This is a genomic window from Nonomuraea thailandensis, assembly GCF_024172165.1.
GTDB lineage: Bacteria > Actinomycetota > Actinomycetes > Streptosporangiales > Streptosporangiaceae > Nonomuraea > Nonomuraea thailandensis.
The window spans coordinates 2,188,622-2,302,421 of record NZ_JAMZEB010000002.1 but is presented as its reverse complement, the minus strand read 5'-3'; the positions used below and the strand labels follow the sequence as shown (position 1 = coordinate 2,302,421).

General features: G+C 73.6%; 101 protein-coding genes (2 of these 101 cut by a window edge). 44 read left to right on the top strand and 57 right to left on the bottom strand.

Going from position 1 to position 113,800, the window contains the following annotated elements; translation table 11 throughout:
• The 8 genes from HD597_RS64435 to HD597_RS14465 form a co-directional block, all read right to left on the bottom strand.
• On the bottom strand, nt 1-1,377 hold the 5' portion of the coding sequence (locus HD597_RS64435; RefSeq protein ID WP_276082909.1) for a helix-turn-helix domain-containing protein. It extends 480 nt beyond the left edge of the window; only the first 1,377 of its 1,857 coding nucleotides appear in the window; it begins with the start codon at nt 1,375-1,377; its stop codon lies off the left edge, out of view.
• A gap of 148 nt (nt 1,378-1,525) precedes the next feature.
• Entirely contained in the window at nt 1,526-2,560 is a 1,035-nt protein-coding gene (locus HD597_RS14495; RefSeq protein WP_253742622.1) for a DUF917 domain-containing protein, read from the bottom strand.
• Nucleotides 2,548-3,510: a hypothetical protein gene (locus HD597_RS14490; RefSeq protein ID WP_253742620.1), complete on the bottom strand. Its 963-nt coding sequence runs from the start codon at nt 3,508-3,510 to the stop codon at nt 2,548-2,550. The genes HD597_RS14495 and HD597_RS14490 overlap by 13 nt, the downstream gene beginning before the upstream one ends.
• Nucleotides 3,507-3,938 carry an MFS transporter gene (locus HD597_RS14485; RefSeq protein WP_253742618.1) on the bottom strand — a complete coding sequence of 144 codons (432 nt, stop codon included), beginning with the start codon at nt 3,936-3,938 and terminating at the stop codon, nt 3,507-3,509. Before HD597_RS14485 ends, HD597_RS14490 begins: the two co-directional genes overlap by 4 nt.
• A 190-nt stretch (nt 3,939-4,128) precedes the next feature.
• The gene (locus tag HD597_RS14480; protein ID WP_253742617.1) at nt 4,129-5,100 is read right to left on the bottom strand and encodes an alpha/beta hydrolase; all 972 of its coding nucleotides are present in this window, start codon (nt 5,098-5,100) and stop codon (nt 4,129-4,131) included.
• Nucleotides 5,101-5,198: 98 nt separating this feature from the next.
• On the bottom strand, nt 5,199-5,978 hold the full coding sequence (locus HD597_RS14475; RefSeq protein ID WP_253742616.1) for an ATP-binding cassette domain-containing protein: 780 nt from the start codon (nt 5,976-5,978) through the stop codon (nt 5,199-5,201).
• Nucleotides 5,975-7,006 carry an ABC transporter permease gene (locus HD597_RS14470; RefSeq protein ID WP_253742615.1) on the bottom strand — a complete coding sequence of 344 codons (1,032 nt, stop codon included), beginning with the start codon at nt 7,004-7,006 and terminating at the stop codon, nt 5,975-5,977. The genes HD597_RS14475 and HD597_RS14470 overlap by 4 nt, the downstream gene beginning before the upstream one ends.
• Nucleotides 7,003-7,986: a sugar ABC transporter substrate-binding protein gene (locus HD597_RS14465; protein ID WP_253742614.1), complete on the bottom strand. Its 984-nt coding sequence runs from the start codon at nt 7,984-7,986 to the stop codon at nt 7,003-7,005. The genes HD597_RS14470 and HD597_RS14465 overlap by 4 nt, the downstream gene beginning before the upstream one ends.
• Nucleotides 7,987-8,110: 124 nt before the next feature.
• On the opposite strand from HD597_RS14465, the gene HD597_RS14460 reads away from it, so the two are divergent.
• The 4 genes from HD597_RS14460 to HD597_RS14445 all read left to right on the top strand — a co-directional run bounded on the left by HD597_RS14460 (nt 8,111) and on the right by HD597_RS14445 (nt 12,073).
• Nucleotides 8,111-9,352: a phytase gene (locus HD597_RS14460; RefSeq protein ID WP_372513369.1), complete on the top strand. Its 1,242-nt coding sequence runs from the start codon at nt 8,111-8,113 to the stop codon at nt 9,350-9,352.
• A 225-nt stretch (nt 9,353-9,577) separates the two neighbouring features.
• A complete protein-coding gene (locus tag HD597_RS14455) occupies nt 9,578-9,910 on the top strand; it encodes a hypothetical protein (RefSeq protein WP_253742611.1) in 333 nt (110 codons plus the stop codon).
• 16 nt (nt 9,911-9,926) lie between these two features.
• A complete protein-coding gene (gene uppS / locus HD597_RS14450; protein ID WP_253742609.1) occupies nt 9,927-10,670 on the top strand; it encodes a polyprenyl diphosphate synthase in 744 nt (247 codons plus the stop codon).
• Nucleotides 10,667-12,073 carry an oxygenase MpaB family protein gene (locus HD597_RS14445; RefSeq protein ID WP_253742607.1) on the top strand — a complete coding sequence of 469 codons (1,407 nt, stop codon included), beginning with the start codon at nt 10,667-10,669 and terminating at the stop codon, nt 12,071-12,073. The genes uppS and HD597_RS14445 overlap by 4 nt, the downstream gene beginning before the upstream one ends.
• A 445-nt stretch (nt 12,074-12,518) precedes the next feature.
• On the opposite strand, the gene HD597_RS14440 is transcribed toward HD597_RS14445, so the two are convergent.
• Together HD597_RS14440 and HD597_RS14435 are read right to left on the bottom strand one after the other, a co-directional pair.
• Nucleotides 12,519-12,695 (bottom strand): glycine zipper domain-containing protein, encoded by a 177-nt coding sequence (locus tag HD597_RS14440; RefSeq protein WP_253742606.1) that lies wholly within the window; start codon nt 12,693-12,695, stop codon nt 12,519-12,521.
• A 270-nt stretch (nt 12,696-12,965) separates the two neighbouring features.
• On the bottom strand, nt 12,966-13,490 hold the full coding sequence (locus HD597_RS14435) for a MarR family winged helix-turn-helix transcriptional regulator (RefSeq protein WP_253742605.1): 525 nt from the start codon (nt 13,488-13,490) through the stop codon (nt 12,966-12,968).
• A 23-nt stretch (nt 13,491-13,513) separates the two neighbouring features.
• Here HD597_RS14435 and HD597_RS14430 point away from each other — a divergent pair, with 23 nt between their 5' ends.
• Nucleotides 13,514-14,653, top strand: coding sequence for an MFS transporter (locus tag HD597_RS14430; protein WP_253742604.1), 1,140 nt, complete (start codon nt 13,514-13,516; stop codon nt 14,651-14,653).
• 234 nt (nt 14,654-14,887) lie between these two features.
• On the opposite strand, the gene HD597_RS14425 is transcribed toward HD597_RS14430, so the two are convergent.
• A complete protein-coding gene (locus HD597_RS14425) occupies nt 14,888-15,829 on the bottom strand; it encodes a hypothetical protein (protein ID WP_253742603.1) in 942 nt (313 codons plus the stop codon).
• A 552-nt stretch (nt 15,830-16,381) separates the two neighbouring features.
• Here HD597_RS14425 and HD597_RS14420 point away from each other — a divergent pair.
• Together HD597_RS14420 and HD597_RS14415 are read left to right on the top strand one after the other, a co-directional pair.
• Nucleotides 16,382-19,057 (top strand): RING finger family 4 domain-containing protein, encoded by a 2,676-nt coding sequence (locus HD597_RS14420; protein ID WP_253742602.1) that lies wholly within the window; start codon nt 16,382-16,384, stop codon nt 19,055-19,057.
• Nucleotides 19,058-19,148: 91 nt separating this feature from the next.
• Complete coding sequence (locus HD597_RS14415; RefSeq protein WP_253742601.1) at nt 19,149-19,991, top strand: SCO6745 family protein; 843 nt, start codon at nt 19,149-19,151, stop codon at nt 19,989-19,991.
• 99 nt (nt 19,992-20,090) lie between these two features.
• Here HD597_RS14415 and HD597_RS14410 read toward each other — a convergent pair whose 3' ends face one another.
• The 8 genes from HD597_RS14410 to HD597_RS14375 are packed head-to-tail and all read right to left on the bottom strand — an operon-like array spanning nt 20,091 to nt 27,912.
• Complete coding sequence (locus tag HD597_RS14410; protein WP_253742600.1) at nt 20,091-21,467, bottom strand: NADH-quinone oxidoreductase subunit N; 1,377 nt, start codon at nt 21,465-21,467, stop codon at nt 20,091-20,093.
• A gap of 5 nt (nt 21,468-21,472) precedes the next feature.
• Nucleotides 21,473-22,936: a complex I subunit 4 family protein gene (locus HD597_RS14405; RefSeq protein ID WP_253742598.1), complete on the bottom strand. Its 1,464-nt coding sequence runs from the start codon at nt 22,934-22,936 to the stop codon at nt 21,473-21,475.
• A complete protein-coding gene (locus tag HD597_RS14400) occupies nt 22,933-24,744 on the bottom strand; it encodes an NADH-quinone oxidoreductase subunit 5 family protein (protein ID WP_253742596.1) in 1,812 nt (603 codons plus the stop codon). The genes HD597_RS14405 and HD597_RS14400 overlap by 4 nt, the downstream gene beginning before the upstream one ends.
• The gene (gene nuoK / locus HD597_RS14395) at nt 24,741-25,046 is read right to left on the bottom strand and encodes an NADH-quinone oxidoreductase subunit NuoK (RefSeq protein ID WP_253742595.1); all 306 of its coding nucleotides are present in this window, start codon (nt 25,044-25,046) and stop codon (nt 24,741-24,743) included. The genes HD597_RS14400 and nuoK overlap by 4 nt, the downstream gene beginning before the upstream one ends.
• Nucleotides 25,046-25,675, bottom strand: coding sequence for an NADH-quinone oxidoreductase subunit J (locus HD597_RS14390; protein WP_253742593.1), 630 nt, complete (start codon nt 25,673-25,675; stop codon nt 25,046-25,048). The genes nuoK and HD597_RS14390 overlap by 1 nt, the downstream gene beginning before the upstream one ends.
• Entirely contained in the window at nt 25,672-26,556 is an 885-nt protein-coding gene (locus HD597_RS14385; RefSeq protein ID WP_372513368.1) for a complex I subunit 1 family protein, read from the bottom strand. The genes HD597_RS14390 and HD597_RS14385 overlap by 4 nt, the downstream gene beginning before the upstream one ends.
• Entirely contained in the window at nt 26,549-27,574 is a 1,026-nt protein-coding gene (locus HD597_RS14380; protein ID WP_253742590.1) for a hypothetical protein, read from the bottom strand. The genes HD597_RS14385 and HD597_RS14380 overlap by 8 nt, the downstream gene beginning before the upstream one ends.
• Nucleotides 27,565-27,912, bottom strand: coding sequence for an NADH-quinone oxidoreductase subunit A (locus HD597_RS14375; protein ID WP_253742589.1), 348 nt, complete (start codon nt 27,910-27,912; stop codon nt 27,565-27,567). Before HD597_RS14375 ends, HD597_RS14380 begins: the two co-directional genes overlap by 10 nt.
• Nucleotides 27,913-28,181: 269 nt before the next feature.
• Between HD597_RS14375 and HD597_RS14370 the strand changes: the two genes are divergently transcribed.
• Nucleotides 28,182-28,835 carry an MFS transporter gene (locus HD597_RS14370; RefSeq protein WP_253742588.1) on the top strand — a complete coding sequence of 218 codons (654 nt, stop codon included), beginning with the start codon at nt 28,182-28,184 and terminating at the stop codon, nt 28,833-28,835.
• Between the two features lie 76 nt (nt 28,836-28,911).
• A complete protein-coding gene (locus HD597_RS14365; RefSeq protein WP_253742587.1) occupies nt 28,912-29,427 on the top strand; it encodes a DinB family protein in 516 nt (171 codons plus the stop codon).
• A gap of 21 nt (nt 29,428-29,448) precedes the next feature.
• Here the strand turns inward: HD597_RS14365 and HD597_RS14360 are convergent, their stop codons facing one another.
• Nucleotides 29,449-30,090, bottom strand: coding sequence for a DUF1707 SHOCT-like domain-containing protein (locus HD597_RS14360; protein WP_253742586.1), 642 nt, complete (start codon nt 30,088-30,090; stop codon nt 29,449-29,451).
• Between the two features lie 245 nt (nt 30,091-30,335).
• Between HD597_RS14360 and HD597_RS14355 the strand changes: the two genes are divergently transcribed.
• From HD597_RS14355 to HD597_RS14315, 9 genes are all read left to right on the top strand, one after another.
• Nucleotides 30,336-30,845, top strand: coding sequence for an SDR family NAD(P)-dependent oxidoreductase (locus tag HD597_RS14355; protein WP_253742585.1), 510 nt, complete (start codon nt 30,336-30,338; stop codon nt 30,843-30,845).
• A gap of 194 nt (nt 30,846-31,039) precedes the next feature.
• Nucleotides 31,040-32,395, top strand: a complete 1,356-nt coding sequence (locus HD597_RS14350; RefSeq protein ID WP_253742584.1) for an extracellular solute-binding protein — start codon at nt 31,040-31,042, stop codon at nt 32,393-32,395.
• Nucleotides 32,395-33,336 (top strand): carbohydrate ABC transporter permease, encoded by a 942-nt coding sequence (locus HD597_RS14345; protein WP_253742583.1) that lies wholly within the window; start codon nt 32,395-32,397, stop codon nt 33,334-33,336. The genes HD597_RS14350 and HD597_RS14345 overlap by 1 nt, the downstream gene beginning before the upstream one ends.
• A complete protein-coding gene (locus HD597_RS14340) occupies nt 33,333-34,160 on the top strand; it encodes a carbohydrate ABC transporter permease (RefSeq protein ID WP_253742581.1) in 828 nt (275 codons plus the stop codon). Before HD597_RS14345 ends, HD597_RS14340 begins: the two co-directional genes overlap by 4 nt.
• Nucleotides 34,157-35,419, top strand: a complete 1,263-nt coding sequence (locus HD597_RS14335; protein ID WP_253742579.1) for a 6-phospho-beta-glucosidase — start codon at nt 34,157-34,159, stop codon at nt 35,417-35,419. Before HD597_RS14340 ends, HD597_RS14335 begins: the two co-directional genes overlap by 4 nt.
• Nucleotides 35,416-36,384: an N-acetylglucosamine kinase gene (locus HD597_RS14330; protein ID WP_253742578.1), complete on the top strand. Its 969-nt coding sequence runs from the start codon at nt 35,416-35,418 to the stop codon at nt 36,382-36,384. The genes HD597_RS14335 and HD597_RS14330 overlap by 4 nt, the downstream gene beginning before the upstream one ends.
• Nucleotides 36,381-38,273 carry a glycoside hydrolase family 9 protein gene (locus tag HD597_RS14325; RefSeq protein WP_253742576.1) on the top strand — a complete coding sequence of 631 codons (1,893 nt, stop codon included), beginning with the start codon at nt 36,381-36,383 and terminating at the stop codon, nt 38,271-38,273. Before HD597_RS14330 ends, HD597_RS14325 begins: the two co-directional genes overlap by 4 nt.
• A gap of 21 nt (nt 38,274-38,294) precedes the next feature.
• Nucleotides 38,295-39,590: an ROK family transcriptional regulator gene (locus HD597_RS14320; RefSeq protein WP_253742574.1), complete on the top strand. Its 1,296-nt coding sequence runs from the start codon at nt 38,295-38,297 to the stop codon at nt 39,588-39,590.
• A gap of 250 nt (nt 39,591-39,840) precedes the next feature.
• Nucleotides 39,841-42,168 (top strand): protein kinase domain-containing protein, encoded by a 2,328-nt coding sequence (locus HD597_RS14315; RefSeq protein ID WP_253742572.1) that lies wholly within the window; start codon nt 39,841-39,843, stop codon nt 42,166-42,168.
• Between the two features lie 116 nt (nt 42,169-42,284).
• On the opposite strand, the gene HD597_RS14310 is transcribed toward HD597_RS14315, so the two are convergent.
• From HD597_RS14310 to HD597_RS14275, 8 genes are all read right to left on the bottom strand, one after another.
• Nucleotides 42,285-42,716, bottom strand: a complete 432-nt coding sequence (locus tag HD597_RS14310) for a hypothetical protein (RefSeq protein WP_253742571.1) — start codon at nt 42,714-42,716, stop codon at nt 42,285-42,287.
• Between the two features lie 299 nt (nt 42,717-43,015).
• Nucleotides 43,016-44,935: a molybdopterin biosynthesis protein gene (locus HD597_RS14305; RefSeq protein WP_253742568.1), complete on the bottom strand. Its 1,920-nt coding sequence runs from the start codon at nt 44,933-44,935 to the stop codon at nt 43,016-43,018.
• A 37-nt stretch (nt 44,936-44,972) separates the two neighbouring features.
• Nucleotides 44,973-46,193 carry a molybdopterin molybdotransferase MoeA gene (locus HD597_RS14300; RefSeq protein WP_253742566.1) on the bottom strand — a complete coding sequence of 407 codons (1,221 nt, stop codon included), beginning with the start codon at nt 46,191-46,193 and terminating at the stop codon, nt 44,973-44,975.
• Entirely contained in the window at nt 46,190-47,932 is a 1,743-nt protein-coding gene (locus HD597_RS14295) for an NAD(P)H-dependent oxidoreductase subunit E (protein ID WP_253742563.1), read from the bottom strand. The genes HD597_RS14300 and HD597_RS14295 overlap by 4 nt, the downstream gene beginning before the upstream one ends.
• Nucleotides 47,929-50,862: a formate dehydrogenase subunit alpha gene (gene fdhF, locus HD597_RS14290; protein WP_253742560.1), complete on the bottom strand. Its 2,934-nt coding sequence runs from the start codon at nt 50,860-50,862 to the stop codon at nt 47,929-47,931. Before fdhF ends, HD597_RS14295 begins: the two co-directional genes overlap by 4 nt.
• Before the next feature lie 94 nt (nt 50,863-50,956).
• Nucleotides 50,957-52,759, bottom strand: a complete 1,803-nt coding sequence (locus tag HD597_RS14285) for an aldehyde ferredoxin oxidoreductase family protein (protein WP_253742558.1) — start codon at nt 52,757-52,759, stop codon at nt 50,957-50,959.
• Nucleotides 52,760-52,788: 29 nt separating this feature from the next.
• Entirely contained in the window at nt 52,789-53,634 is an 846-nt protein-coding gene (locus tag HD597_RS14280; protein ID WP_253742556.1) for an NTP transferase domain-containing protein, read from the bottom strand.
• Nucleotides 53,635-53,697: 63 nt separating this feature from the next.
• A complete protein-coding gene (locus tag HD597_RS14275; RefSeq protein WP_253742555.1) occupies nt 53,698-54,804 on the bottom strand; it encodes an NAD(P)/FAD-dependent oxidoreductase in 1,107 nt (368 codons plus the stop codon).
• 91 nt (nt 54,805-54,895) lie between these two features.
• Here HD597_RS14275 and HD597_RS14270 point away from each other — a divergent pair, with 91 nt between their 5' ends.
• The gene (locus tag HD597_RS14270) at nt 54,896-55,249 is read left to right on the top strand and encodes a winged helix-turn-helix transcriptional regulator (RefSeq protein ID WP_253742554.1); all 354 of its coding nucleotides are present in this window, start codon (nt 54,896-54,898) and stop codon (nt 55,247-55,249) included.
• A 21-nt stretch (nt 55,250-55,270) separates the two neighbouring features.
• Here HD597_RS14270 and HD597_RS14265 read toward each other — a convergent pair whose 3' ends face one another.
• Complete coding sequence (locus tag HD597_RS14265; protein WP_253742552.1) at nt 55,271-56,104, bottom strand: helix-turn-helix transcriptional regulator; 834 nt, start codon at nt 56,102-56,104, stop codon at nt 55,271-55,273.
• On the bottom strand, nt 56,101-56,511 hold the full coding sequence (locus HD597_RS14260) for an ATP-binding protein (protein WP_253742551.1): 411 nt from the start codon (nt 56,509-56,511) through the stop codon (nt 56,101-56,103). The genes HD597_RS14265 and HD597_RS14260 overlap by 4 nt, the downstream gene beginning before the upstream one ends.
• Before the next feature lie 195 nt (nt 56,512-56,706).
• Between HD597_RS14260 and HD597_RS14255 the strand changes: the two genes are divergently transcribed.
• A complete protein-coding gene (locus HD597_RS14255; protein ID WP_253742550.1) occupies nt 56,707-57,948 on the top strand; it encodes a cytochrome P450 in 1,242 nt (413 codons plus the stop codon).
• A 117-nt stretch (nt 57,949-58,065) separates the two neighbouring features.
• Here the strand turns inward: HD597_RS14255 and HD597_RS14250 are convergent, their stop codons facing one another.
• Nucleotides 58,066-58,671, bottom strand: coding sequence for a TetR/AcrR family transcriptional regulator (locus HD597_RS14250; RefSeq protein WP_253742549.1), 606 nt, complete (start codon nt 58,669-58,671; stop codon nt 58,066-58,068).
• 64 nt (nt 58,672-58,735) lie between these two features.
• Here HD597_RS14250 and HD597_RS14245 point away from each other — a divergent pair, with 64 nt between their 5' ends.
• Nucleotides 58,736-59,143: a RidA family protein gene (locus HD597_RS14245; RefSeq protein WP_253742548.1), complete on the top strand. Its 408-nt coding sequence runs from the start codon at nt 58,736-58,738 to the stop codon at nt 59,141-59,143.
• Between the two features lie 46 nt (nt 59,144-59,189).
• On the opposite strand, the gene HD597_RS14240 is transcribed toward HD597_RS14245, so the two are convergent.
• The 11 genes from HD597_RS14240 to HD597_RS14190 form a co-directional block, all read right to left on the bottom strand.
• Nucleotides 59,190-59,579, bottom strand: coding sequence for a VOC family protein (locus HD597_RS14240; protein ID WP_253742547.1), 390 nt, complete (start codon nt 59,577-59,579; stop codon nt 59,190-59,192).
• A 33-nt stretch (nt 59,580-59,612) separates the two neighbouring features.
• On the bottom strand, nt 59,613-60,794 hold the full coding sequence (locus HD597_RS14235) for a thiopeptide maturation pyridine synthase (RefSeq protein ID WP_253742545.1): 1,182 nt from the start codon (nt 60,792-60,794) through the stop codon (nt 59,613-59,615).
• The gene (locus tag HD597_RS14230; protein WP_253742543.1) at nt 60,782-61,915 is read right to left on the bottom strand and encodes a lantibiotic dehydratase C-terminal domain-containing protein; all 1,134 of its coding nucleotides are present in this window, start codon (nt 61,913-61,915) and stop codon (nt 60,782-60,784) included. Before HD597_RS14230 ends, HD597_RS14235 begins: the two co-directional genes overlap by 13 nt.
• Nucleotides 61,912-64,842 (bottom strand): lantibiotic dehydratase, encoded by a 2,931-nt coding sequence (locus tag HD597_RS14225; RefSeq protein ID WP_253742541.1) that lies wholly within the window; start codon nt 64,840-64,842, stop codon nt 61,912-61,914. Before HD597_RS14225 ends, HD597_RS14230 begins: the two co-directional genes overlap by 4 nt.
• 118 nt (nt 64,843-64,960) lie before the next feature.
• Complete coding sequence (locus HD597_RS14220; RefSeq protein ID WP_185103968.1) at nt 64,961-65,140, bottom strand: hypothetical protein; 180 nt, start codon at nt 65,138-65,140, stop codon at nt 64,961-64,963.
• A 46-nt stretch (nt 65,141-65,186) separates the two neighbouring features.
• Nucleotides 65,187-66,947: a nitroreductase family protein gene (locus tag HD597_RS14215; protein WP_253742539.1), complete on the bottom strand. Its 1,761-nt coding sequence runs from the start codon at nt 66,945-66,947 to the stop codon at nt 65,187-65,189.
• Between the two features lie 34 nt (nt 66,948-66,981).
• The gene (locus HD597_RS14210) at nt 66,982-68,949 is read right to left on the bottom strand and encodes a TOMM precursor leader peptide-binding protein (protein WP_253742538.1); all 1,968 of its coding nucleotides are present in this window, start codon (nt 68,947-68,949) and stop codon (nt 66,982-66,984) included.
• A complete protein-coding gene (locus tag HD597_RS14205; RefSeq protein ID WP_253742537.1) occupies nt 68,942-71,293 on the bottom strand; it encodes a hypothetical protein in 2,352 nt (783 codons plus the stop codon). The genes HD597_RS14210 and HD597_RS14205 overlap by 8 nt, the downstream gene beginning before the upstream one ends.
• 98 nt (nt 71,294-71,391) lie before the next feature.
• Entirely contained in the window at nt 71,392-71,790 is a 399-nt protein-coding gene (locus HD597_RS14200; protein ID WP_253742536.1) for a VOC family protein, read from the bottom strand.
• A gap of 40 nt (nt 71,791-71,830) precedes the next feature.
• On the bottom strand, nt 71,831-73,468 hold the full coding sequence (locus HD597_RS14195; RefSeq protein WP_253742535.1) for a multicopper oxidase family protein: 1,638 nt from the start codon (nt 73,466-73,468) through the stop codon (nt 71,831-71,833).
• Nucleotides 73,458-73,886, bottom strand: coding sequence for a hypothetical protein (locus HD597_RS14190; RefSeq protein WP_253742534.1), 429 nt, complete (start codon nt 73,884-73,886; stop codon nt 73,458-73,460). The genes HD597_RS14195 and HD597_RS14190 overlap by 11 nt, the downstream gene beginning before the upstream one ends.
• Before the next feature lie 106 nt (nt 73,887-73,992).
• Between HD597_RS14190 and HD597_RS14185 the strand changes: the two genes are divergently transcribed.
• Nucleotides 73,993-74,904 (top strand): LysR family transcriptional regulator, encoded by a 912-nt coding sequence (locus HD597_RS14185; protein ID WP_253742533.1) that lies wholly within the window; start codon nt 73,993-73,995, stop codon nt 74,902-74,904.
• Between the two features lie 49 nt (nt 74,905-74,953).
• Here the strand turns inward: HD597_RS14185 and HD597_RS14180 are convergent, their stop codons facing one another.
• Nucleotides 74,954-75,805, bottom strand: coding sequence for a polysaccharide deacetylase family protein (locus HD597_RS14180; protein ID WP_253742532.1), 852 nt, complete (start codon nt 75,803-75,805; stop codon nt 74,954-74,956).
• Between the two features lie 168 nt (nt 75,806-75,973).
• Between HD597_RS14180 and HD597_RS14175 the strand changes: the two genes are divergently transcribed.
• The 4 genes from HD597_RS14175 (at nt 75,974) to HD597_RS14160 (ending at nt 81,398) form a co-directional block, all read left to right on the top strand.
• The gene (locus HD597_RS14175) at nt 75,974-77,005 is read left to right on the top strand and encodes a helix-turn-helix transcriptional regulator (protein WP_253742531.1); all 1,032 of its coding nucleotides are present in this window, start codon (nt 75,974-75,976) and stop codon (nt 77,003-77,005) included.
• Between the two features lie 38 nt (nt 77,006-77,043).
• Nucleotides 77,044-77,355 carry a hypothetical protein gene (locus tag HD597_RS14170; RefSeq protein WP_253742529.1) on the top strand — a complete coding sequence of 104 codons (312 nt, stop codon included), beginning with the start codon at nt 77,044-77,046 and terminating at the stop codon, nt 77,353-77,355.
• Nucleotides 77,356-77,482: 127 nt separating this feature from the next.
• On the top strand, nt 77,483-77,833 hold the full coding sequence (locus tag HD597_RS14165) for a YciI family protein (RefSeq protein ID WP_253742527.1): 351 nt from the start codon (nt 77,483-77,485) through the stop codon (nt 77,831-77,833).
• A 229-nt stretch (nt 77,834-78,062) separates the two neighbouring features.
• Nucleotides 78,063-81,398 (top strand): 3-keto-alpha-glucoside-1,2-lyase-like domain-containing protein, encoded by a 3,336-nt coding sequence (locus HD597_RS14160; RefSeq protein ID WP_253742525.1) that lies wholly within the window; start codon nt 78,063-78,065, stop codon nt 81,396-81,398.
• Between the two features lie 56 nt (nt 81,399-81,454).
• Here the strand turns inward: HD597_RS14160 and HD597_RS14155 are convergent, their stop codons facing one another.
• The 5 genes from HD597_RS14155 to HD597_RS14135 form a co-directional block, all read right to left on the bottom strand.
• On the bottom strand, nt 81,455-82,876 hold the full coding sequence (locus tag HD597_RS14155) for a pyridoxal phosphate-dependent decarboxylase family protein (protein ID WP_253742523.1): 1,422 nt from the start codon (nt 82,874-82,876) through the stop codon (nt 81,455-81,457).
• Between the two features lie 169 nt (nt 82,877-83,045).
• Nucleotides 83,046-83,699 (bottom strand): hypothetical protein, encoded by a 654-nt coding sequence (locus HD597_RS67260; RefSeq protein ID WP_253742522.1) that lies wholly within the window; start codon nt 83,697-83,699, stop codon nt 83,046-83,048.
• Nucleotides 83,700-83,709: 10 nt separating this feature from the next.
• Nucleotides 83,710-84,567, bottom strand: coding sequence for a MerR family transcriptional regulator (locus HD597_RS14145; RefSeq protein ID WP_253742521.1), 858 nt, complete (start codon nt 84,565-84,567; stop codon nt 83,710-83,712).
• Between the two features lie 63 nt (nt 84,568-84,630).
• Nucleotides 84,631-85,593, bottom strand: a complete 963-nt coding sequence (locus HD597_RS14140) for an RNA polymerase sigma-70 factor (RefSeq protein ID WP_253742520.1) — start codon at nt 85,591-85,593, stop codon at nt 84,631-84,633.
• 37 nt (nt 85,594-85,630) lie between these two features.
• Nucleotides 85,631-86,374, bottom strand: a complete 744-nt coding sequence (locus tag HD597_RS14135) for an SDR family NAD(P)-dependent oxidoreductase (protein ID WP_253742519.1) — start codon at nt 86,372-86,374, stop codon at nt 85,631-85,633.
• A gap of 279 nt (nt 86,375-86,653) precedes the next feature.
• On the opposite strand from HD597_RS14135, the gene HD597_RS14130 reads away from it, so the two are divergent.
• The 3 genes from HD597_RS14130 to HD597_RS14120 are packed head-to-tail and all read left to right on the top strand — an operon-like array spanning nt 86,654 to nt 90,174.
• Nucleotides 86,654-87,631: an ABC transporter permease gene (locus HD597_RS14130; RefSeq protein WP_253742518.1), complete on the top strand. Its 978-nt coding sequence runs from the start codon at nt 86,654-86,656 to the stop codon at nt 87,629-87,631.
• Nucleotides 87,628-88,515: a carbohydrate ABC transporter permease gene (locus HD597_RS14125; protein WP_253742517.1), complete on the top strand. Its 888-nt coding sequence runs from the start codon at nt 87,628-87,630 to the stop codon at nt 88,513-88,515. The genes HD597_RS14130 and HD597_RS14125 overlap by 4 nt, the downstream gene beginning before the upstream one ends.
• A gap of 21 nt (nt 88,516-88,536) precedes the next feature.
• Nucleotides 88,537-90,174, top strand: a complete 1,638-nt coding sequence (locus HD597_RS14120; RefSeq protein ID WP_253742516.1) for an extracellular solute-binding protein — start codon at nt 88,537-88,539, stop codon at nt 90,172-90,174.
• Between the two features lie 285 nt (nt 90,175-90,459).
• Here HD597_RS14120 and HD597_RS14115 read toward each other — a convergent pair whose 3' ends face one another.
• From HD597_RS14115 to HD597_RS14100, 4 genes are read right to left on the bottom strand one after another with little or no spacing between them, the layout of a single operon-like run.
• Entirely contained in the window at nt 90,460-91,794 is a 1,335-nt protein-coding gene (locus HD597_RS14115; protein WP_253742514.1) for an MFS transporter, read from the bottom strand.
• On the bottom strand, nt 91,791-92,771 hold the full coding sequence (locus HD597_RS14110) for an ABC transporter substrate-binding protein (RefSeq protein ID WP_253742513.1): 981 nt from the start codon (nt 92,769-92,771) through the stop codon (nt 91,791-91,793). Before HD597_RS14110 ends, HD597_RS14115 begins: the two co-directional genes overlap by 4 nt.
• Complete coding sequence (locus HD597_RS14105) at nt 92,768-93,565, bottom strand: ABC transporter ATP-binding protein (RefSeq protein ID WP_253742511.1); 798 nt, start codon at nt 93,563-93,565, stop codon at nt 92,768-92,770. Before HD597_RS14105 ends, HD597_RS14110 begins: the two co-directional genes overlap by 4 nt.
• A complete protein-coding gene (locus HD597_RS14100) occupies nt 93,565-94,620 on the bottom strand; it encodes a FecCD family ABC transporter permease (protein WP_253759347.1) in 1,056 nt (351 codons plus the stop codon). The genes HD597_RS14105 and HD597_RS14100 overlap by 1 nt, the downstream gene beginning before the upstream one ends.
• Nucleotides 94,621-94,758: 138 nt before the next feature.
• Between HD597_RS14100 and HD597_RS14095 the strand changes: the two genes are divergently transcribed.
• Genes HD597_RS14095 through HD597_RS14085 form a run of 3 tightly spaced genes read left to right on the top strand, consistent with a single transcriptional unit; the run spans nt 94,759 to nt 98,056 of the window.
• Complete coding sequence (locus HD597_RS14095; protein ID WP_253742509.1) at nt 94,759-96,306, top strand: ABC transporter substrate-binding protein; 1,548 nt, start codon at nt 94,759-94,761, stop codon at nt 96,304-96,306.
• The gene (locus tag HD597_RS14090) at nt 96,303-97,265 is read left to right on the top strand and encodes an ABC transporter permease (protein ID WP_253742507.1); all 963 of its coding nucleotides are present in this window, start codon (nt 96,303-96,305) and stop codon (nt 97,263-97,265) included. Before HD597_RS14095 ends, HD597_RS14090 begins: the two co-directional genes overlap by 4 nt.
• A complete protein-coding gene (locus tag HD597_RS14085; RefSeq protein ID WP_253742505.1) occupies nt 97,262-98,056 on the top strand; it encodes an ABC transporter permease in 795 nt (264 codons plus the stop codon). Before HD597_RS14090 ends, HD597_RS14085 begins: the two co-directional genes overlap by 4 nt.
• Here the strand turns inward: HD597_RS14085 and HD597_RS14080 are convergent.
• Nucleotides 97,986-98,684 (bottom strand): TetR/AcrR family transcriptional regulator, encoded by a 699-nt coding sequence (locus tag HD597_RS14080; protein ID WP_253742503.1) that lies wholly within the window; start codon nt 98,682-98,684, stop codon nt 97,986-97,988. The genes HD597_RS14085 and HD597_RS14080 overlap by 71 nt on opposite strands.
• 111 nt (nt 98,685-98,795) lie before the next feature.
• Between HD597_RS14080 and HD597_RS14075 the strand changes: the two genes are divergently transcribed.
• From HD597_RS14075 to HD597_RS64425, 5 genes are all read left to right on the top strand, one after another.
• Nucleotides 98,796-99,536 carry an SDR family NAD(P)-dependent oxidoreductase gene (locus tag HD597_RS14075; protein WP_253742501.1) on the top strand — a complete coding sequence of 247 codons (741 nt, stop codon included), beginning with the start codon at nt 98,796-98,798 and terminating at the stop codon, nt 99,534-99,536.
• Between the two features lie 90 nt (nt 99,537-99,626).
• Entirely contained in the window at nt 99,627-101,513 is a 1,887-nt protein-coding gene (locus HD597_RS14070; protein ID WP_253742499.1) for a serine/threonine-protein kinase, read from the top strand.
• Between the two features lie 78 nt (nt 101,514-101,591).
• On the top strand, nt 101,592-102,896 hold the full coding sequence (locus tag HD597_RS14065) for an FAD-binding oxidoreductase (RefSeq protein ID WP_253742497.1): 1,305 nt from the start codon (nt 101,592-101,594) through the stop codon (nt 102,894-102,896).
• Nucleotides 102,897-102,984: 88 nt separating this feature from the next.
• Complete coding sequence (locus tag HD597_RS64430; RefSeq protein WP_276082908.1) at nt 102,985-103,113, top strand: hypothetical protein; 129 nt, start codon at nt 102,985-102,987, stop codon at nt 103,111-103,113.
• A gap of 30 nt (nt 103,114-103,143) precedes the next feature.
• The gene (locus tag HD597_RS64425) at nt 103,144-103,266 is read left to right on the top strand and encodes a hypothetical protein (protein ID WP_276082906.1); all 123 of its coding nucleotides are present in this window, start codon (nt 103,144-103,146) and stop codon (nt 103,264-103,266) included.
• Nucleotides 103,267-103,730: 464 nt separating this feature from the next.
• Here the strand turns inward: HD597_RS64425 and HD597_RS14060 are convergent, their stop codons facing one another.
• Nucleotides 103,731-104,375, bottom strand: coding sequence for a class I SAM-dependent methyltransferase (locus tag HD597_RS14060; RefSeq protein ID WP_253742495.1), 645 nt, complete (start codon nt 104,373-104,375; stop codon nt 103,731-103,733).
• A gap of 62 nt (nt 104,376-104,437) precedes the next feature.
• Here HD597_RS14060 and HD597_RS14055 point away from each other — a divergent pair, with 62 nt between their 5' ends.
• From HD597_RS14055 to HD597_RS14035, 5 genes are all read left to right on the top strand, one after another.
• Nucleotides 104,438-105,256 carry an NAD-dependent epimerase/dehydratase family protein gene (locus HD597_RS14055; RefSeq protein WP_253742493.1) on the top strand — a complete coding sequence of 273 codons (819 nt, stop codon included), beginning with the start codon at nt 104,438-104,440 and terminating at the stop codon, nt 105,254-105,256.
• Between the two features lie 174 nt (nt 105,257-105,430).
• Nucleotides 105,431-106,411: a patatin-like phospholipase family protein gene (locus HD597_RS14050; RefSeq protein WP_253742491.1), complete on the top strand. Its 981-nt coding sequence runs from the start codon at nt 105,431-105,433 to the stop codon at nt 106,409-106,411.
• Nucleotides 106,412-106,434: 23 nt separating this feature from the next.
• A complete protein-coding gene (locus HD597_RS14045) occupies nt 106,435-107,235 on the top strand; it encodes an SDR family NAD(P)-dependent oxidoreductase (RefSeq protein ID WP_253742489.1) in 801 nt (266 codons plus the stop codon).
• 25 nt (nt 107,236-107,260) lie between these two features.
• The gene (locus HD597_RS14040; RefSeq protein ID WP_253742488.1) at nt 107,261-107,839 is read left to right on the top strand and encodes a TetR/AcrR family transcriptional regulator; all 579 of its coding nucleotides are present in this window, start codon (nt 107,261-107,263) and stop codon (nt 107,837-107,839) included.
• Nucleotides 107,840-107,987: 148 nt separating this feature from the next.
• The gene (locus HD597_RS14035; RefSeq protein WP_253742487.1) at nt 107,988-108,245 is read left to right on the top strand and encodes a hypothetical protein; all 258 of its coding nucleotides are present in this window, start codon (nt 107,988-107,990) and stop codon (nt 108,243-108,245) included.
• Nucleotides 108,246-108,337: 92 nt separating this feature from the next.
• Here the strand turns inward: HD597_RS14035 and HD597_RS14030 are convergent, their stop codons facing one another.
• Complete coding sequence (locus HD597_RS14030) at nt 108,338-110,434, bottom strand: MFS transporter (RefSeq protein WP_308210609.1); 2,097 nt, start codon at nt 110,432-110,434, stop codon at nt 108,338-108,340.
• A 301-nt stretch (nt 110,435-110,735) separates the two neighbouring features.
• Between HD597_RS14030 and rsgA the strand changes: the two genes are divergently transcribed.
• Nucleotides 110,736-111,818, top strand: a complete 1,083-nt coding sequence (gene rsgA / locus HD597_RS14025; protein WP_253742486.1) for a ribosome small subunit-dependent GTPase A — start codon at nt 110,736-110,738, stop codon at nt 111,816-111,818.
• Nucleotides 111,819-111,939: 121 nt separating this feature from the next.
• On the top strand, nt 111,940-112,452 hold the full coding sequence (locus HD597_RS14020) for a GNAT family N-acetyltransferase (RefSeq protein WP_253742485.1): 513 nt from the start codon (nt 111,940-111,942) through the stop codon (nt 112,450-112,452).
• Between the two features lie 197 nt (nt 112,453-112,649).
• Here the strand turns inward: HD597_RS14020 and HD597_RS14015 are convergent, their stop codons facing one another.
• Both HD597_RS14015 and HD597_RS14010 read right to left on the bottom strand, forming a co-directional pair.
• Nucleotides 112,650-113,510 (bottom strand): siderophore-interacting protein, encoded by an 861-nt coding sequence (locus tag HD597_RS14015; RefSeq protein ID WP_253742484.1) that lies wholly within the window; start codon nt 113,508-113,510, stop codon nt 112,650-112,652.
• Between the two features lie 59 nt (nt 113,511-113,569).
• A protein-coding gene (locus HD597_RS14010) for a GntR family transcriptional regulator (protein ID WP_253742483.1) crosses the window boundary here: on the bottom strand, nt 113,570-113,800 show its final stretch. It continues 471 nt past the right edge of the window; only the last 231 of its 702 coding nucleotides appear in the window; its start codon lies off the right edge, out of view; the stop codon is at nt 113,570-113,572.

Sequence of the window (113,800 nt, the reverse complement as noted above, 5' to 3'; positions counted from 1 at the left end):
GCCCTCGCCTCTGGTCATGACGGGGACGTGGCCGAGGGTCGCGGTGATGAGCGTGTAGGCGAGCTGGGCGTCGCCGGGCTCGGTCAGCGGGCGGATGCGGTACGCCGTGAGGGGGCCCCTGATCGGCCAGCCGAGCGCGATCGCGGCGGCCCGCACCCCGCCGCCCGCCATCGCTTCGGACTCACCCCCGGCCCCCGAGCCAGGCCCCGATCCGCGCCCGGCCCTGAGCTCGGACCCGAACTCGGGACCGGGCTCGGGTCCGCGTTCAGGTTCGGGGCTCGGCTCCGGCCCGCGGCTGGGCTCGGGTTCGGCGCTGGGCTCTGATCCAGGGCTGAGTGCGGGTGCGGGGCCTGGTGCGACGCCGGGTGCGGGCGCGGGGCCAGGTGCTGGTGCTGGTGCGGGGCCGGGTGCGGGGCCTGGTGCGGGTGCGGGGCTTGGTTCGAGGCTGGGCTCGGGGCTGGGCTCGGGCTCGGTGAGAACGCGTTCGGCCAGTGACGCCTGCAGGGCGAACTCGCGGGAGGCGCGCAGGCGCTCCCGCGCGGCCCACGCCGTCAGCGGCGCCACCGCCAGCTCCAGCACGGTACGCACCACCGCCGGCCAGCCGGACGACCGCGACGACCCGACGGCCATCAGCATCCCCAGCACCTTGCCCTCCTCGTCGGGCACCACCACCTCGGCCGACCACCGGCCCCGCCCACCGGCGGCCTCGCCCCCCGCCTCCCCCCGCCCCGCAACCGGGCCGTTCCCCGCTTCGCGCTGCCCCTGGCCCGTAACCGGGGCGCTCCCCGTTTCGCGCCGGCCCCGCCATGCGGCCGGGTCGACGGCGGCGTCGCGCCGGCCCGCGAGGAGCAGGCCGTACCGGTCAAGGAAGGCGACCGCGGTGCCCGGCAGCTCCGCGTTCAGTACGCCGAGCACCCGACGCGCCGACGCGCCCGCGTCGGCCAGCCGGGTGGCGCAGCGGGCCACGAGCTGCGTGCGGGCCGCGTCCGGGCGGGAGGCGGCCGACGCGACCCGCACCGCGACGATCAGCGGATCCTCGTCCACGAAGATCAGCGTCACGCCGAGCCGTTCCGCCAGCACCGCCCCCGAGCCCTCGCTCAGCCCGCCCGCCGGCGCGATGACGCACGCCGCCGCCTGCTCCCAGGCCCGGCGCATGGCCATCTCCACCGCCCAGCCCCCGCTGGCCGCCGTCCCGATCAGCACCACCGCCGTGTGCGGCGCGACCGTGGCGAACACCGACGGCTCGTCGACGATCCGCACCCCGCGCACGGCGTTCTCGCCCGCGCCGTACATCCGCGCCCCGGCCAGCGGCCCCGCGTTGACCAGCTCCGCCACCGTGACCGGCGCCTCCCACCCCGGCGCCCGCACCCCGCTCATCCCGAACCTCCCCTAGCAAAATCCCGCACCCCGCTCAACGCGAACCCTTCATCCCGCGACCCGCGCCACGCGGTCGGCGACCGCTCACCGCGAGCTCCCAGCCGCCAAGGACCGCTCACCGCGAGCTCACCGGCCGCGAAGGACCCGCTCACAGCACCATCCCGAACGCGCGCGGCCCGCCCAGCGCGAGGCCGCGGTCCGTGTGCCACACCGGCGCGGCCTTGACCACCATGATGTCCACCTCCAGGCCGGGCTCGGCCTTGTCCACGTCCACGACCAGCCCGTCCGCGGTCGAGATCATGCAGATCTGGTCCGGCACCGTCGCCACCACCGCCCCGTCCGCCAGAGCCAGCAAGACCTCGTTGTGCGCCTCCAGCCGCACCAGCCGCCCCAGCCCCTCCGATTCCCGCAGCACTATGCTCGTCGGCAGCGACGGCAGAGCCAGCTCGCCCCCGTGCCCCGTGCTGCCCTCCACCGCCTGGATCCGTCCCCGGCACAAGGTCCGCACCCCGTACGGCGCCGCGGCCGACCGCGGCGCCCCGGGCTCGCCCGCCCGCATGAGCAGGCTCACCGTGCCCGGCACCAGTACCCGCGCCAGATCCCCCGCCGCCATCGGATAGCACGCCGCCACCGCCCACCCCCCGACCGCCAGCACCACCGGGCGCAGCAGCTCCTCCACCCGGTCGGCCGCCGTCTCCAGCAGCACCAGCTCCCCGGCCCCACCGGCCAGCGCCAGCGGGGCCGCGCTCATCCCGCCCAGCGTGTACGTGGTCTGCTCCACCAGCGGGAACACCCGCCCCGTACCGTCGCCGTCCACCAGCGGCAACCCCAGCCCGGCGGCCGCGATCAGCGGGATCAGCGCGTTCTCCGCGGCCAGGTTCAGCGCCACCACCGCCCCGGCCCGCTCCCCCAGCCTGCGCTCCAGCGCCCGCACGGCCCGCTCGGGCTCGTCCCCCGCCGGCAACTGCTCGCCCAGCGCCGTCGTCGAGCCCACCAGGCTGACCACCACGCAGAACGTGCCCGGCGCCAGCTCGTCGGCCGCCACCAGCTCGACGCCCCGCCCGACCACCGACGCGGCCCAGTCGTAGGCCAGGTTGTACGACGACTGCGCCGCACCGGTCGCGAACAGCCGCGACCCCGCCGAGAACCGGCCGAGCCCGTCGAGGTCGATCAGCCGGCCCACGGCCGCCCGCCCGCCGTCACCCGCACCCGGTAGAGGCCGTCGGGCAGGTACGACAGCGGGTTCACCGTGATCTCCTCGATCCCGGCCGAGCCCGGCGCCGCTCCCGCGCTGACCACCCGGGTCAGCGCCTCGTCCCGCGCGTCCCGCAGCACCCGGTCCAGCTCCGCCCGCCCCCTGGCCTGCACGATCCGCTCCACGTGCGCCTCCGGCCGCCCGAGCGCCGCCCCGTACGCGGCCACGACCCCGTCCGGGACCTCCACCCCGTTCGGAGCCTCCACCCGCCCGCCGCCCCCGCGGAGCGCCGCCCGCCCCCGGGCCAGGCACGCCGCCGCCCCCCGATCGCAGGTCAGCGGGAAGCGCCGGAAGTAGTGCGCCGACACCAGCCCGCCTCCCGACCTCGCGAAGTACGCCGGCACCCCCGGCAGCTCCCGCGCCACCTCGTCCGCGATCCGCCCCGCCTCGGGCCCGAGCGCCGCGTTGCGGATCGCGTCCGCCTCCCGCTCCCGCAGCCCCGGATACCCGAACTCGTACGACAGCGTGATCCGCGCCTGCGGCACCTCGGCCGCCACGATCGCCGCCACCTCCAGCTCGTGATCCGCCAGCATCGGCGACCCCGTGGCCGTCACGGCGAAGTCCACCAGCCCGCACGTGGCCGCGAACCGCCGCACCGCCCCGGTGTCCAGCGGAGCCAGCGGACGCCCCGTCACGCTGTGGCCGCCCCGCACGATCGTGGCCACCCCCGACCCGACGACGGGCCCCAGCGCCTCGGGGCACGGGCCGCCCACCCGGATCGCCGCCACCGGCGCCGTGCGCGCCCCGCCCAGGTCCGCCGCCACACACGCGCGCGACGCGTTGCGGGCCGCGCCACGGGCCACCGGCCAGGTCGCGGCGCCGTCGCCGACGGCCACCACCGTAGGCGCGGCCTCCCCGAGGGCGACGCCGATGATCACTCCAGCTCGCGCCCTTCCGTCTCCGGCAGCGGCACGGCCAGCAGCGCGGTCGCCACCATGAACGCGTTGATGACCAGCATCGTCGCGGTGAACCCGGTGGCGTTCGCGAGCAGCGCGACCACCCCGTACGCCAGCAGCGACCAGAACGCCGTCGGCCGGCGCCCGATCCTGTCGGCCACCGGCCCCCACACCAGCACCCCGGGGATCATGCCGAACGCCACCGCCGACAGCACGATGCCGACGCCCGCCGCGTCGATGCCCAGCTTCGCGCCGAGATCGCCGGCGACGTACACGAGGGCGAGCTGTTCCCAGGACTCGATGACGAACGCGACGAACAGCGCGAGCGCGATGAGCACGTGCCTGCGCGTGAACGGCATGCGGTCGAACGCCGCACCGATCGGCAGGGCCGGTGAGTCGATGGCCGTCATGGTGCTCCTACGAAGGGGGGCGGAATCTGGCCGCACCCTACGGCGGGCGGGTCGCGCCGCGCCTGTGCGGACCGCCCTGTCAGGCCACCCGGCCTGTGCGGACCGCCCGGGGACGTCCCGGGCGGCCCGGATGAGCGGGGTAATAACGGCCCCGGGGGTCTGCCGGGCCACAGCTCCACGCCGGACGCCTTTACTTGGTAGATTCCGTCCCGAGCCACCGCCGCAGCGCCTCGACGGCCAGCCCCATGGCCGTGCGGTTGGCGTTCGTGTCGCGCAGCAGGTCGACCATGGCGAAGTCGTGCACCATCCCGGCCAGCCGCACCGCGGTCACGTCGTTGCCCATCTCGCGCAGCCGCGCCGCGAACGCCTCGCCCTCGTCGCGCAGCACGTCCGCCTCACCGTTCAGCACGAGCGCGGGCGGCAGGCCGCGCAGGTCCTCGTCCTTGGCGCGCAGCGGCGAGGCGTGCGGCTCGGCCCGCTGGGAGGGGTCGGTGGTGTACTGGTCCCAGAACCACTTCATGCCGTCGCGGTTGAGGTAGTAGCCGGTGGCGAACTGCTTGTACGACCCGGTGTCGAAGTTCGCGTCGGTGACCGGGTAGAAGAGCGCCTGGCCGAGCAGCCGCACGTCGCCGCGCTCCTTGGCCATCATGGCCAGCACGATCGACATGTTGCCGCCCACCGAGTCGCCGCACACCGCCATCCGCGACGGGTCCAGGCCCTTCTCCGCGCCGTGCTCCATCACCCACTGGGCGGCGGCGTAGTTCTGCTCGATCTGGGTGGGGTACTTCGCCTCCGGCGCGCGGTCGTACTCGGGGAAGACCACGGCGGCGCCGCAGCGTACGGCCAGCTCCCGGACGAGGCGGTCGTGGGTGTGCGCGGAGCCGAACACCCAGCCGGCGCCGTGGATGTAGAAGATCACCGGCAGCGTGCCCGCGGCGCCCTCCGGCTTGACGATCCGCACCGGGACGATGCCGGTCGGGCCGCCCTGCACCTGGATCCACTCCTCGTCGATCTCCGGCTTGGGCACGCCCGGGTCGGACTGGAGCTTCTCCAGCACCTCCCTGCCCTGCTCGGGCGGGAGCTCGTAGATGAAGGGCGGCTTGGCGTTCGCGTCGGCGAAGCGCTGCGCCGCCGGCTCCAGTACGACGTGTCTGCTCGTCATCGTGGTCATGGTGATCCCCCGAGGCTGATGGTCCCGAGGTGTACGTACCTGCCCGCCGGTCCCGGCGACCACCACGACGCGTCAAGAGTCGGCCAAGCTCACTCGCGTCTCAGCTCGTGCGCCAGCTCCTCCAGCTCCGCCCCGCCCGCCATGAGCGCGGTCAGCTCCTGCGCGGTGATCTCGTCCTTGCCGTACTCGCCGATGCTCGTGCCCCGGTTGAGCAGCAGGAACCGGTCCCCCACCGGGTAGGCGTGGTGCGGGTTGTGGGTGATGAAGACGACGCCGAGCCCCCGGTCACGGGCGCGCGCGATGTAGCGCAGCACCACGCCCGCCTGCTTGACGCCGAGCGCCGAGGTGGGCTCGTCGAGGATGAGGACGCGGGCGCCGAAGTACACGGCCCTGGCGATGGCCACCGACTGCCGCTCGCCGCCGGACAGCGTGCCGACCGGCTGGTCCACGTCGCGGATGTCGATGCCCATGGCGCGCAGCTCCTCGCGGGCCACCCGCCGGGCCTTGGCCACGTCGAACGCGACCCCCTTGCGCGGCTCGGAGCCGAGGAAGAAGTTCCGCCAGACCGACATGAGCGGGATCATCGCCAGGTCCTGGTAGACGGTCGCGATGCCGCGGTCGAGCGCGTCGCGGGGGCTGGCGAAGCTCACCTCCTGCCCGTCCACGAGGTACGCGCCCGTATCGTGCCGGTGCACGCCCGACAGGATCTTGATGAGCGTGGACTTGCCCGCGCCGTTGTCGCCGAGCACGCAGGTCACCTGCCCGGCCGCCACGCCCATCGACACCTCGCGCAGCGCCAGCACCGAGCCGAACGTCTTGCCGATCCCCCTGGTCTCCAGGATCGCCTGCGGAGTCGTCTGCGGGGTCAATGTCTCACCTCCTCGGCGTACCGCCGCACCAGGCGGTTGGCCAGCGTCGCGAGCAGCAGCATGCCGCCCAGGAAGAACTTGAACCAGTCGGCGTCCCAGCCCAGGAACACGATGCCCTTGTCGGCCATGCCGAAGATGACCGCGCCGATGGCGGCCCCGATGGCGGAGCCGTACCCGCCGGTGAGCAGGCAGCCGCCGATGACGGCGGCGATGATGTAGATGAACTCCTGGCCGATGCCGATGTTGGCCTGCACGGAGGTGTACCGCAGCGCCAGGATCGAGCCGACCAGCCAGGCGGCGACCGCGGTGGTCATGAACAGCGCGATCTTCGTGCGGGCGGCGGGCACGCCCACCGCGCGGGCGGCCTGCTCGTTGCCGCCCACCGCGAAGATCCAGTTGCCGGCCCTGGAACGCATGAGCACCCACGTGGCCAGCGCCGTCACCAGGATCCACCACAGGATCGCCACCCGGAACGAGGTGCCGCCGATCTCGATCGTGCCGGCGAAGATCGCGTTCGCGCCCTCGAACCCCTCGGCCCGCCGCAGCCCGCTGACCTGCACCGTCCCGGTGATCGCCTTGGTCACGCCCAGGTTGACGCCCTGCAGCATCAGGAACGTGCCCAGCGTCACGATGAAGCTCGGCAGCCGGGTCCGCGTGACGACGAGCCCGTTGGCGAGCCCGACGGCCAGCGCCACGACCAGGCCCACCAGCATCGCCAGCCACACGTTGAAGCCGAACCGGGTGGCCAGCGTGACGAGGATCAGCCCGCTCGTCCCCGTCAGCACGCCCGCCGACAGGTCGAACTCACCGCCGATCATCAGCAGCGCGACCGCGACCGCCATGATGCCGAGCGTGGCGGCCGGGTCGAGCCAGTTGGCGATGCCGTCCGGCGAGCGGAACACCGGCGACTGCGCGGCGAAGAAGGCGAACACCACCACGAGCCCGACCACCGCGCCGAGCTCGGGCCGGATGAGCAGGCGGCGGGTCAGCCCGACCTGGGCGACCCGCTCGTCGGCCGCAACCGTCATCGCGTGCCCGCCTCCGCCAGCTCGGCCACCTGGGAGGCGTTGTCCTTGGTCACGAACCCGGGCCCGGTGTTGACCGGCAGGCCGCCGCCGACGGTGTTCAGGTTCGCCTTGTAGAGGTTGAGGAACGTGATCGGCAGATAGCCCTGGAGGTACTGCTGCTGGTCGACGGCGAACAGGACCTCCCCGTCGTTGATCGCCGTGATCACGTCGGCCGACAGGTCGAACGTGGCCAGCTTCGCCTGCGAGCCCGCGTCCTTGATGGCGTCCCTGGCGGCGATCGCGATGGCCGGGTTGAGCGACAGCACGCCGTTGACCTGCTGGTCGGACTGGAGCTTGGCGGTGACCTTGGAGGTGACGTCGGCCAGGTTGCTCACGTCCACCTGCAGCCGCTCGACCGTGCCGCCCAGCGTCTCCTCGGCGCCCTTGCAGCGCTGGTCGAGCCCGACGTTGCCGGCCTCGTGGATGACGCACAGCAGCTTGGTGACGCCGGCCGCCTTGAGCTGCTCGCCCGCGCCGCGCCCGGCCACGTCCTCGGACTGGCCGACGTGCGTGATCGCGCCGAACGCCTTGGACGAGTCGGCTCCCGAGTTGATCGTCACGACGGGGATCTTCGCGGCGACGGCCTTGCCGATGGCCTCCTTCAGCGCGTCGGGGTTGGCCATCGACACCACGATGCCGTCCACCTTTCCGGAGACGGCCTGGTCGATGAGCTGCGACTGCTTGGCCGGGTCACCGTCCCCCTGGTAGGTGACCTGGGCCCCGTACTGCTTGCCCGCGGCCTCCGCGCCGTTCTTGACCACGTCCCAGAAGGAGTCGCCCGGGGCGCCGTGGGTGATGACGGCGAAGCTGGCGCCGCTTCCCTGAGGGGCCGCTGAGGACGCCGGCGGGGCGGCGCTCTGCTGTCCACCGGCTCCGGAAGAGGAGCAGCCGGCGACGGCAAGCGCGCCCAGCAGGGCCAGCACGATCGGGGTACGTCTCACAGGACACCTCCAAGACCAACGGGCTCGCCCTGGTTGTACCTCAATGTCATCTGTTTGTATAGACATGCTGACTTATGCGAGGTACGTTCACTGCGCGTTCACGGTGATCGATGATCGTGAGGAGATGCCTGTGCGTGCTTTCTTATCCACGGTCCTCCTGCTTGTCACCCCCCTCGCGCCGGCGGCCGGCGAGCCCGCCGTCGTCACGGCGGCCGCGGAGACGCCCCCGCTGTACGACGACGAGGCGGGCGGCTTCGCCAACGGCGACGACCCGGCGATCTGGGTGCACCCCACCCTCCCGGGCAGGAGCATCGTGATCACCACTGCCAAGGAGGGCGGCCTGTACGCCTACGCCCTCTCCGGAGCCCGGCTCCAGCACCTGCCGGCCCAGCCGCCCCCCGGCCCGGACCACGAGCCGGGACGCCTGAACAACGTCGACCTCGTCCGCGGCTTCCGCCTGTCCACCGGCGCCAAGGTGGACCTCGCGATCGCCTCCGACCGGGGCCGCGACCAGCTCCGCGTCTACGCCATCGACCCGGTCGCCGCCGCCGCGGGCCGGCCCCCTCTCACCGACGTCACCGACCCCGCGGTGCCGTTCGTCTTCAACGCCACCCAGGAGGAGGTGGACGAGGCGCAGACCGCGTACGGGCTGGCCGTCAGCGGCACCCGCGTCGTCGTCAGCCGCCGCCACCGGACCACGATCGGCCTGCTCCAGCTCGCCGCCGCACCCGGCGGCAAGGTCACCTACCGCCGCGTCCGCACCCTCGACCTGCCCGCCACCTTCCCCCTCCCGGACGGCACCACCTGGGTCCCCTGCGGCGAGCCCGGCGAGCTGCCCCAGGTCGAGGGCATGGTCGTGGACCGGGGCACCCTGTACGCGGCGCAGGAGGACGTCGGCATCTGGCGCCTGCGCGCCGACCTGACCAGCCGTCCCGTGCTGATGGACAAGGTCAGGGAGTACGGCCGGCAGGACACCTACGACCCGGACACCGAGGAGTGCCTGCCGGGCCGGGACCGCGGCTTCGGCGGCTCCCACCTGTCGGCCGACGCCGAGGGCCTGACGATCTACGAGGACGGAGACGACGGCTACCTGCTGGCCTCCAGCCAGGGCGACGACACCTTCGCCGTCTACGACCGCGACGACAACCACCACATCGCCCAGTTCCGCGTCGTGCCCGGGGCGCGGGCGGACGGGGCGGAGGTCAGCGATGGGGCGATGGTCACCAGCGCCTCGCTGGGGCGCGCCTATCCCGAGGGGCTGCTGGTCGTGCACGACGGGGCCGACGAGCCGGGAGATGGTGACCGGGAGGTGACCAACTTCAAGTTCGTGGACTGGCGGCTGGTCGAGGACGCCATCGATCAGTGACTTGAGCGCTGCGTTCTCACGTGGTGGGCCGCAGGAGACGACGGCTTCCCGGATTGTCGACGGGTTGCCGGTGTCCTGCGGCCATCCCCGGAATTTCAGCATCCGGGCGGCTCTCGTACCAGGCAGGGAGAAGGCGCCGTCGGCCCCGGCCTCGGCGAACCAGAGCTCCACCAGCGTTCACTCAACGGAGGTTCAAGCATGTCGCGGCGTCCGGCGTGTTCGCCGATGCTGCCGACCTGTATCCGGCGTTTCAGAGCCGACCTGGACGCCCGCGCCCCCGACGGCGTGATCTTCGCGCAGGGCTCCAGGTTCGGCGGGCACACCCTGTACGTCAAGGACGGCTCCCTGCGCTACTGCTACAACTTCCTCGGCGCCGACGAGCGGACCTTCGTCTCCGACCGGCCGCTGCCCACCGGCCCCCTCACCGCGGGCGTGGACTTCACCAAGGAAGGCGAACAACCGCAAGGAGTCGCGCACGGCACGCTCCGCCTGTTCAGCGGCGACCAGATCGCCCACCCCGACAAGGCGGCTGCCACCACACCTCGATGCCACTTATAGTATGGGCACAGTCACGGTGAGTCATTGGGTGGTCATGGTCGTGCCGCGTCACGTGGCCTGTGTGATGGACGGGAACGGCCGCTGGGCCGCGCAGCGATCGCTGCCGCGCACCGCGGGCCACAAGGCCGCCGAGGCCTCCGTGATGGACGTCATCGAGGCGGCCCGCTCCTCCGGAGTCACCTGGCTGAGCCTGTACGCCTTCTCCACGGAGAATTGGCGGCGGCCGTCCGGCGAGATCGACGTCCTCATGCGGCTCGTCCGCCGCGCCATCCGCAGACACGCGCCGGTGCTGCACACGCGGGGCATCCGCTGCAGGTTCCTCGGCATGACAGACCCGCGCATCCCGGCCCCGCTCGTCCAGGACATCACCGACCTGATGACGCTCACCCGCGACAACAAGCGCATGACGCTGACCGTCGCCTTCGACCACGGCGGCCGCCGCGACATCGTGCAGGCCGCGCGGTCGCTGATCCGGTCCGCGACGCCGGCCGACCAGGTCACCGAGGCCAGCTTCGCCGAGCACCTGCCCTACCCCGACACACCCGACGTCGACCTGGTCATCCGCACCTCCGGCGAGCAGCGCATCTCCAACTTCATGCTCTGGCAGGTGGCCTACGCCGAGTGGGTCTTCCCCGAGGTGCTCTGGCCCGACTTCCGCGCCGCCCACTTCTGGCAGTGCCTCGACACCTACTTCCGGCGCCAGCGCCGGTTCGGCGATGTCCGCCCGTCCATCACCATGACAGGAGAGAGCCTCCGATGAGCCGCACCACCCCGCAGGCCGACGTCTTCGGGCCTGACTCACTCCTGCGCCGCCTGGTCAACGAGGCGCGCTGGGGCCTGGCGGTGACCCGGGCCACTCTGCTGGAGGCCGCCCACCCCCAGATCGGCGCGGCGCTGATGGAGAACTCCACGTTCCTCACCCACCCGTGGCGGCGCCTGCGCAACACCACGATGAGCTCGCGGCGGCTGCTCGACCCCGACCCGCGCGTACGCGACCGCGAGGCGGCCCGGCTCAACCGCCTGCACGCCCGCATGTCCGGCACCGACGCCCAGGGCCGCGCCTACGACGCGACCGACCCGGAGGCGCGCGCCTGGGTGGTGGCGACCCTGTTCGAGTCGACGGTGACGATGTGCAGGCTGAGCGGCGACGCGCTCGACGCCGAGGCGATGCGGCGGCTGTATGACGACCACCGCACGCTGCTGGCCCTGATCGACGGCACCAGCGACCGCCTCCCCGCGACGCTGCCGCAGTTCTGGTCCTACTACGACGACGTGGTCGAGCACCGCCTGGAGAACAACGAGGCGGTGGGCGTCATCCTCTACCGGCTCTTCGCCAACGTGCCCGCACCGCCCGTCCTGCGCGGACACCCCGCGGTGTGGACCGCGGGCCGGGCCGTGGCGGGCCCGGTGGCCGCCGCTGTCACCATCGCCTCGCTCCCCGAAGCCTTCAGCCGCCGGGTCGCCCTGCCCGACCTGCCAGGAGCCCGGACGCTGATGCAGAGCGCGTACCTGAGCGCCGCCCTCGCCACCCGCTACCTCCCGGCGAGCTGGACGCGGGTGGAGTTCGTCATGGGCCTGCTGGACCCCTCCCACGAGGGCGCGGGCCCGTGGGAGGCCGTACGCCGCCGGGCAGGCAAGGCCGCGGCCCTGATCCGTCTCCTCACCCCCGCCGCCGACGACGACGGCCAGGCGACCCGATCGGCCGGCCGCTTCTTCGCCGAGGTCCTCGATCAGACGGGCGACGGCTACCTGGGCTGGCCCGACCTGGCCGCCATGGCCCGCGAGCTGGCAACCCGGCTCGACCTCGGCGGGCACGAGGAGGAGCGGCTGTTCCAGGCGTACGCCGCCTGGTGGCGCGAGTTGCAGACCGCGCTCGACGCCGACGCCGACGGACGCGTCAGCCGCGACGAGTACGCGGCCGCGGCCGCCTGCCTGCCCTGCACCGGACTCATCAAGATCGCCGACGTGCTGTTCGACGTCACCGACACCGACGACGACGAGAGGATCGACGCGGAAGAGTACCGCAACCTGTTCCGCACGGCCTTCCACCGCGACCTGACCGGCAGCGGCGACGGCTACTCACGCAGCGCCTTCGTCAGGCAGTTCGTCTCGTTCATGTCCGGGCAACAGCACTCCAGCGCGTACACCTCGCTCCTGGCCTAGGGAGACGGCCGGGGCAACCGGCGCGCGAAGGCCGCATCCGTCGTCCGGCCGTTGCGCGCCCCCGTCTGCTGCGTTCGGGCACGAGCCCGGGTCGCGAAGCTGATCAGCTTCACGTCATCCCCCTCGTCCCGTCCCTCCGCGCACTGTGACGTCCACGACTCCGGAGTGCAGACCGGTCAGGATCACCGCCGCCCCGGGGGCCGGCGCCGTCAGGCCATGGGGCACGCGGGACGGATGGCCGGCGCCCGTCGCACGGGTTCATGCCGCGAAGCGCATCAACGTTCCCGCCGCGAGCCCTCGGGCGCTGCTCCTTCTCAGCGGCAGGCGAGCTGCGAGACACCGGTGTGTTCATCGGCTCTCGCGGGCCGACTGTCCAGCACACCCTCGTTCCGCGTCCTCGAGAAGCAGCAGACGCCGGCCGGCCCGGCCTTTCCGCTGTCCGCTCTCACTCTTCTCCGGTCTCACGCTTCGCCACGAGCGCGTACGAGAGGGCGACCCCGAGACACAGGGACAGGGAGATGCCGAGCAGGAGGTTGTCCAGCGTGACACCCAGTCCCATGCCGATCGCGATGCCGGCCCACATTCCGGCGGTCCTGTGGGGCGAGTTCTTGCTGTTCGTCATGGTTCGATCTTCGGGCAGGCGCGCGTACCGGCGTAGACGCCGCAGTCACGGGTCCGGCATGACAGCTGTCATCATCAGCGCCGCTCTGGGCCGCCTTTCGCGGCACGCCGCAGGCTGCCGGCTTCACCCGCTCACGGAAGCCTGCTGACCAGGGCCAACGCCACCGCGTGCACTTGGTGACAGCTCCGCTGACGGCAGGTCGCAGCCGCCTGACCCGGACCCAGGCGATGCTGACGAAAGGCCGCAGCCGCCCGGCCCGAACCCAGGCGATCAAGACGTATCGGAGCCGGCTGCCTGCCGCCACTCCTCGTAGACGGGGCACTGCGGGCAACTGGCGCGGTCGCAGAGCCGGCACAGCGTGGCCACCAACCGCTCGCTGCGCGCCTCCGGCCCGAGCAGCGCCGCCGAGATCGCCACCAGATGCTCACGCTGTTCGCCGGTCAGCCGCCCGATCAGCTGCTGCAAGGCGCCCTGCCGGGCCGCCAGCGCCGCCGCCGCCACGCGCTCTCCCTCAGGCGTGAGCCGCAGCGGGCGGGCGCGGCCCCGGCTGCTGCGCTCGACCCAGCCCTGCTCGGTCAACCGGCGGACCAGATGGGCGGTGCCCGGCTGGGAGATGCGCAGCACGCCGCCCAGCCAGTCGGCCGTGCGGCCGGGCTGGTCCTTGATGGCGATCAGTGCTTCTCCCAGCGCGCCGGCCGAGCCGACCGCTCCGGTCACCGCTTCGCGGACGGTTCCCGTCACGAGCAGGGCGGATGCGCCGAGCAGGTTTGCGGCATGCTTGTCTCGTGCATTCATTCCTGATGAATGTACGCGTCGCAGTGTTGATTGTCAGCTACAACGCCGCACAACTGCCCGTGGCCATGCGGCCGCTGCTGATCGCCCTGGTGGCCGCCCAGCAGGCGGGAGGCTTCACCGGCGCCGGCCTCGCCAGTGGCGCGGCGGCGACGGGCATGGCGCTGTCAGCGCCGTGGTGGTCCCGCGCGCTGGCACGGTACGGCGACCGGCGCACGCTGGTGGTCTCCGGCGCGCTCTTCGTCGTCACCGAGCTCGCGCTCGCGGCCAGCCATGGCCTGCTGCCTGTCATGGGTGCGGCGGCGTTGTGCGGGCTGTGCACGCCGCCGATCTCCAGCAGCCTGCGCTCGATGCTCCCGCACCTCGTCGCCACCGGGGATCCCAGCAGGGCCTACGCCGCCAACGCCGTCGCCAACGAGACGGTCTACATCGTCTCGCCCTTATGGGTGACCGGCTGGGCAACGCTGGCCGGCCCGGCCGCCGCGCTCATCGCCAGCGCGCTGGCAGGCGCCGCCGCCCTCGCCGCCGGCATCGTGTTCACCCCCGCTCTTCCGCGCCCCTCCCCCCGCTCCGGGCCGCGCCTCGCGGCCCTGCCCGCCGTACGCACCCTCGGCGGCACCCACCTCGCCTACTGGGTCTGCATGGGGGCGATGTGGGTGCTCCTGCCCGCCTTCGCCGCCCACGCCGGCGCCTCCCACCAGGCCGGGCTGCTGGTGGCGCTCTGGTCGATCGGCAGCCTCGCCGGCGGCCTGGCCCTGGCGGTACGCGGATCACGCGGCACCCACCGGGATCGCTACCTCTGGCTCCTGGGCACGCTCGCCGCGACCTCGCTGCCGCTGGCCCTGCCGGCCACGGTCGCGACGATGGCCGTCGCGATCGCCCTGTTCGGCATCGCGCTCGCGCCCTGGCTGGCCACCGGCGACCAGCTCGTCACCGTGATCGCCGGGCCGCGCAGCAGCGAACTGTACGGCTGGCTGACCACTCTCGGACAGATCGGCAGCGCCATCGGAGCCACGCTCGCCGGCCCTCTCGGCGACCGGTACGGCGGCGGCCCGGCCTTCCTCCTGGTGACCGCTGCCCTGGCAGCGGGCCTCGCCATCGCCCTCACCCGCAGGCGCACACTGCCTCAGGACGACCGACCCACACCACCGCCCGGGACGCGCTGACCGTGCCCCGTCTCCGGCGCAGGCCGCCGCGGGATCGGCCCGACTACGGCATCGTCGTGGTGACCGCCATCACGGGCGTGACCGTTCGTCAGCGCACAGGACGTTGGCCCAGTGGCGTCCGGCCGCCTGCCAGAACACCAGCGTGCTCAGCAGCGACTGACTGCACCGGAGATCTCCGTGACGCACTCGCCGGACGCCCGAGGACCTTGCCCTTGTAGAGGTCTCGACGAGTGGCTAGGCGGGGCGCAGGAGCTCCCTGCGTCTGGTCAGCAGCTGAGAGTGCTCGGCCAGCAGCTGGGCGTGGCGCTCCTCCAGGCAGGCCTCGGTGTCGTGCACCCACTGCGCCAGCGTCTTCACCTCGGCCCTGGTCTTCTCGATGCGCTGATGCTTGAGCACATCGCTGATGATGTTGTCGAAGAAGGAGTCCACGAACCACCGCGTGTCCACTTTCGGCATCACCGGCCGGGCCGCGATTCCGGTGTCGGCCAGCTCGCGGGCGAAGACGTCCAAGGCCCGCTGGGCATGCCAGGCGGCCTTGTCGGCGCTGGTCAGCCTGTCGTGCTCGAAGGCGTCGGCGAGCAGGCCGCCGCCGAGCACGTCGAAGGTGGAGGCGTTCCTGGCGGAGCCGAGGAAGCGCAGCACGACGGCGAGCGCCTCGTGCGCGCCCCGCCCCGCCTGGCGGGCCTCCTCACACTCGCGCAGCTCCGCGCTCGACCGGTCCAGCGCGGCGCCGAGGTCGGCCAGCTCACGCGCGCCCGGGCCGCCGCTCCGGATGAGCTGCTGCTCCTTCTCGGCCAGCAACCGGGCATACTCCCGGGATGCGGGGTCGAGGACGGCCAGCTCGGCGGCGGCCGCCGCCGCATCGGCTTCGAGCTGCGCCAGCCGGGCCCGGTGACCGTCCACGCGTTCCCTGGCCACGATCGCCTCGGCGCGCTCGCGCTCCATCCGCTCCTCGCGGTTGCCCAGCATGCGGGCCAGGACGGCGGACAGCCCGCCCTCCAGCCGGGCGACGTCACGCTCCTCCTTGGCCAGCTCGACCTCCAGATCCTCCAGGGTGCTACGGACGTCCTCGATCTGTTGCGCGGTGGTCTCACGCAGGCGCCGGACGTGCTCGGCGCGGTGCATTCTGGCGGCGGCCTCGCGCAGCCGCTCGTCAAGCCCGGAGAAGAGGGTCACGCAATGACGACGAACGGGCCGGACCGGACGTTCCGGGGCTCCCGGTGCCTCAGCCTCCTTCGGCTCCGACCTCGACCCCGACCCCGACCCCGACCCGATCCCGACCTCAACCCCGGTCCCGGTCCCGGCTCCGGCCATCGGCGGTGAGCGCGGTGAGCGTCTGTGCCCGCGTGACCATCGTGATCGTGGAGAACCAGGCCGGGCTGATCGGGCCGCCGCACGCGCCCGTCGCCGTGCCCCGCCGGGTCGACACGTCCAGATCGTGACGTCCAGATCGTGACGTCGTCGTCCGGGTCGCGCAGCCGGATCAGCAGCCGCTCGATGACCCTGAGGCCGCGCGGCCCGACGCCGATCCCCCGTTCCCCCATGGCGCCCTGGGGCAGGCCGGAAAATGTGCGGCATTTCCGGAGCCGAGCAAGTAAGGTGCCGATCAGACGGCTCCTGGGTGTGCTTCCTTCTCTTTCCTTTCCAGAATGAACAGCGTGCCCGCTCTCCGTCACGAGCAGGCCGCGCGGGCTCCCCCGCGCGGCCTCCGAGATTTCCGGGGGTGTGGTGAACGGTTCCGGAGAGATCCTGCTGCGCCGCCGCAGGCTGGTCGCGCCCGGGTTGCTGGCCGCCGACCGCCGCCTGCCGCCGCCGGTCGGCAAGCTGCCCAAGAGGCTCGGCATGGTGCCGGCCGGCGTGCCGTCGGGGGTCGCGGCGCTGGAGTTCGAGCTGCTGCAGCTCGGGTTCGTGGTGTCCGGGGAGCTGTACAGGGAGCTGTGCGGGCTGAGCGTGACGGACCTGACGATCGTGGGACGGCGACTGCTGCACAGCCTGCGCGAGGAGCTGGGAGCGAACGACTCCCACGTCCCCCTGTTCCGGAAATTTCCGGAGAGCGTGCCTGCCGACACGACGGACTTCTACGTCCGCCGCGTCTTCGCCCTGCTCCTCCAGAACCCTGAGCGGCCCTGCGTGTCGTGCGGCGAGTCCGGCACCGTGCACCCTGTCTCACCGTGCGCGCACCTCGTGTGCCGCACGTGCTGGGACGGCTCCGACTTCAGCGCCTGCCCGATCTGCCACCGCCGCATCGACCCCGGCGACCCCTTCCTCGTCCCCTCCGAGCGCGAGATCACGCCGACCAGGGACGCGGTGATGTCGACCGTGCTGCTGCGGCTGTGCGCCGACCCGGCCGGCACGTGCCGCGAGCTGGCCGCGGAACTGCTGGCGCGGCGCACGCCGATGCCGCCGCACGAGCGCGCCGACCTGGAGCGGCTGCTGGAGGAGCAGTGGCCGCGGTCGCTCTCGTGGCTGTCCGAGCCGATCCCGGTCAAGGAGACGCTCGCCGCCGTGGTGGCGTGGGCGCTGCGCAAGGGGGCGGACCACGAGCTGCTCGACCGGCACGCCGGCACCGCGACCGACGTGCTGCGCGTGCTGTACGCGCTGATGGACGCCGACCCCGGGTTGCGGGTCGTGCCCGAGCGCCGCCGGTCGCTGCCCAGGGCGGTGCGGCGGGCGGTGCTGGCGCGCCTGGACGCGATGCCGTACCTGCTCGAAGACCTGCTGCGGTACCGCGAGCAGTGGAAGCGCATGGCCGAGGTGCTGCACCCGCACGAGCACCATGCTCGCTTCCCCGAGGCGGCGCTGGCGTTCGCCGCGCTGCGCGGCACCCGGCTCGATCCCGACACGCCCTTCGGCCGCGCTCTGCTCGCCCGCGCCGGCGGCCATCGTGACGTGGAGGTGCGGGACGGGCGGGTGCGGATGCGGACGTTCGCGAGCCGGGTGGAGCAGGCGCTCGCCGAAGGGCGTCACGCCGAGGCCACCGCCCTGCTGAGCCGCCGGCCCGGGGAGCTCCTGCGCCGGCTGTCCCATCTCCTGCGCCTGACGTACGCGCCCGTCCCGTCGGGGCCGCCGCCGGTGCGGGTGATGGCGGGGACGGGGGCGAGGGTGAAGAGCGGCGCCGGCCCGGCGACGCCCGCCGTCGCGCCCGAGGAGGCCGCACCGCCGGGGGCGCCCGGCGAGGCCGGGGCGCCGGCGGCGTCCGGCGCGGATCCGCTGGGCGTGCTGGAGAAGGCCGTACGCGGCGTCGCGCCCGGGGTGCTGCTGGCCGTGCTCGGGCAGGTCAGGACGCCGCCCGGCGGGGCGCGGCTGTTCCTGCCGAGGGGCGGCACCGCGCGCATGTGGACGGTCCCCGACGACCGGCCCGCGCTGCCCGACGAGGTGGTGCTGACCGCCGAGCGCGTTCTGACCGCCGAGCTGCTGCGCCGGGCCGGCGAGCTGCCGCCGCTGCGCCGGGCGCTGCTGGACGAGGGGCTCGCCGACCTGGTCGCGCCCACGTCCGAGCGGACGGCGGGCGCGGCCCTGGTCCGGCTCGTCAGGGGCAGCGTCCAGCCCATCCCCAAGGCCGACCGGCTCCGCTTCTTCCTGCACTGGGCCGAGCCGCCGGGCACCCGGGTTGACCTGGACCTCTCGGTGGCCGTCTACGACGACGGCTGGAGGTTCGCGGGCCTGTGCGACTACACCCGGCTGCGGCTGGGCAACGGCCTCACGCACTCCGGCGACCTGACCTCGGCTCCCGAGCCGCTCGGCGCGTCCGAGTTCATCGACGTGAACGTGCGCAACCTGCGGGCCCGCTACCTGGTGCCGGTCGTGTTCAGCTACAACGACGTGCCGTTCGACGAGCTCGTACGCGGCTTCGCCGGCTTCATGGAACGCCCGCGGGGCCTGTTCGACCCGGTGGCGGTGCGCCAGCGGTTCGACCTGGCGGGCGCGGCGAAGATCCTCGTGCCGCTGGTGGCCGACCTCTGGACGCGGACGACCCGCTGGGCCGACCTCAACCTGTCGGCCACCGGCTACGGCCACAACGTGGCGGGCAGTGCCGACGAGCTGGCCGCGGTGGGCGCGGCCCTGGAGAGCGCGTTCGAGCATCGGGTGACGATGTGGGAGGTCGGGTGCTGGCACGCCGCCGCCCGCGCCGCCGAGGTCGTGGTGCGCCGCCGCGACGGCTCCCTGGCCCGCTACGAGCGCCGTCCGGGCGAGGACGTGCCGGACTTCGCGGCCCGGCTCGCCGCCCGCGCCGACGCCCCCGCGTTCGTCGGCCCGCTGGACGGGGTGGAGCTGGCCGCGCTGGTGTCGGGCGACGTCGAGCTGCCGGGGGCGCAGGCGTACGCGCTGTACCCGCACGCCCTGGGTGAGGCCCGCCTGCTGGACGCCGCCGACCTGCTGTCCGGCCTGACCCCGGGCTCCTGAGGCAGGCAGATCGTCAGCGCGCCTCGTCCGGCTATGAGATCGGATTCAAGACGGGTGGACTAGATACCTACCGGTCGGTATCTTCGCCAGCATGACGCTGGAACGCCTCACTTGGCGAACGCTGGAGCCGTTGCACGGCATGATCTACTTCTCCCCCGAGGCGGATGCCGCGTACAAACAGCTCGGACTGACCGGACGGATGGGATACTTCGCATCCCGGGCGGCCGCACTCGGCCCGGTCACCGCGGAGGCGGTGATCGCCACCTTCTACAACTTCGATCCACAGGTGATCCGTCAGGCGATTCCGGCCGCATGGCACATCGCATCCCCCGCCGAGATCCTCGACGCCCGGCTCGACGCAGTCGATACGACATTGCGCCGCGTGCTCGGCGACGCAGTTGACTCGCCGGAGATGGCCCGTGCCGCCGCGCTGGCCCGGGGGGCAGCCCAAGCGATCTCAGACGAGCTGAGCGGGCGGCCTCTGTATGCCGCGCACACCGCACTGCCATGGCCTGACGCTCCGCACCTGGTTCTCTGGCATGCCCAGACCCTGCTGCGCGAGTTTCGCGGTGACGGCCATCTGGCCGCCCTGCTGGCCGCCGGGCTCAGCGGGATCGAAGCCCTCGTCTCCCACGCCGCCACGGGCGCCGTCCCGGCCGAGACGCTCCGGGTCACCCGCGGCTGGACCGAGACCGGCTGGGCGGCCGCTGTGAGCGGACTGGAGAAGCGCGGCTGGCTCCGTGACGGCGCACTGACCGCGCAGGGCCGCAGGGAACGTGAGGCGATCGAAGAGGCGACCGACCGGATGGCCAGGGCCCCCTACGCCGCACTCGGCGACGAGCGCTGTCAAGAACTGCGCCTTCTGGTACGCCCCTGGAGCAAGCAAGTGGTAGCCGAGCTGATGCCCTGGGCTGCGGCCCACAACTCCGGGTAACGCGGCCAAGGCGCTGTGCACGGCGCCGTCCTGGTCCTCCCTGACTGTCGCAGCCGCTCAGCCTGGGCCGCCGCGACGCGCCTCCGGCGAGCCCTGCCGCTACGAGCCGTAGGAGATGCCGGCCAGCACGGCGCCGCTGCCCGCGCCCAGGAGCAGGGAGACAGCAGCGGCCACGTAGGCGATCCACGTCGCCGTACGGGTGACGGCGGCCGTGCCGCCGCGCCGGAAGGCGGGCCGGATCCAGCGGAGGTAGTAGAAGACGCTCGCCACGGTGTTGACGACCGCGACCACCGCCAGCCAGGCGTAGCCGCCGTCCCAGGCGGCGGCGAAGACGAGCACCTTGCCGACGAAGACCGCCGTGGGCGGCGTGCCGACCAGGCCGAGCAGGCAGACGATCAGGGCGAGGACCAGGCCGGGCGAGGAACGCGCCAGCCCGGCGTAATCGGCCAGCACATCCTTGCCGGCGGCCAGGACCACCGCGAAGGCGCCGAGGTTCGTGATCGCGTACGCGGCCACGTAGAACAGCAGTGCCGGTTCGGCCAGTTCGCTGCGCCCGGCCACGACGATCGGGATGAGGAGGTAGCCGGCCTGGCTGATGGTCGAGTACGCCAGCAGGCGTCGCACGTTGTCCTGGTGGAAGGCGGCGAGGTTGCCCAGGGTCATCGTGGCCGTGGCGATGATCGCGATCAGTGGCCGCCATCCGGTGTCCAGGCCGGCGAAGACCTCGGAGGCGAGGCGGAGCAGGGCGATGAAGGCGCCGATCTTCGGGACGGTGGTGACGAAGGCGGCCACAGCCCGTGAGGTGCCCTCGGTCACGTCGGGCACCCAGAAATGCGCCGGGACTCCGCCCGCCTTGAACAACAGCCCGGCGAGCAGGAGCACCACGGCGAGCCCGGCCACTCCGCTGCGGACCTGGCCGAACTCCTGGTAGGCCGTCGTCCCGGCGAGGCTGTAGAGCAGGGTGACGCCGGCCAGCATGAGCACGCCGAGGAAGGCGCCCATCAGGTAGTACTTGAGGGCGGCCTCGGTGCCCGCCGCGTCCTTGGCGAAGCCCGCCAGGGCGTAGGCGGGGATGCTTGCCAGCAGGTACGCGGCCACGAGGACGAGCAGGTCGCCGGCGCCGGCCAGGATCACGGTGCCCAGCGCGGCGAGCATGACGAGCACGTACAGCTCGGCCTCGCGATGGTGGTCCCGTGCCCAGCCGGCGGTCAGGACGAGGACCAGCAGGGTCGCGACGATGACGGTGGCTCTGGCCACGTGCGTCAGCGGGTCCACCGAGTAGGCCTCGAAGGCCGGCAGGTCCGGGCGGAAGGCCGCGGCCAGGGTGGCGGCCAGCGCCGCCACCAGGGCGGTCCCGCAGATCCGGCCCGCGAGCCGTTGCCGCCGTCGCGGCAGGAAGAGGCCGGCGAGCAGCCCTGCGACCGCTCCCAGCAGGATGAGCAGCTCCGGCAGGAGGTCGAGAGGGTTCTCGTTCATGCCGGTCATCGGCTCACCCAGGTCACGAGCGCCGCCGAGAACGGCTCGATCAGCTCGAGCAGCCGGCGCGGCAGGATGCCGATCACCAGGGACAGGGCGAGCAGCGGGGCGATCGAGCCCACCTCGTACGGCCGGGCCTCCGGCACGCGCAGCTCACCTGGAGGACCGAGGAAGGCCTGCTGCAGGACCCGGAGGAGCAGCGCGGCGGTGATCAGGATGCCTGCGATGCTCAGCCCGCCGGCGACGACCGCGCCGGGCAGGCCCGTTCCGATCACGCCGGCGAAGATCTGGAACTCGGCGATGAAGCCGGACAGCCCGGGCAGGCCCAGCGAGGCGAAGGCGGCCACGGCCGTCATCAGCGTGAAGGTACGGGCTGTCGCCGCGATCCCGCCGAAGCGTTGGAGGTCGTAGCTGTGCGCCCGGTCCCAGAGGATGCCGGTGAGCAGGAACAGCGCGCCGGTGATCAGGCCGTGGCTGACCATCTGGGTGACCGCGCCGGTGACCGCGAGCTGCCTGGCCTGCGCGTCGCCTGCCACGAGCCCGGCGGCGCCCAGGGCCAGCACGATGTAGCCCATGTGGTTGACGGAGGTGTAGGCGATCAGCCGCTTGATGTTCTGCTGCGCCAGGGCGACCAGGGCGCCGTACAGGACGCTCACCACGCCGACGACGACGATCACCCAGGCGTACTGCCGCCACGGTCCTGGGAGCAGGGGCATGGCGATCCTGGCGAAGCCGTACGTCCCCATCTTGAGCAGGACCCCCGCCAGGATGGCGGACCCGGCGGCGGGGGCGTCGGTGTGGGCCGGGGGCAGCCACGTGTGGAAGGGCACCGTGGGCGTCTTGACCGCCAGGCCGACGCCGACGGCCAGCAGCACCAGCGCGCCGGCCTGAGGAGGCGTCGCGGTGAGCTCGACGATGTCGAACGTGCGCGGGTCGCTGCCGAGGTAGAGGCCGATGAACCCGAGCAGGAGGGCGAGCGAGCCGAGGAAGGTGTAGAGGAAGAACGTCAGCGCCGAGCGGGCCCGGTCGCCGTGCCCCCAGCCGGCGATCACGAAGTACATGCCGACGATCGACAGGTCGAAGAAGACGAAGAACAGCAGCAGGTCCAGGGCGGCGAACAGGCCGGTGGAGACGGTCTGCAGGAACAGGAAGAGCGCGGCGTACGATCTCGGCCGCTCCTGCTGACGCGACGAGTGGATCGCGCAGGCGAGGAACAGCACCGCGGTGAGCGCGATCAGCGGCAGGGACAGGCCGTCGGCGCCGACGTGGTAGCCCGCGCCCACGGAGGGGATCCAGCGAAGGCGTTCCTCGTAGCCGATCCCTCCGCCGTACCCGAGCCACATGACCACGACCAGCACCAGGTCGGCGGCCGCGGCGGTCACCCAGATCCACCGGGCGGACAGCCGCGGCACGGCCAGCAGCGCGGCGGCCAGCAGCGGCAGGAAGACGGTCAGTGAGAGCACGGTCACCTCACCAGCACGATGACGATCGCCAGGATGACGGCGGCCACCGTCGCCTGGGCGAGATAGGTGTGGACCTGGCCGGTCTGGGGCTTCCTCGCCAGAGCGCCGAGCCGTCCCGCGCCGGCGGCGGCGCCGCGGATGACGCCGTCCACGCCCGACTCGAAGGGCGAGCGGGCGATCCTGGCCGTGGCCATGGCGGCCCGGGATACGGCCCGGACCGCGCCGTCGACCACGCTGTCATCGAAGCGGGCCAGTGCCCTGGCCGCCGTCATCAGGGGCTGCCAGAGCATCGCGACCGCGAGCGGTTCCAGGCGCAGCCAGCCGGTCAGGAGGCCGCCGCCGCCGGACGCCTCGGGCCGACGCGGGCGGACCCAGCCGGCCAGCAGCACCACGGCCGTCGCCAGCAGCCCCGACACGGCCAGCTCGCCCGCCTCGGGGGCCGGTCCGGGCGCGCCGAGCAGGCGGGACCACGCCTCGAACACGGCCGGCAGCCCGATGATGCCCAGGACCGAGGCCAGCAGGGCGAGCGGAGGCAGCGGAAGACGTTCGAGAAGTCCGAGCCGCGCCACCTCCCGATGCTCCGGCCCGGGTAGCCATACGGCGATCACCGCCTTGGCGGCGTACGCGGCCGAGAGCACCCCCGCTGCCAGCGACACCAGGGACAGAGCGGGATCGTCCACCGCGGCCAGGACCGCGTCCTTGGTCACCCACAGCGACAGCGGCGGCAGCCCGGCCAGCGCCAGCGCGCCCGTCCCGAAGGTGACCCCCACCAGCGGATACCGCCGTGCGGCGCCCCGGAGCTCGGGAAGCCGCTGGGTGCCGAGCGAAGTCAGCCACGCTCCCGCCCCGAGGAAGAGCAGGCTCTTGACCGCCGCGTGCGCGATGAGCTGAGCCGTTCCGCCGGCCACGGCCGAGACGCCCGCGGCCAGCACCATGAACCCGATCTGCGCGCAGGTGGAGGCGGCCAGGAGCTGCTTGAGGTCGTGCTGCGCGAAGGCGACCGCGCCGAGCAGCAGCGCGGTCAGCGCCCCGGCCCAGGCCACGAGCGGCCCCGCCCAGCCGGTCGCGGCCAGCACGGGTGCGGTCCGCAGGAGGAGGTAGGCGCCGGCGGCGACCATCGTGGCCGAGTGCAGCAGCGCCGAGACGGGGCTCGGGCCCGCCATGGCGCGGGAGAGCCAGAAGGAGAAGGGCAGTTGCGCCGATTTCCCCAGCGCGGCGGCGACGAGGCCGGCCGCCACGAGGTGCAGCCATGGGGTGCTGGTGGTGCCCAGGCTCGCCAGGGTCAGCGCGTGGGCTCCCGCGATGGCGCAGCCGGCGGCCAGGTAGAGCCCCAGGTCGCCGGCCCGGGTGGTGACGAAGGCGATCGTCGCCGACCGCACCCGGCCGGGCTCACGCCACCAGAAGCCGATCAGCGCGTACGACATGGCGCCCATGACCTCCCACGCCATGAGCAGCAGCACGAGATCGGCAGCGGTGACGGTGACCAGCATCGCGCCGACGAAGAGCAGCATCAGCCCGAAGAAGCGGCCCTGCGACTCGTGGATCTCCCCCGCCGCGAAGACGAGGACGGCCAGCGCGATCACCGCCACGGTGACGACCATGACCGCGGACAGCCCGTCGACCGCGAGCCCCGCCTCGAAGCCGGCGAACATCTCGAAGGTGACGGCGGGGCGCACGCCCGCGGCCAGCACGGCTTGGATCACGGTCACCAGAGCGACGAGCAGCGCGACCACCCGCGCGGCACGGCGCAGGAGCAGCAGGGCCCCGCCCGCCACGATGGGCAGCCCCGGCAGCAGCAGCGCGAGCAGGCTCATCCCTTCAGGTCCTGGACGTCGTCGGTCATGTCCACCTCCCTCGCCCGGAACAGCGCGGTGACCACGGCGAAGCCCATCGCCATCTCCAGGGCCATCACCGTGATCGCCACCAGCACGAGGACCTGGCCGTCGGCGTTCTGCGGCGCGAGGAAGTACCAGAACGCCCCGCCGGCCACGATCAAGCCGTTGATCATGAGTTCCAGGCCCATCATCAGCATCACGATCGACTGCTGCGACAGCGCCCCGTACAGGCCGACGGCGAACAGCGCGGCGGCCGCCACGAGGAAGGCTTCGAGCGACATCAGGTCTCCTCGCCGGGACCGCCCGAGCCGCACGACGCGTGCCCGCCGTGGTGCTCGGGAGCGGCCTGGACAGCCGTCCCGGAGCCCGGCCCGGGATCGAGCGGGCGGCGTCGCCGCTGGTCGTCCCCGTAGCGGTCGTAGCGTCCGCGATGGGTGGCGAGCACCACCGTGGAGATCATCGTGGCCAGGATGGCCACGCCGATGACCATCATGACGAGCATCTTCGGCCCCATGACGGCGAGCCCGAGCTGGTGGGTGGGATCGGCCGGCGGCTCTCCCCCGCGCCTCGGCCAGGGGGCGAGGAAGATCCCCGCCACCAGGAGCACGAAGACCACACCCGAGATGACCATCGCGCCCCGGTTGTTGTGGACCATCTTCATCGGCATGAGGCCCGCCGGGTTCATCATGTACATGATCATGAAAACCGCCATGATCAGCATCTCCATGACCATCATCAAGATGATGAGGACACCGAGATACGCAAGGTCGATCAGTAGGAACGCGAGCCCGACCGCCAGCAGGGACGCGAGCAGGGCGAAGGTCGCCCGCGCCATCGAGTCGACCACGAACACCGTGACGGCGGCGGCCACGCAGACGGCGGCCAGGATCCAGAAGGCGACGGCCGTCACAACACCACGACTCCGACGACGAGCAGCTGAACGAGCGAGAGCGGGATCAGCACCAGCCACGACACCTGGGTGAAGCGATCCATCCTGACCGCCGGCACGCGATGCCGGATCCAGACCAACAACCCGAGCACGGCCATGGTCTTGATCAGCACCCACACCTCGCTCGGCAGAACCGGGCCCGCGCCGCCCCCGAGGAACAGCGGCACGGCCGCCGCCGCGGCCACCACCAGCAGCGCATGTCGTCCCGCCTGGAACAGCAGCCGATCGGGCCCCGACAGCTCGGCGGGCACGCCACCGGCGATGTCCGCGCCCAGGGGCTGGCTCATCGGTCCCCAGAACGCCATCGCCAGGGCGGAGACCAGGTAGATCAGGAAGGCGAGCGGCATCCACACCACGAACCAGAGCCCCTGCTGGGCCTGCACCGCGTCGCTCATCCGCATCGAGCCCGCCCCGAGCGCCACGGTGATGAGCGCGAACATGTGCGGCAGCTCGTAGGCGAGCCCCTGGGCGACGAACCGGTAGGCGCCGACCAGCGGGAACACCGAGTTGACCGACCATCCGGTGAGCCAGAGCGATCCCCAGACGCACACCTCCATGGCGTTGAACCACACGATGCCGACGGACAGGTCCGCCACGGGGCTGTCGCCCAGCGGGATCACGATCCCCGCCAGCACCGGCGCTGCCACCAGGCTGATGACGCCGATCCGCAGGAGCGGAAGGTCAGGCAGCGGCGTGCGCCGGCGCTGCCGCACGAGCAGCCGCGCCACCTCGCCGAACGGAGCACTCGCCCGCCCCCCGCTCAGGACGGCGTCGAGACAGGCGGTTGCCAGCCCCAGCGCCATCAGTGCCAGGGGCAGGGCCAGAACCGTCACCTCAGGCATGGGCTACCGCCGGATCCGGATCCAGGCTCGCGATGATCAGCCGCGCCGTGGCCAGCTCGGCGCCGACGAGCAGCTCCGGGTCCAGGGTGTTCCTGGTGGGGCGCTCCTCGTCGAGCGGCCTCTCGTCCCCGATCGAGCCGATCGCCGCCCGGGTCGTGGCGAGCCATCTCTCCACCCTGGACATCGCGTCGCCGTCGGCGGCCGTTCCGACGTCACGCAACATCCAGCGCAGTGTTCTGGAGCGACGTACCCGGCGCTCGAAGCGTCCGTAGGGGGCGGCCGGCGTGTCGCGGGACGTGTCCGCGAGCAGGCGATCTCGCAGGGTCCTGGCGTGGCCGGCGGCGGTGGGCCATCCGGCCACCGACAGCAGGCGGCCGAGACTGTCGAGACGGGCGGCGGCCCGCCGCCGCCCGGCCTCGCCCCGCGTCACGGGCCGGCCGGCCGCCGCCCTGTTCCAGGGCTCCCTCCAGAACGACTCGGCGTCCCCCAGCCACCTGACCGTGGCCTCCTGGATCACCTCTCCCTGCAGGACGGTCTCCACCACCAGCCCGCACGGCCAATCAGGCAAGATCGGGCCGAGCGGCACGTGCAGGCGGTCCAGACTCAACCCGTCGCGGTCAGGCCCCCGGCCGGCCATGGGGAGGCCGCCTGGATCACCCACGGGGTGGGCCCGGCTCGCGGCGTCCGTCCACTGCGCCTCCCCATCGGCCAGCCGGGCGCCCGCGCGGTCCAGGGACCGGACGAGCAGTTCTCGCGAGGCGTCGCCTGCCAGATCGACTCGCGCGCGAGGGCTCGGCAGGTCGTCCCACGCCGTCCGGACGGCCTGCTCGAACTCCTCGTCCGGAGCGCCGCAGAGCACGAGGAGATCGGCCTGTCCCATGGACATCGCGGGCCGCCACCGTCGCCGCGCGATCTCAGCCTCGCACAGCAGCCGGCTCCGGGTCCCGTCCGCCGAGGCGACCACGAAGGGCCGCGGGTGACGCGCGGCCCGCTTCAGCAACCACTCGGTCAGGACCACCGCAAGGCCCCCTCCCGCCAGGCGTGGACGACGCCCACCATCAGCAGGCCGAGGAAGAGGAACATCTCCACCAGCGCCATGGCGCCCACCTCGGCGACGACGAGCGCCCAGGGATACATGAAGACCATTTCCATGTCGAAGGCCAGGAAGAGGAGGGTCACCGCGTACCACCGCACGTGGTAGCGGGAAAGGGCGTGCTCCTGAGGCCGGCGCCCGGACAGGAACGGACGCGCGCGGAGGACCTCACGAGGGCTGAGCAGCACCGAGACCAGATAGATCGCGCACACCCCGGCAGCGAGCAGGGCCGCCAGGCCGAGAACGGCTGTCCAAAGTGGCATGAATCTTCCCCCGGCAGACGCCAATAAGATCCATCGTGCCCGTGCCCCACCTCGGCAACCATCGCGGCACGCCGTGCTCGGCCCGCCATAATGCCTGCTCAGCGGGGCACAACCAGGCGCCGCTCCCGGCGGATCATCATGGCTCGGTCCGAGATCGCCGGCTGCCGTGGACATGGCACCGGTGATCTCCAGGATCCGGGCCACTCGCGGCTGCGGTCGACTCGATCGCCCCGCCGTGACGCACGTCTGGCCACCTGGGGATCTTCCGCATGTCCGCGATGGTCCGGGCGCACCTCGGCGCGATGCTCTTCCTGGGCGCGTTCTTCGGCTTCCAGTTCATCGTCACGCTCTACCTGCAAGAGCTGCGCGGCTGGTCCTCGCTGCAGACCGCGATCGCGCTGATCGCGATGGGCTGCGACGCCGTGCTGGTCCCCCTCCTCACCCCCCGCCTGGTGAACCGGTACGGCCACACCCGGGTGATCTTCGGCGGCTTCCTGCTGGCGGCCGTCGCCTACGGGCTCTTCCTGCCGGTCGGCATGGACGGGTCGTACGCGGCGATGTTCCCGACCCTGATCGTCTCCGGCGTCGCGTTCGCCTGCGCGTACGGGCCGCTCACCATCGCGGCGACCAACAGCGTGGCGGAGGAGGAGCAGGGCGTGGCCGGCGGCCTGCTGTACACGTTCACCCAGTTCGGCTCGGCGATCGGGATCTCCGCGGTCACCGCGGTGTACGGGTTCGCGGTGGCGGGCGGCGACGGCTCACCGGCCGCGGTGCTGGACGCCTACCGCTCCGCGCTGGTGGTCCCGGTGGTCATGGTGTTGGCCGGGACGGGGATCGCCGCCTTCAGCCTCCTGACCGGTGGCCGGCGGGCCGGCGACGCGGAGCGCGGCTCCGCCACCGCCCCCGGGACGCCGTCGGCCTGACCCGGGATGTCTCCACGGCTCGGCACGGAGGAAAATGTCGTGCGATGTCCCGATCATCGCACTAATATCCGCCACCATGAGCTCTCCTCGCATACGGCCGCCCCTCGTCGCCGACGAACGCACCCAGCTCGTCGGCTGGCTCGACACGCAGCGCGCGATCGTCCGGTGGAAGTGCGAGGGTCTGTCGGAGGAGGACGCCTACCGGCCGGTGCTGCCCACCTCGCCGCTCATGACCATGGCCGGCCTGGTGTCGCACCTGCGCTGGACCGAGCACTGCTGGTTCGAGGTGCTCTTCCTGGGCCGCCCCGCCGACGGCAACCCGCAGTTCGACGAGAGCGTGGAGGACGCCGACATGCGGGTCGAGGGCGTCCCGCTGGCACGGCTCCTCGACGAGTACGAGCGCCAGTGCCAGATCTCGAACGAGATCGTCGCCACCCACTCGCTGGACGACGTGGGCAAGCACCCCGACTTCCGCTCGGCCGGGGCGAGCCTGCGCTGGATGCTCATCCACATGGTGGAGGAGACCGGCAGGCACGCCGGCCACCTGGACGTCATCAGGGAGCTGGTCGACGGCCAGAAGGGCTACTACTGAGCTGAGCGGGCACGCTGCGGCTCAGGAGGAGGCGGGCCTGCGCAGCAGCCACTGCCCGAACGTCCGGCGCGGGGGCCGCACCACCACGCGGCCGTGCACCTTCTGACCGGCCAGCTCCACCCGCAGGATGACCGGCGCGTCGCGACCGGCCGGATCCTGACGGTAGGTGACGCTGCTGTGCGTCAGTTGCAGAGCGTCGGTGTCGACCACGACGCCCGGCCTCGTCACCAGTGTCAGGGTCTTGCCCGTCATGTTCACGTCGATCCGCAGGGTGCCGTGCGTGATCACCGCGTCGGTGAAGTCGAGCGTCACCTCGCAGTACGTCACCTCCAGCTCCATCCTGCGCGGCACCACCCAGCGCCCCGTGCGCTCGACCGGGCCGCTGTGGACCCGCTCGATCCGCACCACGTCCTTGACCTCGGCGCCGGTCACGCCGCCCGTGGCCGAGACGGGCGGCAGGTCGGCGGTGAGCGCGGTCAGCTCGTGCACGGTCCGGGCCGACAGGGCGGCTTCGACGCGCTCGTCCAGCTCGTCCGCGCTCAGCAGGCCGTCGCCCGCCGCGATGCGCAGCACGTCCACCACCCGGTCCCGGTCCGCGTGGGAGGCGCGCAGCTCGGGCGACGAGCCGGAGCGCTTCCCGGTGGGTGAAATCTCTCCCGACATGCATCCGTCCTGGTCCTGATCGACCTCTCCGCGCGACGCGGGCAGCGGCGCGACTAGAAGACTAACGCGATATCGCGGCATGGATCCCGGTTGAGCCCCTACGCGATCGGCGACGCGGGCACGATCTGGCGGGACCGGCGACTTCACCGATGCGGCCACGGCGACGGCTCCCCTACCGTCGAGCACCTGACAGCCGAGCGGACAGCCGAGCGGACAGGGACGAGGCCATCGTGGGGCGAGGAGCGTTGAGCGGGCGCACCGCCATCGTCGTGGGGGCCGGGACCGGCGTCGGCGCCGCCGTGTCGCTCGCGCTGAGCCGGGCGGGCGCGGGCGTGGTGCTCGCCGCCCGTCCGGACCCCGCCCTGACGGCGCTGGCCGCGGGCATCGTCGCGGCGGGGGGCCAGGCGGTCGCCGCTCCCGTGGACGTCGGCGACCCGTCCGCGGTGCGGCGGCTCGTCGAGCGGACGCTCGGCGTGTTCGGCCGGCTCGACATCGCCTTCAACCAGGTCCACGCGCGTGCGCTGGTCGTGGCGATGACGTACCAGATCGCCGCGATGCGGGTCACCGGCGGCGGCCACATCGTCAACCTGGTCCCCGCCGCCCAGGACGGCGTCGCGGAGCTGACCCGTACGGTGGCGCGGGCGCACGCGGGCTCCGTGGTCCGGATCGACGCCGTGTCGCAGGCGCCGTACGGCAGCACGGAAGAGGTCGCCGCCGCCGTGGTGTCGCTGTGTTCGGCCGCCGGTCCCGCCTGATCGGCCCGCTGAGCCCCCGGACGGGACATCGCGGCCGGTCCGGAGTTAGTTAGGACTCCTGCCGTAACACGCCCGGGAAGCGGCGTCACGAGTTGATTTCGGGGCTTGACCGCCCCGGTCCGCACCCTTACCGTCCTCATCAAGTTAGGAAGCCTTACTAACACCGGCGTCCAGCCGGCTCTTAGGAGACCCTCGTGCGCTTCGCCCCCCTCGCGGCGGCCGGGTTGCTGGCCCTGTCGCTGACCGCCTGCACCGCGGGCAAGGAGGCGCCGCCGTCGCTCGGCGCCCAGCCCGCATCCACCGCGAGCGGCACCGGCCCGGCCGCCGCCGCGCTGCCCGCCGCCACGCTGGAGCTGTGGCACGGCTTCTCCACGGACGTCGAGACGAAGGCGTTCGAGGAGGCGGTCGCGGGCTTCACGAAGAAGTTCCCGCAGATCAAGGTCACCATGAAGAAGGGCATCCAGGACGACCAGATCACCCAGGCGATCCGCGGCGGCAAGGCGCCCGACGTGGCGGCGTCGTTCACCACCGACAACGTCGCCCAGTGGTGCAAGAGCGGCGCCTTCCAGGATCTGACGCCGGTCATCGAGCAGGACGGCATCGACCTGAACGTGCTGCCTGCCGCGTCCCGTGCCTACACCGAGTTCGAGGGCAAGCGGTGCACGATGCCGCTGCTCGCCGACGCGTACGGGCTGTACTACAACAAAACCCTCATGAAGGGCGAGCAGCCGCCGAAGACGCTGACCGAGCTGACCGAGCTGACCAAGAAGCTCACCGTCCGCGACGCCGACGGGACCATCAAGGTCGCCGGGTTCATCCCGAGCTTCCAGTACTACGAGAACTCCCCCAGCCACCTCGGGCCCATGGTCGGCGCGAAGTGGTACAACGACGACGGCACCTCGGCCATCGGCTCCGACCCGGCGTGGAAGCAGCTCATGCGCTGGCAGAAGGAGCTGGTCGACTGGTACGGCTACGACAACCTGGAGAAGTTCCGCAAGGGCCTGGGCGACGAGTGGGGCGCCGAGCACCCGTTCTTCGAGGGCAAGGTCGCGATGATCCTCGACGGCGAGTGGCGCAACGCCATGATCGCGGGCGACCCCGACGCCAAGGACATGGACTACGGCACCGCCCCGCTGCCCGTCGCCGACGACAAGCCCGACCTGTACGGCAGCGGCTTCACCGCCGGCACCGTGATCGGCGTGCCGAAGGGCGCCGCGCACCCGCAGCACGCCTGGGAGCTGGTCAAGCACCTGACCACCGACACCGAGTCGCTGGTGACGCTGTCGAACGCGCTGCGCAACGTGCCGACCACCAAGGCCGCCATGGAGCACCCGCGCCTGGCCAGGGACGACAACTTCGCCACCTTCCTCGACATCTTCACCCATCCCAAGACCTCGACGCTGCCGGCGAGCGTCAACAGCGTCTTCAACCAGGACGCCTTCTCCACCTTCCTCACCCAGTGGGAGAAGGGCGCGGTCAAGGACCTCGACGCCGGGCTGGCCGAGGTGGACAAGCGGATCAACGACAAGCTGAAGCTCTCCGGGGGCTGATGATGGTCTCCACCCACGCGGCGCCACCACGCCGGTGGCGCGGCGAGGGCGTGCGCGCCCTCCTGTGGCTGTCGCCGTGGATCATCGGCGTCGCGGTCTTCTTCGTCTATCCGCTGCTGTCCACGGTGTACTTCTCCTTCCACCGCTACGACCTGTTCACGCTGGAGTTCATCGGCCTGGACAACTACCGCTACGCCTTCTCCGACGCCCGCGTGCTGCAGTCGGCCCTGAACACCCTCTGGCTCGTGGTGTTCATGGTTCCGGCCCAGGTCCTGTTCGCGCTCGGTGTGGCGCAGCTGCTGGCGAAGGTGAAGAGCGGCGGCGGGATCCTGCGGACGATCTTCTACCTGCCGTCGCTGGTGCCGACGGTGGCGGGCACGGTCGCCTTCGTGTACCTGCTCAACCCGGCGACCGGCCCGGTCAACCAGGCGCTGGCGTGGTTCGGCATCACGGGGCCCGACTGGTTCGGCAGCGCGGCCTGGGCCAAGCCCAGCCTGACGCTGCTCGCCCTGTGGGGCGCGGGCAACCTCATCATGATCTTCCTGGCGGCGCTGCTGGACGTGCCCAGGCACCTGTACGAGGCCGCCCAGATCGACGGGGCGGGCGCCTGGCGGCAGTTCCGCAGCATCACACTGCCGATGATCTCTCCCGTGCTGATGTTCTCGGCCGTCACCGGCGTGATCTACGCCGTGCAGTACTTCACCCAGGCAATGATCGCCTCCCGGGTGGCCTCCGGCGCGACCGACTCGGCCGGCTCCACGTTCACCCCCGGATATCCGGACGGCTCGCTGCTCACCCTGCCGCAGCACCTGTTCCACACCGGGTTCCGCGACTGGTCGATGGGGCTGGCCTGCGTGCACGCGCTGCTGCTGTTCGCGGTCGCGATGGTGTTCACGCTGATCCTGCTCCGCCAGTTCAGCAAGGCGGAGGTGGCCTCGTGAGGCGCAGGCGGGGCCTGATGTGGGTGGCGCGGCACGCGCTGGCCATCGCGCTCGCGCTGATGTTCCTCGGCCCGATCGCGTTCGTGGCGCTGACCGCGCTGATGACCGACGAGCAGGCGCTGACCAGCCGGCTGTGGCCCGAGCAGTGGAACTGGGCCAACTTCGCCGACGTCTTCGCCCGCTCCGAGCTGCTCACCTGGACGGCCAACACGTTCGTCTACGCCTCGCTGGCGACGCTGTTCATGCTGGTGTCGTCCATCCCGGCGGCGTACGCGCTGGCCCGGTTCCGCTTCCGGGGGCGCAAGGCGGCGTTCCTCGTCGTGATCGCCACGATGATGCTGCCGCCCCAGGTCGTGGCGGTGCCGATCTACCTGGTGTGGGCGCGGCTGGACCTGACGGACTCGCTGTGGCCGCTGATCCTGCCGATGCTCTTCGGCGACGCCTTCTCGATCTTCCTGCTGCGCCAGTTCCTCATCACGATCCCGCGCGACTACACCGACGCGGCCAAGGTGGACGGCTGCTCGGACGCGAGGATCCTGTTCACCGTGATCCTGCCGATGGCCCGCCCCGCGATCGCGGCGGTGGCGTTGTTCTCGTTCTTCTACTGCTGGAACGACTACTACGGGCCGCTGCTGTACGCCGGGGTCGACCAGCAGGGCTGGACCCTGTCGCTGGGGCTGGCCACCTTCAAGGCCTTCCACAGCGTGCAGTGGAACCTCACCATGGCGGCCACCCTGCTGGTGACCGCCCCGGTGATCATCGTTTTCCTCTTCGCCCAGCGGGTCTTCATCGAGGGCGTGACATTGACGGGAGTGAAGGGTTGAAACTCGCCGTGGTCGGGGGCGGCTCGACGTACACGCCTGAGCTGGTCGACGGGTTCGCCCGGTTGCGGGAGCACCTGCCGCTGACCGAGCTCGTCCTGGTGGATCCGGCCGCGGAGCGGCTGGGGCCGGTCGCGGGCATGGCCCGCAGGATGTTGCGCGCGGCCGGGCACCCGGCCACCGTGACCGCGACCGGCGACCTGCGGGAGGGGGTCGCCGGGGCGGCGGTCGTGCTGCTGCAGCTCCGGGTGGGCGGCCAGGCGGCCCGCGAGGTGGACGAGACGCTGCCGCTGCGCTGCGGCTGCGTCGGCCAGGAGACGACGGGCGCGGGCGGCCTGGCCAAGGCGCTGCGGACGGTGCCGGTGGTGCTGGACATCGCCGAGGTGATCGCCGGGCACGCGCCCGACGCGTGGATCGTCGACTTCACCAACCCGGTCGGCATCGTCACCCGGGCGCTGCTGGACGCCGGGCACCGCGCGATCGGGCTGTGCAACGTGGCGATCGGCTTCCAGCGCCGCTTCGCGGCCATGCTGGGCGTCGAGCCGTCACGGGTGTCGCTCGGGCACGTGGGCCTCAACCACCTCACCTGGGTGCGGTCGGTCCACCTGGACGGCGTGGACGTGCTGCCCGGCCTGATCGGCCGGCACGCCCAGGAGATCGCCGACGAGGTGCGCCTGCCGGTCGAGCTGATCACCAGGCTCGGCGCCGTGCCGTCGTACTACCTGCGTTACTTCTACGCCCACGACCTGGTGGTGGCCGAGCAGCGGACCGAGCCGTCGCGCGCGGCGCAGGTGGCGGACCTGGAGAAGCGGCTGCTCGACCTGTACGCCGATCCCGGCGTGACGGTCAAGCCGGCCCTGCTGGAACAGCGGGGCGGCGCGTTCTACTCCGAGGCGGCGGTGGCGCTCATCGCCTCGCTGCTCGGCGACCGGGGCGACACCCAGGTGGTCAACGTGCGCAACGACGGCGTCCTGCCGTTCCTGCCGGACGAGGCGGTCGTCGAGGTCCCGGCCAGGATCACCGCCTCCGGGGCCGCGCCGCTGCCCGTCGCCCCCGTAGAGCCGCTCTACGCGGGGCTCGTCGCGCACGTGTCGGCGTACGAGACGCTCGCCGTCGAAGCCGCGCTGCGCGGCGGGCGCGAGCGCGTCGCCGACGCGCTGCTCGCCCACCCGCTCATCGGGCAGGAGCACCTGGCGGACGAGCTGACCGCGCTGCTGGTGGAGGCCAACCGCGCGCACCTGCCCTGGACGGAAGCCCGGTGAGGACGATCCTGGCGGTGGACGGCGGCAACAGCAAGACCGACCTCGCACTGGTGGCCGAGGACGGCACCGTGCTCGCCACGGGCAGGGCGGGGCCGTTCGTGCCGCAGAGCGCCGGGGTGGCCGCCGCCGCCGACGTGGTGGAGCGCGCGGCCCGGGCGCTGCGCGACGGCATGGCCGCCCCGTACGCCGACCTCATGGCGGCCTACCTGGCCGGGGCCGACTTCCCCGCCGAGGAGGAGGCGCTGCGCGCGGAGTTCGAGGCGCGCGGGTGCGCGGGCGAGGTGTCGGTGGCCAACGACACCTTCGCGGTGCTGCGGGCGGGCGCCTCCCTGCCGTGGGGCGTCGCCGTGGTGTGCGGGGCGGGCATGAACGCCGCCGGCCTCTCGCCGACCGGCGAGGTGGCCCGCTTCCCCGCGGTCGGCAGGTGGAGCGGCGACTGGGGCGGCGGCGAGGACCTGGCCGCCTGGGTGCTCTGGCACGCCGCCCGCATGGAGGACGGCCGCGGCCCCGCCACCGCGCTGGCCGAGCTGGTCGTCACGCGGTTCGGCACGGGGAGCGTCGCCGAGGTGGTGCACGCCCTGCACTTCGGCGAGCTGGACCCGGCCCGGCTGCACGAGCTGGTGCCCGGCCTGTTCGCCGTCGCGGCCGGCGGCGACGCCGTGGCCAGGGAGCTGGTGGCCCGGCAGGCCGAGGAGGTGGCCGTGATGGCCAGGGTGTGCCTGGAGCGGCTCGGCCTGCTGGGGACGGCGGCCGAGGTCGTGCTCGGGGGCAGCGTGCTGACCGCGCGGGACCCGTACCTGCACGGCCTGGTCGAGGCGGCGATCGGCGCGAGCGCGCCGCACGCGCGGGTCGTGGTCAGCACGCTCCCCCCTGTGGCGGGGGCCGCGCTGGCCGGGCTGGACCTGCTCGGCGCGGCCGAGGCCGCGCGCACCAGAGTTCGCGACCACTTCAGGAGGAGCAGATGAGAAGGCTGATCCCCGCCGCGCTCGGGTTGGCTCTGCTGGCGGGCCTGAACGCCCCCGCGCAGGCCGCGGCGCCCGGGCACATCCGGGTGGACCAGGTCGGCTTCCTGCCGGAGGAGAGCAAGCATGCCTACCTGATGACCAGCAGCGGCCAGGCCGGGCGCTTCACCGTGGTGGACCGCCGCGGCCGGGTGGTGCTCACCGGGCGGGCGGGCCCCGACCGGGGCGCCTGGAACAGCGCCTACCCGCACGTCCACGACCTCGACCTGACCCGGCTGCGCGCCCCCGGCAGCTACCGGATCAAGGCCGCCGGGGCGACGTCGGCCGAGTTCGAGATCGCGCCGTCGCGGAATCCGGCGGGCGGGGTGCTGGGCTTCTTCGGCCTGCAGCGCGACGGCGCCGACGCGCCCCGCACGCCGAGCCACCTCAACGACCGGGCCGCCTTCGTCTACGACTGGCCGGAGTTCACCGGCCCCGACACCGACCAGATCAAGGGCGAGCTGACGAGGATCGGCGGCCCGGTCGACGTCGAGGGCGGCTGGTTCGACGCGGGCGACTACCTCAAGTTCACCCACATCCTGGCGTACGTGGACACGCTGCTGTGGGCCGCCCAGCGGGACGGGAAGGCTCCCGGCCGCGCCCTGCGCAACGAAGCCGCCCATGGCCTGAAATATCTGGACAAGATGTGGGATGAGGAGTCGAAGACGCTCTACATCCAGGTCGGCATCGGGGCCGGCAACGCCGAGGGCACGTTCGTCGGCGACCACGACATCTGGCGCCTGCCCGAGGCCGACGACGGCGACGACGCCGAAGGGCACCAGTTCATCCGCCACCGCCCGGTCTTCCGCGCCGCCGCCCCCGGCGAGCCGATCTCCCCGAACCTGGCCGGGCGCACCGCCGCCGCCTTCGCCCTGGCCGCGCAGCTCGAGCCGTCCCCTCGCCGCGCCGCCCGCCTGCTCGACCAGGCCGCCTCCGTGTACGCGATGGCCAGGACCACCGGGGTGGAGCGGCTGGTCACCTCCCTGCCGCACGCGTTCTATCCCGAGAGCGTCTGGCGCGACGACATGCAGCTCGGCGCCGCCGAGCTGGCCCTGGCCGCGCAGCGCCTGCACGACCCGCGTGCGGGGCGGTGGCTGGCGGACTCGGCCCGGTGGGCGCGCGGCTACCTCGACGAGGATCAGGGCGACACGCTCAACCTGTACGACGTGAGCGCCCTGGCCCACGCCGACCTCCTCAAGGCCATGCGGGCCGCCCGGGCGGAGGCCGGTGGAACGGGCAGGACCGCAGCGGCCGGAGCGGCCGGCGGGACCCGCGCCGCCGGCGGGACCGGCGCGGGCGGGGGGCTCGCCGTCACCGAGGCCGACCTGATCGGCGGGCTCAAGGCGCAACTCGACCTCGGCGCCCGCCGCGCCGCCACGGACCCGTTCCGCGCCGGAGCGCTGTACGACACGTTCGACTCGGTCCCGCACGCGTTCGGCCTGGCCGCCACCGCCCGCCTCTACAGGTCGGTGGCCGGCGACCGCGCCTACGACGCCTTCGGCACCCAGCAGCGCAACTGGGCGCTCGGCGCGAACCCGTGGGGTGTGTCCTTCGTCGCCGGGGCGGGCGAGAACGCCATCTCCTGCCCGCACCACCAGATCGCCAACATCACCGGCAGGCCCGCCACGGGCGCGGTCGTCAACGGGCCCAACGGCGCGGGATTGTTCGAGGGCGGCCTGGGCGGGCACTTCGAGGAGATGCCGCCCTGCCCGGCCGGCGGCGTGGACCGCTACGCCGAGTTCACCGGGCACGGCAGCCGCTTCGTCGACGACGTGCGCTCCTGGCAGGCCTCCGAGCCGGCCGACGATTTCGCGGCGATCGCCCTGTACGCTCTCATGCTGACGTCGACGTGACGCCCCTGACCCGGAGGTGACGTGAAGCCACCTGTCCACGGGACGCCGAGGCTGATGCGCGCGATCAACGACCGCGCCGCGCTGCGCATCCTGCTGGAGAAGGGCCCGCTGACCCGGCCCGAGCTGAGCGAGCTGACCGGGCTGTCCAAGCCGACGGCCTTCCAGCTCCTGGCCCGGCTGCAGGAGGCGGGCCTGGTGGTCGGCGACGGCGTCCGGGCGGGGCAGCCCGGGCGGACGGCCGAGGTGTACCGGGTCAACGGGGCGGCGGCTCACGTGGTGGCGCTGGACGTCACGCCCGAGCGGATCGCCGTACAGGTGGCCGACCTCACCGGCGCCGTCGTCGGCGAGGCCACATCCCCCGCGCCACCACCCGGCCCACCACCTGCCCCGCCGCCTGCCCCGCCGCCTGCCCCGTCACCGGTCCCCGCGCCCGGTGCGGCTCCGGAGGAGGGCGGACTGGTCGAGTGGCTGCGGGCGGCGATCGAGGCGGCGCGTCCGCCCGGCCCGCCGCACCGCGTCGTCATCGGCGTGCAGGGCGCGGTGGACCCCACGACCGGCAGGCTCGACTACGCCACCGCCGACGACATGCCGGGGTGGCAGATCCCCGACCTGGTGCCCACGCTGAGCGCCGGGCTCGGCGTCACCGTGGACGTGGAGAACGACGTCAACCTCGTCGCCCTCGCCGAGCAGGCGCACGGCGCGGCGGCCGGCTGCCAGGACTTCGTGCTGCTGTGGGCCGGTGAGGGGCTCGGCGCCGCTCTCGTGATCGGCGGGCGGCTGCACCGCGGCTTCTTCGGCGGCGCCGGCGAGGTCGGCTACATGCCCGTGCCCGGCGCCGCCACGGCCCGCGACGGCGGCCGGTTCGCCGACCACGGCTACCAGGCGCTGGCCGGCGGGCCGGCCGTCCAGGACCTGCTGCGCTCGTACGGCGTGCACGGGGCCGGCTTCCGCGACTCGGTGGCGACCGCGGTGCGCCTGGCCGAGGGCACCGGGCGGGCCGCCGAGGAGGCCGCGGCCGGCCTGCGCACGGTGGCCGCCCGCATCGCCCTCGGCCTGGCCACCATCGCCTCGGTCGTCGATCCGGGCCTCGTCGTGCTGGCCGGAAGCCTGGTGTCCGCCGGCGGCGAGCGGCTGCGCGACCTCGTCGAGCGGGAGCTGAGGGTGCTGGACGTGGAGCGCCCGCGGGTGCGGCTGTCGGCCGTCCAGGGGAATCCGGTGCTGGTGGGCGCGATGGACCTGGCGCTCGCCCGGGTCAGGGACGAGGTGTTCGGCCAGAGCGCCCGCGACGGCGTCCCGTCCAGCGCGGCGGGCCGCTGAGGCCAGCCCTCGGGCGGCGGGGCCCGTCCCCGGGCGGCATGGGGCAGGACCGCCTCCCCGGAGGGCAGGGTCCTGGGCCAGTGACAACGCGCCGCTCGGCGGTGGCAGCGGCCTCTACGGCCAGGTGATTCGGGCTGTTCCGCGCAGAGGTGGGAGGCGCGTCTCGCCGGCCGCCGGCACCGCACGATCACCGGCGACGGCGAAGGGCTATCGTGTGGATCGCGTATGGAAGCCCCGGGAAAGGAGCGGGATGCCGGAAATCCGCCCGCTCCGGCCGAGCGACCCCGACCGCGTCGGCCGATGGCGGCTCGTCGGCGTGCTCGGCTCCGGCGGCCAGGGGACGGTCTACAAGGCCGCGGGCGAGGACGGTCGCGAGGTCGCCGTCAAGCTGCTGCACGGCCATCTGAGCGGCGACGACACCATCTCCAGGGGCTTCCTGAGAGAGGCCGAGGCGGCGCGGCGGGTGGCGGCGTTCTGCACCGCGGCCGTGCTGGACGTCGGGACGGCCGGCGACCAGCCGTACATCGTGAGCGAGTACATCGCGGGTGAGACACTGCAGCAGGTCGTCCGGTCGGCGGGGCCGCGCGCGGGCGGGGCGCTGGACCGGCTGGCGATCTCCACGCTGACCGCGCTGGCCGCCATCCACCAGGCCGGCATCGTGCACCGGGACTTCAAGCCGGGCAACGTGCTGATCGGGCCCGAGGGGCCGATCGTCATCGACTTCGGCATCGCCAAGGCGCTGGACGCGACGACGATGACGTCCGGGGTGGTGGGGACGCCCACGTACATGTCGCCCGAGCAGTTCGAGGGGCTGCGGGTGGGGCCGGCGTCGGACGTGTTCGGCTGGGCGGGGACCATGGTGTTCGCGGCCACGGGACGGCCGCCCTTCGCCGGGGAGACGGTTCCGGCCATCCTGAACGCCGTGCTCACCGGCGCTCCCGACCTGAGCGGGGTGCCCGCGCGGCTCGCGGAGGTGCTGCGGGACTGCTTCGCCAAGGACCCGGCGGCACGGCCACTGCCCCTGGACCTGATGAGGCGGCTGACGAGCCGTCCCGGGGCGGCCACCGCCGTACCGCCGCCGCACCTGGGAGCCCCGGGTCCTGGAAGGGCGGCTGCGCCTCCGCCCGGCCTCGCGCCGCCGGGTGGCGTGCCGTCGTCCCCGGGGACACCTCCGATCGCGGCCCGCACCACGCCGCCGGGGCAGGGCCCTGCCCCTGGCCCGTCCGCGAGCCACCCTGCGGGCGGCGCGCCCGGCACAGGTCAGCCCGCGCACGCCGCGCCCGGTACGCGTCAGCCCGCGGACGGCAGGCGCGGAACGGCGCCCGGCGGCCCGGGACAGCCCGCCGTGATGCGGCCGCGGCAGGCCGGGAGGGGAGACGTCGAGACGTCACCGGGCGGCGGCGTGAAGCGGGTGAGCCGCCGGGCCATGCTCAGCGCGGGAGCGGCGGCGCTGGCGACGGCGGCCGTGTCGGCGTTCGTCGTGTTCAGGCCCGGCGGCGGCACCGGCCGGCAGAGCCTGGCGCAGAACCGGCCGCCCTCACCCGCCGGCACGGGAACGGCCACCGCCTCCGTGTCGCCCTCTCCCGCGCGGACCCCGGCCACCGAGCCGTTCGGGACGCTGATCGGAGAGCCGGCGCGGCTGCCCGCCGGTACGGGGACGCCCGCGGCGATGGCCACGAGCGGGTCCGCGGTGGCCTGCGGCACGAGCGACGGGTCCGTCCTCCTCCGGGATCTGTCCACGGCCACGAACGCGGAGCTCGGCGACGGCGGCGCGGGCACGGCGGCGCTCGCCCACGGGCGGCACGGCGGCACCCCGGTGATCGTTTCCGGTCACGCCGACGGCGGGATGCGGCTGTGGAGCCCGTCAGGCGAGAGGCTGGGCACGCGGAAGGCGGGCGATCCGATCGTCGCGGTGACGGTCGCGGGCGGCCGGGTGATCGCGGTGTCGCAGAAGTACGACAGCCTGAGAGACCTGCACGGCACCGTACGCCTGTGGGACGCCGGCACCGGCAAGCAGATCGGCCCCACGAGCACCGAGCACTTCCAGGGGATCAACGGCCTGGCCTTCGGCCGCCTGGACGGTGACGACGTGCTGGTGACGGGCGACGGCGCGAACCGTGTGCGGGTCCGCCGCCTGGCCACGGGCGCGGTGACGCACACGTACAAGACGGGTGAGGTCGGCGGCATCGAGCGGCTGGCGTGCGGCGAGGTGGACGGCGAGCCGGTGCTGGTCTCCACGCATCTGGACGCCACCCTGCGCGTGTACGACCTGGCGACGGGCAAGCGCAGGAAGAAGTGGCCGTTCAGCGACCGCAGCCCCGACGACCGGGGCACCGCCGCGCTGGTGGCGGGCATGCTCGACGGCGTGCCGGTCGCGGTCGTGGCGTACACGCCGCACGGCGCGGACGCGTTCGTGGGGGTGCGGCGGCTGGACGACGGGGCGATCGTCGGCGAGTTCGGGCACGGCGCGGGCGGCGGGATCCGCCTGCTGGCCCTGGCCGAGCAGTCCGGCCGGCCGGTGGTGGTGACGGTGGGCGAGGACCGGCTGGTGCGGGTGTGGAGCCTCGGCCCGTCCTGAGGCCGGGCCCGCCCTGCGTCCGCGGGTCGGGCAGGCTCGCACCAGGCCGGGCGGCCCGGAGCCACCCGCGAGGTCGCGCATCGGGCCCTGGCCGGGAGCCGTCCTGCGGGTTCCCGCTACTCTCCGAGGTCGCGCAGCGGGCTCTGGTCGCGGTCGCTCTTGCGGCGGGTGGCCGCCCGGCGCCGGCCGGGCCGCGAGTGGATTAACCGGTCCGTCCCGGGCCGGTGCACGAAGTCGTTGATCGAGCGAAGGTTGAGCTGTCCGCCCGAGCCCTGCCCGGGCCCGTTGGCGGTGGCCTCCTTGGGTGCGTGACCGTCGAACGCGATCTCCAGGCGCCAGCCGTCACGCTGCAGGATGACTACGGGGCCGGAGGATCGCGGGACGGTCTGCACGTCCCAGCCGTGTCGGTGTGCCCGGTGGGCAAGTGCGCGCGGATTCACCGAGTCGTACTCCTTGTCGAACGGTGGTGGTGTCCAGCGGAATTCGGCCTGCGGGGTGTCACGGGACGGGTGCGGTAGGTAGGCGGTCGGCGGATCCCTTCTATCCAAGGGACGGTCGTAAGTCCGGTTCGGGTTCCATCGCGAGCCGTCCGAAGCTCGCCGTTCCTCTGCCGGCCGGGCGCTGCGGCTGCCGGTCCGGGGGACGATACGGTGCGGCCAGCCTCGTTTTATTCGGGTTCAGCACCGCCCCGCTCGCCAACAGGAAAGCATGTGACCGCCACCGTCGCCGGGACTTCGACCACGACCGTCACGGGCAGGGTCACCCGAGCTCATCGCCGCGGAACGCCGCCGCTACCCGCGATCGACCTGATCGCCTCCCGCATCGGGGCCCTGCGCCCGTCCGGTGGTCAGCGGATGCGGCGCCCGGTCTCGGCGCAGGAGTAGCCGCCCAGCGCCTCCACCTCGGCGCGGAAACCCGGCTGTTCCAGCAGCGCCCACAGCGGAGCCAGCAGTTCCTCGGCCTGCGTCCCCGTACGCAGCACCAGGTCGTACGGCTCCTGCGCCACCGGGACGAAGTCGAGCCCGAAGGCGCGGGCGGCGGCGAGGATGCCCAGGCCGCAGTCCGCCCGCCCGGCGGCCACGGCCGCGGCGACCGCCAGGTGGGTGTGCTCCTCGCGGGAGTAGCCGGGCACCTCGGCGGGGTCGATCCCGTGGCCGGCCAGCTCGTGATCCAGCAGCGCCCGCGTGCCGGCGCCGCGCTGCCGGTTCACGTAGCGCAGGCCGGGATGGGTCAGGTCCTTGATGCCGGTCAGGCCGAGCGGGTTGCCGGGGGCGACGATCAGGCCCTGGTCACGGTGGACGAGCCTGATCACGGCGAGGTCGGCGTCCGCGCCCATCAGCCGGTCCACGTAGGGCAGCGTGTACTCGCCGGTGGCGGGGTCCAGCAGATGCGAGCCGGCCAGGTGGCACAGGCCGTCGCGCAGCGCCACGAGGCCGCCGAGCGAGCCGACGTTGGAGGAGGCCAGGGTGACCAGCGGGTCGGCGGCGCGCAGGGCGGAGGCCGCCAGGTCGAGCACCAGGTCGTGCGAGCCGATGGCGACGATGGTCCGGCCGATCTCGGACAGGCCGCGCAGCAGCTCGACCCGGACCTGCTCCCCCGCGTGGTGGCCCTCCACCCCTGCGGGGACGACGAGCAGGCCGTCGGCGCGGACGAGCGAGGTGAGCACGCCGGCGCCGCGCGGCAGCGGGGTGGCGACGAGCCGGTCCCGGACCCGGCCCAGGCGCACGCGTACCCAATCGTCCATGCCGAGGGCGGACGGCAGCTTCCTGGCCAGGTGCGCGGTGGCCGCCGGGCGTTCGCGGGGCGCGGCGCCCTCCAGCTCGGCGAGCATCGGGGCCGCGAAGATGTCGAACGTCAGCGCCGCCGACACGGGGTAGCCGGGCACGCCGATCACGGGCGTGCGCCCGGCCGCACCGAGCACGACGGGATGGCCGGGCCGCACGGCGACCCCGTGGACCGCGACGACGCCGGCCCCGGCGACCACGCGGGCGGTGTAGTCGTCCCGGCCGGCGCTGGAGCCGGCGATGAGCAGGACCAGGTCGGCGTCGCGGGTCGCCTCGGCCAGCGCGGCGGCGATGGCCGCCGGGTCGTCGGGGACGATCTCCGTCACCCGGGCCTCGCAGCCGGCCTCCCGCGCCTGCGCCGCGAGCATCAGCGAGTTCGTGTCGAGGATGTCGCCGGGGGCGAGGTCGGCGCCGATCGGGCGGATCTCGTCGCCGGTCGGCACGATCACCACGCGCGGCGCGCGCCGGAGGCCGAGCTCGGCGACTCCCGCCGCGGCGCAGGCCGCGACGTCGACGGGGCGCAGCCGGTGGCCCTCGGGCAGCAGCAGCTCGCCGGCGCTGATGTCCTCCCCGATGGAGCGGACGTGCTGGTACGGCGGGACGGCCGCGCGGAGCTCCGCCTCGCCCGCCGGGGTGCGGTGCACGTGCTCCCGCATGACGACGGCGTCGTAGCCGTCGGGCAGCGGGTCGCCGGTGTCCACGACGGCGAAGTCGCCGGGGGCCAGGAGCACCGGGCTGGTCTCGGCCGCGCCCACGGTGTCGGCGGCGCGGACGGCGATGCCGTCCATGGCCGCGGAGTCGAAGGCGGGCGAGGAGCGCACCGCCCACACGGGTTCGGCCGTGACCCTGCCCACGGCGGCGGCGACCGGCGCCCGGAGCAGGCCGACCCGGGCGGGGCAGCCCGCCGCGGCGCGCGCCTCGCGCCAGACGGCGAGGGCCTGCGCCGCAGGGACGTCGGAGACAAAAGGACTTTCCGCGCTCATCAATACAGGATGACCTCTACTCAGGAACTTTCCGCGCTCATCGGTACAGCACGACCTCTACTTCGGTGCCCGCGTCCAGCCCGGTGGCCGGTTCCGGCACGATCACGTAGCCGTCGGCGCGGGTCAGCACCGACAGCAGCGCCGACGGGCCGAAGATCGGCTCGGCCACGCCGTTCCGCACGCCGACCTGGACCACGTCGAGCCGCCCCGCCGCCGAGGCCAGGTCGCGCGACAGCCGCGCGCGGGTGCTCGGCTGCGGCGGCGGGCTCTCGCACCCGGCCAGGCGCCACAGCAGCGGCACGCCGACCTGCCCGAACACGACCAGCGCGGACAGCGGGTTGCCGGGCAGCCCGATGAGCGGGATGCCCGAGCACTCGGCCAGCAGCGTGGGCTTGCCCGGTTTGATGGCGATCCCGTGGCACCAGACCTCGCCGACGGCGGCCACCGCGCCCGCCGTCTCGTCCCTCGTGCCGACGGACGAGCCCGCCGACACGACGACCAGGTCGGATTCGGGCAGCAGCGCGGTCAGCCGGTCCTTCAGCGCGCCGGGCTCGTCCGGGACGATGCCGGCGATCACCGGCTCGCCGCCCGCGCCGGCCACCAGCCCCGCCAGCGCGGAGGCGGTGGCGTCGCGCACCTGCCCGGGGCCGAGCCGCGCGGTGCCGGGCGGCACCACCTCGTCGCCGGTGGAGACGATCGCCACCCGGGGGCGGCGGTGCGCGACGACCTCGGTGACGCCGGCCGCGGCGAGGAAGCCGAGGTCGGGGGCGCGCAGCGGCCGGCCGGCCGGCGCCAGCACGCCGCCCTGTGCGACGTCCTCGTCGGCGCGGACGATGCCGCCGCCCGGCGCGACGGGCCGGGTCACCTCGATCGTGCCCGGCATCGTCTCGGCGGTGTACTCCACCATGACGACCGCGTCGGCGCCGGCCGGGAGCACGCCTCCGGTCGGCATGGCGACGCATCCGCCGGCCCGGACCGCCACGTCGGGCGCCGCGCCCATGCGCACCGCGCCGAGCAGGTCGAGGTAGGACGGCAGCGCGTCGGAGGCGCCGTAGGTGTCCATCGCGCGGACCGCGAAGCCGTCGACGGTGGACCGGGCGAAGCCGGGCAGCGCTTCGGGCGCGGTGATGTCGGCGGCGGGCACCCGGTGCAGCGCCCCGGACAGCGGGACGCGCTCGGCGGGCGTGCGATGCGCGGGCCGGAACCCGGCGCGGACCTCGGCGAGGGTCCGCGCCGTGAAGAACTCTCTGCCGCTCAACGGTCCGGCTGCTCCTTCGACCCTTCGGGGCGGGGCTGCGGGCGCGCCGCCGCGGCGCCCTTGTTCAGCCCGAGCACCGACACCACCGGCCCGAGCGCCACCTGCCCGAGCCCGCAGATGGATGTCTTGCGCATGGTCTCCTCGAGTTGCACGATCCGGCCCTGCTGCGCCTCGTCGAGGGTGGCGGACCCGGAGTCCAGCACCCCGCGCAGCACCTCGTGGGCCTTGGTGGAGCCTACCCGGCAGGGCACGCACTTACCGCACGACTCGTTGCGGAAGAAGCGCAGCACGTTGGTGGCGGCGGCCAGCAGGTCGGTGCCCTCGGCCAGCACCACCAGGGCGCCGGAGCCGAGCATGGTCCCGGCCTCGGCGAGCGAGCCGAAGTCCAGCGGCAGGTCCAGCTTGTCGGGGCCGATGAAGTTGGAGGACGCGCCGCCCGGCTGCACGGCGCCGACGCGGGCGCCGCCGCTCACGCCGCCGGCCAGGTCGATCAGGGCGCGCACCGTGGTGCCCATGGGCACGCAGTACACGCCGGGGTTCTCGACGTGGCCGGAGACGGCGAAGAACTTCCAGCCGGTGCTGTCCCCCTCGCCCTGCGCGGCCCACCATTCGGCGCCGTGCTGCAGGATCACCGGCACGTCGGCGAAGGTCTCCACGGAGTTGATCAGCGTGGGGCGGCCGTGCAGGCCGTAGTTCCCGGGGAAGGGCGGCTTGTTGCGCGGCTCGCCGCGATGGCCCTCCATGCACTCCAGCAGCGCGGTCTCCTCGCCGAGGATGTAGCCGCCCGGCGAGACGAAGATGTCGACGTCGAGGCGGCGGCCGCTGCCGCAGGCGTTCTCGCCGATCACGCCGGCCTCGCGCAGCGCCTCGAGCTCCGCGTGCAGCACGCGCTCCTCGGGGCCGTACTCGTGCCGGATGAAGATCCAGCCCTGCTCGGCGCCGACCACGGCCATGCCGAGCAGGAGACCCTCGATCACCAGGTGCGGCTGGTCGGTCAGGATCTGCCGGTCCTTGAACGTGCCGGGCTCGGACTCGTCGGCGTTGCAGATCGCGTACTTGACGCCGCCCGGCTCGGTGGCGGCGACCAGGCCCCACTTGCGGCCCGTGGGGAAGCCGGCGCCGCCCATGCCGCGCAGCCCGGACGCCTCCAGCGTGGCCACCACGCTCTCGGCGCTCATCCGGCCGGCCAGCAGGGCGCGCAGGCTCGCGTACCGGCCCTGGACGTCGGAGCCGGCCGGGTACGGGTCGTTCGGCCAGGGCTCGGCGCGCCCCGTCACGGCGGCCTCGGCCAGTTCCTCCTCGCGGGCCGCGGCCACGAGCTCGTCGAGGCCGGCGACCGGCGCCGGGTGCTCGTTGACGGCCAGGGCCGGGGCGCTGTCGCAGCGGCCCAGGCAGGACACCTCGGTGAGCTCGATCTCGGTGTCGTCGCCGTACCGGGCGCGTACCTCGGCGATGCGGTCGTCGGCCGAGCGCAGCCAGCACGACAGGTCGTGGCACACGCTGACGCTCACCTTGGCGGGCGGGGTCGTGCGGTAGTGCGGGTAGAACGAGACGAGCCCCTCGATCTCGTACAGCGGCCGCCGCATGGTGCGGGCCAGCTCCTCGAGCTCCTCCCGCGGCAGCCAGCCCAGCCTCGCCTGGACGGCGTTGAGCGCCGGGATCAGCGACGGCCCGGGGAACTTGCCGGCCCGCGCCTCGACACCCGGAAGCCGGCGGCCCACCTCGAAACTCAGAGTCATTCGGACACACTCCACGTGGGCTCGGCGCGCAGCGCCTCGACCTGGATCGCACAGAACTTGAACTCGGGGATCTTGCCGTAGGGGTCGATCTCGTCGATCGTCAGCAGGTTCGCCGCCGCCTCACGGAAGTGGAACGGGATGAAGCAGTTGCCGAGCTGCTCGCGGTGGGAGATGCGGACCTGCAGCTCGATGACGCCGCGCCGGGAGCGCACGCGGACCGGCTGGCCGTGCGACAGGCCGCGGTCGGCGGCGTCCTTCGGGTGCATGTACACCTCGGCGATCGGCGAGATCGTGTCCAGCGCGTACGACCGCCGCGTCATCGACCCGGTGTGCCAGTGTTCGAGCAGCCGCCCGGTGTTGAGCACCAGCGGGTACTCGGCGTCCGGCAGCTCCTTGGCCGGCAGCCACTGCGCGGGCACGAGGTGGGCGAGACCGTCGTCGGTGTTGAACCGCTCGTCGAACAGGACCACGGTGCCGTCGGAGTGGTCGGGGTCGGCGTTGGGGTAGAGCTTGCCGGTCAGCCCCAGGTTGTCGTGGCGCAGGTTCGCGTACGACGGCATGAGCTCGACCATCTCGTCGAACACCTCGCTGGGCGTGGCGTACGACCAGTCCAGCCCGATCCTGCGGGCGAGGTCCTGGATGATCTCCCAGTCCACCCTGGCCTGGCCGGGCGGGTCCATCACCTTGCGGCCGAGCTGCACGCGCCGGTCGGTGTTGGTGTAGGTGCCCTCCTTCTCCAGGTAGGACGACGCCGGCAGGATGACGTCGGCGAACTCGGCGGTCTCGGTCAGGAAGATGTCCTGCACGACCAGGAAGTCGAGCTGGGACAGCGCCTTGCGCACCTTGTTGATGTTGGGGTCGGACAGGAACGGGTTCTCGCCGAGCATGTACATGCCGCGCACGCCGCCCGGCTTCAGCACCGAGCCGATGATCTCGGTGACGGTGAGCCCGCGCTCGGGGTCGAGCTCGGTGCCCCAGGCCTGCTCGAACCGCCTGCGGGTGGCGTCGCGGTCGACGCCCTGGTAGTCGGGGTAGAACATGGGGATCAGCCCGGCGTCGGAGGCGCCCTGGACGTTGTTCTGCCCGCGCAGCGGGTGCAGGCCCGTGCCCGGCCTGCCGACGTTGCCGGTGATCGAGCAGAGCGCGATGAGGCAGCGGGCGTTGTCGGTGCCGGTGGTGTGCTGGGAGATGCCCATGCCCCAGTAGATGACGCCGGCCTTGGCCTCGCCCCAGACCCGCGCGACCTCGCGGATCAGGTCGGCGTCGACGCCGGTGATCTGCGCGGCGCGCTCGGGCGGGTAGTCGTTGACGGTGCGCACGAGCTCCTCGAAGCCGGAGACGCGGGCCTTGATGAACTCCATGTCGATCAGGCCGAGCCGGATCACCTCGTGCATGACCGCGTTGTAGAACGCCACGTCGGTGCCCGGCTTGACCTGGCAGTGGTAGTCGGCGTGCTCGGCCACGGTGCTGGCGCGCGGATCGACATAGACGATCTTCGTGCCGCGGCGGCGGGCCTGCTTGAAGAAGGAGCTGGCCACGGGGTGGTTCGCCGTGGGGTTCGAGCCGGTGATGATAACGACCTCGGCGTTGGCGACGTCGCCGTACGTGGTCGAGACGGCGCCGGAGCCGACGCCCTCGAACAGCGCGGCCACCGACGAGGCGTGGCACAGCCGCGTGCAGTGGTCGACGTTGTTGGTGCCGAACCCGGCCCTGATCAGCTTCTGGAAGAGGTAGGCCTCCTCGTTGGAGCACTTCGCGGAGCCGAACCCGGCGATGGCGCCGGGGCCCAGCTCGGCGTGGATCTCCTTCAGCCGCCGGGCGACGAGGTCGAGCGCCTCCTCCCAGGTGGCCTCGCGGAAGTGCGGCAGCACCTCGTCGTAGTCGACGAGCCCGCCCGGCTTGCGCTTGCGGTCCTTGCCGTTCCTGCTCAGCCTGGCGCTGCGGTCGCCGCCGCCGCCCGCGCGCCCCCGGTCGTTGGAGGAGTCGCCGCGCACGTCGGCCGACAGCGGGCCCTTGGGGTAGGACGACTCCTTCCTGATCAGGGGCATGGTCAGGCGTTGCGGGGAGGCCGCGTAGTCCCAGCCGTAGCGGCCCTTGACGCACAGCCGGCTCTTCGAGCCCGGCTGATCGCGCCCCTCGGCGAAGGCGATCGCGCCGCGCGACCGGTCGACGTAGTAGGTCAGGGCGCAGCCGACGCCGCAGTACGGGCACACGGTGTCGACCGCGTCCAGCTCCTCGCGGGGCCGGATGGGGATGTCGTTGATCGCCTTGTTGGTCAGGGCGCCGGTGGGGCAGGCCTGCACGCACTCGCCGCACGTCACGCAGGAGCTGGCGCCCATCGGATCGTTGAGGTCGAAGGCGATCCTGGTCGAGTAGCCCTTGCCGGAGCGGCCGATGACGTCGTTGCCCTGGATGTCGTCGCAGGCGCGGACGCAGCGGTCGCACAGGATGCAGGCGTCGTGGTTCACCGCGATGACCGGGTTGGAGAGGTCCACGCCGCGGCCGGAGCCGCACGGCAGGTCCGTCGTCTCCTTGGCCACGTCGAACCGGTCGGCGAGGTCGAGGAGCAGGTTGTCGCCGGTGGTCGTCTGTTTCGGGTCCTCCGCGCGCGGCGGCTGGTCGGACAGCAGCAGCTCGGTCAGCGTGGCCCGGTTGCGTTCCACCTCCGGGGTGCTGGTCTTGACCTGCATGCCTTCCTCGCAGGGGCGCACGCAGGCGGCGGCGAAGGCCCGCCCGCCGGTGTCCACCACGCACATGCGGCACACCCCGACGGGGTCGTACCGCTCGTTGTGGCACAACACCGGTATGTCGATGTCCAGCTGTTTCGCTGCGTCGTAAATGCTGGTGCCTTCCGGCACGGTCACGGCACGGCCGTCGATCTCGACGGTCACGGTCCGCACGCCGGTCGCCGGCTCCTCGAGCGTCGTCATCTCAACTCCACGCTGGCATACAGAATACGGCATACACCATGCCAGCAATCTACCCCTGCGAGTGACCGGTCTTCTACCCCCTCCTCACGATCTTCTACCCGTCGAGCAGGAGATCCTGGAGGTCAGCCGCCGCGACGCGCCCTTCGGCGTCCAGCCCGCGGGCGGCGTAGTAGCCGGCGACCATCGATCGCAGGCGGCCCGCGTCGAGCGACGCGCGGCGGCCGGAGCCGAGCTCCAGCGGCGTTTCCAGCATGCGCGGCGGCAGCGTGTCGTCGGCGGCGGTGGCGCCCTCGCGCAGGTTGTACGCGCGCTTGGCCCGGACGATCCGCCTGGCGGTCTCCCGCAGCTCGGCGGCGTCCAGCGGCCATCCGGTGACCAGCTCCAGCAGCCGGGCCCACTCCGTGAAGGGGTCGTCGAAGACGCCGCGCAGGAACTTGCAGAGAATCATGGAGTCCATGACCGCGGCGCGGTCCTCGGTGTCGACGGCGGCGGCGACGTGGGCCGCCCCGCCGGCCAGCCGGTCGAGCTCGCCCGACAGGTCGGCCTCGTAGGCGCCGGACCGGTTGTGGTCGGCTCCCCTGGCGTTCACCGCGAGCCCGAGCGCCATGGCCTGGAGGCTGCGCGGCTCGTAACCGGGCAGTTCCAGGCCCTTGACCTGCGGCGCGAAGTCGATCGAGGAGTGCCCCACCACGGCGGCGGCGCGGCGCGAGCCCTGCGCGAGCAGCTCGCCCAGGCCGGGCGAGCGCTCCCCGATCGCGTCCAGCGCGCGCAGCAGCGCCGCGCCGTCGCCGAACCGCAGCCACGGCTCGTCGAGCAGGCCGCGCTCGGCGCACTCCATGGCCCACGCGATCGTGCCGCCCGCCGAGATGGTGTCGATGCCCAGCTCGTCACAGCGGGCGCTGGCGGCGAACACCTCGTCGGGGTCGGACACGCCGCACAGCGGGCCGAGCGCGAAGACGTTCTCGTACTCCATCCGCTGCTTGCCGCCGCCCTTGCGCGAGTAGATGTGCTCGCAGCCGATGGAGCAGGACGCGCAGCTGTTGCGGGCCACCCCGCGCAGCTCGTGCAGCTCCTCGGCGGCCAGGCGGGGCGCGCCCTCGAACGTGGCGGCGGTGAAGTTGCGGGTGGGCAGGGTGCTGACGGCGTTGAACGCCAGGAGGTTGGCCAGCGTGCCCAGCTCCCGGTACTTCGCGGTGGCCGGGCCGAAGCTGCGCCCGCGCAGGTCGCGGGCGGCGGCCAGCACTGCGGCCTGGTCGGCCACCGACACCTTGGTCGCGGCCCTGACCAGCACGGCCTTGATGTTCTTGGCGCCCATGACGGCGCCCAGGCCGCCCCGGCCCGCGTGGCGGCCGTCATGGCTGATGGTCGCGTACCGCACCTGGCGCTCGCCCGCCGGGCCGATCGCCGCGGTGCGCCAGGTGCGGCCGAACCGCGCCCGCGCCGCGCGCTCCGCCTCGGCCGCGGGCAGCCCGGCGAGCTCGGGCGCCGGTTCGAGCCGCACGCCGTCGCCGTCGATCAGCAGCACCGACAGCTCCTCGGCCCGGCCGCGGATCACGATCGCGTCATGACCGGTCAGCTTGCCGGCGATGGCGAACTGGCTGGAGGCCAGGGCGTCGGTCAGCAGGCCGGTCAGCGGGGACTTGGCCACCACCGCGAACTTCGCGCTGGTCGTCAGCGGCGTGCCGACCAGCGAGGAGAAGACGAACGCCAGGGGCGCCGCCGGAGCGAGCGGATCGACGCCGGCGGGGGCCAGCCGGTGCAGCAGCCACGTGCCGAGGCCCACCCCGCCGAGATAGGCGCGCAGCACCCGCTCGTCCAGCTCGTAGGGGACGCCGCTCGCCGCCGTGCCTGCGACGTCCACCAGCAACGCTCGTCCGAAGAACCCGCCAGCAGCCATGCCCCGACTCTACGACGGAGCCGGACCAGTCAGCCCCCGGCGTCCGCCGACAGGAAGGCGACGGTGTCGCCGGCCGCCAGGGGCAGGGCCGTGTCGCGGGTGACCTGGTCGCCGTTGAGTGCGGCCACCACGTGCCGGTCCAGGGTCAGCCCGACCGCGGCCGCCGCGGCTCCCAGCGTGGCGGCCCTGATGGCGTGCGGCCGGTGGCCGCCGTTCCTGGCGAGCGCGCCGAACCGCTCCACCACGACCTCCGGCGGCTGCCGGTCCCTGGCCGCCGCGTAGTCCTCGGGGGAGTTGACGTTGACCACGGACTCCAGCTCCGGGTCGAGCCGGGCGAGCTCCGCGTCCGCCAGCAGCTCCGCGTCGCCGAGCCGGGCCACCTCGCAGTGCTTGAACAACATGCCCGGCCGCAGGTCACCCTCGGCCAGCAGGCTCGCGACCAGCCCGGCCAGCGCGGTCCGGTAGCCGGCGGCCAGCGGCTGCCGGAAGCCCCTGGCGACCGGCAGCGCGACGTCCGTGCCGGGGGTCAGCGCGCGCAGGACCCGCCGGACGAAGGCCGGGTGCAGGAACGGCAGGTCGGTGGAGCACACGAACGCCGTCTCGGCCTGCCCGGCCACCGCCGCGAGCCCCACGGCCAGCCCCTGCATGGGGCCCAGCCCCTCGACGGGGTCCTCGGCCACCGTGACCCCGGAGGGCAGCGGCGGCAGCTCCTGCCCCGGCGCGGCGACCACGACGACCGGGCCGTCCACCGTCCTGGCGAGGACCGCGGCGGCCCGGTACAACAACGTCGAGCCGTGCCAGTCCAGCCAGGCCTTCGGCTGTCCCATCCGGGTGGAGCGCCCACCCGCGAGCACCACGCCCGCAGCAGTCTGCATGCCCGCATGCTAGGCCACGCCGCCGATCACGCACACCTGGCCCTGCCCCGCGCGGCCTCCGGGTCAGGCCTGGCCCGGGGCGTCGAAGTGGCCGGTGCTGTGCTCGACCAGCATCGCCCGCCCCTTGATCTCGGCCGTGGCCTCGGCGCCGATGACGCCCTGCCCGGGGAGCTGGCCGGCGCCGCCCTCGGGGCCGAGGGGCACGAGGATCAGCGCGGGGCGGCGCTCGTACGCGAGCGTCTCGCCCTCGCCGGTGATCCGCGCGCGCAGGTTCGCGGCCAGCAGCTCGCCCTGCTGCCCGGCGAAGCCGGCCATGTTGCGGTCGGCGTCGGAGATGTCGCCGATGGCGAAGACGCGCTCCTGCCCGAGCACCCGCAGCGACGAGTCGACGCGGATGTATCCCTGCGCGTCCAGGGCCCCGGCGAGCTCGCCGCGCAGGTAGTCGGTGCGGGGCACCACCCCGAAGCAGCGGAACCAGACGTCGGCCGTCAGCTTGTCCCCCGCCTCGGTCGCGATCGCGATGGGAGCGGCGGTGGCGGGCGGCGCGCCGGGCAGCTCCCGCAGCGGGCTGCCGAGCTTGAGCTCGACGCCGAGCTCGTCGAGCTGCCTGCGCAGCTCGTCGCGCAGCTCCTGCTCGAACGGCCCCGGCAGGATGTCGGGGGCGACGTCGGCGAGCGTGACGTGCTTGCCGGGGAACGCGGCCTTGATCTCGCCGGCCAGCTCCAGCCCCACGGGGCCCGCGCCGACCAGGAGCACCCGCTCGGCGCCGGCGAGCGCCTCGTGCGCGGCGCGCGCCTCGGCCTTGGCGAGCTCGGCGTCCGGCTTGCCGGCCTTGGCAGGGAACGGGTACGCCGAGCCCGTGGCCAGCACCAGGTAGTCGGGCCGGAGCGTGGCTCCGGAGGCGAGCGTCACCTGCGTGCCGTCCACGGCCACGGCGCGGTCGCGCAGGAAGCGCCCGTGCGTGAGCAGCCGCCGGTAGGGCACGAAGATCCGGTCCAGCCACTCCGGCTCGACCAGCGCCCGCCAGGCGGCGACGTTGTGCATGAACGCGTCGGACGGATCGACCAGCGTCACGTCCGCCACGTCGTCGAGCAGCCTGGCCACCTTGGAGCCGCCGTATCCGCCGCCCAGCACCACGACGGCGGGGCGCACCCGCGCATTCTCACCCATCACAGTCTCCTTGCTAGTCATTGAGGTGCGCCTAGGCTATTCATATCTACTAGTAAAATCAAAGTGACCTTGTTTCTGCTAGTGTGGAGGCATGGCAAGGGCACCCATGCGGCGAGACGTGGCCGACTGCGCACGCGGTGATGCCGCGCTGACGCGCGCCTTCGCCCTGCTCGGCAAGCGCTGGAGCGGCCCCGTGCTCGGCAGCCTGCGCGCCGGGCCGGCCGGCTTCCGCGAGCTGTCGCGGGCCATCGGCGGGGTGAGCGACTCCGTGCTGTCCGACCGGCTGTCCGAGCTCGCCAAGGCGGGCCTGATCGCGCGCACCGTGGACGCCGGGCCGCCGGTCACGGTCACCTACGAGCTGACCGACAGCGGCAAGGCGCTGATGCCGGCGCTGCACGAGTTGTCCCAGTGGGCCGAGCACCACCTGCCCGACGGCGACTCCTGATCGTCTCGACGATCCGCGCCGTCACGCCACCCGCGCGCGCTCGGCCAGCGCCAGCAGCCTCTCCTCCGACGGGGAGCCGGTCGGCGCGGTGTAGACGACCAGATACAGGTCGGGATCGGCGGTGGGCGCGAACGACTCCCAGCTGAGCGTCATCGTTCCCGCCTCGGGATGGCGTATCCGCTTGGCCCCGTACGTGCAGTAGGTCACCCGGTGCTCGGCCCAGTGGCGGGCGAACTCGGCGGAGCGCTCGGTCAGCTCGTCGACCAGCGCCTGCGGGCGCGGGTCGTCGCCGGCCCGGCCCAGCGCGCCCCGCAGCCAGGCGGCGGCCTCGACGGCGACCTCGTCCCAGTCGGGGAAGACGTCGCGGGCCCGGGGATCGAGGAAGATCCAGCGGATCTCGTTGCGCTCGGCGCGGGGCATGGCCTCGAAATCGGTGAGGAGAGCCGCGCCCAGCCGGTTGATCGCCAGGATGTCCAGGACCCCGGTCATCAGCAGCGCCGGCGCCGGGCCGAGCATGTCGAGCATCATCCGCAGGGCGGCCCGCGGCCGGGCCGGTGGCCGCGGCGGCGCGTGATGCCGGTCGGTGATGAGCTCGCGCAGATGGCGCAGCTCCTCGGGGCCGAGCCGCAGGACTCCGGCCACCGCCTCCAGCACCTGGTCGGAGACGTTGCCGACGCGCCCCTGCTCCATCCGGGTGTAGTAGTCGACGCTGACCCCGGCCGCCAGGGCGAGCTCCTCGCGGCGCAGCCCGCGCACGCGGCGGCCACCGGTCCTCGCGGGCAGGCCCACCTCGCGCGGGGTCACCCGGGCTCGCCGCGAGCGCAGGAACTCCCGCAGCTCGTCCTGCCGCCTCATACCGCCAGTATCGCATGTGCGCAGGTCAGGCCTGCTTCCATCTCGAACCAGACCGTCTTGCAGCCGCGTTCGCCGTTCACCTCGACGTTCCATCTGTCGGCGAGCTCGTCGACCAGGCCCAGCCCGCGACCGCCCGTGGCGGCCTCGCCGGCCCGGCGCGGCACCAGCGGGGCGAGGGCTCCATGGTCGGTGATCTCGGCCCGCAGGCCACCCGGCTTCCGGGTCAGGCTGAGGGTGATGGGCGGCCGGGCGTGGGTGACGGCGTTGGTGACGAGCTCGCTGACGACGAGCGTGGCGTCGTCGATCGTCTCCGGCGTCACACCCCATCCGGCCAGCGTGGCGCGGGTGAGCCTGCGCGCGTACGCCACGGACCGGGCTTCGGGCGGAAGGTTGCTGATGGTGGTCATGTCGGTGCCTCTCTGGATCGCTCACCTGGTGGAACACCGGAGGGCGGGCGGACATGGGGCCGGGGCTGGCCTTGCCGTACCTGGGTCCGGCCAGGGCCACCTTCACTTGAGAATCGGTTGCGTATCTTATTTCGGTGATCTACGGTGTCCTCCGTTAGATACGGGAACGTACCCTAATGGAACGAGGACACGCTGATGACCGACAGCAGCTCGACCGGGAGGTCCGCGGGCGTGAGCACCGCCGGCATGCGGCGGATCCTGCCGCCGGACGTGGTGGAGCGAGGGCGCGCCCCGTTCGACCCGCCGCCCGGCCTGCGCGGAGGCGGCCCGGTCCGGCCGCTGGACCTGCTGAACGGCGCGCGGGCGTGGCTGGTGACCGGGTTCGAGGAGGCCCGCACGGTGCTGTCGGACGCCCGGTTCAGCGCCGACAAGCTGCGCCATCACGACGCCACGTCGCCACGTCCGCCACAGGCGCCGGTGGCGGAGCGCGAGGACGGGGCCTTCGTCTTCATGGACCCGCCGGAGCACACCCGGCTGCGGCGGGCACTGACGGGCCAGTTCACCGTACGGCGGATGCGGCAGCTCGAGGCGCGGGTCCGGGAGATCGCGGTCGAGCACATCGAGGCCATGCGGGCGGCGGGCACGCGGGCCGATCTGGTGCCGGCGTTCGCGCTGCCGCTGCCGTCGCTGGTCATCTGCGAGCTGCTGGGCGTGGACTACGCCGACCGCGCGGAGTTCCAGGAGCGCACGGCGGTCGGCCTGAGCGCGAGCTCCACCCCGCAGGAGCAGATCGCGGCGCGCGCCGAGCTGCACGCGTTCATGCGGCGGCTGGTGTCGGCCAAGCGCTCGGACCCCGCCGACGACCTGCTGTCGGGGCTCGTCCACGACGCCGACCCGCCCCTGACGGACGCGCAGCTCGTCGACATGGCCCTCCTCCTGCTCACCGCGGGCCACGAGACCACGGCCAACATGCTGGGCCTGGGCACGTTCGCGCTGCTGGAGCACCCAGGCCAGCTCGCGGCCCTGCGGGCGGAGCCGGGCCTGATCGACGGCGCGGTGGAGGAGCTGCTGCGATTCCTGTCGATCATCCAGCTCGGCGTCAGCCGGGTCGCCACGGAGCCGGTGACGCTGGGCGGGGTGGACCTGCCGGCCGGCGCGACCGTCGTGATCGCCACACCCGAGGTGAACCGCGACCCGCGGCACTGGCCCGACCCCGACGTGCTCGACGTGCGCCGCGCCCGCACGCCGCACCTGGCCTTCGGGCACGGCGTGCACCAGTGCCTGGGCCAGCAGCTCGCCCGGATCGAGCTGCGGATCGGGCTGGGCGAGCTGCTCTCCCGCCTGCCGGGCCTGCGCCTGGCGGTGCCGGCCGGGCAGGTGCCGGTACGCGACGAGATGCTGGTCTTCGGCGTGCGCTCGCTGCCGGTCACCTGGTGAACGAGCGCGGCATCGCCTTCCCCGGCCGGCGCGGGGAGGCGGAGCTCCACGCCGGTGACGGCGGCACCCCACCGGGGAGGCGGAGCTCACGCCGCCCCGGCGGCACCCCGCTGGGCGTCAGAGGCGCCAGCCGTGCTCGACCGACCGGCGGCATCGCCCGGGATCGTCGCCCGCGCCGGTGAACAGGGCGGTCAGGAGCGGCACGCCCTGGGCCAGCGCCTGTTCCGGCAGGGGGCCGGTGGCGACCAGTGACGCCAGGCCGTGTCCGATGATCCAGCTCTGGGTGGCCAGCTCCAGCGGGTCCGTGCCGTCGCGGAAGCGGCCGGCGGCGGTGGCCCGTTCGACGGCCCGTACGAGGTGGTGCAGCGTTTCGTCCGCGGCGGCGGCGTCCTCCAGCTCGAACCCGGCGTCGAACATGACCCGGTAGAGGTCGGGGCCCGCCATGGCGTTGGCCAGGTAGGCGGCGCCGAGCGCGGCGAGGTCGCGCACCGGGTCGCGGGTCGGCGCGACCGTGGCGAGGCGGGCGGCCAGGCGGGTGAACCCTTCCTGCCGCATCGCCGTCCACAGGCCGTCCATGCTGCCGAAGTAGGTGTAGACGGCCATGGTCGACACCCCGGTCCCGGCCACCAGCGAGCGGAGCGTGACCGGCTCCCGGGCGGCGAGCAGCTGAGCGGCGCGGTCGATGAGCAGGGAGCGGATCGCGGGGTCCTTCGTCCTCACCATGGACCCACAATACATAGCTTTGCTATGTTAAGAGAAGCTGCCGGACTCACCGTGAGGAGCGGACATGACCGTGACGCTGGTCAACCCCGACGGGTTGCCGAAGCCCGACGTCTACCGCCAGATGTCGATCGCCACCGGGTCGAAGCTGGTGTTCCTGGCGGGTCAGGTGGCCCGCGACGCCGAGGGCGGCCGGGTGGGCGAGGGCGATCTGGCCGCCCAGGTCGAGCAGGCCTACCTCAACATCGGCACCGCCCTGGCCGCGGCCGGCGGCTCCTTCGACGACGTGGCCAAGCTGACCGTCTACGTCGTCGACTGGACACCCGACAAGATGCCGCTGCTCGGCGAGGGGGTCTCGCGGGCGGCGGCGAAGCTCGGGGTGGACCCGGTCAAGCCGATCACGCTGCTGGGCGTGGCCGCGCTGGGAGAGCCGGACCTGCTGGTCGAGGTCGAGGCCACCGCCGTGCTCGACTGAGCCGATCCCGCACCCCGGGAGCGGCGCGGAGCGGGGACGCCGGAGGTCAGGAGGCGGTCGTCACCTTCCACAGGTAGCCGTCCGGGTCGCCGAACCAGCCGGAGTAGCCGCCCCAGCCGGCGGCCTCCGCCTCCTTGACGACCGTCGCGCCCGCGGCCACCGCGGTCCGCATGACCTCGTCCACCGCCTGCCTGGAGTCGGTGACGAAGTGGAAGGAGACGCCGCGGAACCCGGATCCCTCGGCGGAGACGCCGGCGTCCTGCGCCGCGGCCTGCCATTCGTAGAGCGCCAGCTTCGATGAGCCCTCACCCAGGCTGCACCTGACGAAGCCGGGGTGGTCCTGCTCGATCTCGCCGCCCATGGCCTCGGCGTAGAACTTCTTGGCGCGGTTCACGTCCTGGACGCCGAGCATGATCACGCTCGCCTGCAGTGACATGGTTTTCCCTCCGGTCTCTGCTCCTTTTCCGGATCACGCTAGGGGCTGCGTGCGGCTTCGCGCTTCTTCGATCCTGATCGGTCGCGGCGCGGTGAAGCGGCGCAGCGCGTCCAGGCCCGACAGGCCGTAGACGTCCTCCACCGCGTCGGCCAGCAGGTGGCAGGTCCTGAACCGGTCGAGCGGGGTGAGGCCGAGCCGCGTCAGGTGCAGGTAGGTGTAGTTGAGCAGCACCCGGTAACGCCGGAAGGCCGGGTCGGCGAAGATCGCCTCGTGGTAGGCGGGGTTGTCGAAGACCAGGCGCTGCAGCTCGGTGGGCTCGCGGTGCGGCGCGGGCGGGTCGCCTGGCCGGGGCTGGAAGGCCTCGCCCGGCTCGATCGTCGGCTGGTTCAGGCGTCCGTCGGCCATCATCTCCGTGATCCGCGGACGGTAGCGCGCCAGCAGGGCCGCCCATTCCCGGACGAACGGCACGGGCGGGGCGGTGACGTCGTCCAGGCAGGCGACCACGTCCCGCACGCGCCGCGTCAGGGCCGCGCGCCGCTCGCGGAAGTCGCGTTCGAACGCCGCGCGCGCCTGTTCCGGGTCGGCCGCCCAGGTGAGGTAGCCCTCCGCGTGCATCCGGAACGACAGGTAGCTGCGGTCGATGCGCTGCGAGGTGTGCGCGATCGTCAGCATGAGGCTCAGCGCCAGCCCCAGCCTGCCGTCGCCGCCCGCGCGCACGTGCTCCAGCATGCCGAACAGCAGCGGGGTCGCGTCGGTGTAGAACGCGGCGAGCAGGTCCGCCTCCTCGTCGCTGCCGAGCACGTGCCGGCGCGAGTCGTACGGCGCGTCGCGGATGGAGTTGTCCGGCGGCCACGGCGTGAGCGGGCCGCGCTCCTGCTCCCGCATGGCGAGCAGGCGGTGCCTGGGCAGGCTCCGCGCCGGGTCGAGCGCCGCCGTCGAGGGGTGCTCGCGCAGGTAGGCGCCGACGACCTCGGCCACGCGCGGGCGCACCACCTGCTCCCAGACGTCCGGTGACGCCTTGACGTTGATCCGCAGGTGCGGGCCCTGCCGCCAGTGACGCAGCACGTACGCCGCCGCCACCTGACCCCGCAGCCCGTCGAGCAGCGGGCGGACGGCGTCCAGCAGCAGGCCGTCCTTGTCCTGGGCGTGGTAGTGGACGTGCACGCAGTGCCAGGTGGGGGTGTCGGATGCGGGCGAGCGGGTCAGGGGGACCACCTCCGGGGGTCGGCGAGACCGGCGACGGCGCGGGCCGCCAGGAAGGACGTGTGCTGCTCGGCTCCGGCGCGCAGTCCCAGCCGGTTGTGGAACAGGTGGACGCAGCGCATCAGGATCAGGGCGACCGTGCGGCGCTCGGGTGGCGCGGCCAGGGCTAGGAACGCGTGGGGGGAGCCCGAGTCGCGGGGGGTGCAGCGGCCTTCGGCCTGGAGGGCGTCGAGGTCGGCTCGCAGGGCGTGGATCGAGGAGGTCCAGGCGGCGAGCAGGCCCGTGCCCCAGTCCGGCGGCTGCCACAGGGTGCGGGTCTGGGCGAGCAGGGCGGCTCCGCGGCGCCGCCAGTCCTCCTCCATGTCCTCCATGGCGGAGTGCGGCCCGGCGGCCGCATCGGTGGTCGTCGGCTCGGATGGTGGTGTGCCCGTCTCGCGGGCGGCCGTGGCCAGGCGGTGGGCGGCGGCGGGCAGGTCCGGCTCGCAGGCGGCGACCGCGATCGTGAGCGCGGCCAGGCCGATCGCCGTGCGGCGGCCCATCTCGGTCCCGGCGCGCAGCACGTCCAGCGCGAGCCGGCTCGACACCGCGAAGTGCCGTTCGGCGGCGGCCACGCAGGCGGCGTCGCCGTACGCCTCGTGCTCGGGCCGGTAGGCGATGAACGCCACCGAGCCGGCGGGGTGGAGCCGGTCGTCGTAGCTCGCGCGCCGCTCGCCCCGGGCCATGGCGGCGGCGAAGGCGCGGTAGGCCGTCGCGTCGGCCTCAGGGGACGGGTGCCGGGCGAAGTGGGCCGCCGCCCGGTCGCGGATCAGGTCGCGGACGCGCGGCCGGCGGGCCGGGTCCGGCACCTCCAGCCTGAGCCGCACGTGCTGGCCGCCCTCCCAGTAGCGCAGGAAGAAGGCGCTGCCGGCCGTGCCGTCCGCTGCCAGCTCCCGCGTCACCGGGTCCACCACGCCGGTGATCAGCGGGTCGAGGTCACCGAAGTGGAACAGGTGCGCAGCGACCCAGCGCCCCTCCGGATCGCCCTGGGCAGCGGTGCCGCCGGGCCGGCGTTCCTCGGCATCGCCCGTGACGGCGCCGGCGGCAGGCCGGTGGGGCTCGGCGCCGCCGTTGGTGTCCGCGTGCGCCGCCGTCATCGGCGGCCCGGCTTCGCGGAGAGCTGCACGACGTACTCGGTGACGCGGGCGTCCGCGCCGTACCGGGGAGCCTGGGAGGGGTCGGGCAGGGCCTCTTCGAGGACCAGCAGCGCGCCGGGGTCGCGCAGCGTGCGGACGAAGCCGGCCAGCAGCAGCGGGTCGGTGACGTCCACGTACATGGGCTTGCGGTCCTTGCTCAGCAGCCCCGCCAGCAGGCCGCTCCCCAGGTCCACCACGCGGGCGAAGAACCGGCGGGACACCCCGTGCGACGCCAGCCACCCGGCCAGCCTGGGCAGGTAGGCCGCCTCACTCTCGCCCTTGGCCGGCACCGGGAACGCGCCGGCCCGCAGCCGCCAGACCGCCCGCGCGACCGTCAGCCGCCCGACGTCCATCCGCGGCCAGCGCTCCACCACACCCTCGGCCGGCGGCTCGCTGCGCGTGCGGAACACCCAGCCGGGCACCATCGCCGTGGACGGCTCGCCGAACACCCGCACCAGGAACTGCAACCAGGGCGGCAACCAGTACTGGGCGGTCATGCCCAGATGGACCGGCCTGACCGGGCGACCCGCGCGGTCGAACAGAACCAGCCGGTCGCAGGCCGGGTCGTGGCCGACGGTGAGGTCCGCCGGGGCGACGCTCGGCAGGTGCGCGTCCGGGGCGGTGAAGGGGTGGTCGAGGGCGAGGTCGGCCGTGGCTGGGCGGACGTTGAGGCCGCCGCCGACGAGGCCTCGGCACTCGGCCACCATGACGTCGCCCTGCGCCGCCCGCAGGCCGTCCGCCGGCGGCGCGTCGCCACCGGCCAGGGTGACCAGGCGGTGCAGCCGCGACAGGCCGCGCCCGTAACCGGCGGAGATCGAGTTGACGACCGCTCGCACGCCGCCGGGTCCCGGCACGGCCTGGAGGTAGGCGCAGATCGACCCCGGGGGCCGGACGAAATCCGGCCACTCCCGCGCCAGGGCCCTCAGCCTCACGGCCGTGAGATCCACCGGCTCCCGGGCGCCGGGGCCCGCGCCCTGAAGGCTGAGGTCTGCGTCTTGAGGGCTGAGGTCTGCGTCCTGAGGGCCGAGGTCCGCGTCCTGAGGGCTGAGGTCCGCGCCGCGAGAGTTGAGGTGTGCGCTCTGGTGCTCGCGGCTGCCGCCGGGGACGCCGGGGACTCCGGGGTCCGGGCTGTGGGTGCCGGGTTCGGTGTCCTGGGGACCGGCGCCGAGGCGCTCCCAGAAGCCTCGGCGCAGCTCGGTGAGCCGGGTGAGGCCGGGCGGTGGCTCGGCGTCCGGCAGCGCGCGCAGGCCCGCCACCGGGTCGCGGAGCATGGCGCGCAGCAGCGCCCCGCCCGCGCCCGGCGCCTCGCGGTGGATCTCGCGGTAGAGGTCCACGGCGGGGATCCGGCCGCCGGTGCCGTGCCGGTCCAGGAAGAACGCGGTGGCGGCGATCTTGACGGGCAGGTCGGGGTCGAACAGTCCGAGCAGTCCTCGCACAGCGTCCAGGTCGTCGCAGACCCCGCGCCAGGCCGTCGCGTTCAGCCGTCCCGCGACGCCGGGCATGACGGCGCTGTGCCACAGCAGGTTCTTGTCGGGCAGGGACGGCCCCGGCGGCAGCACCTCCCGCAACGCCTCCCGGACGACCGCCGCCACCTCAGCGCCGTCCCCGGTGACTCCGCCGGGCAACGCCGCGCTTACCTCCCCCGCCGCCTCCTCTCCCCCATGCGCCTCTCCGACCCCACGCGCCCTCGTACGCGCCCCTTCTGCCGCCTCATCTCCCCCACGTGCCCCCGTGGGTACCTCGCCGATCGCCGGGTCGCCGACGCGCAGTGCCTCGGCGACCCGGGCGACGGCCTGTGCGTACGGGGTGGGGCCGTCCGACGCCAGCCAGGACGCCAGCTCCCCCACCGGGTCGGGCCCCTGCTCGTCGTACGGCGGGAGGTACTCCAGCAGCCCCGCCTCGGCCAGCGGCTCGATCCCGGGGGCCGCGGCGAGGGTCGCGTCGTCCCGCTCGCGCACCCAGTCGAGGGCCTGCCGGACCCCGGCGCTCGCGGGCACGCTGGACAGGGGCTCCCCGTGCCCGGGGCTGAGGAACCAGATCCGGTTCCCGTCGTCGGCGGCGGACGGGTTGACGCGCAGCCGGGCCCGCTCCCGTACGCGCCGGTGCCGGGTGAGCACCGCCCACAGCGGGCGCAGGACCGCCCGGTCGAGCTCGGCCATGACCTGCCAGGACGGCTCGCCGCCCGTCCGCACCGCCGGCCCGTCCGGCTCCCACCGGCCCAGGCCGCTGAGCGTGAACGTGGCGTACGGGCTGGTCTTGACGCTGGCCCGGGCCAGGTAGCGGGCCAGCCGCAGCAGCTCCTGCCGCTCGGGCGGGCGCTCGGCGGGACCGGCGAGCCAGGCTTCGAGCCTGCCGGCCAGCACCGCGCTGCCCTGCGCGAGGCCGTGGCGGAAGCCGGGGTCGGACACCGCCTCGCGCAGCACCGCCGTCTTCTCCCGCGACTCCGCCGCCAGCACGGCCGGCAGCGCAGCGCGCAGCTCCTCCGCACGGCGCCGCAGGGCGGTCCACGCGCCGATCCTGGCGGCCAGGCCCGTGGGCAGGGCCGCCAGCACCTCGGCGGACGCGGCCCGGCCGCCCGGGCGGCGTCCGGCGAACACCGCGCGCCGCAGCGCCACCAGCCCCGCCCTGAGCGGGCCCGCCGCCACGCCGCCGATCACCTCGTGCAGCGGATCGGACAGATCCGCGCCCTCCCGCCGCAGCCGGGCCGAGATCTCGGCCAGCTCGTCCAGCAGCCGCCACGTACGGGTGCAGCGCATCCGGTCCAGCCCGGCCACCGGCAGCCCCGCGACGCGGACGGCGAGAACGGGCGAGAGTGCATAATCGGGATCAGCGAGCCTTGCAGAGTCGCCGTCCCCCGCGACGGGGACGGCGTGCGCTACCTGGGTCAATGGAACGCGCTCCTCGAAGGGTTCGTCAGGGGCCGAGGGCGCCCACGGCACGGGCGCCCTCGACCCTGCTCGTCATCCCGGTGGCCGCGTACGGCTCACCGGAGGGCCGACGCCGGCTCTACAGCTCCGGAGCCCAGCAGCTCATCGCCGTCAGGTACGACGAGCAGTAGCCCGGGGAGGAGGAGGCACCGGTCTCGATGGTGCCGTGGCCCTCCGCCACGATGGAGTCGGCCGACACGACGTCGATCGAGTCGACCTCCAGGCCGCGCAGGTCGAGCTTGAGGTTCTCACTGGACATGTGTGTCTCCTTCTGCAGTGTTCGTACGAAAAATGTTCGGACGGGGTCACGCCGTCGTCTGGCTGGGCACCACCTCCTCGTCGACCAGGGCCGGGATGGGGCGGGTCACCAGGGGCCCGCCGGTCGGTGGGGTGCCCATCGCCAGGAAGGACAGGCTCCGCAACGGGGTTCCGGCGAGGCCGAGCGCCTCGTCGGTGGTCTCGTTCGCGCCGTCGGAGTGGATGCGTGCGGCCAGGCCCAGCGCGGTGGCGGCGAGCGTGGCCCGCTGGGCGATCAGGCCCGCCTCCATCTGCTGCATGCGGTACCAGCGGTCGCCGAACGTTCTCGCGCCCGCGACCGGGTCGCCCACGGGGATCAGCACGGCGGCGGCGCCACGCAGCGCCACCCGCGTGTTGGCCAGCAGCGGGCCCGTGGTGACGGCCTCCGCGTGGGCGGCGACGGGCAGCTCGTGGAGGGTGTGCCGTTCGGGGTCGTACCAGTAGGCGCCGCGCGGCAGGCCCGCCACCCGCAGGGACAGCAGGCACAGCGCCGTCGCGGCGGGGCCCGCCGGGGCGCCGGGCAGGTCGGCCGGGTAGCCGCCGCCGGCCGCCGCCAGCACCGCGCCGAGCGCTCCCGCGGGGAACGGCACCGGGCGGTAGCCGGCCGTCGGGGACGCGCGGCGCGCCACCGCCCGCGCCGGGTGGGGGCCGGGCGTCGGCTCGGGAGCCGGGAGGATACGGGTTGCTCGCACGGGCGGCCGCGGCCGCAGGGCCCGGTCGCGGGAGCCGGTCTCATCCGCGGAGCCGGGTTCGTACGGGCTGATTTCGTACGGGGCGGTTTCGTCCGGGGCGGTTTCGTCCGGCGAGTTGGTCGCGTCCGGAGAGCCGTTGTCCGAGGGCTCGCCGCGGGAGGCGAGCGTGCAGGCCCGGTGCAGGGCGGCGGCGGGGCCGTCCGGCATGGGCCTGGGCAACGGCCTGCTCTCCCCCGCCATCGGCCGCGACGCCAGCCGCCGCGCCAGGGACGGCGCCGGCGGCTCAGCGGCGCGCGACGCGGCGGCCCCGGTGAACGTGAGCACGGCCAGTGTGGCCTCGCGGGCGCCGTCGAGGCCGAGCAGCCGGTCCAGCTCGCCGTCCGGGAACCGCAGATGGGCCCGGGCCGAGAGGCCCAGCCGCTCCCCCACGGCCAGCGCCTGGGCGATGAGCACGCCGGTCTCCTGGCAGATCAGGCGGTAGCCGAAGTCGCCGTACTTGAACATCGACCGCCAGAACACCGCGGACAGGACGATCACCAGGTCCGCCGGAGTGCCGTCCGCGATCAGGCCGGTCAGCGCCGGGACGTGGTCGCCGTCACGAAGGCGCTCCAGCACGTGATGCACCGGGTCGTAGTGGTAGAGGGCCGCGGGCAGGCGCGGCTGCTCCCCGGTGCGTAAGGGCGGCTCGGCGGCAGGCGAGAGCGGGTCGGCGGTGGGCGAGAGAGCTTCGCCGGCGGCCACGTACGCCTCGATGGGGTAGAGCCCGCCGCCCGACGGCGCGGGCCGGCCGGTGAGCAGCAGGGGAGGCCGCCCGGAAGGCTCGCCGCCGTCGTCCAGGTGGTGGGACCACACGATCCGGGTCAGGCCGAGCAGGTCCCGCAGCAGCTCGCCGGCCAGGCCGAGGGCCTGGGGCCCGCCGGCGGTCCAGGGCAGCCGGACACGTTCGGCCCCGGGGTAGCGCTTGTGCCGGGTCGGCGCGGCCGCCCAGTCGATGGACAGCGGGCCGCGGTTCCGCATGGCGGCCAGGTAGCGGCTCGTGGCCGTGCCGGGCGCGCTCGTCGCCGTGGTCGTGTGCACGCGGGATCTGCCTCCTTCCTTCGGCGGTGAACGGTCAGGGGAACGGGTGCGGGTATGGGTTCAGCTCCTCGGGCCGCAGGTCGCGGTCGCGGTGGCCGAGGATCCTCGGCAGGCCCGGCAGCCGGGGCAGGCCGTGCAGGCGCCGGTAGCGGTGCCCGAACGTCATGGGCACCGTCCCCGGCACGATGACCTTCGCGGCGTGCATGCCGCACGCCCGCGCCTCGGGCGAGGTGATGTCGACGGCGATGACGTCGAGCCCGCCGGCCAGGTAGCGTCCTGCCAGCTCGGCCACGTCCGCGCACAGGTCGTCGTGCTCGGGCCACGCCGCCCGGGCCGCCACCTCGGCCGTCGTGAGCGCGGGCCCCTCCAGCGACAGGAAGCCGAGCCTGCCGAACGCGTCCGGGTGGGCGTAGGTCAGGGGATGGTGCTCCAGCAGCCGTACCTGGTCGGAGTCCGTTACGAGCCGCGCCGAGGACGCCGGGTCGTAACGTTCGACGTGACTGGCCAGCATGGGCCCGAGGTCCTCCAGCGCGCGGCGCAGGGCACGTTCGGGATCGAGGTGCGAGGCGGAGCCGCACAGCGCGCGCGGCCGGTCCGGCCGGTCCAGGGCGTCGACGGCCATCACCCAGAACACCGGCACCCGCTGCTCCATCAGCGCGGCGAACGCGTGCACGTCGTAGCCGAGCCGGTCCCGCACCCGCTGGGCGAGCATCGGGATGCGGCGGTCGGCCGCCGAGCCGAGGTCCACGCGCGGGACGGGGATGCGGGCGTACCAGGTGGCCAGGGCCGCGTCCCGCTCGGCCACCTCCAGCAGGCCGTACAGGATCGCCTCCGCCGGGTGGCCGCCCAGGGCGCAGCCGTTGGAGCACTCGTAGGCGAAGCCGAGGTCGTCGCGGGGGCGGGGGCCGAAGAAGGCGTAGCTCTCCGGCACGAGCACGGGGGCGTCGCGGCCGAACGAGTACGCCCACACCCAGGTCGTGGGGCGTTCCGGGGCGAAGCGGGTGAACAGGAAGCCTGGCTGGTCGTACCGGTCGTCGGGGTAGAGGCCCAGCGTGCGCGGGTCGAGGGCATGGTCGGCGACGTCCTCGTACGCTGCGCGGACGGTGGTCCGGCGGCTGCGGGGGTGGATGCCGGCGATGCGTTCCAGGGCCTCGGCCACGGCGGTGGCGCGGGCCGAGGCGAAGTCGTCGCTGCGGCCGTAGCCGTGGTGGCTCTCGTGCTCGGTGCGGGCCGGGCTGAGCCGGGCGACCGCCATCGGGCCGCCGCCGCGCTCCTGCGCGACCAGGGCCTGGACGATGCCGGTCTCCGCGTCGACGAACCGCCGCTCCAGCTCCGCCTCCCTGCCGGTGATCCCGCCGATCCGGTACGTGCCCGGGTCCGGTTTGGGCGCGGAGCGCGGGACGTACAGGCCGGCGTGCGGGCCGTCGTCCTGGCGGGCGCCGCAGTCGGGGCAGAGGGGGTCGGGCAGGAACGTGTGGCGGCGTACCTCGGCGGTGGGCAGGCGGACCCTCAGCAGCGCGCCGGCGGTCCGCGCGGAGCCGGGGTCGCGCCGCAGCCGGTGCACCTCGTCGGCGACCAGCGCGGCGACCGTACGCGAGACGAGCGGGGTGAGCAGGCTGGTGGGCCGGCAGTCCAGGGTGTCGCCCCACTTGGCACGCAGCGCGTCACGGGCCCGCGCGTCCGGGCGGTTGCCCGCGCGCCTGCGGGCCACGCAGGTCGGGCAGCCGGGGCGGGACGGGCGGACGGCGGGGCCCACCAGCGCCCAACCGGCCTCGACGCGCACCGGCAGCCAGGGCACGTCCCGCTCGGCCGCACGCCGCGCCACCGCGGGATACGGCCGCACGTCGTCGGCGTCGCTCACGACGACGATCGCGCCGCCGCCCGGTGCCACGGCGGAGGCGAGGGCCGCGCGGATGGCCGTGTGCAGGCGGCCCTCACCGAGGACGGTCACCCGGTCAGGGCCCGCGGTGGACGGGACCGGGGTGATGGTGGCCTCAGTCATCGAGCAGGACGACTCGGGTGACGAACGGCAGCAGCCGGGACGCCTCGCGGTCTCCGCCCAGCGGCACCGCCACCGGCACCTTGCCCGCGCGGCGCAGCGCGGTGGCCATCGTCCGCACGGCCTCGGACGGGTCGCCGTCCGGTGGCCAGAGGGGGGCGGTGGCGGCGTACGCGGGTTGGCGGGAGGCGCGGGACTGCCAGCGGAGGAGCAGCCGTTCCAGGCCGTCGCGCAGCGCGTCGGGGACGGTGGCGGCCACCGACACGACCGTCTCCAGGCTGGGGGTGGTCAGGGTGACGGCCGGGGCGCCCAAGGTCGTCGTGCGGTCGTGGATGAGCGGTGTTTCGCCTGCCAGGACGAGCTGCCGCAACCACGCCTCCGCAGCCGGGTCATCCCGCGGCTCCGCCAGCACGCCCGGCACGACCGGCACGCCCAGCATGCCCGGCACGCCGGTGGCGGCGGGCTCGGCGGCTGCCAGGCGGGTGGCCAGCAGGTGCTCGCAGTGGGCTCGCAACCCGGCGGCCACCGCCTCCGGCCAGCTCAGCCCGGCACCGGTGCCGACCGGCGGCTGACTCGTGCCGATGCCGGTGCGCTCGCCGATGCCTGTGCCCGTGCTGGTGCCTGCGCTGGTGCCTGCGCTGGTGCCCGTGCTGGTGCCCGTGCCGGCCTGTGCGCGCCGCGTGCCGGTGGCGGGGAGGCGGAGGTCGGACCGAGGTAGGGGGCGTGGGCGTCCGTCCGGCAGCTCCACACCCCAGGCCGGCCCGTCCTCGCCGGGGTCGAGGGCGAGCAGGCCGTACGTGGCGAGGGCGGCGAGCAGGCAGCGCAGCCGGGCCGTCCGCTGGTCGGGGCCCCAGCCGAACGCCTGCGGTCTCGGGGTCCAGGCGGGCAGCACGCCGAGCGGGTCGGAGACGACCGCCTGGCACACCGCCAGCGGGGACTGCACGAGCGCCTGTTCGTCCAGCATGCCGAGCACGCCCACCCGGGAGTCGACCAGCTCGGTGGTGAGAGCGAGCAGCCCGTCCGCGTGCGGGGAGACCGCCTCCGCCGCCGCAACCGGCGGGGAGGTCGCCTCCTGCACGGCGACCGGCGCATCAGCCGCCTCCTCCACCGCAGCCGGCGCGGGGGAAGCCTCCGCACCCGGTCCGCGTGTCGCCAGCGCCTTCGTCAGTGCCTCGACCGCCTCGGGGCCTCCGGCGGGGCGGCCACCGGCAAGCGGATGGGGCAGGAACCGGTGCGGGAGCGTGTCGAGACTGCGCAGGTCGATCCGGGTGAGCGCCCGTTCCGTGCTGGTGTCGAGCCCGGTCACGTGAGAGAAGCAGGCGAGCGCCAGAACGGCGGCGACCACCGTGGGCACCGGCCCGACCAGCAGGTCCTCATCCGGAGCGGCCGGAGCCGCGGCGGGCAGCCCGGCCAGGCGATGCCAGCCCGACTCCCCCGCTGTCTGGGAGGGCCGCCTCACCTGGCTGAGCCACACCTCTGCCGGGCGTGCCAGCGCCTGCCCCAGCACGATCCCGGCCGCCTCGCAGGCCCGGGCCGTCGCCACCAGCTCATCGAGGTCCGCGCTGACCTGGAGCACGACGTCGGCGCCCCCGGCGATCGCCCGGCCGAGCACCCCGGCATCACCGGCGATGGAGCCCACCATGCCGGGGGGAGCAACCACGCCGGAGGGAGCGACCACGCCGGAGGGAGCGGCCAGGTCGGCCGGGCCGGCGTGGTCGGCCGGGCCGGCGTGGTCGGCCGGGCCGGCGTGGTCGGCCGGGCCGGCGTGGTCGGCCGGGCCGGCGGAGGAGAGGGGGTGGATTTCCTGGGCGGGGTCGCGGCGGGCGGCTTCGGCGGCCTGGGTGACGCGTTCGGGGTCGGGGCAGATCACGGTGACCCGCCGCCATCCCGCGCCGACACACGCCCCCGCCAGCGCCTCCACCAGCGGTCCCGATCCGGTCACCACCAGGCGTCCGCGCCGGATCCGTTCGAAGCGCGACTCCGGCGAGTCCAGCGCGTACCCGATGAAGGCGATCTCCTCCGCGTACGCCCGCAGCTCCGCCCCGCTCAGCCCGTGTGCCCGCGCCTGCCGGGCGTCCACCACGAACCGCTGCTCGGCCAGCCGCCCCACCAGTTGCTCGACCATGGCCCGCCGCTCCCCGGAAAGGTCCGCGGTGAGCTCGGCCAGCGTGTGGCGGCCGGTCAGCGCGGGCGCCAGCCGGGCGAGCCAGGCGTACGCCTGCCGCCCGCGCAGCGTGCACGCACCGTAGTCGCTGTGAACGTAGGCGCCGTCGGGGCTCTCGACGAACCGTACGTCGTCCCGTAGCTGCGGTCTCATGGCCGGATCGGCTTTTGGGAGCGCTCCCATGAGTGGGATGTTACGAACGGAACGCGTTTATGTAAACCCCAAATCACCCCTTTTAAGTACATTCACTGACGGTTATAATCACGAAATTCCACATTGAATTACGGAATGTCGCTTTCCCGATGAACGGCCTTTCGCTCCGCCTCGCTGCGCAGCACGCAGAACTCGTTGCCCTCGGGATCGGCGAGCACGGCCCACCCCATGCCGCCCGGCTCCCGGCGATCGGCTACGAGGGTCGCGCCCAGGCCCAGCAGCCGCGCGACCTCCTCCTCCCGGGTGGCCTGCGGGCACAGGCACAGGTGGAGCCGGTTCTTGCCCGCCTTGGGCTCCGGGACCTGGTTGAAGTGCAGCACCAGCCCCTGCCGCAGCAGGACCTGCGTCTCCTCGTCCCCCGGCCGGTCCTCGGGATGCAGGGGCGAGCCGGTCGCCGCACTCCAGAACCGGGCCAGCTCGTAGGCGTTCGCACAATCGATCGCCACATTCTGCACTGTCGACACCATGCACCCGATCATGCCCCACCATGGCCGGCCGCGGATCTCGTCAGATGATCTCCACGTTCGCCATCATGCCCATGTCCTCGTGCTCGGCGTTGTGGCAGTGGAACAGGTAGCGGCCGCGGTAGCCGTCGAAGCGGGTGATGATCTCCACCGCTTCGCCGGGCCGCAGGGAGACGGTGTCCTTGAGGCCGGCGTCGTGGGGCAGGGGCGGGCGGCCGCCGCGCGAGAGCACGCGGAAGCCGACCAGGTGCAGGTGCACGGGATGGTGCACGTCGGCGATCAGCCGCCACACCTCGACGTCACCGAGCCGGGCGGTGACGTCGGTCCGGGCGGGGTCGAACGGCAGCCCGCCGATCAGCCACCCGTGCCCGCTGTGCATCCGGCCGGTGCGGAAGGCGAAGTCGCGCACCCTCACGGCGTCCGACCGGCGCCAGACCGGCAGGTCCGCGGCCAGCGTGCCGGGGACGCGGCTCTCGTCGGCGGCCCTGCGCGCCACGCGGAAGGCCATGACGTCCCGGGTACGGCCGGAGCCCAGCCGGTTGAGCAGCCTCACCCGGCCGCCGACCGGGACGCCCGAGAAGTCGACGACCAGGTCGTACCGTTCGGCCGGGGCGATCGGCAGCAGCCGGTGCGCGACCGGCGCAGCGAGCAGCCCCTGGTCCGCTCCTACCTGGACGAGGTCCAGCCGGCGCCCGTCGTCGGCGACCGCTTCGAGCTCGTAGTGGCGGGCGTTGGAGGCGTTCAGGACGCGCAGCCGGTAGCGGGCTGCGTCCACCTCGTGCACCGGCCACGGGGCGCCGTTGACCAGGATCACGTCACCGAGCACCCCGGCCAGGTACGGCTCGCGCACGCCCGGCCGCTCCCGCAGGGCGGGATCGAGCGCCGGATAGGCCAGGCCGCCGTCGGCGGCGAAGGCCCGGTCGGCGATCATGAGGGGCAGCTCGCGCGGCCCCGCGGGCAGGCCGAGCGCGTCCTCGGCGTCGTCGCGGACGATGTGCAGCCCGGCCAGGCCGCGCCAGATCGCCGGGGCGGTGAAGTCCATCCGGTGGTCGTGGTACCACAGCAGCGCCGGCCGCTGGTCGAGCGGGAAGGCGTAGTCGCGCGTCAGCTCGCTCACCACCGCCCTCGGGTCGTGCATGCCGTGCCCAGCCCCGTGCCCAGCCCCGTGCCCAGAACCATGCCCAGCCCCGTGCCCGGAACCGTGCCCGGAACCGTGCTCGGCGTCCCCCGCCCACCCCTCGGGCAGGACGAGGTCGGTGGGGTACCCGTCGGAGCCCGCCGGTGTCCGCCCGCCGTGCAGGTGCACGACGGTCGGCACGGGCAGCTCGTTGCGATGCGTCACGGTGACCGGCCGCCCGCGGCGCGACTCGATCGTCGGCCCCGGGAAGGTGCCGTCGTACGTCCACAGCGGCGTCCTGACGCCGGGCAGGATCTCCGCGATCACCTCCCGCTGCACGATCTCGTACCGGCCCGCGCCGGCCGGTCCCAGCGTGCGCGGGATCGGCAGCGGCACCTGGTACGGGGGCGGCAGCGGCACGGCGCTGCGCAGCTCGGCGCCGGTGATCGCCGGCCGCCGGGCCAGCGCGGCCGAGGTGGACAGGCCGGTGGCCGCCACCAGCCCGAGCGCCCCGCCGATGCCCAGCACCCGCCGCCGGGTCAGGCGGCCATCGCTAGTGCGCATCGCGGGCCTCCCGCCCCGGCAGGGGCCGCCGCCAGACGTCGATGAACTGCACGACCAGCGCCGCGACGGTCATCACGCCCAGCGGGAGGTGCAGCCACAACGCGCCTTCCAGCCCGGCGAAGTACTGCACCGTCTCGGCGGCCACCACCGCCGCCGTGGCCAGGAACGGCCCGGACCGGCGCAGCCGTGCCCAGACCAGGATCGCCACGATGAGCTGCAGGTAAGCGATGGACGTGAGCACGTCGGCGCCGATCGCGTGCCGGCGCAGGCTGTCGTAGTCGCCGGTCAGATACACCCCGGCGAACACCGGCTGCCCGGCGATCGCCACGACGTGCGCGCTGACGACGGCCCGCAGCACCCACCCCGTCCAGTCCGTCGTCGGTGGCGTCCGATGCGCCCTGTCGGCCGCGGTGGCCATGAGGGGCCCTCCTCTTCGTTCCCGTTTCACGAGCACGACCGACGATATGCAGAAGCAGTTATGCTGTCTAAGATCAATATTGCTATGGTGTTATGCATCGGGAGTCATGGTGGACCTGAACATGCTCAGGCAGTTCGTGGTGGTGGCCCGGCTGGAGCACCTCAGCCGCGCCGCCGACGAGCTCCGCGTCGCCCAGCCGTCGCTGAGCCGTACCATCAGCCGGTTGGAGAGCGAGCTGGGCGCCCCGCTGTTCGACCGCGCCGACCGGCTGCGGCTGAACGCCACGGGCAGCCTCTTCCTCGGGTACGCCGAGCGCTCGCTCGGTGAGCTCGACGCGGGCCGGCGGGCCGTCGCCGACGCCGTCAGCGAGGGGCTGGGCAGCGTGCGGCTGGCCTCGGAGACGTTCCTCACCCTCACCGGGCCGCTGGCGGCCTTCAAGCGTGATCACCCCGGTGTCGAGTTCGGGCTGCACTGGATGGCGGCCGAGGAGATGGCCCGCCGCCTGCGGGCCCAGGAGGTGGACCTGTGCGTGGCCTCGCAGCCGATCCACGCGGAGGGCCTGGCGTCCGCGCGGCTGTTCGACGAGGCCGTGGGGGTGGGCACGCCGCTCGATCACCCGCTGGCGGGCCGCGACCGCGTGAGCATCGGCGAGCTCGCCGGCGAGCCCTTCATCACCGCCCGCAGGGGGCACTGGATCCGCCGCCTGCTCGATCGGCTCTTCGCCACCCACGGCCTGACCCCGAGGATCGTCTGCGAGAGCGACGAGCCCAGCGCGATCGCGGAGCTGATCAGCGCGGGGCTCGGCATCGGGCTCGTGCCCGGGTTCGCGCGCCGCGTCGCCGTGCGCACCCCCGGCGCCTGGATCGCCGTCGACGAGCCCGCCTGCCGCCGCACGGTCACCCTGTACTGGGGCGCCGACGACCACCTGCCGGCCGCGGCCCGCCTGATGCGCGCCACGATCATCGGCTGGGGCTGGAGCGACGGCGAGCCGCGGGAGCCCGGGAGCGGTCACCCGTGACGCGTTCAGGCGGGCGGGCCGCTCCGGAGGTGCCAGGAGGTACGCGCTGTCAGGCGGTACGCGCGTAGTGCCCGGCGATCTCGTCGCTCGTCGTCAGCCACACGCCCTCGTGGCCGGCGATGTAGGCCAGCGCCTGGTCGAGGTACTTGGCGCGGAACGCCTGGCCGATGACGAAGGGGTGCAGCGCCAGGGCCATCACCCGGCCGCTTTCCGCCGACTCGGCGTACAGCTGGTCGAACTGGTCGGTGACCATCCGCACGAATTCGGCGCCGCTCCTGCCGTGCATGGTGAAGATGCCCAGGTCGTTCAGCTCCAGCGAGTACGGCACGCTCAGCATCCCGGGCACGTTCAGCCGGTACGGCTGGTCGTCGTTCGTCCAGTCCAGCACGTAGTCCAGGCCGAGCTCGGCGAGCAGGGACGGCGTCCGGAACGTCTCGGTGAGCGCCGGTCCGAGCCAGCCGCGCGGCCGCCGCCCGGTGGCCCGGGCGATGGTCTCGACCACCTCGGTCAGGTACGCGCGCTCGTCGTCGACGTCCGCCTGCAGGGTGGAGTTGTTCTTGCCGTGCGCCAGCCAGGCCCAGTCGCGGGCGTTGCCCGCCTCGACGATCTGCGGGTACCGCTCGCACACGTCGGCGTTGAGCAGGACGCTCGCGCGGATGCCGTGCCGGTCGAGCACGTCCATCACCCGCCAGATCGCCACCCGCGGCCCGTAGTCGCGCCAGCCGTAGTTGAGCGGGTCGGGGACGAGGGTGGCGGTCGCCTCGTTGATGCTGGTGGAGGGGCGGTCGATCGTGAAGTGCTCGACGTTCAGGCCGACGTAGAACGCGACCCGGGCGCCGCCGGGCCAGCGGATCGGCTCGCGGCCGACGATCGGGCTGTAGTCGAACAGCACGTTCTCCATCAGGTGTCCTCTCGAATGTCACGCTGTCGGCGACGACGATACGAACCGGCGGGCGGCGGCCGGGAGGACCGCGGGCGCCACGAGGAGGACCGGACGCGCCATCGTCGTTGCGCCCCGCCGCGCGCAACCGGTATCCATACCTCGACACCGTCCCGACCCCTGGAAGACATGGTGAACAACGCGACGCTCGCCACCGCGGGCACCGTCTCGCCGCACCTGACCCGCCTGCTGCTCCGCGCCGGGTCCGCGATGGGCCTGGACCGGTCGCGCCTGGAGGGCGTGGCCGGCCTCGCCGTTCTCGGCGAGGACTCCGTCCGCATCCCCACCGCCACCATCCTGCGGGTCTGGGAGCTGGTCTCCAGCCCTGCCTGGGAGGCCGCGGGCACCAGCAGGGTCATGCGGCTGTGGCGGCCGGGGGCGCTGGGCGTGTGGGACTACCTGTTCTCGGCGGCCGGCACCGTCGGCGACGCGCTGCACGCCGCGAGCCGCAACTTCGCCGCCATCGCCGACCCCGCCGACCGCCTCGTGCTCGGCCGCGACGACGACGGCCTGACGATCGCCTACCACGGCTCCTACCAGGACCATCCGCAGTACGGGCGGATCGCGGAGCTGGTGCCGTACATGCTGCTCACGGTGGCGAGCGCCGGGGCGGGGCGCCCGCTGGCGCCGGTGCGCGTCCGGCTGCCCCGGCGTCCGGCCGGCCCGCCCGACCGGCTGCGGGAGCTGTACCGCACCGGAAGGGTCGAGTTCGAGGGCGAGCACCCGTCGGTCACCTTCGCCGAGGCGGACGCCGACGATCCCCTCCCCCGGGCCGACCCGGCGCTGGCGGCCATCCTGGAGGAGCACGCGCGGCTGTCCACGGCCGCCGCCCGGCCCGTGCTCGGCTGGCTCGACCGCTTCCACGCCGCGCTGGAGCCCGCGATCGACGGCCGGCCACCGAGCCTCGACCAGGTGGCGCAGCGGCTGGCCATGAGCCACCGCACCCTCCAGCGCCGGCTGCGCGAGGAGGGCACCACCTGGCGTGAGGAGCTGGAGCGGCTGCGGCAGCGGCGGGTGGAGCGGCTGCTGCGGGACAGCGCGCTCAGCGTGGAGTCCATCGCCGCGAGCGTGGGCTTCGCCGACTCCCGCTCCCTGCGCCGGGCCGTCCACCGCTGGTACGGCCACGGCCCGGCCGCCCTGCGCGCCAGCGGCCCGTCGTGACGCGGGGCGCCCCCTCGCGGAAGGAGGTGGGGGGTGGCATGGCGCCTTCGCGCGGACGCACGGCCTTGAGCGGCGCTCTGGTCCCGCCGGCCTTCGTCGCCTGGCTGATCGTGATGGGAGCGATCGCGAAGGTCCTCTTCTTCGCGCCCGGCGTGCGGCGCGTGGACCCGGCCGTGCTCCCGGAGTTACGCGCCATCGGCCGGGTCGTGGCAGAGGACTCCGAGACCCTGCACGAGTGGGAGAGCAGCTACGTCGAGTTCCGGCATCTCGTGATCCACCTCGACGGCGGCGACCGGCTGCGGCAGAGCTCGCGGCCACGGGGTCGCCCGTGGACAGGATGGCCTACGTGACCGTGCGGCGGTGAGCCCCGTCCCACCGGCCGCATAGCCGTGTCGATTCCGGCGGTGCGCGATCGACGCGTCGGTGAAGGGCGGGCGCAGGAGCTGCCCGCCGCACCGATTCACGTCCGGAGGAACCATGAAGTACATGCTGATGCAGTTCGGCGACGAGAGCGCCCTGAGCGGCCGGTCCGCGGAATGGGTCCAGCAGATGATCTCGTTCATGGTCGAGTTCACCGAGGGCCTGAGGAGGTCCGGTGAGCTGCTGGCCGACGAGGGGCTGGAGCTCGCGCCGAACGCGAAGGTCGTCGCCCTCCGGGACGGCGCGGTGGACGTGCGGGCGGGCACGATCGCCGAGCCCGCGCAGTCGCTGGCCGGCTGGTGGCTGGTGGACGTCGCGGACGAGGCGAGGGCGCTGGAGCTGGCCCGCCGGATCGTCGCCGGAGCCGGCGAACCCGTGGAGGTCCGCCGGTGCCAGGAGCTGCCGTGACCCCTGCGGGTCGCGACAGCCGTGCAGCCGGAAATGCCCTTATGCCCCGACATGTCGTGGCTTTCTTCGATTTTCGGCGGAAGCCTATGGGCAAGGCGAAGATCTCGACTTATATTACGGCGCAGAGCAGCGTTATCCCACGCACGTTCCAGCGTATGAGCCCCGGCATCCGCCGATGCCGGCCCCCACCCACGCCGAACGCGGCGCCCTCTCCGAGATGGGATAGGTCATGCGGACGTCACCCCTGTTATCCCTCTTACTGGTCATCGCCTGCCTGGTCGTGCCCGCCCCGGCGCACGCCGAGGTCCCGCCGCAGGAGCCCGGCGTCACCCTGCGCACGTACGACGTGCAGGTCGAGCTGTCCAAGCTCTGCACGCTCAAGCCCGGCCAGACCCCGAACGTGGACAAGCTGATGCCCACGATCGACTGGACCTCCGACGCGGACTTCGGCCTGACCGACCTGTTCGTCACCGAAGCCGTGGGCAACATTGCCATCCCCGCCCCCGGCACCTACGAGTTCCGCCTCATCAGCGACGACGGCTCCAGGCTGCGCATCGACGACACCGTCGTGATCACCAACGACGGGCGGCACGGGCCGATCGCGGTGGACGGCACGATCACGCTGACCGCCGGCTACCACGCGCTGCGCGTCGACCACTTCGAGCACCTGTACGGCCAGCAGCTCAGGCTGGAGTGGAAGCCGCCCGGAGCCGCCGCGTTCGCCGTGGTGCCGGCCTCGGTGCTGAGCACGGACGCCGACGTGGTCAGGGTCACCGCCCCGGGCCGCAAGGAGTGCGAGAGCGGCGCCGACTCCCCCGGTGACGGCCTGCCCCTGACGTCCGTGCACCCGGACCTCACGCTCACCGACCTGCGCCCTGCCGGGTTCGAGCCGCAGGTGAGCGCGATGGACTGGCTGCCCGACGGCCGGCTGGCGATCGCCACGTGGGGCGGCTCGGAGACCAGGCTCGGCGAGGTTCACCTGCTCGGCAACGTCACGGGCCGGACCTCGCCCGAGCGGGTGACCACCAAGAAGATCGCCAGCGGGCTGCAGGAGCCCATGGGCATCAAGTACGTGGACGGCAAGCTCTACGTCTCGGAGAAGTCGCGGCTGGTGGAGCTGAACGACACCGACGGCGACGAGGTCGCCGACGACCTCAGGACCGTGGCGACCTGGCCGTTCGGCGGCAACTTCCACGAGTTCGCGTTCGGCCTGCTCTACCGTGACGGCCACTTCTACCTCAACCTGTCCGTCGCGATCGACTACGGCGGCGCCACCACCGACCCGCAGCCCGCGCGGGACAGGGGCACGACCATCAAGATCAGCAAGGCCACCGGCAAGGTCGAGTACGTCGCCGGCGGCCTGCGCACGCCCAACGGGCTCGGCTGGGGCCCGGAGGGCGAGCTGTTCGTCACCGACAACCAGGGCGGCTGGCTGCCCGCCTCCAAGCTCCTGCACGTCAGGAAGGACCGCTTCTTCAACCACTACACCAACCCCGCCGGCCCGTTCGACGGCAACCTGGTCAGCCCGCCCGCGTTGTGGCTGCCGCACAACGAGATCGCCAACTCGCCCGGCAACCCGCTGGTCATGAAGCGGGGCAGGTTCGCGGGGCAGCTGCTGTTCGGCGACGTCACGTACGGCGGGATCCAGCGCGCCTACCTGGAGAAGGTCAACGGCGAGTACCAGGGCGCGGTCTTCCGCTTCACGCAGGGGCTGGAGGCGGGCGTCAACCGGATCAGCCTGGGCCCCGACGGCGCCATCTATGCGGGCGGCCTGGGCGCGGGCGGGAACTGGGGCCAGCCGGGCAAGCTCACCCACGGCCTGCAGAAGCTGACGCCGGGCGAGGGCAAGGCGTTCGACATCCTGCGGATGCGCGCGGTGGAGGGCGGCTTCGAGCTGGAGTACACCGAGCCGCTGTCGGCGGAGAGCGCCGCGTCGCTGGCGGGCAGGTACCAGGCCACCCAGTGGCGCTACGTCGCGGCCTCCACCTACGGCGGCCCCAAGGTGGACGAGGAGCCGCTGACCGTCACCTCCGCCAAGCTGACCTCCGGCGGCAGGAAGGTCACGCTCCGGCTCGCCGGCCTGAAGCCGGGACGGGTGGTGCACCTGCGCTCGCCACGCCCGTTCGCCTCGGCCTCGGGACGGCCGCTGTGGAGCACCGAAGCCTGGTACACGCTCAACTCGCTGGTCGGCGGACAGCCGGCGGACACCACGTACGAGGCCGAGAGCGCCGCGCCCGGCGGCGGCGCGAAGCTGAACACCGACCACCTGAGCTACTCGGGCAGCGGCTTCGTCGACGGCTACTGGACGGCGGGCGCGTCCACGCGGTTCGCCGTGCGGGCGGCCGAGGCGGGCACGTACCACGTGGGCCTGCGCTACTCCAACGGCCCGCACCCCGCGCCCGGCACCAAGTCGCTGAGCGTGTACGTCAACGGGACCAAGGTCAGGCAGGTGCCGCTGCCCACGACGCAGACGTGGGACCAGTGGGCCGCCCGCGTCGAGCCGCTAGCGCTGAAGGCGGGCGCCAACACCATCGCCTACACCTACGACCCCGGCGACGCCGGCAACGTCAACCTCGACTCCATCACCGTGGCCGCCCGCCCGGTGCTCGAGGCGGAGCACGCCGCGCTGCGCGGCGGCGCGGCGGTGCGCACGGACCACCAGGGCTACACCGGCGGCGGCTTCGTCGGCGGCTACACGGCCGAGGGCGCGAGCACGTCGTTCACCGTACGGGCCGCCGAGCCCGGCCCGCACAACGTCGGGCTCCGCTACGCGGCGCCGGCCGGCACGTCGGTGAGCGTGTACGTCAACGGCACCAGGGTCAGGCAGGTCCGGCTGGCCGCCACCGCCGGCTGGGACGACTGGGCCGTCCAGACCGAGGCGCTCGACCTCAGGCGGGGCGCGAACAGGATCGCCTACAGGTACGACTCCGGCGACGCCGGGCAGCTCGGCCTCGACCACGTCACGGTGTCGAAGGCCGGGCGGATCACCCTGTTCGACGGGTCGAGCCTGGCGGCGTGGGAGAAGCGGGCCGGCGGCGCGGCGACCTGGCCGGTCGCGAACGGCTCCATGGAGTCGTACGGCGGCGACATCCGCACCCGGCGGACGTTCGGCGACTTCAGGCTGCACGCCGAGTGGTACGAGCCGGACTACCCGCCGGACGTGACCGGCCAGCAGCGCGGCAACAGCGGGATCTTCCTCCAGGAGCGTTACGAGGTGCAGGTCCTGGAGTCCTACGGTGACACCACGCCGGCCGCCGACGAGGCGGGCGCCATCTACTCCAAGCGCGCGCCCGACCGCAACATGGCCACCGCCCCCGGCACGTGGCAGACCTACGACATCACCTTCCGAGCGGCCCGCTACACCAGCGCGGGAGTGAAGGTCGACGACGCGAGGGTGACGGTCGTGTGGAACGGGACGGTGGTGCACGACGACGTGCCCGTCGACGGCGGCACGGGCGACCACATCCCGGAGAGCGCGGCGGCGGGCGGCATCCGCCTCCAGGATCACGGCGACGCCGGCGAGAACCCGCGCTTCCGCAACGTGTGGATCGAGCCCGTCTCCTGACCGCGCGGCAGCAGGCCGCCCCTTCCCGCGAGGGGCGGCCTGCCCTGACCCGGCGCCTAGCCGAGCTCCGCCCGCAGCTCGGCGCACGCCTGACGGATGTCGTCGAGGACCTCCTCGACCCGGTCCCGGTGGGTGCGGTGGCTGACGACGCACACCCGGATCAGGTACCGGCCGCCGATGCGCGTGCTCGACAGCAGGGCGCGGCCGCGGGCCGTCACGCGGCGCAGCAGCTCGGCGTTGAAGGCGTCCGCGTCACCGCGGCCGGGCACCCAGCGGAAGGCCACGGCGGTCAGGCTCGGCCGCCACGGCACCTCGAAGCCGTGCTCGCGCAGCGTCTCGTACGCCAGCTCGGCCAGATCCAGCTTCTCGTCCAGGGCCCGGCGGAAGGCGGCCAGGCCGTGCAGCTTGATCGGCAGCCACAGCCGCAGGCCGCGGAACTCGCGGGTCAGCTCGGGCGAGTACTCGGTGAAGTTCGGGATGTCCTCCTCCTCGCCGAGGTCCTGCAGGTAGGCGGCGCCCACGTGGTGGGCCCGGCGCAGCCGCGCACCGTCGCGCACCAGCAGCGCGCCGGTCCCGTACGGCAGGAACATGGCCTTGTGCGGGTCGATGGTGATCGAGTCGGCCAGTTCGATGCCGCGCAGCCTGGCCCGGCCGCGCTCGGTGAGCTGGAACGGGCCGCCGTAGGCGGCGTCGACGTGGAACCACGCCCCCGCGTCGCGGGCGACGGCGGCGAGCTCGGGCAGCGGGTCGACGGCTCCCGTGTTCGTCGTTCCCGCGGTGCCGATCACGAGGAAGGGCCGCAGCCCGGCGCCCCTGTCGTCCTCGATCATCGCGGCCAGCGCGTGCGGGTCCATCGCCAGGCTGTCCCGCGCCGGCACGACGCGCACGCGCTCGCGCGGGAGGCCGGCCAGCAGGGCGGCCTTGGCGCAGGAGGCGTGGGTCTGGTCGGTGACGTACGCGGTGCCGTCGAGGAAGCTCTCGCCGAGCAGGGTGGTGCGGGCGGTGACGACGGCCGAGAAGTTGGCCATCGAGCCGCCGGAGGTGAGGATGCCGCGTGCCTGCTCCGGGTAGCCGAACAGGTCGCGGAGCCAGCCGATGGCGGTGGCCTCGATCTGGGCGCAGGCGGGGGCGAGCTGCCACACGGTGACGTACTTGTTCAGCGCGGCGGCCAGGAAGTCGGCGAGCGCGGCCGCGTACAGGCCGCCGCCCGGCACGTACGCGAGATAGCCGGGCCCGGCGCTGATGGCGCCGCTGCGGGCCGCGGCCTCCACCGTGGACAGCAGGGCGGGTAACGAGCTGCCGTGCTCGGGCGCCGGCTCGCGCAGCGCCGCGGCCAGGGGGGCGGCGCCGTCGAGGTCGAAGGCGGGCAGCTCGGGCAACTCCTCCAGGAACCGCTGGACCAGGGCCAGCACGGACTCCCCCATCGCGCGTGTCTCCGCGGGGCCCGGCTCCAGGGGGTACTGCTCGGCATCGGACATGATCCGTATTCTGGCACCGCGCGGCCGCGCTCCCCGGTACCGCGACGGTGGGCGCGCGGACGAACGCGGATCAGCAGGGGACTGGGGGCAGCACGATCGCGACCGTCCATGTCGACAACCACTCCGGGTCAGGCGCGGGCGCCGCCGTCCACCCTGAGCACGGTGCCGGTCACGTACGAGGCGCGGTCGCTGAGCAGCCAGGCGGCGGCGTGTGCTGCTCGTCCTCCAGCAGCCATCGGGCGGCGTGGAGCATGTGCAGGGCCGTGGCCAGGCGCGTGCCGTCCTCGCCGGTGCCGAGGTCGGCGAGGCAGGCGGGCAGGATCAGGGCCAGCGCCTTGAGGTCGGCGCGTTCGCACAGCCTGCCGAGCAGGGTCCGCACGAGGGCGTCGGCGGGCCTGGGCTCGATGGCTCCGGTGGAGCGCAGCCCTTCGGCGATCGCCACGCGGTTCCAGTCGGCGTACTGGCCCGGCGGCACGTCGGTGAGGCGGCGGGCGGCCCGCTCGTAGTGCCCGCGCGCCTTGCCGGGCTCGCCGAGGTCCGTGTACGCCTTGGCCAGGTTGACGTGCAGGGAGGTGTGGAAGCCCTTGACGCGGTCGTCGCCGACCAGGTTCGCCCGGTGCGGGCACTCCTGGTTCCAGTGCAGGGTCAGCTCGGGGGTGGGCTGGTGGCGGGCGAGGTAGTGGGCGGCTACGCACGCCTCGTAGTCGTCGGTGGCGCGCTCCCACGCCTGGCGGAAGAGGTCACGGGCGTCGGCCGGGCGGCCTTCGGCCTCGGCCCGCATGCCCTGGGAGCAGAGGTCGACGACGGGGTTGTCCGGGTTCATGGTCTCGCTCTCAGATCCGTACGGGCATGACGAGGGTGGTGAAGCCGCCCTGGTCGGCGGAGCGGACCACGACGGGCTGGACGGGTGAGGAGATCTCCAGCAGCACGTCGGGCCCGACGCCCGCGTCGAGGGCGGGCACGAGGGCCCGCGGGTCGAAGGCGACGCCCACGGGCGCTCCCGTGCAGATGGCGGCCAGCCGGAAGGTGCGCGAGCCGCCGGAGGTGAGGACGAGCCGCTGCTCGCCGGCGTCCATGGCGACCGGCCCGTCGAGGCCGCCGTCGGTGATCGCGCTCCGCAGGGCGGCGCGGTCCGCGATGATCCGGTGCCGGACGTCGGGCAGGTCGTCCAGGATCAGCCGGTAGTCGGGGAACGTCTCCCGCGCGCATGGCAGCTCACGCGTCTCGTCGCCGGCGCGCAGCCGTGCGCCGTGCTGATCCGCCTCGATGCCGAGGTCCGGCACGCGCATGGCCCAGGACGCGGCGTCCACCAGCTCCGCGCCGCCGAGCCGGGCCACGGTCCGGCGCGCGTCGCCCGGCAGGTCGCGCAGGATCCGCTCGATCGCCGTCTGGGCCAGCTCCGCCGTCCTGCGCGCCCTCCTGGCGTGCTCCTCCAGCACCGCGCGGGCCTGCTCGCGCGGGCCGTCCAGCACGACGGAGGCGTCGGTGAGCGGCATGCCCGCCTCGCGCAGCCGCCGCACCAGGACCGCGCGGCTCTCCTGGTGCGGAGCGTAGTGGCGGTAGCCGGTCGCCTCGTCCACGTACGCCGGGCGCAGCACCCCGCAGTCGTCGTAGAAGCGCAGGGCGCTGGGGGCGAGGTTCACCTTGCGGGCGAACGCGCCGATGCTCATCAGGCCGTCGGTGTCGTCCATGGCAGCGATTGTCGGCATTCAAGCGGCTTGAAGGTCAAACGCACGCCACCGCCCTTGCGCGGATCAGCTCTCCGGCAGGCGCGCCACATCGGACACCGGTCCGAGATGGCGGAGCTTGTCGGGGTTGACCACCGAGTGGATCGCCGTGATCACACCGTCGGCGATGTCGAGCCCGACCACGCTCGCCACCCGGCCCTCCGTGTCGTGCATGACGACGCCGGGCCGGCCGTTGACCCGGGCGGGCCGGTAGGAGACGCCGAGCCTGGCGACCCTGCGGAGCCCCGCGACGAGCAGCCGCGCGACCTGCTGCGCGTCGGTCGCCGGTCGCGCGATCGCCTGCGCCTTGCCCCCGCCGTCCCCGTGCAGGACGACGTCGGGCGCGAGCATGCCGAGCAGCGCGTCCAGGTCCCCGCCCGCGGCGGCGTCGAAGAACCTGCGCGCGAGTTCCTCGCCGCGGGCCCGCCGCGCCGGGGGCGTCGGGAGGGCGGGCGCCCGCCTTCCCGACGCGACGCGCTGCCGGGCGCGGGCGAAGATCTGCCGGCAGTTCACCTCGGTCCTGCCGGTGACGCGCGCCACGTCCGCGTAGCCGTACCCGAACACCTCGCGCAGCATGAACACCGCCCGCTCGACCGGCGACAGGGACTCCAGCAGCACGAGGAACGCCATCGACAGCGAGTCGGCCAGCTCGGCGTGCTCGGCCGGCCCCGGCCCGCCGGCGGGCTCGACGACCGGCTCGGGCAACCACTCACCCACGTACGTCTCCCGTCGCACCCGCGCCGACCTCAGGTGGTCGATGCCCAGCCTCGTCACCGCCGTCGCCAGGTACGCCTTCTGATCGGCTATCACGGTGCCGGCCCGGCGTGCCTTGGCCAGGCCGAGGAACGCGTCCTGCACGATGTCCTCGGCGTCGCCCACGGAACCCGTCATCCCGTACGCGATGGAGAACAGCAGCGGCCGGTACGCGTTCGCATCCGTCTCGTCTCCCGCCCCGGACACCCTCTTCCACTCCCCGGCCGGCGTGCTCATCGGAGGGCGCCAGAGTACCGGAGCCGTCTCATGCCGTTCACCAGGCGATGGGGCCGAGGCGGTCGACGAAGATCCCGCTCGGCCCGTCGGGGCCGAGCGTCGCCAGCCTGACGATCGAGTCGGTGCCCTCGGTGACCGTGAGCCGGCCGGTGTGGTTGTTCATGTCGGTGGCGGCGAACGTGTGGTTGGCGACCTCGCCGGGGGTGGCGAGGTTGAACTTGACGTCCGGGAGCGCCTGGGCGTACCGGACGGTGATCATGTTCAGCGCCGTCTTGGAGGAGCTGTAGGCGAGCTCGTGGAACTTCGAGGCGGCCTGCTCGGGGTCGCTCACGACGGAGAACGCGCCGACGGCGCTGGACACCATCACCACCCTCGGGTGGTCCGAGGCGCGCAGCAGGGGCAGGAACGCGTGCGTGACCCTGATCGGGCCGTACACGTTGGTGTCGTAGACGGCGTGGATCTCCTCGGCGGTCGCCTCCGCGGGCGCGATGCCCCTGCCGGGCGCGCCGGCGTTGTTGATCAGGACGTCCAGCCGGTCGGTGTGCTCGCGGACGAGCCGTTCCGCGGCGGCCACCGACTCGTCCTTGGTCACGTCGAGCGGGACCATGACCACGTTCGCGCCGCCGGCGGCCAGCTTGCCGGCGGCCTCACGCCCGCGGCCTTCGTCGCGCGAGCCGAGGAAGATCGTCCAGCCCAGCTCGCCGAGCCGCCGGGCCGCTTCGAGGCCGAGGCCCTTGTTGCCTCCGGTGATCAGCACCGAGGTCTGTTCCGTGTTCGTCATGCCCTCTGAAGACGGACCACCACCCCGGCCTGTGACACGGTGTGAGCGACGCCACACCGCCGCCCGTTCTGCTCTGATGGAAACGCTTCCCATGTCGAGGCAACTTTAGAGGCTTGGTGGCATCCTTGCCACTGCTACAGCCATCGGGATCACCAGGAAATGGCAGGGATTCCGCCGTCGTGAGCCCGGCCATCCTCTCTTGACCGAGCTATGTAACCGTTTTATCTTGATGCACATTCTGTTTCGGCTCGGCACCGCAGAGAGGCGTAGCACGTGAGCATGACGCGGGTCCGTGGCGGCACCGGCACAGCCGGTCCGCCGATCGAGAAGGCCAAGGCCCCGTCCCGCCGCCGGAGCCGGCTGCGACGCATCAGGGCCGACCGCGTGCTGCTGCTCCTCGCGGTGCCCGGCCTGGTGTACTTCCTGGTCTTCCACTACGGCGCGCTGTTCGGCAACGTGCTGGCGTTCATGAACTACATCCCGTTCCTCGGGATTCAGGGCAGCGAGTGGGTGGGCCTGGCGCACTTCGAGCGCATGTTCACCGACCCGGAGTTCTGGAACGCGGTGACGAACACCCTGTTCATCGCCCTGCTGCAGCTCGTCTTCTTCTTCCCGGCCCCGCTGGCGCTGGCGCTGCTGCTGCACAGCGTCGTGGGCGACACCGTCAGGAAGTTCGTGCAGAGCGTGGTCTACCTGCCGCACTTCCTGTCGTGGGTGATCGTGCTGGCGCTGTTCCAGCAGATGCTGGGCGGCGCGGGGGTGGTCAACGGCTGGCTGTCCGGCCTGGGCGCGAACCCGCTGTCGATCATCGGCAACCCCGACGTGTACGGGCCGCTGGTGGTCGCGCAGCTCGTCTGGAAGGAGTGCGGCTGGGCGACGATCATCTTCCTGGCGGCGCTGTCGCAGGTGGACGAGCAGCAGTACGAGGCCGCCGCCATCGACGGCGCCGGCTGGGGCCGCAGGCTCTGGCACGTGACGCTGCCCGCGATCCGCCCGGTCATCGTGCTGCTGCTGGTGCTGCGCCTCGGCGAGTTCCTGTCGATCGGGTTCGAGCAGTTCTTCCTGCAGCGCCAGTCGGTCGGCCCGGAGACCGGCGAGGTGCTGGAGACGTTCGTCTACTTCACCGCCTTCGCCGGCGGCGACTTCGGCTACGCCGCCGCCGTCGGATTGTTCAAGGGCGTGATCGGCATCGTCCTCGTCTACACCGCCAACAAGGTCGCGCACCGGCTCGGCGAGCAGGGGGTCTACAAGGCATGAGCACCACGCAAGCGCCCGCCTGGATGGGCCGTCCCAGCCTGGCCGTCCGCGCGCTCAAGGCGGTCGCGCTGACCGTCGTCGTGCTGCTGGTGCTCTTCCCGCTGTGGACGGTGCTGGCCACCAGCCTGGCCGCCCCGCAGAACGTCATCGACAACGGCGGCTGGGTCGTCTGGCCGACCCAGTTCTCCTTCGACGCCTACGCCGACATCCTGGCCGGCGGCATCATCACCCGCGCCCTGCTCATCAGCGCCGGCGTCACCCTGGTCGGCACCGCGCTCAGCCTGGTCTGCACGATCGCGCTGGCGTACACGCTGAGCAGGCCCAAGGTCTACGGCGGCAAGCCGATGCTGCTGCTGGTGCTGTTCACGTTCCTGTTCCCGCCGGGGATGGTGCCGCTGTTCCTGGTCGTGCAGAGCGCGGGGCTGGTCGACAACTACGCGGCGCTGATCCTGCCGTTCCTGGTCAACGTGTTCAACCTGGTCGTGATGCGCGGCTTCTTCCAGTCGATCCCGCAGGAGCTGATCGACGCCGCGCGCATGGACGGCGCCGGCGAGCTGACCGTGCTGCGCAGAGTCGTGCTGCCGCTGTCGAAGGCGGTCATCGCGGTGATCGGCCTGTTCTACGCGGTGGCGTACTGGAACCGGTTCTTCGAGGCGATCATCTACTTCAACGACCAGACCATGTGGCCGATCGGCACCGTGCTGCGCCAGTACGTCACCGGCGGCGCGTCCCTGTCCGAGGCGTCCGGCGAGCTGGCCGCCACCTCGCCGCAGTCCGTGCAGATGGCCGTGGTCATCCTCGCCACGCTCCCGATCGTGGTCGTCTACCCCTTCCTGCAGCGCTATTTCGCCAAGGGCGTGCTGACCGGCGCGCTCAAGGCCTGAACCCCCCGAAGGAACCTCGTCATGGACAACACCATCGATCGCCGCGCCCTGTTCAGGGGCGCCCTCGGCGTGGCCGCCGCGTCACTGCTCACCGCCTGCGGGGGCGGCGGCGGCCCGTCGAGCGGCGGCGTCTCCAACGCCGGCAAGCAGCTCGTGCCCTGGCCGGCGTACGTGCCCTTCGCCGGCCCCACGCCGGACGCCCCCGGCGACGACACCGGCGTGCAGAACCTCTACCTGAAGTACCCCGAGACCCTCGTCCAGTCGGTCGGCGACACCGTGGGCGACGGCTCCAGGGTGACCGCGCTGGTCGTGACGTACGGCCCGCCGCCCGCCCCGGTCACCCGGAACCGCTACTGGCAGGCGGTCAACAAGGCGCTCAACGTCGACCTTCAGGTCACCGTGGTGCCCGACCCCGAGTACGGCCAGAAGATGACCACCCTGATGGCCTCGGGCAGCGACCTGCCGGACATCATCATGTTCACCAACCTCGCGCTGCCGCACTCCCTGGAGTTCATCCAGGCCCAGTGCGCCGACCTGTCGGAGTTCGTCGGCGGCGACGCCGTGAAGCAGTACCCGAACCTGGCCAACATCCCGCCGTACGCCTGGAAGGGCATGGGCCGCGTCAACGGCAGGCTGTACGGCATCCCGCTGGAGCGGCCGACGCCGGCCAACAGCCTGTTCGTCAACCGCACCGCCATGGACGAGGCGGGCATCCCGAAGACCTGGACCACCGAGCAGTACCTGGAGGCGATGAAGGAGCTCAGCACCGGCCGCAAGTGGGGAGTCGGCTGGTACAAGACGCTCTTCGGCGGGCTGGGCGGCGTCACCTACCACGCCGGCTCGCTCGGCGCGCCCAACGGCTGGTCGCTGTCGAACGGCCAGTTCGCCACCACCCTGGCCACCCCGCAGTTCGAGGAGGCGCTGGGCGTCATGCGCAAGCTGGTCGAGGCCAGGTCCGCGCACCCGGACGGCCTGACCGTCAGCTCCACCGACATGCAGACCTACTTCCACAACGGCACCGTCGCGTCCGTGCAGGACGGCTTCGGCGCCATGGCGCTGACCACCCTCACCAAGATCGACAAACGGTTCGCGCTCGACCTCGGCTACCCGTACGGCCCGGCCGCCACCCCCTGGCAGGGCCCCGGCATCTTCGGCTACGTCACCTTCAAGAAGGCCGCGCCCGAGCGGATCAAGCTGCTGCTGCGCATCAGCGACTACCTCAGCGCCCCGTTCGGCACCAAGGAGTACGAGCTGGCCAACTACGGCGTCGAGGGCGTGCACTTCACCAAGGAGAACGGCGGCATCGAGACCCTCGACCTCTACCAGAGCGAGAACAACAACACCCTCCCCTTCCGCTACATCGGCACCGCCCCGTCGGTCATCTACCTGCCCGGCTACCCGGAGACCGCCCAGGCCGTCCACGACTGGCAGAAGGCGACCCTGCCCGGCAGCGTCCCCAACCCGGGCAACGGCCTGCGCTCGGCCACCTCGGTGAGCAAGGGCGCCCAGCTCAACCAGATCATGGGGGACGGCATCGCGGCGGTCGTCTTCGGCCGCGAGCCGCTGTCGGCGTGGAAGGACACCGTCACCCAGTGGCGGAACGCGGGCGGCGACCAGGTGGCGGAGGAGCTGGCCACCGAGCACGCGGCCACGCAGTGAGCCCCCTGTTGTAACCGGTTTAACATCGCCGGCGCCGCCTATGATCACCGGGAGATCCTGTCCGCGGCGATGATCCGGAGGTCCTCGATGGCAGCCGGCGGTTCCGGCGCGAGAGTGCCGGCGTTCCTCGGCGTCCTCGTCCTCGCGGCGGGCGTCGTCGTGGCGATCACGGCCTTCCGCGACAGCGGCGACCAGCGTCTCGTGCGTTCGGCCGCGGAGCTGGAGACGTACGCGCCTTCTACTCCTGGCAGGGCAGCCGCTGAGCAGCGGGGCCGGCGACCGCCTTCAGCGGCGTGGCGAGCTCGGCGGCGCCGTCCTGAAGCCGCGGCTGCTGGGGACCAGGGCCGCGGCGGCCGGGGCGAGGAAGCACACCAGCGCGCAGCCGGCCAGGACCGGTCGCAGGCCGAAGGCGTCGACGGCCGGGGCGAGGAAGGCGAGGCCGACGGGGGCCAGGCCGTAGGAGACGAGGAAGTCGAGCGAGGAGACGCGGGCGAGCAGGCGCGGCTCCACCTCGCGCTGGGTGGCGGTGAACCACGGCACGTTGAACAGCTCGATGCCCAGGCCGGCCAGCGCGTAGGCGGCGAACACCAGGGCCGGGTGCGCCGGCAGCAGCAGGCTGAGCGGGGCGAAGCCGTACAGGGCCAGGCCGGCCAGGGCGGCCCAGCCCTGCGCGCGCGGCTGCCACCTGGCCACGATCAGGGCGCCGGCCAGCGCGCCGAGGGTGTAGGCGGTCAGCGCCGCCGCGAGCACCGCCTCGGTGCCGTAGCTGTCGCGGCTGACCAGCGGGAGCGCCACGCCGGTGGCCGAGTAGCCGGTGAAGATGACGGCGGCCAGCGCGCCCAGGCCGGCCAGGAACCACGGGTGCCTGCGCGCCTCACGCACGCCCTCGCCGAACTCCGCGAAGAACCGCACCCCGGACCCGGCACGCGACCCTCCGGGAAGCCGCGCACCCGCCTCACGCGACTCTCCGGGAAGCCGCGCACCCCTCTCACGCGACTCCCCGGAGAGCCGCGCGCCCGCCGCGGCACGCTCCGGGGCGTGCGGGCCGCGGGGTGGCAACAGGGCCGCGACGGCCCAGAGCAACCCGGTGCCGACCAGCAGCCACCAGGTGTCCAGGACGGCCGCCAGCAACGCCGTGCCCGCCGGCGCCACCAGGGTGGTGACGCGCACGGCCAGCGTCATCGCGGCGTTGGCCTGCCGCCGCCGCCCGGCGTCCACGACCTCGGCCGTGAGTGCCTGGAACGCGGGCCGGCACGCCCCCTGCCCCGCGCCGACCACCGCCGCCGCGACGGCCATGAGCGGGACCGAGCGCCCGAGCCCGAGCGCGATGAACGGGGTGGCCAGCGCGGCGGCCAGCCCCGCCCACGACACCACGGCCCGGCGCGAGTACCGGTCGGCCAGGACCCCGCTGATCGGCACGGCGGCGAGGAAGCCGACGGTGCGGGTGGCCAGCACGATGCCGAGCCCGGCGGCGGTGAGCGTGCGGTCCAGCACGGCGAGCCCCAGCACGAAGGGCAGCGCCCAGGTCGCCAGGCCGGAGGCGGTGGTGCCGCACCACAGCCGGACGAACTGGCCCTCGCGCAGGATCGACCGCGCCCGCGAGGTGTCCCGGCCGGTCATGTCCGCAGTTCGCGCAGGTACTTCGCGAACCCTTCCAGGCCGTCGATGTTGCGCGGCCCGCTGATGCCCTCGTTGTAGTCCAGGACGTAGAAGCGGTCGTTGACGACGGCGGGCAGCTTGCTGGTGGTGGGGAACTCCTTGAGGAACTTGATCTTCTCCGCGGCGGGCTTGTCCCCGTAGTCGAGGATGACGATGACCTCCGGCCTGGCCTCGACCACGGCCTCCCAGGTGACCTCGCCCCAGCGCGCGTCCAGGTCGCCGAAGACGTTGTGGCCGCCGGCGAAGCGGATGATGTCGGTGGGCGGCACCTGGCTTCCCGCGGTGAACGGCTTGTCGGTGCCCGAGTCGTAGAGGAAGACGGGGGTCGGCTCGCCCTTGGGGGCCTGTGCCTGGACCGCCTCGACGCGCTTGCGGTAGCCGGCGACCAGGTCCCGCGCCCTGGCCTCGACGCCGAAGATCTTGCCGAGGCGTTCGAGGTCGGTGTAGAGGGCTTCGAAGGGCGGGACCCGTTCGGGGTGGCCGGGATAGTTGAAGCACGACTCGGTGTGCATGAAGCTCTGGATCTTCAGGCCGTCGAGGATGGCGGGGGTGATGCCGCGCTGGTCGCTGAAGCCGGAGCGCCAGCCCGCGACCACGAAGTCGGCCTTGGCGTCCACGACCAGCTCCCGGTTGAGCAGGTCGTCGCTGAGGAACTTGACCTTGGCGTACTCGGCCGCCCACGGGGACTCGGTGACCGGCGGGTTGGCGGGCGGCATGACGTAGCCGTGCACGTGCCGGGTCAGGCCGAGGGCGAACAGCTTGTCGGCGCTGCCGCCCTCGTAGACGACGGCCCGGCGGGGGGTGGTGTACCGGACGTCCTCGCCGCACCTCTTGACCGTCACCGTGCGCGCGGCGGTGGCGCCGCCCTCCACCTGCGCGCCGCAGCCGGCGAGCAGGAGTGCGCCCGTCAGGAGCGCGGCGGGGGTGCGTCTGTTCACTTCGAGTTTCCTTTCGTGGTCGTGGCCGTGCCCAGGTCGTAGAGCACCTGGGGGACCCCGGTGAGCGGGTGGGGGACGACGCTCGCCTCGACGCCGAACGCCTCGCGCAGGAGTTCCTCGGTGAGAACCTCGGCGGGCGGCCCGTACGCGACGAGGGCTCCGTGCGACAGCACCGCCAGCCGGTCGCAGGCGGAGGCGGCCAGGTTGAGGTCGTGCAGGGTGACGAGCACGCTCAGCCCGGAGCCCTTGAGCATCGACAGCAGCCGGATCTGGTGGTGCAGGTCGAGGTGGTTGGTGGGCTCGTCGAGCACCAGCACCCGCGGCTCCTGCACCAGCGCCCGGGCGACCAGGACGCGCTGGCGTTCCCCGCCGGACAGCGACAGCACGCCACGCCCGGCCAGGTGCAGCACCTCCATCCGCGCCATCGCCTGACGGCACAGCTCGCGCTCGCGGGCGCTGAGCGCCTGGTTGCCGCGCAGGTGGGGGGCGCGGCCGAGGGCGACGACCTCCTCGACGGTGAAGTCGAGGTCCGCCCGTCCCTCCTGGGTGAGGGCGGAGATGACGCGGGCGCTGTCGCGCAGCGGCATCCGCGTCAGTTCCTCGCCGTCGATCCGCACCGCGCCGCTCGCCGGCTGCAACGCCCGGTACACGCAGCGCAGGGCGGTCGTCTTGCCCGAGCCGTTGGGCCCGATCAGCCCCACCACCTGCCCCGCCTCGACGGCGAGCGCCAGGTCCTTGACGATCGGGGCGCCGTCGATGGACACCGACAGCTCGTCCAGCACCAGCCGCGCCATCAACGTCCTCCGAACAGGTAACCGCGGCGGCGCAGCAGGACGACGAAGACCGGCACGCCCACCAGCGCGGTGATCACGCCCAGCGGCAGCTCGCGCGGCGCCACCAGGGTCCTGGCCACCAGGTCGGCCCACACCATGAAGATCGCGCCGGCCAGGGGCGCGATCGTCAGCACGCGTACGTGCGCCGCCCCCGTCCACAGCCGCACCAGGTGCGGCATCACCAGCCCGACGAAGCCGATCGCGCCGCTGACCGCGACCATCGCGCCGGTGGCCAGCGACGTCAGCACGAACAGGCCCTTGCGCAGCCTGACCGTGTCCACGCCCAGGCTCACCGACGTCTCGTCGCCCAGGGCGAGCACGTCCAGGCTGCGCGAGAGGCGGCGCAGCACCACGACGGTGGCGGCGGTGACGACCGCCACGACGGGCAGCGCTCCCCACGTGGCCGCGCCGAAGCCGCCCATCGACCAGAACAGCACCGTGCTCGTCGACTCGCCGTCCGGGACGAAGTACACGATCAGGCTCATCACCGCCTGGAAGCCGAACGCCATCGCCACCCCGGTGAGCACCAGCCGCAGCGGCGTCAGGCCGCCCGCGCCGCGCGAGGCCAGGTAGACCAGGGCGGAGACGAGCAACGCGCCGAGGAACGCGCCGGCCGTGACGGCGTAGATGCCCAGGGCGGTCAGCGTGCCCGTGACGCCGACCAGCACCGCCCCGGCCGACGCCCCCGACGACACGCCCAGGACGTACGGATCGGCCAGCGCGTTGCGCACCATCGCCTGGATCGCCACGCCGACGACGCTCAGCCCGGCCCCCACCAGCACCGCCAGCAGCACGCGCGGCGTGCGCACCTGCCAGATGATCTGGTACGCGGTGACCTCCCCGGCCGTGATCGAGCCGCCGGTCACGGCCGCCCACAGGTAGCGCAGCGTCTCCCCCGGCGGCACGGCGGCGGCGCCCAGGCCGATCGCCAGCAGCACCGACAGCGCGAGGACGCCGGCCAGCAGGGTGACGATCAGCGGCATCGCGAACGTCGTGGCGGGCGGCGACTCGGGCATCGTTCTCACGGATCCTCCAGAAAATGAGAATCATTTCCGGTGGAAGACCGTATCACCACAAATGCCCCACGATCTCCCCGATCGGCATGAAGACGGTTATCGTTTGCGTACCGGATCGGGACGTCGGCGGGAGATCAGGTGCGAAGACGAGCCACGATGATCGTGATGGCCCTCCTGGCGGCGGCCCTGTGGGGATGCGGCGGCCAGGAGCCCGGTGAGCAGGGCGGGAGCCGGCTCACCCTGGCCGCCCCGCGCGACCTCGTCGCCGGCCCCGAGGACCCGTACTACGCCCACCAGACCTTACGGATCTGGGAGCCGCTGGTGACCGTGGACGACAAACTGCGGCCCGTCCCGGCGCTGGCCACGTCCTGGGCCGCCGCGGACGAGGGGCGGCGCTGGACGTTCACGCTGCGCGAGGGCGTGCGGTTCAGCGACGGCACGCCGCTGACCGCCGAGTCGGTGGTGGCCGGCGTCGAGCGGTTCCTGCGGATCGCGCCCCGGCAGTCGGCCTTCTTCAGCCTCGACGCGGGGATGGAGGCGGCGTACGGCAGGCTCGGCGACGTCCGCGCCGAGGGCGGCAAAGTGGTGTTCGAGCTGAAGGAGGGTGTGGCCGACCTGCCGGGCAGGCTGGCCGGCTTCTACAGCATGGTCCAGTCGCCGAAGGCGTTCGCCGCCTCGGGCTCCTTCGCCGGCAAGCCGATCGGCACGGGGCCGTACACGCTGGTGAGCTGGACCAAGGGGCAGCAGGCCGTGCTCGCCGCCAACCCGCACTACTACGGCGCCGCCCCCGCCTACGACACGATCGTGGTCAGGGTGATCCCGGACGCCAACGCCCGCGTCGCCGCGTTGCGGGCCGGCGAGGTGGACGGGCTGATCGACAAGGGCGCGCTGCTGCCCGGCCAGGTCGCCGCGGTCGCCGCCGACAGCCGCTTCCAGGTGGTGCGCAGCCCTTCGGTGCTGACGCACTACCTGACCTTCAACGCCTCCCGCGCGCCGTTCTCCGACCCGCGCCTGCGCGAGGCGGCCGACCTGGCCGTCGACCGGCGGGCCGTCGCCGGCACGCTGCTCGCCGGCACGGCCACACCGGGCGCGGCCTTCCTGTCGCCGGTCTTCGGCGACCTCGCCGACCCCGGCATCACCGCGCCGTACGATCCCGGCAGGGCCCGCGAGCTCGTGGCCGCGGCCGGGCCGCCGGCGCGGCCCGTCACCATCCTGATCTCCTCGGCCGAGACCGGCCAGTTCCCCTACACCGACGTCGCCGAGGTGCTGCGCGCCTCCTTCGAGCAGGCGGGGCTGCCGGCCAGGGTGAGCGTGACCGAGGCCACGAAGCCGGTGATGGAGGCCGGCGACTACGACGTCTTCCTCAGCGCGTACAGCGTGCCGAACGGCGACGCCGACTACCTGTTCCGCCGGTTCCTGCGCTCGGACGCGCCCTGGAACGTCGAGCGCCGGCTCGGCTACCGCGACGCCGAGTTCGACGAGCTGGTGGACCGGGCCGCGACGCGGACGGACCCGGCCGGCCGCCGCGAGCTCTACCACCGCATCCAGCGGCTGCTGGCGGCGGACCGGCCGATGATCCCGCTGGCCTACCAGGACAACCCGGTCGTCACGACCACCGGGGTCGGCGGCGTGACGCAGAACGTGGCCTACGTGACCGATCTGGGCAGGCTGGCGCCCAGGAAGTGACCGCCATCCTCCTGCGGCGCATCGCGGAGCTGCTGCTCGTGCTCCTGGTGCTGTCGGTGCTGGTCTTCCTGCTGACCTCGCTCGCGCCCGGCGACCCCGCCGAGGAGATCCTGCGCCGCGGCGGCGTCCAGCCCACGGCGGCCGGGGTCGCGGCGCTGCGCGCGGAGCTCGGGCTCGACCAGCCGCTGTTCAGCCGGTACCTGCGATGGCTGACGGCCGCGCTGCGCGGCGACCTCGGGCGCTCCCACGTCGACCGTTCCCCCGTGACCGCCGAGATCCTGGCACGGCTGCCGGCCACACTGCGGCTGGCGGGCGCCGCGGCGGCGGTCTCGGCGGGGCTCGCGCTGCTCGCCGCCCTCATGGCGGCGTTCCGGCCGCGGACCCTGGGCAGCCGGGTTCTGGCGCTGGTGACGGTGGCGATCGGCGGCGTTCCTCCCTACATCGTGGGGATCCTACTGATCAGCGTGGTGGCGGTGGGCCTGCGCCTGCTCCCCACCGGCGGCGACGGCGGCCCGGGCGCGGTGGTGCTGCCCGCGCTCACCCTCGGCCTGGCCGGCGCCGCCACGCTGCTGCGGCTGCTGCGGGCCGACCTGGCGCGGGCGCTGCGGCTGCCCTTCGTCAGGCTCGCCGCCGTCAAGGGGCTGCGGCGCCGGCGAATGATCGTCGTGCACGCGCTGCGCGTGGCCGCGCCGAACGCGGTCACCGCCGTGACCCTGGTCCTGGCGGAGCTGCTGGCCGGCGCCGTGGTGGTGGAGACGCTGTTCGCCTGGCCGGGCGTGGGGCAGCTCGCCGTGGCGGCGATCAGGCAGCGGGATCTGCCGGTCGTGCAGGCGTACGTGCTGGTCGTCGCGGTCGCGACGGTGCTGCTCCTGGCGGTGACCGAGCTGTGCCTGTCGGCCCTGGACCCGCGGCTGCGAACGCAGGGCCGTGCCGCCGCTGCGCCGGGCGGCCGGCGATGACGGGCCGTGCCGGGGTGGCCGTCCTCGTGCTGGTCGTGCTGTTCTGCCTGGTCGCGCCGGTGCTGACCGGGCACGATCCGTACCTGCCGGATCTCGGGCGCGCCCTGCTGCCGCCCGGCCCCGAGCACTGGCTGGGCACCGACCAGCTCGGCCGGGACCTGCTCACCAGGACGGCCATGGCGGGCCGCACGTCCCTGCTGGTCGCGTTCGCCATCACGGCGATCACCACGGCGCTCGGCGCGGTCGCCGGCGCGGTGGCCGGGCTGGCGGGCGGGGTGGCCGGCCGGCTGCTGCGCTTCGCCGCCACCGTGGCCCTCGCCCTGCCCGGGCTCACGCTGGCGCTCGCGCTGGCGGGCGTGCTGCGGCCCGGGTACGTCACCGTGCTGGCCGCGCTGGTGCCGCTCGGCTGGGTGAGCTGCGGCCTCGTCACCCACACGGCGACCCGGCGCGTGGCCGGCGCCGATCACGTCCTGGCCGTGCGGGCCATCGGCGCGTCGCCGCTCTACCTGCTGCGCCGCACCATCGGCCCGCACCTGGCCGGGCCCGTGCTGACCGTCGCCACCGCGGACTTCGCCAGGACGCTGATCGCCGTCACGTCGCTCGGATTCCTCGGCGTCGGGCTGCCACCCGGCGCCGACTGGGGCGGCATGGTGAGCGAGGCCACTCCCCTGCTGGTCACCGCGCCCCGCCTCGCGGTCGTGCCCGCCCTCGCCCTGGCCGTCACGGGGCTGGCCGCCGCGCTCGTGGCGGATCACCGCCGGGATCCGGAGCGCCGGGCGACGCAGCCGTAGCACCTGTCTCGGCCAGCGGGAGGTGGCGCGGAGGCGGGTGCGGGAGCGCCCGCCCCGTGTCGGTGGTGATGCCGTCGATGGCAAGCTCCAGGTAGCGGCGCCACGCCTCGGGCTCGGCTGCGAGCAGCGGCTCGGCCGTGTGCTGGATGCCGCTCACCAGCAGGACGACGTCGATGCCGGTGATGCCGGGACGGACGGCGCCCTCCTGGCGGGCGCGGGCGGTGAGCGCCTCCGCGACCTCGCAGAGGCGATGGATGGCCTCGCGCACCTGCGCGTGCTGCAGGGACGGGCGCCCGACGGTCTCGCAGAACGCCCGGTCCCTGACGAAGGTCTCCACGCAGGCGGTCATGAACCGGCGCAGCGCCAGGCCGGCGTCGTCGGCCGCGAGCAGCGCGCCGCCGGTGTCGTTGAGCTCGCCCAGCAGGCCGAGCATGATCGCCGCGAGCAGCTCGTCCTTGGAGGAGAAGTGCCGGAAGACCGTGCCCTTGCCCACCCCGGCCCGCTGCGCGATCTCGCCGATGGACACCTCCACGCCGTGCTCGGCGAACATCGCCGCCGCGGCGTCCAGCAGCAGCCGCCGGTTGCGCACCGCGTCGCTGCGCGACGAGGCGGCGGACGTCCCAGCCATGTGCCCCCCTTCCGCTCCCAGCTTAGCGCAAGGTGACCCGGCGGTCCGTTTCATGCCATACGCTGAAGGTGACCGACCGGTCCGTTTATCTTCAAGAGGGAGAACACACTCGTGAACACCACGTTGCAGGGCAAGGTCGCCCTCGTCACCGGAGCGTCCTCGGGCATCGGGGAGGCCACGGCGCTGGCGCTGTCGGCCGCGGGAGCGCGCGTCGCGATCGGCGCCCGCCGCGCCGACCGGCTGAAGCTCCTGACCGGCCGGGCGCCCGGCGAGATGCTCGCCCTCGATCTCGACGTGACCGACCAGGAGTCGGTACGGGCCGCCGTCGCGGCCACCGTCGAGCGCTTCGGCGCCCTGGACATCCTGGTGAACAACGCCGGGGTGATGCTCAGCGGCCCGATCGCGGGCGCGGACACCGCGGAGTGGACGCGCATGGTGCAGACCAACCTGCTCGGGTCGATGTACACCGTCCACGCGGCCCTGCCGCACCTGCTGGAGCGCCGGGGCGTCGTCCTGCAGGTCTCCTCGACCTCGGGCCGCACCGCCTCGGCCTACAGCGGCGTCTACGCCGCGACGAAGTTCGGCGTCAACGCCTTCTCCGAGGCGCTGCGGCAGGAGGTGACCGCACAGGGCGTGCGGGTCGTGGTCGTCGAGCCCGGCTTCGTCGCCACCGAGCTGGCCGGCCACATCACCGATCCCGCGATGCGGGCCGCCGCGCGGGAGATGGCCGGCTCCATGCGCACCCTGCGGCCCGAGGACATCGCCGCCGCCGTCCTGTACGCGGTCACCCAGCCGGAGCACGTCGCCGTCAACGAGCTGCTCATCCGCCCGACGGACCAGACCCGCGCCTGAACGGGACGGCCGCCACCGCTCGTGATCTTCCTGTCACCCGGCCATCCTGACTATTGTTGATCTCCACACGGCGGAGGGGGATCACCACTGATGGCTCAGGGCGGGTCCGAGGCGGCTCTGGGCAGCCGGTACGTGCTGCTGGAGGAGATCGGCGGCGGCGGGATGGGGACGGTCTGGCGGGCGCGGCAACGCGACACCGGGGAGATCGTGGCGGTCAAGCTGCTGCGCGACGGCCTGGCCGGGGACCCCGACCTGGTCCTGCGGTTCGTGCAGGAGCGCAACGTGATGCGCAGCCTGCGCCACCCCCACATCGTCACCGTCCGCGACTTCGTCATCGAGGGAGATCGTCTGGCCCTGGTCATGGACCTGGTCGAGGGCGGGGACCTGCGCGGCCTGCTCCGGCAGCGCGGCACGCTGCCTCCGGGGGAGGCGGCCCGGCTGATGACCGAGGTGGCCGAGGCGCTGGCGGTCGCGCACGCGATCGGCGTCGTGCACCGGGACGTCAAGCCGGGCAACGTCCTGCTCGACGGGGTCACGGGCCAGGCGCGGCTGACGGACTTCGGGGTGGCCCGCATCGTGCACGGCCCCGGCCTCACCCGAACCAGCGCGGTCATCGGCACCCCCGCCTACCTCGCCCCCGAGGTGGCCGATGGCGCCGCCGCGGGCGCGGCCGTGGACGTGTACGCGCTGGGCCTGATCCTGTACGAGCTGCTCGCCGGGCGTCCCCCGTTCGTCGGTGACCATCCGATGGCGCTGCTCCGCCAGCACGCCGCGGCCACGCCCCGCCGGCTCGCCGGGATGCCCGACCCCTTGTGGGCGCTCATCGAGGCCTGCGCCGCCAAGGACCCGGCCGTGCGTCCCGGCGCCCACGCGGTGGCGGCGGCGCTGAAGGAGGCGGCCCCGTCACTGGCCGGACTGCCCGCCCTGCCGCCTGTCCCCCGGGCCGGAGCCGTCTCCGCCACCTCCGAGCCCCTCCCCACCGCGAGCCCGCACCCCACCCCGCCGTCGCCCACCCCGCCAACGTCCGGCCCGCCAACGTCCGGCCCGCCGTCAGCGGCCTCACCCTCACCCGCGCCGCCCGCGCCCGCGCCCGCGCCACCGTCGCACTCAGCTCCGCCGTCGCACTCCGCCCCTTCGTCTCACCCCGCCCCGCTGTCGCACTCCGCCCCGCCGCCGCCCGGCCGCCCGCGGGGAGCGGGCGCGGGTTCGTCCGACGGCGAGGAGACGCAGACCTCGGCCAGGCGTGGCCGGTCGCGGCAGCGCCTGGTCATCGCCGCGACCGCCACCGCGGCGCTGGTCCTGACCGGCGCGGCGGTGGCCGTCGTCGCCCCCTGGCGGGAACCGGACGCGGCGCCCGTCGCCGCGTCGGCGCCACCGGCCGGACAGGCGGCGGACCAGCCGGTCGTGACCCCCACCCCGGACATCAGCACCCCGTCGCCGAAGGACCTCGAAAAACCCGACAAACCGGAGGACGAGCCGAAGACGGTGGTCTCGGCGCCCTCCACGCCTCCGGTCTCGACCGCCCCGCCCACGCGCCGGGTGCGCACGCCCAAGCCGGTGAAGTCGTCCCCCACGGTGGAGGCGCCGGACGACGGCGAGGAGCCGCCACCGTCCGGGGAGCCGGCGCCGCAGTGGCGCTGCCGGGACTGGATCGCCGCGGGCAGCGGCGTAGAGATGGCGCCGTGCCTGGCCGTGGTCGGCGACACCCTCCACATCAAGGGCCAGATCCGGGGGCCGGCCTCCGTACGGTCCGACGTCCACGTGCAGCTCTACGACACCGACGCCGACGTGAACATCGCCCAGCCGTTCATCTGCGACGCGCTCGCCCCGCCGAGCACGGGCGCCGTCGCGGTGTGCGGCCCGTTCACGATGTCGGCCCCGCGCACCGGCGCCAAGACCGACGTCCGCCAGCGGTGGAAGGCGGCGGGCGGCTCGACCTGGGGCGGCGGCGCAGAAAGCCCCTGGGTCCGGTGGTGACCTCCGCCGGATTGACCCACGAATTCGCCACGGAAATGCACCATGTGCGGGGTCTTTCCCGGCCCTAGCGTTGGCTGCATGAACGCTTTGCACACCTTGCGCTCCGTCGTCCGTGGCCGGGTCCTGCTGCCGGGGGACGCCGGCTTCGACCCTGCCCACCGCCCCTGGAACCTGGCCGTCGAGCAGCCCGTCGCGGCCGTGGTCGAGGCCGCCGACGCCGGCGACGTGGCCGCGCTCGTCCGTTTCGCCCGCTCGGCCGGCCTGGGCGTCGCCGTCCAGCCGAACGGGCACGGCGCCTCCGGCCGCGCCGCGGGCACGATCCTGCTGCGCACCGGCCGGCTGGACACCTTGGAGATCGACGCGGCGGCCCGCCGGGCCCGGATCGGCGCGGGCGTGCCGTCCGGCCGCGTGCAGGCGGCCGCCGCCGCGCACGGCCTGACCGGGCTGCCCGGGAGCTCTCCGGTGGTCAGCGTGGCGGGGGTGGCACTCGGCGGCGGGCTGAGCTGGTTCGGCCGCGCCCACGGCTGGGTGTCGGACGCGGTCACCGCGTTCGACGTCGTGGACGCGGAAGGGCGGCAGCGGCACGTCACCGCGGGCTCCGACCCCGACCTGTTCTGGGCGCTGCGCGGAGGCGGCGGCGACTTCGCCGTCGTCACCGCGCTGGAGCTGACCCTGCATCCCGCGCCGAGCCTGTTCGGCGGCCGGGTCCTGTGGCAGGGGGAGCACGCCCCCGCGGTCATGGACGCCTTCCGTCAGATCACCGCCGCCGCGCCGGAGGAGCTGACGGTCTGGCTGGACCTGCTGCACTTCCCCGGCTCGGACCCCATGGTCGCCGTGGACGCCACGTACCTCGGCGGCCAGGACGCGGCACGCGACCTGCTGGCCCCGCTGGACCGCCTGGCCCGGCCGCTGTCCGACAGCAGGCGGGTCATGCGGGTCTCCGAGCTCGGCGGCATCACGGCCGAGCCCACCGACCCCGGCCCCGGTCTCTCGCGTGCCGAGCTGCTGACCGAGCTGGACGACGCGGCGGCCAAGACCCTGCTCACCGACCCGATCGCCCCGCTGCTCAGCGTGCAGGTGCGGCAGCTGGGCGGCGCGTTCGCCCGGCCGTCCGACAGCCCGCAGGGGCCGCTGACCGAGCCGTACGCGCTCTACCTGTTCGGCATCCCCGCCGGCCCGAGCACCGCCGCGGCCGTCGCCGCCAGGCAGCGCGGCCTCGCCGAGGCCCTGCCCGTCAGCGGGCGCAAGCCGTTCACCTTCCTCAACCCCGCCGAGACGGCGGCCGACGCCTTCGCTCCCGCCGCCCTGGCGCGGCTGCGCGCGGTCAAGCGGCACCATGACCCGCACAACGTCCTGCGCTCGAACTTTCCCGTGGGCGGCTGAAGGCGATCGTCCCCGGCTCGGCGATGATCGCCGGCGTGCGGTTCGGGATCCTCGGTGAGACCAGGCGTGGCGCGACGACGGGGCCGGGGTGCCGCTGGGCGGGCCGGCCCGCCGCGCGCTGCTGCTGCTCCGCCCCGGCGCGGTCGTGCCGGCCGACCGGCCGGCGGGCGAGCTCGGGCTGTGGCGCGGACCGGCGGCCGGGGCGGGCGGCCGGTGACCGGGCCGCGTGAGCTGGTGCCCGGGTTGCGTGAGCTGGTGGGCCGGCATCCGTTGCGGGGAGCGGCCGGCGGCGTTGCTGATGCGGGCGCTGGCCGCCGGGGGCGAGCAGGGCCTGCCCGAGCCGGTCGTCGAGGCGGTGAGCGCGCGGTGAGCCGCCGGTGAGCGCCGCCCGGCGGGCTCGCCGTCATGACCGACCGCGACGTCCCTGATCTCCGGCGCCTGCGTCGCCGGCCCCGCCCTCGCGTACTGGCTGCACCGGCCGGCCATCTCGGCCTCGACCGCCACGACGTGGCACGGCGGCATGGAAACCTCGCCGAGCACTTCACGGGCAACGGCTGGGAGAGCGACCGCCTGCTGCGGGAGATGCGGCACGCGCCCGACTTCTCCTTCGACTCGGTCGGCCAGGTGCGCGTGGAGTCGTGGACGCGCGGGCGCGTCGCCCTGGTCGGTGACGCCGCCTACAGCCCTCCTCCCTGCCGGGCATGGGGACGGGGCCGGCGCCGGTGGGCGCGCCGTTACTACAAGGTCGTGCCGTGCCTGCGGGGCGAGAGCCTGACGGCGAGCCTGCCCGCAGGACCGCCGAGAACATCGCGCTGCGCGGCTACGGCGACCTCGTCACGAGGTGAGACGCGCGAAGAGGATCGCCCCCGGCACGCGTTCCTCGGGGTCGAGCAGCAGCTGGGCCTCGACGGTGAAGCCGGCGTCGCGCATCCAGGCCGCCATCTTGTCGGGCCGGCGACGGTGGACGCGCACCCGCATGGGGTGGCCGCCGTACCCCTGGGTCTTGAGGACCGACCCGTCGCCGGCGTGGAAGCCCGCCATCAGCCTCCCGCCCGGCCGCAGGACCCTCCTGAAGTGGCCGAGTACGACCGGGATCGCGTCGTCGGGGACGTGGATCAGCGACCAGAAGGCGAGCACGGCGGCGACCGAGGCGTCGGGGAGGTCGAGGTCGGTCATCGAGCCCACCTCGAACCGCAGCCGCGGGTGCTCGCGCCGGGCCACCTCGATCATCGCCGGGGAGAGGTCGATGCCGAAGGCGTCGAGGCCCAGCTCGTGCAGGTGGGCGGTGACGTGCCCCGGCCCGCAGCCCACGTCGGCCACCGGCCCGCCCCCGGCGTCGCGGACCAGGTCCGCGAGCAGGGCCAGGGCCGCCCGCAGGTACGGGCGCTCGCCCAGCGCCTCGCGAAGCCGGTCGGCGTAGCTGACGGCGACCGTGTCGTAGGAGGCCCGGGTGTCCTCCAGCCAGTTGTCCGCGTCCATGCGCCGACACCCTAGTCCTGCCGCGATCGGGAATGTCGGTGGCCGCTGCCATACTGCGACCCATGACGATGGAGACGGTCGTGCTCACCGGCGCCGCGGGGAGCGTCGGGTCCGTGCTGCGCGAGCCGCTGCGGCGCCGGCTGCGCCGGTTGGTCTCGGTCGACCGGGCGCCGCTGACGGCGGCGGGGCCGGGCGAGGAGGTCCGCCGGGCCGAGCTGGGCGGCGCCGGCGACGTGCGGCCCCTCGTCGAGGGCGCCGACGCGGTCGTGCACCTGGCCGGGCTGCCTGACGAGGCACCGCTGCCCGAGCTCCTGGAGGCCAACGTGCTGGGCACGCACCACGTGCTGGAGGCGGCGCGGCTCGCGGGGGTCAGGCGCGTGGTGCTGGCCAGCAGCAACCGGCTGACCGGCTGCTATCCGGCCGCGCAGGCGGTCTCTGCGGAGCTTCCGCCCAGACCCGACGGGGTGTACGGGGTCAGCAAGGTCGCCGTGGAGGCGCTGGGGAGGCTGTACGCCGACAAGTTCGGCCTGGAGGTGGTGTGCCTGCGCATCGGGAGCCTGGAGCCCGAGCCGAGCGAGCCGCGGCACCTGGCCACCTGGCTGAGCCCGCGCGACTGCGCCGGGTTCGTCTGGGCGGCGCTGACCCGGCCGGGCGTCACCTTCACGGCCGCGTACGCGGTGTCGGCCAACACCCGCCGCTTCTGGGAGCTCGACGCCGGGCTCGGCTACCAGCCGTTGGACGACGCGGAGGCCTACGCGGGCCGCATCCCCGGCGTGGCGGAGTTCTTCTCCGCCGGCCAGCTCCAGGGCGGCGACTACGCCACCGCCGACTACACCGTCCGCCACGCCTTGGGCGGGCGGCCGGGCGAAATCCCGGCCTAGGCGGGCGGCCGGGCGAAGTCTGGGCCTACGCGGGCGGCCGGGCGAGGCCCTCAACGCGGGCACGCGGGCGAGGTCTCGTCCTGATCCCGGAGAGGCCGCACCCCCGCGCGGGCACGGGCCGGGGTCGGCGTAATCTGTCGTGGTCCTGTTGATCTCGCCCCCGAGGAGACCGTTGTGGACGACGTCAGGAGCCGGCATCGAATGCTGGCGGTGCTCGCCCGCCGCGCCGCCGAGGCGAGCCGGCCGGGCGAGCGGAGCGACGGCCACCGGGTGGTGCTGGCCATCGAGGGCGGCGGGATGCGCGGCACGGTGTCGGCGGGCATGGCCCTGGCGATCCAGCAGCTCGGCCTGCTGCCGTTGTTCGACGCCGTCTACGGGGCCTCCGCCGGGGCGATCTCGGGGGCGTGGCTGCTGAGCGCGCGCCCGGAGGGGCTGCGCGGCTGGACCGACCCGGTGTTCGCCAAGGCGCTGATCCGGCGCGGCAACGTGCTGCGCGCCCGCCCCGTCGTCGACGTACGCGGGCTGATCGAGACCGTCTACGTCCGCGACTTCCCGCTCGACTTCGCCTCCGTGCTGGCCGCCCCGATCGAGTTCCATCCCCTGGCCACCGACGTGCTGACGGGCGAGGCGGTGGACCTGTACCCGACGCTGACCTGCGAGCGTGACCTGCAGCTCGCCCTGCGGGCGAGCGCCGCCCTGCGGATGCTGGCCGGCCCGCCCGTGGCCATCGGCGACCGGCTGCTGTACGACGCGGGCGTGGCCGAGTCGATCCCGTTCCGCCAGGCGCTGCGCGACGGCGCCAGCCACGTGCTCGTGCTGCGTTCCCGCCGCCTGGTCGACCGGGCCGCCGCGCGTACGGCGCCTTCCTGGGGGGCGCGGCTCGTCACCGGTGTCGGCCTGCGCCGCCACACCCCGGCGCTGCGGACGGCGTTCCTGTCGCGCGACGCCCGGCTGGCCGCCGACGACCTCCTCCTGGCCGAGCACGACCTCGACGGCCCTTCCCTGAGCGGCGGCCCGGCGGTGCTGTCCATCCGGCCGCCGGACACCTCGCGCGGCATCGGCCGCCTGGAGAGCGACGCGGCGGTGCTGCACGCCGCCTTCGAGGTGGGTCACGCCGCCGCCACGGCGGTGCTGAAGGACGTCCCCGCCCATTGAAACTAGAGCAATTCTTCAGAAAAATGTTCTGCCATGGCCTCTGTGATGGTGGTGACGGCGGGAACCGCGGCATCGGGCACGCGGTGTGCGAGCGGCTGGCCGGCGACGGGCACCGGGTGCTGCTGGTCGCGCGGGATCCCGAACGCGGGCGGCGGGCCGCGGCGAGCATCCGGGGGGACGTGGAGTTCGTGGCGGGCGACCTGACCACGACGGCGTCGGTGCGGCGGCTGGCCGATGAGCTGCGGGCCCGGTGCCCGCGCGTGGACGTGCTGGTGCACAACGCCGGTGTCTGGCCGAGCCGCCGGGTGCTGACGAGCGACGGGGTGGAGGAGTCGTTCGCGGTCAACCATCTGGCGCCGTTCCTGCTCAACCACCTGCTGGAGGATCGGCTCGGGCGGGTGGTGCAGGTCAGCGCGGGCCTGTACGTCAAGGGCAGGGCCGAGCCGGGGCGCACCTCCGTGGGGGCGGGGTTCTCCTCGCTGCGGACGTACGCGGACACGAAGCTGTGCAACCTGCTGACGGTGCCGCTGTTCGCCGAGCGGTGGCGGGAGGCGGGGGTCACGATCGACGCGGTGCACCCGGGCGTGATCCGCACCGGGCTCGGCGACCGCGGCGGCCCGCTCGGCTGGCTGCTGAAGGCCGCGAAACGCAGGTGGGCGACGGCCGAGGAGGGGGCCGCGCCGGTCGTCGCGCTGGCGGGCGGCACCGGCACCGGCCGCTACTTCGACCAGGCCGAGGAGGTCCCGCTGCAGGGGCCGGCCCTGGACGGGGACCTGGCCCGGCGGATCTGGGACGAGGCCGAGACGCTGACGGCCGTGCGATGACGCGGCACAGGCGCAGCGCGGCGCGATGACGCGGCACAAGCGCAGCGAGGAGACCGTCAGGAAGCTCCTCGACACCGCCCTCGAGATCTACCCGGACGATTTCACCCTCCGGGCCCTGACCGCGCGCAGCGGCGTCAGCATGGGCAGCGTGTACCACCACTTCGGCAGCCTGGAGGGGCTGGCCGCCGCGCTGTACAGCCGGTGCATGGGGGTGCTGCTCGACACGCTGGTGGCCGCCGTCGAGGACGCCGCGGACGCCCGCGACGGCGTGCGCCGGGCGGTGACCGCCTACCTCGGCTTCACCGCCGGCCACGCCGGCCAGGCCCGGTTCATCCACGCGGCGCCGTACGCGATCGACCTCGGCCCGTACGCGGAGCGGATCGCGGCCGACAAGGCGCCGCGGCTGGCGCGGCTGAACGGCTGGATCCTCGGGCACATGGACGCCGGGACGGTCGCGCGGCTGCCCGTGGCGCAGGTGGAGATGCTGCTGGTCGGGCCGGTCGCCGAGGTGACCAGGCGCTGGCTGGCGGGAGCGCCTGAGATCGACCTGGCGGAGGCGGCACGGGTGCTGCCCGAGCGCATCTGGCGATCCCTGAGCGCATGACCCTGGTGAATGGCGGGACCGCGGTGAATACATTTATTGATCAGCGGAAAAACGGGGCGGACAATTGTCGCCGAGCGCGTAATTGTGCATAGAGCGAAATGGGCGGCCTTCTTATCGTGAATATCAGTCTCACGGAAAGGAAGGGATCATGCGTAAGCTCCTCGCGAGCGGCGTCCTCGCCGCCTCGATGGCCCTTACCGGACTCGCCGCAACGGCTCCCGCCCAGGCGAGCGTCGCCACCGACGTGACCGTGGCCAGCGCCACCGCCAAGTGCCCGCACGGGTACTACTGGCACAAGCACTGGTACAAGAAGTGGTACAAGGCCGGGCACTGGTACAAGGGCCACTATCACAAGAAGGGCCACTACCACTACTCCTACAAGTGGCACTGCCACAAGAAGCGCTGATCTGATAAAGGGGCCCGCCGACATTCTGGTCGGCGGGTCTTTTCTTGTGGGCGGAGTTCATGAAGAGCAGGCCGCTCGGGCGGGGGGCGGGGTCAGCCCGTCCGCTCGCCCAGGTTCTGGACCCAGGCCGAGAGGCCCTGCATGAGGACGTCGAGCTCCTTGCGCAATTCGTCGTTCTCGGCTCGGAGCTCGGTGTTGGCGGCGCTGAGCTGAGTGTTGGCGGCGCTCAGCTCGGTGTTCGTGGTGCGCAACGCGGCGTTCTCCTCGCGCAGTGCGGTGGTCTCCTCGCGCAGTGCGGCGTTCTCGACGCGCAGCTCGGCGTGCTCCCGATGCAACTCGGCGATCTGTACGGGCGATCCCGCGATCTGGGCGCGCGGCACGGTGGTCCCGGCCTGCGGCACATCGGTCGCGCTGGACGGCGGGGTGTTCCGGGGACCTGGCTCGGGGGCGCCGGGCCGCGACTCGGGCGGGCGGAACGCATCCCGCCACGGGCCCAGTTCCTCGTGCCCGATCCGCACCGGAGCCGGCGGCCAGACCTGCGTGGCAGGCGGCCCGGCGGGCGACGCAGGCGCGAGCGTCTCGGGCGACGCAGGCATGGCCGACGCAGGCACGGGCGACGCAGCCGCGGCCGAGGCGGCGGAGGACAGCGCGCGAGAGGGCAGCGGGGGCGAGGACACCGCAGAGGAGGACACCGCGGGCGAGGGCGCTGCGGTGGGCGGCTGGATCGGCGCGGCGGGTGAGGCCGGGGAGAGCGACGCGAGAGAGGGCGAGGGCGCGCCCGCCCGGGCCGGGAAGGTGGCGGGCCGGGGCCTGGGCAGGGTCAGTGTCACCAGTGCGGCCACCAGGGCGACGCCGCAACCCACCAGCAGCGCCGTACGGAACCCGGACTCGGACGGCAGCGTGTGCCCGCCCGACGTCACCGTCAGCTGCGACAGGATCACGCCGACCACCGCCGCCGAGACCGAGGTGCCGATGGAGCGCATCAGCGTGTTGAAGCTGTTGGCGGAGGCGGTCTCGCTCTGCGGCACGGCGCCCATGATCAGCGCGGGCATCGCGCCGTAGGCCAGGCCGACGCCGATGCTGCCGACGCTGCTGGCGACCATCAGCCCCCAGGCCCACCCCATCAGGCCGAACGCGGCACCGTACCCGAGCGCGATGACCAGCGCGCCGACGAACAGGCTCGTCTTCGGCCCCCGGGCGGCCGACAGCCGGGCGCCCAGCGACGAGACCGCCATCATCATCAGCCCGGACGGCGCCAGCCACAGCCCCGCCGCGAGCATCGACTGGCCCAGGCCGTATCCGGTCGCCTCGGGGAGCTGGAGGATCTGGATGACGACCAGCGACTGGGCGTACATGGCGAAGCCGACCAGGACGGAGGCGACGTTGGTGAGCAGGACCTGGGGGCGGGCGGTGGTGCGCAGGTCCACCAGCGGGTCACGGACGCGCAGCTCCCACAGGCCCCACAGCAGCAGCACGACGACGGCCGCGCCGAGCAGCCCGAGCGTGGTGCCGCTCCCCCAGCCCCAGTCGGCGCCCTTGGACACGCCCAGCAGCAGGCAGACCAGCGCGATGCCGAGGCCGACGGCGCCGACGGCGTCCAGGCGGCCACGGCCGTGGGCGGGCGTGGCCGGGACGAGCAGCCAGATCAGCACGGCGACCAGCACGCTCAGCGCGGCCGAGCCCCAGAAGAGCATCCGCCAGTCGGCGTACTCGGCGACGGCCGCGGAGAGCGGCAGGCCGAGCGCGCCGCCGATGCCCATGGAGGAGCTCATCAGCGCGATCGCCGGGCCGACCCGCTGCGGGGGAAGCAGGTCGCGCAGCGCGCTGACGCCCAGCGGGATCATGCCGACGCCCAGCCCCTGCATGCCGCGCCCGACGATCATCGGGATCAGCGATCCGGAGAGGGCGCACACCACCGATCCCGCGATCAGGGGCACGGAGCAGGCGAGCATCATGCGGCGCTTGCCGTACAGGTCGCCGAGCTTGCCCACCACGGGGGTGGCGACCGCGCCGACCAGCAGGGTCACGGTGATCACCCAGGAGGTGTCGGCGGCGCTCGCGTCGAGCAGCCGGGGCAGCTCGCCGACCAAGGGCACCACCAGGGTCTGCATGAGGGAGCCGACGATACCGGCCACGGCGAGCACGCTGACGATCCCGCCGCCGGAGCGCGCGGTAGGCGCGGAATGCACGTTATATCCCCTTATTTCCCGTTAAGTCCGTTTGGACTATACAGCGGATGTGTAGAGTGCACATCCGCGGCCCTGCCTCGAACGTGCTAGGCTGCCGCTCGTTCGGTGTTGGATCTCGGAGTGAGAGGGAGGTGAGGTTTGATGACCGCGGTGAAGACCGCTGCCGTGCGCAGCGCCCGGACATTCCTCACGTCCCGGGCCCCGGTCTGACCCATTTCTCCCCGCCCGCCGTAGCCGGAAGGCTCAAGGCGAGGCTGGTGGCTGCGTCTCGTCGGGGCCCCTTCCCGCAAGGTGTCTCACGTTGTCTCATCTCTTCACGCATCCTTCCGACGGGCTGTCCCGGTACGGATGGACGGAATCCCTCGACCACGCCTTCGCCGGACATCGCGCGTCCGGGCTCGAACCGGCCCGGATCGCACGGGTCGATCGCGGCCTGTGCGACGCGATCACCGGGTCCGGCCCGGTGCGGGCCGCGCTCGCGGTGCCGCACGCGTCCGACCCGCTCCTGACGCCCTGCACCGGCGACTGGGCCGCGCTGCGCCCCGGCCGGGAGCCGCGGCTGGTGGCCCTGCTGCCGCGCCACGGCACGATCGTGCGCTCGTCGGCGTCGCGCACCTCCCACGGGCAGGTGCTGGCGGCCAACGTCGACACCGTCGTCGTCGCCGTCTCGCTGGCCGCTCCCGTGGACGCGGCCCGGCTGGAACGGCTGCTGGCCCTCGCGTGGGACAGCGCCGCCCGGCCGCTGGTCGTCCTGACCAAGGCGGACCTGGCGGCCGACGCCGCCGCCGCGCGCGCCGAGGCGAGCACGCTCGCTCCCGGCGTGGACGTCCTGGTCACCAGCGTCACCACCGGCGAGAACATCGACGTGCTCACCGCCCTGCTGGGCGGCGGCACCACGGTCCTGCTCGGGTCCTCGGGCGCGGGCAAGTCCAGCCTCGGCAACGCGCTGCTCGGGGACGAGCGGCTGGCCGTCGGCGAGGTACGGGCGCAGGACGGCAAGGGCCGCCACACCACCGTCCGCCGCGAGCTGGTGCCCCTGCCCGGCGGGGGCGTCCTCATCGACACGCCCGGGCTGCGCGCGATCAGCCTGTACGACGCCGCCGACGGCCTGGAACAGGTCTTCGCCGAGATCGAGGATCTGGCCCGCGACTGCCGGTTCGGCGACTGCGCGCACGACACCGAGCCCGGCTGCGCCGTCCAGGCCGCCATCCTGGCGGGTGACCTGGCCGGGCGCCGCCTCGACAGCTACCGCAAGCTGCAACGGGAGAACGCGTGGGCTGCCGCGCGCGCGGACGCCCGGCTGCGCGGCGAGCGTACCGACCAGCAGAAGGCCATCACCAGGCATCTGCGGGCGACCTACAGGTTCAGGGACCGGCAATCGTGACCGCGCAGTCCCGCGCCCAGGTCACCGCCGCCGCGCCCGCACGTACGCCCGGCTCCGGCCACCCCTTCATCAGCCCTGCCCTGCCACCGCAGGCGAGCACAGAAACGGACACCCACCAGCGATGACCAGCTCCTGGATCACCCGCCCCGAGACCGCCGCCGACCTCGCCCCGATCCGCGAGGTCAACCTCGCGGCCTTCCCCACCCCGCACGAGGCCGACCTGGTCGAGGCGCTGCGCGCCGACCCGGCGGCGTGGCTGCCCGGCCTCTCGTGGGTGGCGCAGGAGCCCGGCGGCCCCGTCGCCGGGTTCTCGCTGCTCACCCGCTGCCACGTGGACGGCGTCCCGGCTCTCGCGCTGGGGCCGTGCGCGGTGCGGCCCGAGGCGCAGCGGCGCGGCGCCGGCGCGGCGGCCATCCGCGCCGGGCTGGAGGCCGCCCGGCAGCAGGGCGAGAACCTCGTCCTGGTGCTCGGCCACGCCACCTACTACCCGCGTTTCGGCTTCGTCCCCGCCTCGCGTCACGGCATCAAGGCGCCCTTCGACGTCGAGGACCAGTACATGATGGCGCTCGTCTTCGACGCCGCGCTGCCGGTGCCCACCGGCACCATCCGCTACCCGGCCGCCTTCGGCGTCTGACCCCGGCCGCGCCCGGCGCCTGAGCAGGGCGCGGCCGTTCACGGGATGACGCGCCGAGGAGGCGTCCTGTCACCAGTGGCAGGACGCCGCCCCGGCCCGCCCGGCTGAACGGGCCGTCCCGGCCCGCCCGGCTGAACGGGCCGGGCGAGAGGTGACCTCCTGGCCGCCCGGAGGAGAGCGGCCGGGCGGTCACCGGCTCATCCCGCGGCCGAGCCGCTCAGGACCTTCGCCTCTTCGTCCTCGATCTCCTGGTTCCACTCCCGCTTGGAGGACTGCCAGCCGTCCTCGTCCCGCCCCAGCCGCCAGTACCCGGAGATCGACAGCTGCTCCAGCGGCACACCCCGCTCCACCCGCAGGTACCGCCGCAGCTCCCTGACGAACGTCGCCTCCCCGTGCACGAAGGCGTGCAGGTCGCCGTCCAGGAACTTGGCCTCCCGCACCGCCCGCACCAGGGCCTCGCCGACCCTGCCGCCGTCGCGGTGCAGCCACACGACCTCGGCGTCGCAGTCGGTCGGCAGCTCCTGCTCCTCGGAGGGGTCCTCGACCTCGACGAACACCTTGGCGGTCGCTCCGGCGGGCACCCGCTCCAGCGCGGCGCCGATGGCCGGCAGGGCGCTCTCGTCACCGGCGAGCAGATGCCAGCCCGCCTCGGCGCTGGGCGCGTACGCGCCGCCGGGCCCCATGAAGCGGATCACGTCGCCCGGCCTGGCCTGCATGGCCCACGGCCCGGCCAGGCCCTGCGCGCCGTGGCAGACGAAGTCGATGGCCAGCTCCCGAGTCCGCGGGTCCCAGGAGCGCACGGTGTAGGTGCGCGTGACGGGCCACTGCTCGCGGGGCAGCTCGGCGCGGATCACCCCCATGTCGAACGGCTCCGGATACCTCACCCCCGGCACCGGGAACAGCAGCTTCACGTAGTGGTCGGTGAACTCCCCCGCGCTGAACGCGGCCAGCCCCTCGCCGCCGAGCACCACGCGGATCATGTGCGGGGTCAACTGCTCGGTACGCAGCACCACACCGGTGGTGCACCGAGGCGCACGCCGTGCCGATTCCGTCGCCATCGGACTCCTCCTCGCTAGATTAGGCAAGCCTAACTTAACCATGCGGGGGCGACGGCCTGTCAGGGCTCCCCGGCGGTGTCCGATCCGGTGTGCTGCTTGCGCAGGCGCCAGGCGGCCTGGGCGCCGAGGCTGGTGTCGATGTGCTCGCGCATGACGGCGGCGGCCGAGTCGGCGTCGCCCGCGATGACGTACTCCACCAGGGCCTCGTGCTCGGCGGCCTTGCGATCGCGGGCCGCCTGGCCGCGCTCGACCTCCAGGGCCAGGCGGCGGTAGCGGTCGGCCTTGTCCCA

Bases quoted from the DNA above. Each gene is read 5' to 3' on its own strand.
- HD597_RS14485 (WP_253742618.1), bottom strand. From the start codon at position 3,938: ATGACGGCCATCGACTCACCGGCCCTGCCGATCGGTGCGGCGTTCGAC.
- HD597_RS14480 (WP_253742617.1), bottom strand. From the start codon at position 5,100: ATGACGAGCAGACACGTCGTACTGGAGCCGGCGGCGCAGCGCTTCGCC.
- HD597_RS14470 (WP_253742615.1), bottom strand. From the start codon at position 7,006: ATGACGGTTGCGGCCGACGAGCGGGTCGCCCAGGTCGGGCTGACCCGC.
- HD597_RS14460 (WP_372513369.1), top strand. From the start codon at position 8,111: ATGCCTGTGCGTGCTTTCTTATCCACGGTCCTCCTGCTTGTCACCCCC.
- HD597_RS14455 (WP_253742611.1), top strand. From the start codon at position 9,578: ATGCTGCCGACCTGTATCCGGCGTTTCAGAGCCGACCTGGACGCCCGC.
- HD597_RS14445 (WP_253742607.1), top strand. From the start codon at position 10,667: ATGAGCCGCACCACCCCGCAGGCCGACGTCTTCGGGCCTGACTCACTC.
- HD597_RS14440 (WP_253742606.1), bottom strand. From the start codon at position 12,695: ATGACGAACAGCAAGAACTCGCCCCACAGGACCGCCGGAATGTGGGCC.
- HD597_RS14435 (WP_253742605.1), bottom strand. From the start codon at position 13,490: ATGAATGCACGAGACAAGCATGCCGCAAACCTGCTCGGCGCATCCGCC.
- HD597_RS14415 (WP_253742601.1), top strand. From the start codon at position 19,149: ATGACGCTGGAACGCCTCACTTGGCGAACGCTGGAGCCGTTGCACGGC.
- HD597_RS14410 (WP_253742600.1), bottom strand. From the start codon at position 21,467: ATGAACGAGAACCCTCTCGACCTCCTGCCGGAGCTGCTCATCCTGCTG.
- HD597_RS14400 (WP_253742596.1), bottom strand. From the start codon at position 24,744: ATGAGCCTGCTCGCGCTGCTGCTGCCGGGGCTGCCCATCGTGGCGGGC.
- nuoK (WP_253742595.1), bottom strand. From the start codon at position 25,046: ATGTCGCTCGAAGCCTTCCTCGTGGCGGCCGCCGCGCTGTTCGCCGTC.
- HD597_RS14385 (WP_372513368.1), bottom strand. From the start codon at position 26,556: ATGCCTGAGGTGACGGTTCTGGCCCTGCCCCTGGCACTGATGGCGCTG.
- HD597_RS14375 (WP_253742589.1), bottom strand. From the start codon at position 27,912: ATGCCACTTTGGACAGCCGTTCTCGGCCTGGCGGCCCTGCTCGCTGCC.
- HD597_RS14370 (WP_253742588.1), top strand. From the start codon at position 28,182: ATGTCCGCGATGGTCCGGGCGCACCTCGGCGCGATGCTCTTCCTGGGC.
- HD597_RS14365 (WP_253742587.1), top strand. From the start codon at position 28,912: ATGAGCTCTCCTCGCATACGGCCGCCCCTCGTCGCCGACGAACGCACC.
- HD597_RS14360 (WP_253742586.1), bottom strand. From the start codon at position 30,090: ATGTCGGGAGAGATTTCACCCACCGGGAAGCGCTCCGGCTCGTCGCCC.
- HD597_RS14345 (WP_253742583.1), top strand. From the start codon at position 32,395: ATGATGGTCTCCACCCACGCGGCGCCACCACGCCGGTGGCGCGGCGAG.
- HD597_RS14325 (WP_253742576.1), top strand. From the start codon at position 36,381: ATGAGAAGGCTGATCCCCGCCGCGCTCGGGTTGGCTCTGCTGGCGGGC.
- HD597_RS14315 (WP_253742572.1), top strand. From the start codon at position 39,841: ATGCCGGAAATCCGCCCGCTCCGGCCGAGCGACCCCGACCGCGTCGGC.
- HD597_RS14305 (WP_253742568.1), bottom strand. From the start codon at position 44,935: ATGAGCGCGGAAAGTCCTTTTGTCTCCGACGTCCCTGCGGCGCAGGCC.
- HD597_RS14295 (WP_253742563.1), bottom strand. From the start codon at position 47,932: ATGACTCTGAGTTTCGAGGTGGGCCGCCGGCTTCCGGGTGTCGAGGCG.
- fdhF (WP_253742560.1), bottom strand. From the start codon at position 50,862: ATGACGACGCTCGAGGAGCCGGCGACCGGCGTGCGGACCGTGACCGTC.
- HD597_RS14285 (WP_253742558.1), bottom strand. From the start codon at position 52,759: ATGGCTGCTGGCGGGTTCTTCGGACGAGCGTTGCTGGTGGACGTCGCA.
- HD597_RS14280 (WP_253742556.1), bottom strand. From the start codon at position 53,634: ATGCAGACTGCTGCGGGCGTGGTGCTCGCGGGTGGGCGCTCCACCCGG.
- HD597_RS14275 (WP_253742555.1), bottom strand. From the start codon at position 54,804: ATGGGTGAGAATGCGCGGGTGCGCCCCGCCGTCGTGGTGCTGGGCGGC.
- HD597_RS14270 (WP_253742554.1), top strand. From the start codon at position 54,896: ATGGCAAGGGCACCCATGCGGCGAGACGTGGCCGACTGCGCACGCGGT.
- HD597_RS14265 (WP_253742552.1), bottom strand. From the start codon at position 56,104: ATGAGGCGGCAGGACGAGCTGCGGGAGTTCCTGCGCTCGCGGCGAGCC.
- HD597_RS14260 (WP_253742551.1), bottom strand. From the start codon at position 56,511: ATGACCACCATCAGCAACCTTCCGCCCGAAGCCCGGTCCGTGGCGTAC.
- HD597_RS14255 (WP_253742550.1), top strand. From the start codon at position 56,707: ATGACCGACAGCAGCTCGACCGGGAGGTCCGCGGGCGTGAGCACCGCC.
- HD597_RS14250 (WP_253742549.1), bottom strand. From the start codon at position 58,671: ATGGTGAGGACGAAGGACCCCGCGATCCGCTCCCTGCTCATCGACCGC.
- HD597_RS14245 (WP_253742548.1), top strand. From the start codon at position 58,736: ATGACCGTGACGCTGGTCAACCCCGACGGGTTGCCGAAGCCCGACGTC.
- HD597_RS14240 (WP_253742547.1), bottom strand. From the start codon at position 59,579: ATGTCACTGCAGGCGAGCGTGATCATGCTCGGCGTCCAGGACGTGAAC.
- HD597_RS14230 (WP_253742543.1), bottom strand. From the start codon at position 61,915: ATGACGGCGGCGCACGCGGACACCAACGGCGGCGCCGAGCCCCACCGG.
- HD597_RS14220 (WP_185103968.1), bottom strand. From the start codon at position 65,140: ATGTCCAGTGAGAACCTCAAGCTCGACCTGCGCGGCCTGGAGGTCGAC.
- HD597_RS14210 (WP_253742538.1), bottom strand. From the start codon at position 68,949: ATGACTGAGGCCACCATCACCCCGGTCCCGTCCACCGCGGGCCCTGAC.
- HD597_RS14205 (WP_253742537.1), bottom strand. From the start codon at position 71,293: ATGGGAGCGCTCCCAAAAGCCGATCCGGCCATGAGACCGCAGCTACGG.
- HD597_RS14200 (WP_253742536.1), bottom strand. From the start codon at position 71,790: ATGGTGTCGACAGTGCAGAATGTGGCGATCGATTGTGCGAACGCCTAC.
- HD597_RS14195 (WP_253742535.1), bottom strand. From the start codon at position 73,468: ATGCGCACTAGCGATGGCCGCCTGACCCGGCGGCGGGTGCTGGGCATC.
- HD597_RS14190 (WP_253742534.1), bottom strand. From the start codon at position 73,886: ATGGCCACCGCGGCCGACAGGGCGCATCGGACGCCACCGACGACGGAC.
- HD597_RS14185 (WP_253742533.1), top strand. From the start codon at position 73,993: ATGGTGGACCTGAACATGCTCAGGCAGTTCGTGGTGGTGGCCCGGCTG.
- HD597_RS14180 (WP_253742532.1), bottom strand. From the start codon at position 75,805: ATGGAGAACGTGCTGTTCGACTACAGCCCGATCGTCGGCCGCGAGCCG.
- HD597_RS14175 (WP_253742531.1), top strand. From the start codon at position 75,974: ATGGTGAACAACGCGACGCTCGCCACCGCGGGCACCGTCTCGCCGCAC.
- HD597_RS14170 (WP_253742529.1), top strand. From the start codon at position 77,044: ATGGCGCCTTCGCGCGGACGCACGGCCTTGAGCGGCGCTCTGGTCCCG.
- HD597_RS14165 (WP_253742527.1), top strand. From the start codon at position 77,483: ATGAAGTACATGCTGATGCAGTTCGGCGACGAGAGCGCCCTGAGCGGC.
- HD597_RS14160 (WP_253742525.1), top strand. From the start codon at position 78,063: ATGCGGACGTCACCCCTGTTATCCCTCTTACTGGTCATCGCCTGCCTG.
- HD597_RS14155 (WP_253742523.1), bottom strand. From the start codon at position 82,876: ATGTCCGATGCCGAGCAGTACCCCCTGGAGCCGGGCCCCGCGGAGACA.
- HD597_RS67260 (WP_253742522.1), bottom strand. From the start codon at position 83,699: ATGAACCCGGACAACCCCGTCGTCGACCTCTGCTCCCAGGGCATGCGG.
- HD597_RS14145 (WP_253742521.1), bottom strand. From the start codon at position 84,567: ATGGACGACACCGACGGCCTGATGAGCATCGGCGCGTTCGCCCGCAAG.
- HD597_RS14140 (WP_253742520.1), bottom strand. From the start codon at position 85,593: ATGAGCACGCCGGCCGGGGAGTGGAAGAGGGTGTCCGGGGCGGGAGAC.
- HD597_RS14135 (WP_253742519.1), bottom strand. From the start codon at position 86,374: ATGACGAACACGGAACAGACCTCGGTGCTGATCACCGGAGGCAACAAG.
- HD597_RS14130 (WP_253742518.1), top strand. From the start codon at position 86,654: ATGACGCGGGTCCGTGGCGGCACCGGCACAGCCGGTCCGCCGATCGAG.
- HD597_RS14125 (WP_253742517.1), top strand. From the start codon at position 87,628: ATGAGCACCACGCAAGCGCCCGCCTGGATGGGCCGTCCCAGCCTGGCC.
- HD597_RS14120 (WP_253742516.1), top strand. From the start codon at position 88,537: ATGGACAACACCATCGATCGCCGCGCCCTGTTCAGGGGCGCCCTCGGC.
- HD597_RS14115 (WP_253742514.1), bottom strand. From the start codon at position 91,794: ATGACCGGCCGGGACACCTCGCGGGCGCGGTCGATCCTGCGCGAGGGC.
- HD597_RS14105 (WP_253742511.1), bottom strand. From the start codon at position 93,565: ATGGCGCGGCTGGTGCTGGACGAGCTGTCGGTGTCCATCGACGGCGCC.
- HD597_RS14100 (WP_253759347.1), bottom strand. From the start codon at position 94,620: ATGCCCGAGTCGCCGCCCGCCACGACGTTCGCGATGCCGCTGATCGTC.
- HD597_RS14085 (WP_253742505.1), top strand. From the start codon at position 97,262: ATGACGGGCCGTGCCGGGGTGGCCGTCCTCGTGCTGGTCGTGCTGTTC.
- HD597_RS14080 (WP_253742503.1), bottom strand. From the start codon at position 98,684: ATGGCTGGGACGTCCGCCGCCTCGTCGCGCAGCGACGCGGTGCGCAAC.
- HD597_RS14070 (WP_253742499.1), top strand. From the start codon at position 99,627: ATGGCTCAGGGCGGGTCCGAGGCGGCTCTGGGCAGCCGGTACGTGCTG.
- HD597_RS14065 (WP_253742497.1), top strand. From the start codon at position 101,592: ATGAACGCTTTGCACACCTTGCGCTCCGTCGTCCGTGGCCGGGTCCTG.
- HD597_RS14060 (WP_253742495.1), bottom strand. From the start codon at position 104,375: ATGGACGCGGACAACTGGCTGGAGGACACCCGGGCCTCCTACGACACG.
- HD597_RS14055 (WP_253742493.1), top strand. From the start codon at position 104,438: ATGACGATGGAGACGGTCGTGCTCACCGGCGCCGCGGGGAGCGTCGGG.
- HD597_RS14045 (WP_253742489.1), top strand. From the start codon at position 106,435: ATGTTCTGCCATGGCCTCTGTGATGGTGGTGACGGCGGGAACCGCGGC.
- HD597_RS14040 (WP_253742488.1), top strand. From the start codon at position 107,261: ATGACGCGGCACAAGCGCAGCGAGGAGACCGTCAGGAAGCTCCTCGAC.
- HD597_RS14035 (WP_253742487.1), top strand. From the start codon at position 107,988: ATGCGTAAGCTCCTCGCGAGCGGCGTCCTCGCCGCCTCGATGGCCCTT.
- HD597_RS14020 (WP_253742485.1), top strand. From the start codon at position 111,940: ATGACCAGCTCCTGGATCACCCGCCCCGAGACCGCCGCCGACCTCGCC.
- HD597_RS14015 (WP_253742484.1), bottom strand. From the start codon at position 113,510: ATGGCGACGGAATCGGCACGGCGTGCGCCTCGGTGCACCACCGGTGTG.